Origin of the sequence: Streptomyces sp. NPDC057743 (genome assembly GCF_042798755.1) — a bacterium.
Taxonomy (GTDB): Bacteria; Actinomycetota; Actinomycetes; order Streptomycetales; family Streptomycetaceae; genus Streptomyces.
The window spans coordinates 53706-156070 of sequence record NZ_JBHVJX010000022.1 but is presented as its reverse complement, the minus strand read 5'-3'; the positions used below and the strand labels follow the sequence as shown (position 1 = coordinate 156070).

Below are 102365 nucleotides of genomic sequence, written 5' to 3'. Positions count from 1 at the left end.
AGGTGTTCGGACGTAAAGCGAAGCAGTCCGAACACCCACCCCGGAGGCCCCGCACCCGGCACCCACCACCAACGAGCGGCCCCACCCCACACACCACCCCCTACCGCGGCGTCACCCGCCGCAGACCGGCGCGCCGAACCACCCCCGGCCCCACCTCGGCCACCCGCGCGACCAGCGCCTCCGCATCCCAGGAGGGCGGCCAGCCCTCCCACAGCCGGAGCCGGCCGGCCACCACCACGGCGCGGATCTGGTCCCGGTTGGCGAGCCGGACGAGTTCCCAGCGCAGGTCGTAGGAGGGCGTGAGTTCGGGGACGGCGAGGTCCACCAGGAGGTAGTCGGCGGCCTTGCCGACGGCTATCTGGCCGGTGACGCGGCCCAGGCCGAGGGCGTCGGCGCCGCCCTCGGTGGCGTGCGTCAGCCACAGGTGCCCGGCGCCGCACACCGAGTCGCCCGCGGCCAGCCCGTAGGCCAGCCGCTGGGCCGTCTCCGCGGCGTCCACCAGCCGGAAGCCGTCGCCGCGGGTGCCGTCCGTGCCGGTGCCGAAGCGGACGCCGAGCGCGGCCAGCATGGTGGCGTGCGCGACCGCGTTGCCCTTCCAGGCGCTGGCCACCGGGTTGTAGCTGATCGCCGCGCCGGTGTCGGCCAGTTGCCGCATCTCGGTGGGGGTCAGGAGGGTGGCGTGCGCGCCCAGGGTGTGCGGGCCGAGGGCGCCGAGGTGGTGCAGGTAGTCCACCGGGCGGCGCCCGACGCTCTTCAACGAGCGCTCCACGGAGGCCAGATGCTCGTTGACGTGGATCTGGAAGACCGCCCCGGCCTCGGCGCAGAGCTCCGCGGTCCGCTTCAGGACCGGGCCGGTGGCGTCCTCGGGGACGGCGATGGCCAGGGAGGGGTGGACCAGCGGGTGGCCGCCCCAGCGCCCCAAGTGGGCCGGCCCGCCCGTCCCGTTGGAGACGATCTTGCCCAGGACGCAGCGGATGCCGGCCTCCTCGGTGCCCTTGGCCACCGCCGCGACGTCGACCGGCGCCCGGGTGCCGGCGTCGGCGACGGTGGTGAAGCCGCCGCGCAGCGCCTCCAGGGCGGCCAACTTCGCGGACAGATAGGCGCTTTCGTCGTCCAGCGCGTGCTCCAGCGGCTCCCAGATCGTCTTGAAGATCTCCGACGGCTGCCCGAACGACTGGGCCTTGCCGAAGCTCTGGGTGAGGTGGTGGTGCGCGTCGACGAAGCCCGGCATCAGCAACTGGCCGTCGAGCCGGACCGGCGCCGGTCCTTCGCGGTGCGCGGCGAGCAGGCGGGCGGCCGGGCCGACCGCGCGGAAGGTGCCGCCCTCGACGAGGACGGCGTGGTCGCGCACCGGTCCGTCCGGCAGCAGCACCACCTCCGGGACGAGGAGCTGACGGTCCCCGGCGAACTGGTCGGGGCGGGGCGCCCGTTGGCCCCCGGGGTGCGCGCGCCCGGCGGGCTCCTGGGCCTGCGCGGTGCCGGCGCCCGCCCCGCCGAGCAGCCCGCCCGCGCCGGTCAGGCCGGCGACCCCGGCGAGGAAGCCGCGCCGCCCGAAGCCGGCGCGCGGCCCACCCTCCTCCCGCTCCGACTCCTGCGCCGCTCCCTGGTCCCACTGCTCGTTCGCCAACCCGCTCGCCTGCCTCCGCCGTCGCATACGTGGGCGCGACCGGGCCCGGGAACCGGGTCGGCCGCGCCGGGTGGCCCGACCCTAGGACCCGCCGCAAAGCGGAACAAGACTTTCGACATACGGGATAGAGGGGGGTTGGGGGGTGGGTGGCGGAACTCCGTGGGGCTCGTCCGGCGCCCCAGTTCAGGGCCGTTCCCGAGGGGGTGCGCGGTGGCGTAACCCCGCCGAAACGCGGTGTCCGGGACGGTCGTTGGGTCGGGGTGACCGCGCCCCGCGGCCCGCCGAAACGGCTCCACATATCTCACGAGCTCTGCACATCACAGGCCCTCCCCGGTAACTCAACCCGAAAGAGTGTGAGTTCGGCGCGAGTCTGACCGGATGCGCCTACGGAGCCGCCCCCCTGGGTAGGGCAGCCGCCGACAGAGGGCGTGCCGCGGCACGCCCTCCTTCCGTACATGTCGTCCGTACGGAGGGAGATCGGATCGGGAGAGGCCACCAACGGTGACGCAGTCACAGCCCACGTCGCAGCCCTTCGCCTTGCCGCACTTCTACATGCCGCATCCGGCCCGGCTCAACCCGCACCTGGAGGCCGCGCGGGCGCACTCCAAGGCGTGGGCGCGGGAGATGAACATGCTGGAAGGTTCCGGCATTTGGGACGAGCGCGACCTCGATTCCCACGACTACGCGCTGCTGTGTGCCTACACCCACCCGGAGTGCTCGGAGGAGGCGCTCAACCTCGTCACCGACTGGTACGTCTGGGTCTTCTTCTTCGACGACCACTTCCTGGAGACGTTCAAGCGCACCCTGGACCGGGAGGGCGGGAAGGCGTACCTGGACCGGCTGCCGGCGTTCATGCCGATGGGCCTCGACGCGCCGACGGCTCCGGCCGCGTCCATGCCGGAGCCGACCAACCCGGTCGAGGCGGGGCTGGCGGACCTGTGGCGGCGCACCGTGCCGTCGATGTCGCCGGCGTGGCGCCGCCGGTTCGCCGAGAGCACCGAGAACCTGCTCAACGAGTCTCTCTGGGAACTCTCCAACATCAACATCAACCGGATCGCCAACCCCGTCGAGTACATCGAGATGCGCCGGAAGGTGGGCGGCGCCCCCTGGTCGGCGGGGCTGGTGGAGTACGCGACCGGCGCCGAGATCCCGGCCGCGGTCGCCGACACCCGCCCGCTGAGGGTCCTGAAGGACACCTTCTCCGACGCCGTCCACCTGCGCAACGACCTCTTCTCGTACCAGCGCGAGATCGAGGACGAGGGCGAACTCAGCAACGGCGTCCTGGTGTTGGAGACCTTCCTGGACTGCACCACCCAGGAGGCCGCGGACGCGGTCAACGAGCTGATCACCTCCCGCCTCCAGCAGTTCGAGGACACCGTCCTCACCGAGCTGCCGCCGCTCTTCGTCGACCGCGGCCTGACCCCGGCCGACGCCGCCGCCGTGCTCGCGTACGCCAAGGGCCTCCAGGACTGGCAATCGGGCGGCCACGAATGGCACATGCGCTCCAGCCGCTATATGAACGGCGGTGGCGCGGGCGCCCCCGGCAGCGCCGCGGCCCCCTGGTCGCCGCTGGTCTTCGGCGGCCTGGGCACCGAGGGGCTCGGCGCGCTCGCCGCCGGCGCCCTGGGCCCGGGCGCCTCCGGCGCCGATCTGCGCACCGCCCTGGCCGCGGCCGGCACCCAGCGGCTGCGCCGGCGCACCCACGCCCCCCACCAGAAGGTCGGCCCCTCCCAACTCCCCGACTTCGTCATGCCGTTCACCACCACCCTCAGCCCCCACCTGGGCGCCGCCCGGCGCAACGTCGTCACCTGGGCGCACGCGAGGGGGATGCTCCGACCGCAGCCGGGCGTGCCGCTCTCCGACATCTGGGACGAGGACGCGCTGGTCCGCTTCGACTTCGCGCTGTGCGCCGCCGGCCTGCACCCCGACGCCACCCTGGACCAACTCGACCTCGGCACCCAGTGGTTGACCTGGGGCACCTACGCGGACGACTACTACCCCGCGGTCTTCGGCCGCCCCCGCGACGTCGCCGGCGCGCACGCCGCCACCAAGCGCCTCTCCGCCCTGATGCCCGTCGACGCGTCCGAACGGGCCCCCGAGCCGGCCAACGCCCTCGAACGCGCCCTGGCCGACCTGTGGTTGCGCACCGCCGCCCCGCTGGCCCCGGACGCCCGCCGCACCTTCAAGGAAACCGTCGACACGATGACCGCGAGCTGGCTCTGGGAGCTGGACAACCAGGTCCAGCACCGCATCCCGGACCCGGTCGACTACATCGAGATGCGCCGCGCGACCTTCGGCTCCGACCTCACCATGAGCCTGAGCCGCCTCGGCCACGGCCGCCAGGTCCCGCCGGAGGTCTACCGCAGCGGCCCGATGCGCTCCCTGGAGAACGCCGCCGCCGACTACGCCTGCCTGCTCAACGACGTCTTCTCGTACCAGAAGGAGATCGAGTACGAGGGCGAGGTGCACAACGGCGTCCTGGTCGTGCAGAACTTCTTCGACTGCGACTACCCGACCGCGCTGGCCATCGTCCACGACCTGATGACCTCCCGCATGCGCGAGTTCCAACACGTCGCCGCCCGCCAACTCCCGATCCTCTACGACGACTTCAAGCTCTCCGCCGAGGCCCGCGCCACCCTCGACGGCTACGTCCGCGAACTGGAGAACTGGCTCGCCGGCATCCTCACCTGGCACCGGGAGTGCCGCCGCTACCGCTCCGAGTACCTCCGCCACCGGCCCGGCGCCCCCGGCTGGCTCCCGGGCCCGACGGGGCTGGGGACGTCGGGGGCGCGGGTGGCGTCGGGGGTGCTCGGGTAGCGGCCGAACGCCCCTCGCCGGGGGCTGCCGGCAACCCTCGGCAGCCCCCCGCCCACCCACGGTGACCTGCCCGTTTTGCCTGAATTTTCACATATACCCCTTGTTGGGGTCGGGGGGTCGTCGTAATCTCGGCAGTGTCGCGGCCTAAGCGTTCCGCCGGACGAAGCCCCCAGGGAACGCCTCGACGGGCGCGCCGAATCGCCACCAGAGCACGGTCCGGGCAAGCCGCGGCGACGTTCGATCACTGGAGGAGAAGATGACCTTCAAGGCATTCTTCCCCCGCAGCCGCAGGAACGACCGGGGCCGCCACGGTGGCGGTGACTGGGACGACGACTACGGTCGCGGCGGAGACGGAGACGGCGGGTACGGCGGCGGCTACGGCGGCCGTGGTGGCCGAGGCGGATTCTTCGTCATCGTCAGGCTCTGATCTGAATCGTCAGTCCGAGCCGAAACCCTTGTTACGTGTTTTGGGAAAAACCGCTGACCATTGTCACCAGTGAGATGTGATTCGGGCCAACGGGTCTGAGACACACCCCGAGGCGGGCCCGCGCACCCCGCGCGAGCCGGCCTCGTGGGCTGCCGTCAACGGCCCCCGGCGGCTCACCACGTAAGCACCATGCACCTGCGCAGCGCCCGCAGCACCCGCCGCGGCCGCCGGACGAGAACGCCCGACGGCCGGGAGGGAACGACGCTCCCAACGACGCGGCCGGCCACGGCGGTTGGGGCGAAGCCGAAGCAGCCAGAGGCGTCGGAGAAGGCGCAGCAGGTACGGAAGGTCAACGGCCAAGAGCGCACAGCGGCGACCGAGCGCCCCACGCCGGCGGTACCCGCCCAACTCCCCACCGACACCCCCATCCTGACCCGGCACGTCGGCCCCGTGGAGGCGTTCCGCCGCTTCTGGCCGCTGACCCGGGGGGACCGCCGCTGGATGCTGCTCGTCGGCGGGTGCGCCGTCATCGCGGCCCTCGCCGAGACCGTCACCATCCTGCTCTTCGCCCAACTCACCGACACCGCCCTCAAGGAGGGCTCGGTCAGCGCCTTCTGGACCCCCGCCGGCACCTGGCTCACGGTCGCGGTCATCGGCGCGATCGTCGGCTACCTGGGCAACTCCCTGGCCGCCTGGACCGCGGAACGCTTCCTGCTGCGCCTGCGCGCCCGCGTCTTCACCCACCTCCAGACGCTGCCCCCGCACTTCTTCCAACGCAACCGCCGCGGCGACCTGGTGGAGCGGCTCACCGGCGACGTCGACGCCATCGAACGGCTCGTGGTCAGCGGCCTGGTGGGCGCCTGCGCGGCCCTCTTCTCCACCCTCTTCTACGGCGCCGCCGCCCTCCTGCTGCGCTGGGAGCTGGCCCTGGCCACCTTCGTCGCCGCCCCCCTCTTCTACTTCGCCACCCGCCGCTTCACCGGCCGGCTGCGCGAGGTCTCCCGCCGCCAGCGGGCGGCCGACGGCGCCCTCACCTCCGTCGTCGAGGAAACCCTGGTCAACGTCGTCCTCACGCAGGCGTACAACCGGCAGCACGACGAGGAGGAGCGGCTGGGTCGGGAGGCCCGCCGCTGGCTGCGGGCCTCGGTCGCCAGCGCCCGCCTCAACGCCCTCTACGACCAGCTCATCGAGATCCTGGAGACCCTCTGCGTGCTGGCCATCATCGGCCTGGGCGCCTGGGAGATCTCCCAGCGCCGGATGACGCTCGGCCAACTCCTCGCCTTCGCCGCCTTCATCGGCTACCTCTACCCGCCCATCCGCTCCCTGGGCCGGCTCGGCCTGACCGCCACCGCCGCCACCGCCGCCGCCGACCGGCTGCTGGAGATCCTCGACGCCCACCCCGCCGTCACCGACCCGCCCCCGTCCCGCGCCCTTCCCCTCCCCCATCGCGCCCGGGGCGAACTACGCGTCGAGGACGTCACCTTCCGCTACCCCAACTCCCCGCACCACAACGCCCTCAGCTCCCTCACCTTCACCGCACACCCCGGCGCGTTCCTGGTCGTCACCGGCCCCAGCGGCGCCGGCAAGTCCACCCTCGCCGCCCTCCTGCTGCGCTTCTACGACCCGGACGCCGGCACCGTCCGCCTCGACGGCATCCCCCTCGACCGCCTCCCCCTGGCCGACCTCCGCCGCAACATCACCCTGCTCCCGCAGGAGACCCTGGTCCTGCACGACACCATCGAGCACAACATCGCCTCCGGCCGCGAGGCCCCCGCCCCGACCCACGAGGAGGTCGTCCGGGCCGCCCGAGCCGCCGACGCCCACGCCTTCATCACCGCCCTCCCGGACGGCTACGACACGGTCATCGCCCCCGCCACCGCCGCCCTCTCCGGCGGCCAGCTCCAACGCGTCGCCATCGCCCGCGCGATGCTCCGCGACGCCCCCGTCCTCATCCTCGACGAGCCCACCACCGGCCTCGACGCCCTCGCCGCCCAACGCATCCTCGCCCCCCTCCACCGCCTCGCCGCCGGCCGCACCACCCTCGTCATCACCCACGACCTCGACCTGGCCACCACCGCCGACCACATCCTCGTCCTCGACGACGGCCACCTCACCGAGTCCGGCACCCACCCCCAACTCCTCACCCACGCCGGCCTGTACGCAGAACTCTTCGAGGGCCGGGCGTAGCGCGAAGTGACGAGCACCACACCGGCAACGTGCCGAGAAAACGCCGAAGGGCCCCACCGCGAACGGTGGGGCCCTTCGACAACGTGCCCGGTGAAGGCACTGGCGGAGGATACGAGATTCGAACTCGTGAGGGGTTGCCCCCAACACGCTTTCCAAGCGTGCGCCCTAGGCCTCTAGGCGAATCCTCCGCCGCAAACAATACAAGACGTTGGGGAGTGCTCGCGAACATGATCCGGGGGAGGGGGTTCGGGGAGGGGGTCCGGTGCGGGGTGGGTCGTTTGTTGGGTGGGGGATCCGCTAATGTGGGGCGCAGCCCCTCACGTGGCGCTATCTGACTGAACTCCCCCAGGGCCGGAAGGCAGCAAGGGTAGGTCGGCTCTGGCGGGTGCGTGAGGGGCGCTTGCGTTTGCTCAAGGCGTCCGCTTCCTGCTCGTGTGCGGGCGGGGGCTTGGGGAAGCCCGGTTGTCAGTGCGGCCCGATATCGTCGTAAGCGTGTCGTCCCTTGCGCTGTACCGCCGCTATCGCCCCGAGACCTTCGCCGAGGTCATCGGGCAAGAGCACGTGACCGACCCGCTGCAGCAGGCGTTGCGGAACAACCGGGTCAACCATGCGTATCTGTTCAGTGGGCCACGCGGCTGCGGCAAGACGACGAGCGCGCGGATCCTGGCGCGCTGTTTGAACTGTGAGGAAGGTCCCACTCCGACGCCCTGCGGGAGCTGCCGGTCGTGCGAGGACCTGGCGCGCAACGGGCGCGGCTCGATCGATGTGATCGAGATCGACGCCGCCTCGCACGGTGGCGTGGACGACGCCCGCGAGCTGCGGGAGAAGGCGTTCTTCGGCCCGGCCAGCAGCCGCTACAAGATCTACATCATCGACGAGGCGCACATGGTGACCTCGGCGGGCTTCAACGCCCTGCTGAAGGTCGTCGAGGAGCCGCCGGAGCACCTGAAGTTCATCTTCGCGACCACGGAGCCCGAGAAGGTCATCGGGACGATCCGGTCGCGGACCCACCACTATCCGTTCCGGCTGGTGCCGCCGGGCACGCTGCGGGATTACCTCGCCGAGGTGTGCGGGCGGGAGGAGATCCCGGTCGAGGACGGGGTGTTGCCGCTGGTGGTGCGGGCCGGCGCGGGCTCGGTGCGGGACTCGATGTCGGTGATGGACCAGCTGCTGGCCGGGGCCGGCGCGGACGGTGTGACGTATGCCATGGCGACGTCGCTGCTGGGGTACACCGACGGGTCGTTGCTGGATTCCGTCGTGGAGGCGTTCGCTGCTGGGGACGGGGCGGCGGCCTTCGAGGTCGTCGACCGCGTCATCGAGGGCGGGAACGACCCCCGTCGGTTCGTCTCCGACCTGCTGGAGCGGCTGCGGGACCTGGTGATCTTGGCGGCGGTGCCGGACGCGGCGGAGAAGGGGCTGATCGACGCCCCGGCCGATGTGGTGGAGCGGATGGCGGCGCAGGCGTCGGTGTTCGGGGCGGCGGAGCTGAGCCGGGCCGCGGACCTGGTCAACGCCGGTCTGACGGAGATGCGCGGGGCGACCTCCCCGCGGCTCCAACTGGAGCTGATCTGCGCCCGGGTGCTGCTGCCGGCGGCGTACGACGACGAGCGGTCGGTGCAGGCGCGGCTGGACCGCCTGGAGCGCGGTGTGGGCGCCGGGGCGGTGGCGCTGGGCGGCGGGCTGCCCGCGGGTGGCGGCGGTCCCGGTGGGGCCGTGCTGGAGTCCGGCGGGCCCGCGGTCGGGTACGCGCCGGGGCCCCAGGCGCATCCGCCGATGCCGGCCGGGCCGTCCGGACCTGCGGCGGCGCGCGCCGCGGTGCGAGGGGCGACGGGCGGCCAGGGCGCGGACGCGGGGGCCGGTGCTCCGGCCGCGGCGGGTGCGCCTGCTGGCCCCATGGGGCCCGGGAGTCCGGCCGGTTCGGCGAGTCCCGCGAGTGCGGGGAGTCCCGCCGCCTCCGGTGCGGCGCCAGTCGATCAGTCGGCCGGTCAGCCGGTCGGGCAGGGCGAGGGCGGTCCGCAAGCGGCGGCGCCGGCCGCTCCCCAGGGTGGCGCGGCGCGGCCCGGGGCCTGGCCCAGTGGCACCCGGGGCGCGACGGGCGCGGGGCAGGCGACCGGTGCGCGGCAGCCCGGGAGTTGGCCGTCGGCCGCGGCGCCGGGGCAGGGCGGGCAGCCCGCCGCCGGTGCCTCCGCGGCGCCCAGCGCGCCCGCTGCGCCCACGCCGCCTCCCGCGCCCGCGGCGCCCGCGCCCGGTCCCGCCGGCGGAGCTCCCGCGGGGGCGCCGTCCGCCGCGGCGGCGCAGGGGGCCGCGCAGGCGCGGCAGCTCTGGCCGCAGATCCTGGAGGCGGTCAAGGGCCGCCGCCGCTTCACCTGGATCCTGCTGAGCCAGAACGCCCAGGTCTCCGGCTTCGACGGCACGACGTTGCAGGTCGGCTTCCCCAACGCCGGCGCCCGGGACAGCTTCGCCAACGGCGGCAGCGAGGACGTCCTCAAGGAGGTGCTCGCCGACACCTTCCAGCTGCGGTGGCGGGTCGAGGCGATCGTCGACCCCTCCGGCGGGGCCAACCCGCCGTCCGGCGGCGCCCGCGGCGGCGGTGGCGGCTTCGGCGGCGGGGCGTCCGGCGGCTACGGCGGTGCGCCCCAGCAGCCGGCGCCGGCCCCGGCCCGGCCGAGCGCCCCGCCGGCCCCCGAGCAGGGGCCCGGTGGCGGCGGCAGCCAGGGCGCCCGGATGGCGCGCGAGGCGGTGGCCCCGTCGCCGTCCACGGGCGGTGGCCAGGGCAGCCCCGCGCCACAGCCCTCGTACACCCCGCCGGAGCCCCCGGCGTCGATCGAGTACGACATGCCGGCGGAGGACGACGCGGATCTCGTCGACTCGGCGCTCAGCGGCCATGAGTTGATCGTGCGGGAGCTCGGGGCGACGGTCCTGGAGGAGTTCGACAACGAGTGATCCGCGGGCGACGGTGAGCGACGTCGAGCGGTGTTCGGCGGCGCCGGGTGCGTGGCTGCGGCCCGGCGATCGCACCGCCGTCGCCGCCGTCCCGGGGGCGTACGGGGCACATCAGTGCTCCTCCCTGCGGCGTAGGGCGCCGGGCGCGCGGAACACGTAGGCTCGGGCTACCGCACAATCGTTGTCGTACGGCAGGAGTCATGTCGTGATCCCCGGTGGTCAGCCCAATATGCAGCAGCTGCTCCAGCAGGCCCAGAAGATGCAAGAGGATCTCGCGGCCGCCCAGCAGGAGCTGGCGGAGACGCCCGTGGAGGGTTCCGCGGGGGGTGGCCTGGTCAAGGCGACGGTGACCGGCTCCGGTGAGCTCAAGGGGCTGGTGATCGACCCCAAGGCGGTCGACACCGACTCCGCGGAGGACACCGCCGAGACCCTCGCCGACCTCGTGCTCGCCGCGGTCCGCGACGCCAACGCCACCGCGCAGAAGATCCAGCAGCAGAAGCTGGGCCCGCTCGCCCAGGCGCTGGGCGGCGGCGGTGGCATCCCCGGTCTCCCGTTCTGAGGGACCCGAGGGGCCTCCCCTTCTGGGGAGTAGCCAACTAGCGTACGCAGCACGGCAGAAGAGAGAGAAGGCGTTCCGTGTATGAGGGCGTGGTCCAGGACCTGATCGACGAGTTGGGCAGGCTGCCCGGCGTCGGTCCCAAGAGCGCGCAGCGGATCGCCTTTCACATCCTTCAGGCCGAGCCGACCGATGTCCGCCGGCTCGCCAACGCGCTGATGGAGGTCAAGGCCAAGGTCCGGTTCTGCACCGTGTGCGGCAATGTCGCGCAGGAGGAGCAGTGCCGGGTCTGCCTGGACCCGCGGCGCGATCCGGCGGTCATCTGCGTCGTGGAGGAGCCCAAGGACGTCGTGGCGATCGAGCGGACGAGGGAGTTCCGCGGCCGCTACCACGTCCTCGGTGGGGCGATCAGTCCGATCGAGGGCGTCGGCCCCGACGACCTGCGGATACGGGAACTCCTGGCCCGGCTCGCGGACGGCACCGTCACCGAGCTGATCCTGGCCACCGACCCGAATCTGGAGGGCGAGGCCACGGCCACGTATCTGGCCCGCATGGTCAAGCCGATGGGCCTCAAGGTGACGCGACTGGCCAGTGGGCTGCCGGTCGGAGGCGATCTGGAGTATGCCGACGAGGTCACGCTCGGGCGGGCCTTCGAAGGGAGGAGACTTCTCGATGTCTGACGCCACGCTGCACAACACGACACAGAACCCGGACGACTTCGCCGTTTCGATCTCCGACTCGATCGAGAGCTTCATCGTCGCGGTGACCGAGGTCGCCAAGGGCGACGAGCCGGACAGCGCGGTGCCCTTCCTGCTGCTGGAGGTCTCCCAACTGCTGCTCGCGGGCGGCCGGCTCGGCGCCCACGAGGACATCGTTCCCGACGAGCGTTACGAGCCGGACACCGGCCCGGAGGCGGACGTGGACGAGCTGCGCGAGCGGTTCGCGCAGCTGCTCGACCCGGTGGACGTCTACTCCGAGGTCTTCGACCCGTACGTGCCGCGCAGCGAGCCGGTGGCCTGCCGGATCTCCGACGACCTCGCCGACATCATCACCGACCTGCGGCACGGGCTGGCGCACTACCGGGCGGGCCGGGTCTCCGAGGCCCTGTGGTGGTGGCAGTTCTCCTACCTCTCCAACTGGGGGCCGACCGCCTCCGCCGCCCTCCGTGCGCTGCAGTCGCTGGTCGCCCACGTCCGCCTCGACCAGCCGCTGGACGCGCTGGACGGCCTGGACACCGACACCGGCGCCGCCGGCGACGAGGAGCGGCTGGCCGAGGAGGCCGGCAAGGTCATGGCCGCGGAGATCGCCGGTCCGCTGGGGCTGCGGAGGGCGTGACCCCCGGCCGGGGGCCGTCCGGGATGTGAACTGGGTTACGTTTCCGTGTGCCGGTGGGCGGAACGGGAAGGTGCTCGCCGAGCCGGTGCGATGGAGCACCGCGCTGGACCGGAGAGGGACACGGTGTTCACGGACCGCGTTCGGCGCGCTCATCGGCCGTCGCCACGGCGTCGGCGCGAGGGGCGAGTTGATCACCACGCGGGTTTGGTGTCTCACGATGCGGTAGTAGCGGGGCGGTTTCCGCCCGCTCGTTAGACTGAGCCGACCGCAGTACCCCCATATCAGGGGGTCCGGGAGGGTTCCCCTCCCGCTCAAGACAGTTGCGAGGAGCGCACGTGGGCCTTGTCGTGCAGAAGTACGGCGGCTCATCCGTTGCGGATGCCGAGGGCATCAAGCGCGTTGCCAAGCGAATCGTTGAGGCCAAGAAGAACGGCAACCAGGTTGTCGTGGTGGTCTCGGCGATGGGCGACACGACGGACGAGCTGATCGATCTCGCTCAGGAAGTGTCCCCGATCCCGTCGGGGCGCGAGTTCGACATGCTGCTGACCGCCGGAGAGCGGATCTCCATGGCCCTGCTGGCGATGGCGATCAAAAACCTCGGCCACGAGGCGCAGTCCTTCACCGGCAGCCAGGCCGGCGTGATCACCGACTCCGTGCACAACAAGGCACGGATCATCGACGTCACGCCGGGCCGCATCCAGGCGTCCATCGACGAGGGCAACATCGCCATCGTCGCCGGCTTCCAGGGCGTGTCCCAGGACAAGAAGGACATCACGACGCTGGGACGCGGCGGTTCGGACACCACCGCGGTGGCGCTGGCCGCCGCGCTGAACGCCGACGTCTGCGAGATCTACACCGACGTCGACGGCGTCTTCACCGCCGACCCCCGGGTCGTGAAGAAGGCCCGGAAGATCGACTGGATCTCCTTCGAGGACATGCTGGAGCTGGCCAGCTCCGGCTCCAAGGTGCTGCTGCACCGCTGCGTCGAGTACGCACGCCGTTACAACATCCCGATCCACGTCCGCTCGTCCTTCTCGGGGCTGCAGGGCACGTGGGTCAGCAACGAACCGCAAGGGGACCAGCCGATGGAGCAGGCAATCATCTCGGGCGTCGCGCATGACACCTCCGAGGCGAAGGTCACGGTCGTCGGGGTTCCGGACAAGCCGGGCGAGGCCGCGCGGATCTTCCGTGCCATCGCCGACTCCGAGGTCAACATCGACATGGTTGTCCAGAACGTGTCGGCGGCCTCCACCGGCCTGACGGACATCTCCTTCACGCTGCCGAAGGCCGAGGGCCGCAAGGCCGTCGCGGCGCTGGAGAAGACCCGCGCCGCGGTCGGCTTCGACTCGCTCCGCTACGACGACCAGATCGCCAAGATCTCGCTGGTCGGCGCGGGCATGAAGACCAACCCCGGCGTCACCGCCGCGTTCTTCGAGGCGCTGTCCAACGCGGGCGTCAACATCGAGCTCATCTCGACCTCCGAGATCCGCATCTCGGTCGTCACCCGGGCCGATGACGTCAACGAGGCCGTCCAGGCCGTGCACAGCGCCTTCGGGCTCGACAGCGAGAGCGACGAGGCGATCGTCTACGGCGGCTCCGGGCGATGATTCCGGCCGAGGCGGGCCGTCCGTCCCTCGCCGACACGGCGGGGACGGGGGCCCGCCCGGCCGCCAAGCCGCATCTCGCGATCGTCGGCGCCACCGGTGCCGTCGGCCGGGTCCTGCTCGGGATCCTCTCCGAACGGGCCGACATCTGGGGCGAGATCCGGCTGGTCGACTCCTCCCGTTCGGTCGGTCACGGGCTGACCGTGCGGGGCGAGGAGACCGCGGTCGTCGCGTTGAGCGAGGCCGCCTTCGACGGCATCGACGTCGCGATGTTCGACGTGCCGGACGAGATCGCCGCGCAGTGGGCGCCGGTCGCGGTGTCCAAGGGCGCGGTGGTGGTGGACAATTCGGGCGCGTTCCGGGGGGATCCGGACGTGCCTCTGGTGGTGCCCGAGGTCAACGGGTGCGCGGCGCGGATCCGGCCGCGCGGGATCATCGCCAATCCGCACTGCACCACGCTGTCGATGATCGTCGCGCTCGGTGCGCTGCACGCCGAGTACGGGCTGAGCGAGCTGGTCGTCTCCTCGTACCAGGCGGCGTCCAGCGCCGGGCGGGCCGGTACCGAGACGCTGCGGGCGCAGCTCGCGATGGTGTCCGGCGAGGAACTGGGCGCCGCGCCGGGCGATGTGCGGCGCGCGGTCGGTGACGCCCTCGGGCCGTTCCCGGCGCCGCTCGCCCTCAACGTCGTGCCGTGGGCCGGCTTTTTGCAGGAGGACGGCTGGTCCTCCGAGGAGCTGACGATCCGCGAGGAGTCCCGGAAGGTGCTCGGGCTGCCGGAGTTGCCGGTCACCGCGACCTGCGTGCGCGTCCCGGTGGTCACCGGGCACTCGATGGCGGTGCACGCACGCTTCGAGAAGGAGGTCACGGTCGCCGGGGCGCACGAGATCCTGGCGGTCGCCCCCGGGGTCGTGCTCTGCGACGACCCGGCCGAGGGTGAGTACCCGACCCCGTCGGACGTGGCGGGGACGGACCCCACCTGGGTGGGGCGGGTGCGGCGGTCGCTGGACGATCCGCGGGCGCTGGAGCTGTTCGTGTGCGGGGACAACCTGCGCAAGGGGGCGGCGCTGAACGCGGCGCAGATCGGGGAGTTGGTAGTGGGGGATACCGGGGCTTAAGGGGCGTAGGGGGCGCCGGGTGGGGGTGGCGTTGGTCACGGTGGGTGCTTCGTGGGCGCCGAAGTGCGGGCCGCGGTCGGCGATTTGCTGTTTGCGTTTTGCGATGCGTGGACCGTGATGGGTGGTTTGCGCGTGCGGTTTGAGGTTTGTGGGCTTTGTTGCGGAAGTCGGGGTTTGGGTGGCAGCGATAAGGGGCGTATGGGGGCGGCGCGGGCCAGTTTCCGTTGCGGGGGCGGCAGTTGGTGGGAGTGGCTGCGGCGGGGTGGGGGCCTGCGACATAATTTGTGGGTCGTGTGAAGATTTGGTGTATGGAGTGCTGATGCGGACCGCTTGATCTGGGCTGATGTTCTGTTCGATCATTCGCATCCCGTGACGCTGCAACCGGTGACCCGGTGGGTGGCGTCTCTCCGGATCGCCCCCTTGGGTGGCCCGTGGTGTGCGCGGGCCGCTTCCGGGGCCCTGGGGTGGCGGGACGACCGCGACAGGGCGGTCGTATCAGGGCAATTGGGGCGTTTGGGAAGAGTTGGTGCGCATGAGGGCATTTGACGCGTCGCCACAAGCGGGGCCTTGCGCGTACAACCCTTTTGGGGGGAAGCGTGTCCAACAAGCGTGGCAGAGGTACTCGGATTCACCATCGCCCCGGTGGCAGGGGCAGGCGCGGCAGTGCGCCCCCAGCGCCCGCGGGTGCCCGGGGGTATGCCGGTGATCGCCCCCTGGTCCGCCGCGCGCCCCGCGCAGCTGTCGACACAGCGTGGGGACACTGACGACGCGATGGCAGCCGGCACCACAGTCGACCACCTCACCGAGACCTACCGCGCGCACTACCGCTCCCTTCTCGGCCTGGCCGCCCTGCTGCTCGACGACACCGCCTCCTGCGAGGACGTCGTGCAGGAGGCGTTCATCCGCGTGCACTCCGCCCGCAACCGGGTGCGCGACCCCGAGAAGACGCTGGCGTACCTGCGACAGACGGTCGTCAACCTCTCGCGCTCCGCGCTGCGCCGCCGGATCCTCGGGCTGAAGCTGCTCTCCAAGCCGATGCCCGACATGGCGAGCGCCGAGGAGGGCGCGTACGACCTGCTGGAGCGGGACCAATTGATCAAGGCGATGCGCGGCCTGCAGCGCCGCCAGCGCGAGGTGCTGGTGCTCCGCTACTTCGCGGACATGACGGAGGCCCAGGTCGCCGAGACGCTCGGGATATCGCTCGGCTCGGTGAAGGCGTACGGCTCGCGGGGTATCGCGGCGCTCCGCGTCGCCATGGAGGCTCCGGCGTGAGTGCGGCAGGTCCCAACAGCGGGAACGGCAGGCGTGACTGGGGGGACGAGACCGGTCGGGGGGCCGGTGGCACGGCGTGCGACGGTGGCCGGGGCGCGGGTGGCCGTAGTGGCGTGAGCGACTGCGGTGACGCGGGTGATCACGGTGACGTCGGCGAGCGCGAGGCGAGCGGCCGGGGCGCGGACGAGCGGGACGCGTCCGGGGATGCCGGCTTCGGCGGCGAGGACGAGCTGAGGCGGCTGCTGCGGTCCAGCGTCGCCGACCTGGAGCCCACGCCGGACGCGTTGGACCAGCTGCGGCGGGCGGTGCCGGCCCGGCGCCAGCGACGGCGGCACGCCGTGGTCGGCGCGGCCGCGGCGCTGCTGCTCGGCGGCACGGCGGTGCCGGCGATGGTGCACGTCGCCAGCTTCAGCGACGACCCCGGCGACCGCCCGGCCAACGCCGCCAGCAGCCGGGACGTCACCCACGACACCAGCGGCGCGCGCGGCGACGGCCCCGCACGGACCAGCACCCGGCCGATCGGCGGGAACGACGCGACGCCGGGCCCGGAACGACCATCCGGCAAGGCGGACAAGGGCGCCGAGAAGCCCGGCACGGGCCCCGGCGCCGGCGACGCCACGCCCTCGCCCGACGCGACCATGGACGTCACCTCGCCGGTCTGCGGGCGCGAACAGCTCGGCAAGGGGACCGGGACGGTCGGCGCTGCCGACTCGGCGGGCCGGGTCTACGGCGCGTTCCGGCTGGTGAACACCTCCGACGCCGCCTGCACCGTGCAGGGCGGCGGGACCGTGGACCTCACCCCGCAGGGCTCCACCAAGCCGGACAAGGTCCATGTCGTCGACCACACGTCGGGCGACGAGGCCACCGGCCTGCCGGACCCGGCGACCACCCCCGACCAACTGGTGCTCAAGCCGGGGCAGGCGTACGAGGTCAAGTTCGCCTGGATCCCGGCGGCTGGCGGCGGCAAGACCGGGTGCACCAGCCCGGGCCCGTCGCCGTCCCCCGATCCGTCCAAGGCACCGGGGGCCTCGCCGGCCGCCGTGGCGACGGCGGGCGACGGTGGCACCGAGGGCCAGGCCGGCGGCGGCGAGGGGACCCCGAACGGCGGGGCGGCGGCCTCCGGGGTGCTCCTCACCCACACCCCGGAGGCGGGCGAACCCGTGGCGGCCGACGCCAAGATCGCGGATGCGTGCGCCGGCACGGTGTACCGGACGGCACCGCTGGCGGCGCCGTAGCCGTAGGGGCTGCGGTGACGCCCTAGGCACGGTGCTGGCACGGCCGGTTGTGGCTGCTGTGTCTGTTGCCGCCGGGGTGGCCGCGGGTGGTGTGGCCGGAGTGCGTACCGCTCGCCGTCCGGACCGCCGCTGCCGGTACCCGTCGTCGTGGCGAGCGGCCAGGTCCCGGGGGCCGAGCGGCGGCGGGGAGGGGGCGGTGCGGCCGTGCCGGGCGGGCCCCGTACCGTTGATGGGGTGTACCGGTTCCTGCTGACCCCGCGGTGGTGGGGAATCAACGTCTTCGCCGTACTGGCGATCCCCTTCTGCATCTTCATGGGCAGCTGGCAGCTGAGCCGCTTCGACGACCGGGTCGCCTCGCACCAGCAGCAGGAGAACCGGTCCGCCGACGCCAAGGCCGCGGCGCCCCGCCCCCTACAGAGCCTGCTGCCGGTCGACCAGGTCACCTCCGGCCGCCAGGCGAGCGCCCGCGGTCGCTACGACGCCGAGCACCAACTCCTCGTGCCGGACCGCACCTTGCAGGGCAACCACGGCGACCAGCAGGGCTTCTACGTCCTGACCCTGCTGCGTACGGACGGCGGCAAGGCGCTGCCGGTCGTGCGCGGCTGGCTCCCCGGCGACGCCAACTCCACGGCCGATACGGCGAAGGTGCCCGCGCCGCCCAAGGGCGAGGTCACCGTGGTCGGCGCGCTCCAGGCGTCCGAGAACCAGGGCACCGCCGGCGTCCAGTCGGGCGGGGGCCTGCCGAAGGGGCAGCTCGGCATGATCAGCGCGGCGTCGCTGGTCAACATCGTGCCGTACGGCGTCTACGACGCCTGGATCACGCTCACCGATCCGCCCGCCCCGCTGCGCTCCGTCCCGCCGGCCGCGGCGGAGGGCAGCGGCCTGGACATGAAGGCGTTCCAGAACCTCGGCTACACCGGCGAGTGGTTCGTCTTCGCGGGCTTCGTGCTCTTCATGTGGTTCCGCCTGGTCCGCCGCGAGGCCGAGGCCGCCCGGGACGCGGCACTGGGCATCGCCCCGGAGGAGCCGAGCGGCCCGGATGGCCAGCGTGGCCCGCGCGGCGGGGAGCCGGCCGAGGGGGCGGAGAGCCCCGAGGAGACGCGGGAGCCTCAAGGGGCTTAGCGGGCGGGGCGTGGGGTGTGGGGGTGGGGGCGGAGCGGCCGCCGCTCTGGGGGCTTCCCCCTCCCCCCGTCCCACCCACCCCCCACCCCCACCCCGCAACGCCGTCAGTCGGCCCGTTCCCCCGTCTTCAGGTAGCGGCGGGCGAAGTCCAGTTCCAGGCTGACCTGCTTGATGCGCTCCTCCACCACCAGGGAGCCGTGGCCGGCGTCGTAGCGGTAGACCTCGTGCGGGTGGCCGCGCTCCTCCAGGCGCTGGACGTAGTTCTCCACCTGCCGGATCGGGCAGCGGGGGTCGTTGACGCCGGCGGAGATGTAGACGGGGGCGCGCACCGCGTCGACGTACGTCAGCGGGGAGGACGCCTCGAAGCGCTCGGGGACCTCCTCCGGGGTCCCGCCCAGGAGGGTGCGGTCCATGGCCTTGAGGGCTTCCATCTCGTCGTGGTACGCGGTGACGTAGTCGGCCACCGGGACGGCGGCCAGCCCCAGCGCCCAGGCGTCCGGCTGGGTCCCGATGCCCAGCAGCGTCAGATAGCCGCCCCAGGAGCCGCCGGCGAGCACCAGCCGCTCGGGGTCCGCGAGGCCGGAGGAGACCGCCCACTCGCGCACCGCGGCGATGTCCTCCAACTCGATCAGCCCGACGCGGTGCTTGAGCGCGTCGGTCCAGGCCCGGCCGTAGCCGGTCGAGCCGCGGTAGTTGACGCGGACGACCGCGAAGCCGTGGTCCACCCAGGCCGCCGGGGACGACGCGAAGGCGTCACTGTCGTGCCAGGTCGGTCCGCCGTGGATGTCGAAGACGGTGGGGAACGGGCCCGCGCCGGGCGGCTGTTGGACCAGGGCGTGGATGCGGCCGCCGGGGCCGTCCACCCAGGCGTCGGTCACGGGGACCGAGCCGGGGGCCTTCATGCCGGGCGGGTCCAGGACCACCGTGCCGTTCGTCGACCGCACCTCCGGGGGCTGGGCCGCGGACGACCACAGGAACTCCACCGTCCCGTCGGGGCGGGCGGTGGCGCCGGAGACCGTGCCGGCGGGGGTGTCGACGCGGCTCAGGGGAGTGCCCGGGGCGGCGGCCAGGGCGTAGCGCCACAGTTCGCTGCGGGCCTGGTACTCGTGCTCCACCAGGAGGGCCGAGCCGTCCGGGTACCAGTCCGCTCCCACGTCGCCGGGCAGGTCGATCTCCAGCGGGGTCTCCACGCCTGTCAGCGGATCCCAGAGCATCGGCTCCCAGCGGCCCCGCCGCTGGTGCCCCACCAGCAGTCGGCTGTCGCCGTCCACGGGGGCGAACCCCATGACCGACAGGCCCAGTTCCTCGGTGCCGCCGTGGGTGTCGTCGAGCTCGGCGACCGTCGAGCCGTCCGGCCGGACGACGCGGATGGCGGAGTGCATCGCGTCGCCGTGCTCGGTGTGCTCGATGGCGATCAGCGAGCCGTCGTGGGAGAGGTCCCCGACGCCCGCCGACTCGCGGTGGCGGTAGATCTCCACGGGCTGCTCCCCGGGCCGCACGACGTGGATCGTCGAGCCGTCCTCGTCCGTGGAGCGGCCGATGACCGCGGTGCCGTCGCGGTGCAGCGCCAGGCCGCCCGGGTAGGAGGCGGCGAGCCCGGGGGCGGCGGGCTCGTCCGGGCCGCCGGTGAAGGGCTGCCGCATCCAGACGCCGAACTCGTCGCCGTCGGTGTCGGAGAACCACCAGATCCAGGCGCCGTCCGGCGAGAGGGTGCCGTCCGTCGTGCCGTGCGGGCGGTCGGTGGCCTGCCGCTGGGTGCCGGTGGCGCGGTCCCAGGCGTAGAGCTCGAAGGTGCCGGTGGCGTTCGAGACGAACAGGGAGCGGTCCGGGGCGTACTCCGCCCACTCGGGCAGCCCGATCCGCGGGGCGCGGAAGCGCTTCTCCCAGTCCGGCATGCCGGACTTCTCCTCACCCGTGCCCGCGCGCGGGCCGGCGGCCGTCGTCGCGTCGGTGGATTCCTGGTTTCCCTTTGTGTCGGCGGAAGAGGAAGCGGAAGGGGTGGGGGCGGGGGGCGGATCGGCGGGGGTGTGGCCCGGGCCTGTGGTCTCGTCAGTCATGGGGCCATTCTGCGCCCGGCCGCGGAAATCTCGTTGGCGAGGCCGGCGGCCTGTGGATAACTTCGGCCCATGGCAGATCAGATGGGGCCCGAAGGCTGGCGCGAGGCGAATCGCGCGCGGTGGGACGAGCGCGTTCCGCTCCACACCGCCAGCGCTTACTACGACCAGGACGCATTCCGGCGGACCCGGGACGTGATCCGGGACTTCGAGACCGAGGAGGTCGGGGATGTCACGGGCCGCAGCCTGCTCCACCTCCAATGCCACTTCGGCCAGGACACCCTGTCGTGGGCGCACCGCGGCGCGGCCCGCGTCGTCGGCCTGGACTTCTCCGAGCCGGCCGTCGAGGCGGCCCGCGAGCTGGCCGTCGAACTCGGCTACGGTCCGGACCGGGCGGCGTTCGTCACCGCCGACGTCTACGACGCCGCCGAGGCGGTGCCGGACCCCGCCTACGACATCGTCTACACCGGAATAGGGGCGGTGAACTGGCTGCCGGATCTGGTCGGTTGGGCCGAGACCGCCGCGTCCCTCGTCGCCCCCGGCGGTTTCCTCTATCTCGCCGAATTCCATCCGCTGGGCGACGTGTTGGACGAGGAGACCGGCTCGCGGGTGGCGCACGACTATTTCCGCCGCGAGGCGTGGGACGAGGAAACCCCCGGCAGTTACACGGATTTCGGGGCGCAGACGGTCCATAACAGGGGCGTCGAATGGCAGCACTCCCTGGGGGACGTCGTCAGCGCGGTGGCCAGGGCCGGGCTGCGCCTCGATTTCCTGCACGAGCACGACATGACGCTGTTCCCGCGTTTCGGGGTGCTGCGGCGGGGCGAGGACGGCTACTACCGCTTTCCGCAGGACCGGCCCCGTATTCCGCTGATGTATTCGCTGAGGGCGACCAAACCGGCCTGAGGGACGGGGTGATGGGCCGGTCCGCCAGGGCTGGCGGAATCGTTGCGCTCCGGCCCGGCTAGTGTGGCGGACGACCGGTCGGTTTCGGCCAGCGGTGCCTCGCCGCGCCAGCCGTGCCGGCCGCGCCCGTCGTGCCGACGAGGCCGACTGAGCCGGCCCCGGCAGGCCACGTCGACCGCGGCACGCGTCCCAACGGGCCGGTCGCGATGGCCGGGTTCGGCCGCCCCGGCTCGGGGTGGGCCTCGGGAGGGCGGCGGGTGCCGCTTGGGATGGAGCGACAGTGCAACGGGGGATGACCGTGCAACGACGCAGGCGGACGGCTGGTGCCGTGGGCGCGGGCGTGTTGATGCTGCTGGCCGTGGGGTGCGGCGGGCCGTCCAAAGACACGGCGAAGCCGGGGGCGTCGCCCGCGGCGGTGCCCGCCAAGCCGCTGCCGATGGAGTCCGCGACCCGCGCCGCCACCTGGACCGGCAGCGACCACAAGGCGCACCCGCTGAAGCTGAAGCCCACCCGCCTGGCCCTCGGCCACCCACCGGACTTCGCGCACATCCGGCTCGACGACAACCTCCGGGGGACCGTCCCGTACTACCTGACCGTCTCGTACACCAACACCGGCAAGGACACGGTGAGCGGGCTGGACCCGGAGCGGAACTTCTCCCTCAACGGGGTGGACGGGCAGGCCGGTCAGCAGCTCTCGCTGTTCCGCAGCAACCCGTTGGCCACCGACAACGGGCTGCCGCCGGAGTGCCGGGAGGCCGGCAAGACCGAGTTGGCGGCCGGTGAGACCTCGGTGTTCTGCCAGATCTTCATGCTCCCCGAGGGACAGAAGCCGGGGAACGTCTCCTACAAGGACGACGGCGGCGACACCCTGCTGTGGCAGATCGGCGGCGCCCAGAAGGGCGCGACCGGCGTGCTGCCGGCTCATCAGCCCGCCGACGCGGTCACCACGGACAGCGAGCGCCGCACGGCGACGGTGCTGGCCACCCCGAAGAGCGTCCGCGCCGGCTCGCTCGTCGATCTGAGCCGCTTCGACCTGAGCGCGGACCAGAAGAAGCAGGTCCCGTATTACGTGACGGTCACCTACCGGAACACCGGGAAGTTCGACCTGCTGCCGAACCTGAACGACAGCCTGCTGCTGAAGGGCGTCAGCGGTACGCAGGCGCGGAAGATGCTGCTGTTGGACATCGGCGGCCCCGGGGTGGCGCAGTGCCCCGAGGCGGTGCCGCACAAGATGGTCAAGCCGGGCGCCACGGTGACCGAGTGCACCATCCACATGCTGCCCAAGGGGGACCCGCCGGCCTCGCTGACGTTCCTGGGGAGCGGGGACGGCGCGCCGTCGGTGACCTGGCGGGCGCCGGCCGACGACGGGAAGTAGGGGCGACGACCGGAGGCACGGGGGCGGGCCTCCGGCGACCGGCGGCTACGGGGCGGCCGTGGCGCCGCGCCGTTCCAGCAGCGGCGCGAAGTCCGGATCGCGGCCGACCACCGCACGGAACGCCGCCATCGGGTCGACGCTGTTGCCCCGGCTGAGCAGTTCCCGGCGGAAGACCTCGCCGCTCTCGCGGATCGTTTGGCCGTTCTCGCGGAACCAGCGCACGGTGTCCGCGTCCAGCACTTCCGCCCAGCGGTAGCCGTAGTAGCCGGCCGCGTAGCCGCCGCCGAAGACATGGGCGAAGTAGCCGGTCCGGTAGCGCGGGGGGATCGCCGGGTGCGCCAGGCCGTACCGCTCCAGCGCGGCCGCCTCGAACGCCTCCGCGCCGTCCGCGCCGGGCAGTTGGTCGGCGGGCACGGTGTGCCAGGCCCAGTCCAGGACGGCGGCAGCCAGGTGCTCGACGCTGTCGAAGCCCTCGCCGAATCGTTCCGCCTCGCGGAGCCTGGCCGGCAGTTCGGGCGGCATCGGCTCCCCGGTGCGATGGTGCCGGGCATAACGGGCCAGCACCTCCGGCCACTCTGCCCACATCTCGTTCACCTGTGAGGGGAACTCGACGAAGTCGCGCGGTACTTCGGTGCCGGCGAGCAGCGGATAGCGGACGTCGGAGAAGAGGCCGTGCAGCGCGTGCCCGAACTCGTGGAAGAGCGTGGTGACCTCGCTCCAGTTCAGGAGCACCGGCTCGCCCGGCGCCGGTTTGGCGATGTTCAGGTTGTTGACCACCACGGGACGCTGCCCCAACAGGTGGGACTGGAGGACCAGTTCGTTCATCCAGGCGCCGCCACGCTTGGACTCCCGGGCGTGGAAGTCGCCGATGTAGAGGCCGAGGGGGCCGCCGTCGGCGTCGTGCACCTCGAAGACCCGGGCGTCCGGGTGGTAGGCGGTCAGATCGGGGCGCTCGGTGAAGGTGATCCCGTACACCAGGGTGGCGGCGTGGAAGACGCCGTCCCTCAGGACGGCCTCCAGCTCCAAATAGGGGCGCAGGGCCGCCGCGTCGAGGTCGTAGCGCTGCCGGCGGACCCGCTCGGCGTAGAACGGCCAGTCGGCGGGCCGGACTTCGCCGCCGGCGGCCTCGGCCAGGGCCGCGGCCTCCCGCTCGGCGTTGGCCAGCGCGGGCCCGATCAGCCGGTCGAACATCTCCTCCACCGCGTCGGTCGTCCCGGCGGTCTGGTCGGCGACCTGCCAGGACGCGTGGGTGGGGTGGCCGAGCAGTGCCGCCCGCTCGGCCCGCAGCCGGGCCACGGTGACCGCGACGGCCCCGTTGGCGCCGCGGCCCCGCCCCGTGGACGCGGCCAACAGGCGCTCCCGCAAGGCGGGGTCCTCCAGGGCGGCGAGCTGCGGCTGACTGGTGAAGTTCAACAGGCTGAGCACATAGCCGCCGTCGCGGCCCAGGGCCCGGGCGTTCTCGGCGGCGGCGGCGATCTCGTCGTCGGGCAGCCCGGCCAACTCCTCGGCGCGGTCCACCACCAGGGCCGCGGCCGCGGTGTCGGCCCGCAGGTTCTGTCGGAACTCGGTGCACCGGCGGGCGAGCTCCGCGTTCAGCTCCCGCAGCCGCCGCCGCTGCGCGGGGCCGAGCCGCGCCCCGGCCCGCACCCGCGCGGCGTACAGGCGCTCCAGCAGCCGCAGTTGCTCCCCGTCCAGCCCGAGAGTGGCCCGCGCCTCGTGGAGGGCCTCCAGGCGGGCGAAGAGGGCCGGATCGAGCAGCAGGGCGTCCTCGTGGGCCGCCAGCCGCGGCACGATCTCGGCCTCCAACTCCTGGGTGGCCGCGTCGGTATCGGCGTTCGCCTTGTTGAAGAACACCGCGGACACCCGGCGCAGCACCGCACCGCTGCGCTCCAGCGCCTCCACGGTGTTCTCGAACGTTGGCGGCCCGGGAGCGGCCCCGATGGCGGCCACCTCGGCCAACTGCTCGGCGATGCCCCGCTCGAAGGCGGGCCGGAAGTGCTCGTGGTGGATACGGGCGAAGGGCGGTAGCCCGTAGGGAAGTTCACTCGTGGAGAAGAAGGGATTCGGGGGCGCGGGGTCCGGGTGCCGCCCCGCCGCGTCCGAAGCCGTCGCGGACCCCGCATCCGCCCCCGGCTCCGGAGCCGTCGCTGCACTCGGACTCGTCTCGGAACTCTTCGCAGAAGTCACGGATACCGACCCTACGCGCGAACGCCGCCGGCGGTCCGGCGCTTGCCCGGGCCGCCCGCCCCTGGGGCGCGGGCACCCGCGCAGCAGCAACAGTGCACGAAAAGACCCGATCGCTGGCGACGGGGGATGCACCAGCGATCGGGCTGTGATCAAGCGTAGCAAGGCTGTCGGCCCAAGGGGAGTCAACTGGCCGATTGCACGGCAGAGTTGTGACCGGCGTCACGTGCTGCGGCCGACGGGCGACGGTCGGCCGCCCGGAGGCCGGCCCCTCACGTGCCGCACGGCGGGTCGTAGGCGAGCTGTGGCAGGTACTCCTTCCAGTTCGCCGGCGTTAGCACGCCCCGGGTGGTGGCACAGATGCGGCGGATCGCCCCCTCGGTGTCCAGGTCCCACAGCCGGACCGTCCCGGCGCCGCTGGACACCCCCAGCAGATGGCTGGCCGGGCTGAACGACAGGAAGTTGCCCGTCTTGGCGTTGGGGCTCGTCGACTGCCCGATCGGCTTCGCGGCCGACGGCAGCGCGACGTTCCAGAACCGCACGGTGTTGTCGTTGCCGCCGCTCGCCAGGGTGTGGCCGTCCCTGCTGAAGGTCAACGACACCACCGCCTCGGTGTGGCCCGTCAGGGGAGCGCCCAACCGGCGTGCCTTACCGGGATCGGTGGTGTTCCACAGCCTGACGGTCTCGTCGTCGCTGCCGCTGGCCAGGGTGTGGCCGTCGGGGCTGAACGCGAGCGCGTTGACCGGCCCCAGGTGCCCCGTCAGGGGCCGGCCGAGCCGGGTGGCGTGCCGCGGGTCGGCGGTGTCCCACAGCCGGATGGTGGCGTCCGCGCTGCCGGTGGCCAGCGTGTGGCCGTCGGGGCTGAACGCGAGCGCGTTGACATAGCCCTTGTGGCCGGTGAGGAGCGGGCCGAGGGGGCGGATGTGGGACGGCGAACTGACGTCCCACAACTGGACGGTGTAGTCGTCGTAGGCGGTCGCCAGGGTCCGGCCGTCCGGGCTGTAGGCGAGCGCCGCGGGGCCGGAGAACCGGATCCGCAGCGGCAGCGCCGGCCCGTAGGGGGCCGGGTGCGCCGGGTCGGTGACGTTCCACAACTGCACCGCGGGAGAGGGGGTGCCGGTCCGCACCGCGAGGGTGCGGCCGTCGGGGGAGTAGGCCAGCGCGTGCACCATGCCGTTGCCGGGTTGGAACGGCTCGCCCACCGGGACGGGCCGGTTGGGCGTCGTCACGTCCCACAGCCGCACCTTCTTGTCCTTGGCGGCGGTGGCCAGCACCCGCCCGTCCGGACGGAACGCGCCGGCCTGGCCGACCATGTTGGACCTCGGGATCGACCACAGGCGCACCTTGCTGTCGCCGCTCCCGGTGGCGAGGGTGTGCCCGTCGGGGCTGAAGCCCACGGCGTACATCTCGCCGCTGCTGCCCGCCAGGCGCTCGCCGACCTGCGACGGGTACGCCGGATCGCTGACGTTCCACAGGCTCGCGGTGCTGTCCGCGCTGCCGGCGGCGAGCATGTTCCCGTCCGGGCTGAAGGCCACCGACCACAGCGGGCCGGTGTGGCCGGTGAGCGGCGGGCCCAGGGGCGCCGGATGGTCCGGATCGGCCGTGTTCCAGAGCCGGATGGTGTTGTCCGCGCTGCCGCTGGCGAGGGTGTGGCCGTCGGGGCTGAAGGCCACCGAGTGCACGGTCGCGGTGTGGCCGGTCAACACCGGACCGACCCGTTCCGGCGCCCGTGGGTCGGTCATGTCCCACAGCCTGATCGTGGCGTCGTCGGCGCCGACCGCCAGCGTGTGGCCGTCGGGACTGAACGCCACCGACCGCACGGCCGCGGAGGGGCCGGTCAGGGTGCGGTACGAGGTCGGCCGGCGCAGGTCGGACACGTCCCACAGCCGGACCGTGTGGTCCTCGTCGGCGGCGGCCAGGGTGTGGCCGTCCGGGCTGAAGGCGAGCAGGTAGACCGTGCCGTCGTGGCCGGTCACCGGCGGCCCGATCGGCCGCGGGTGACCGGGGTCGCGGACGTCCCACAGGCGGATCGTGCCGTCGTCCGACGCGCTGGCCAGGGTGCGCCCGTCGGGGCTGAAGACGGCGGTACTCACCCAACTGGTGTGGCCGGTCAGCGGCTTGCCCAGGGGGCGGGGGCGGGCCGGGTCCAAGACGTCCCAGAGCCGGACCGTCCGGTCGTAGCTGGCGGTGGCCAGCACCCGCCCGTTCGGGCTGAACGAGGTCAGGTAGACGGCGCCGGTGTGGCCCAGCAGGGGCGTGGCCAGCGGCGCGTTGACGATCGAGGCCAGTCGGTTGTTGGTGCCCTCATCCTGGGGTCGCAAATGGTGCGCTACCAGATCGAGTTGGGCGGAAAGGGACGGGTCGGTGTACTGGGCGCGGTCGGCCTCGGCGAGCACCTGTTGGAAGACGGTGTCGTCCCGTTGTTGCCAGGCGACCACCGCCGAGCCGACGGCCAGCAGCGCCATGACGACCAGGGCGGCCACCGCGCCGCGGCGCAGCCGGACGGTGCGCTTGCGCAGCCGCACCGAGGCGGCCAGGAACTCCACCGCGCTCCGGGTCAGGAAGGTGTCCCCGGCCGACTGCGCCCAGGCGCGGGCCTGTTCCAACCGGGAGCCCCGGTACAGCAGCGACGGATCGCGGTGCGAGCCCTCCCAGGCCCGGCCGTCCTCCTCCAGCCGCTGGCGCAGCAGATTGCCGTTGCGGTCCTCGTCGATCCAGTCCCGCAGCCGCGGCCAGGCGTGCAGCAGCGCCTCGTGGGTGATCTCCACGGCCTCCGCGTCGAGCGTCACCAAACGGGCGTGGACGAGCGCTTCGAGCGACTCCTCCGTCTTGCTGGGGTCCGTCGACTCCTGTGCCAGTTGGCGCCTGGTCCCCCGCCTACGGGTGGCTTGGGTGTCCTCGCCGAGCCGGACCAGCCGGAGCAGCAGCAGCCGGGCGGCGGTGCGCGCCGTCGGGTCGAGGCCGGTCCAGGCCCGCTCGGCGGTCGCCGCCACCGCGCCCTGGATGCCGCCCGCCGCGCGGTAGCCGGCCAGCGTCAACCGGCCCGCCTTCCGCCGCTGCCAGGTGGCGAGCAGGGCGTGTGAGAGCAGCGGCAGCACGCCCGCGTCGTGCGCCCCACCAGGACCGTCGGCGCTCACCTCCCGGACGATCAACTCCGCCAGCCCCGGCTCCAACTCCAGCCCCACCGCCTTCGCCGGCCCGGTCACCGCCTCGCGCAGCTCCGCGGTCGACAGCGGGCCGAGCACCATGTGCCGGTGCTGGAGCGCATCGGCCAGTTCTGGATGGCCCAGGCACTGCTCGTAGAAGTCGGCGCGTATCCCCACGACGACGAGGACGGGGGCGGGGTCGGCCGGATCGGCGGGGGTGCACGCGGCGTTGAGGAGCTGGATGAAGGCGCGCCGGTCCGCCTCGTCGGCGCAGAGCGTGAACGCCTCCTCGAACTGGTCCACGATCAGCACCGGCCGGCCGGCCGCGGAGGCCCGCGGCTTCGCCCACGCCGCGACGGCCGCCCGCACCGCCTCCGGATCGGGCCCCGCGCCGGGCTGCCCCGCCGCCGCCTCCCGGGCGGCCGCGACGACGGGCGCGAGCTCGGGTATCCGGCCGGTCAGCTCCCCGAGCGGATCGCCGCCCGGCACCAGTTGGACCACCTCCCGCTCCGGTCCGTCACCCGCGCCCGGGTCGCCGTTTCGCAGCGCCGGCACCAACCCCGCGTTCAGCAGCGAGGACTTCCCCGCCCCCGAGGCGCCCACCAGCATCACCACGCCACCGGTCCCCTCCGCCGCGCTCAACTGCGCGACGAGGGCCTCGGCGCTGCGCTCGCGGCCGAAGAACCACCGGGCGTCCTGCCGCCGGTACGGAGCCAACCCCCGGTAGGGGCAGACGCCGGCGACGGCCGGCGGCTCGGCCGGGGCGCGCTCCTCCGGGGGCGCGGCGGCCGCGGCACGCTCGGCGACCGGGTCGGCAACCGCGCGCTCCCACAACCGCTGCCACTGGGCCAGGTCGTACAGGCCGGGGGACACCGGCGCCGGCCGCAGCCGCCGCGCCTGCGGGATCAACACCTGGAGCACCGCCGCCAACGCGGCGAACTGGGCCGGCACGTTCTTCGCCCGCCGCCAGTCGCTGATCCGCTGCACCGACACCCGCACGGGCCGCCCTCGTTCGTCGACCCGCTGGAGTCGGACGACCGCCTCCGCCACCTTCTTCAGGGGAGGGTTGCCGGCCTCCCTGTAGAGCAGCGCGAGGCGTTCCGCGAAGGTCGTGCGTGCCCCTGAGTCGGAACTCAAGGTCTCCACCCCTTACTTCCCCCGCTTAGGACATCCGGACCGGAAAACTCACCTTAGCCGCCTGACCTGCGAGGAAGACCCCCGCCCAGCTCCGGAACCTCCTCCTCCGGAGCCGTAGCTGGCAGGATCACCACCCAGCGGCACAGCAACCGGGTCCTACCCGGACAAGCCGCCGGCACAGCGCTCGGAGACACCTCTCTTGACGCCCGTCGACCGCAGGCCCCGCCCTGCGATCCGCCGCCACGGCGCGGATCGACGCCCGAGTGCCGTTCGGGACCGGTCCCCACGAGGGGAGGGACCGGCCCCGAACGGCCCGGGCCGCGCCCACCTCGCGGAAAATCTCCGGCTCCCGCGCCCTCTCGCCATCCTCGGCACCTTCTGCATCCTCCGCGCCGACGAACGCCCCTGAGGGCTCGTCAACGCCCGCGCCCCAGCGAAGCCCGGCACCAGACGCCCCGCATCAGGACGCACATCAGCCACCGCGCACCAGGCGCCGCGCACTAAAAAATGCATCAGACCCGGTTTCCGTTTCCGAAAACCGGGCCTGACTTGCTACTTCTCAGTCGGGGTGGCGGGATTTGAACCCACGACCTCTTCGTCCCGAAGCAATTCGAACGGGCTTTGGGACCTGAGCCGGCGGTTCAGCGACGTGCGGGCATAGGCCCTGGGAGTCCGCGATCGTTCGGGATGGTCCGCTGCGGTTGTCACTCAGTTAGTCACGCAGTGGACGGTGTGGTGCTGAGACTGCGCGGTCCTATGCGGTACCGCCGGGGCGGCGGAGGCCGGATGGAAGGATCCGCTCCGCGACGGCCTCGCCGATCGCATGCTTCACTTCCTCGGAGTGTGATCGCAACCACTCGGAGAAGGCTTCACTGATGCCGGCCCTGAGCGTGTCCGGCACGCTTGCGCCGTCGAGCCAATCAGCGAGTGTCAGCTTGGTGTGGGCCGCCGGCGACGAACCGTCTTCCCCTGCTCGCTGGCGACTCGGGTTAGCCGGTTCGGGACTGTTGTTCCGCCCGACTGCTCCGATGGCCCACGGCTTGTCGCCGACCGTGTGCTGAGAGGGAAGCGGGGCTCCCCAGGCGCGGCTGGTCTGCTCTCCCCAGACCCCTGGCTTCACGGTTCGAGGGTCGACGCCTTCGGAAGGGGTCCCGGTCTTGTAGGGACCTTTGCCCTGGGCGTATTCGGACCGGTCGTACTCTTTGACCCAGAAGATGCGCCGAGTGAACATCCCTGGTCCGTCGCCGCTTCGTGCGTCGGCCTTGAGCACTGAGTACCCGACGCGTCGGCCGGGCCCCCGCCATGGGATCGGACGGCGCCGAGTGGCAGCATCGGTCACTAAGGTCTCTCGGACGTAGTCGAAGCCTTCTACCTCCTCCGTCCAGACAATGCCGTCCTCCTGCTTGAGGACATCTGGGTCGTTGAGCATGTGTGGCACCTCTCGGAAGGCGGTTGTCGGACGTAGCTTCCCGTCGCGTCACTCGGTCATTCGCCGATGCTGACGGTCGTTGGGAAGTCCCGGAGTGGGGCGGTAAGGGCGATAAGGGCGATAAGTCACCTGACATGCGCTTTTGTAGGGGCGGTAAGGGGGGCGGTAAGAGGGGCGATAAGTCGGGCCGCCAACAGAGAGCTTGTGAGCGGCCCATCGCCAGCATCGCCTTCCCCTCACCATGGCCAGAGCGGCAGGAAGCCAACGACTCGCGACTCCCTGTGCGAGCTGCCGTGGGAAGCTGGAGCAGCGAGCATCAGATGAGGGAGACCGTGAAAGGGAGGGCGTGTGCCGCAGGCAAGTCCGCGAGACACGTATCTGGAGGTCTCGGGTTCTCTGCGTCAGAAGATCGAGAAGGGGAAGATCGCCGAAAAGCTGCCGTCGCAGGCAAAGCTGATGGAGATCTACGACGTGAGCCGCAGCACCATCGAGCGAGCTTTGGGAGACCTGAAGAGCAAGGGTGTGATCGAGTCCGTACAGGGGGCTGGCTGGTACGTGGCCGGTACCGGCGACCGCCGTCCGCTCGTCGAAAAGATGACCGACCTCCTACGGACCGACGGGGTCAAGGTCGGGGATCGCTTCCCCACCGAGAAGGAGCTGTGCGACCAGTTCAAGGTTTCGCGGACGGCAGTCCGCTCCGCCATCGCGCAGATGGAAGGGCAAGGGCTCATCGGCAGGGGGGCGACGCGTGGGCGAGAAGTCTGCGCTCTCCCCGTTGGGCAGGGGGACCAAGGGAAATGACCACGCGAGAGCACACTGAGTTCGACGCCGCGGCGGCAGAGGACATCTTGCGTAAGGCGTGCGGCGTCGTCCACGTAGACCCAGACGGCATAGAGATGCTGCGGTTCGGCGACCATGCCGTGTTCCGCATCGACGGCGGCAGGATCGTCTCACGCGTCGGCCGCAGCCCCGATCGGCTGCCCTCTGTCCGTCGTGAGGTAGCTGTAGCAAGGTGGCTCGCAGCGGAGGGATATCCCGCTGCCCGGCTCGCCACACAGGCCGAGCAGCCCGTTGCTGTCGACGGCCATCCTGTGACCTTTTGGGAGGGGTTGGCCGACGGCGACACGTACGCGAGTACGCGAGAGATGGGCGAACTATTGCGGCAGCTACACGAGTTGGATCCGCCGACCTTTCCGCTTCCTGAACTCCGGCCCTTCGACAAGGTGGAGCAGCGCTTGCAGCGCGCCGTGATCCCAGAGGGCATTCGTACCTACCTCATCTCTCTGGCCAATGAGTTGGCGGCCGAGTACGACCATCTTCAGTTCGCCCTGCCGACCGGTCCCCTGCACGGCGACTTCAACATTGGCAACGTTCTGCGCAACGATGCGGGGGCCCCGAAGGTCATCGACTTGGACGGCTTCGTGAACGGGCCGCGCGAGTGGGACCTCATGCAGACGGCCATGTACTACGACAGCTTCGGATGGCACACAGAGGCCGAATACGCCAACTTCGTGGAGGGCTACGGCTTCGACGTTCGGGAGTGGTCTGGGTACACCGTCGTTCGCAGCGTGCGCGAACTGCTGATGGTCGCCTGGCTTTCCCAGAATGCCGGCACAAATCCTCGCGCTGCCGAGGAGCTTGCGAAACGCGTTGAATCGCTGCGTTCAGGCAGCTCGCGCCGCGACTGGGCACCGTTCTAGGTACCGCCCCTTCGGGTCGGTCCCCCGTCGTTTCGGTCGCGAGCAGTCAAAGTGGGTCAACCCTGAACAACTCCCTGCAAACCACGTTCATTTGCCCCTACCGTGATCCCATTGCGCCCGCCGGCGCGACGTGATGGAGCGACAGATGAGAGGCAGCGGGCATGAAGCCACGGTTCAGCATTCTGGTGACAATCTGCGTCCTAGCAGCAGGGACGGTGGGTACGGGCACTGCCCAGGCAACTCCCATCCCCTCCCACGCCACTGCCCAGGCGGAGATCTTCGCCACCAGCAACAGGGCCCTCATTACCGATCCGGCCGATCCGCGACTCAAGACACGATTGCTCCGGTTCGACCGGGAGGTTCGAGACGTCATCCGCGCCAACGGCGGCCGAACCAGCACGTCCCGGCTGCTGGAGGGCGTCTACTGGTCATCGGAACAGAAGAACACGACGTACGAGCCGTCGCGCGAGTTCGACGTAAACCGCGTCTCCGCCTCGGGGCTGCACCACATCGCCGGAGTCCTGGCTAAGCAGTACCACCAGGAGTCGGTATTGACCTTCCGGTATCTGCCACGGACAGCACCGGACGCTAAGGCGATCGAGATCGAGGCGCCGGGTATCGATGCCCGGCGCCTCCACGATGCGCTGGTGGCCGACTCGGCCGCCCGCGACAGGCTGGGCGGCGGCTCCGTTGCCACTGGCGGGCGATTGATCCTGGTCACGCCGCGTGCCGATCTCGCCCTGGCACGGAAGTTTGTCACCGGGCTTGGTGTCGACTGGAGCGCGGCGCAGGTGCGTTATGGGGCGGAAGAACTCGTCGGCTAGGGCTGTCTGTCGACCTGCTGCCAGAGGCGGAAGCCGCGGGCCTGCTCCGCGAATTCGCGGAACTCCGCGGCCCGTTTCATGCCGTCCGTGATGCGGTCCTGAAACTCTCGCACGTACTGCACGCAGCGCGCGGACTTCAGGCCCTCGCCGAGCCGCAGCGCATCCAACGCAATGTCGAAGCCGCGGCCAGCATCTCCCTGACCGAGGTACGCCTCTGCTTGCACCATGGTGGCGAAGAAATCGCTCCTGTTGTTCAGGCCGTCTCCGAAGACGGAGCCTGCACCCCGTTCCGTTGCCTGCACGGAGCGCCCCAAGTCTCGGAAGCAGTGTCCGAACTCGGCTGCCAATTCCACCTCGTCGAAGTACGTGATGTACGCCGGATCGCTGTCCGCCGTGCGTCGGCTGAGCTGGCGTTCTGCCTCGGACAGCGCTAGGTCACACCCGCGTTCGTCTCCCAGGCGCGCCAGCGCCCGCCCTTCCATCGCGTGGAACTGCGCGGCCATCGTCGGCGTAAGGCTGCCAGCCGGCCCAGTTAGTGCGGCACGGGCAAGAGTTGCGGCTTCGCGGTACCGGCCGATGAACGTGGCTTGGTGGCTCATCGCAGAAAGGATGCTGCCGCCGAGTAGTCGGTCACCAGCCGCCTGCGCCATTCGCAGAGCTTGAATGAAGTACCGCTGTGCGATGCCGTGAACACCGCTGTCGTACGACATCCACCCGGCGAGCAAGAGCGCTTCGGCCACAGCCGAGTGCAGTTCCTTCCCAATGGTGTCGGCGTATTTGCCGTCGAGCATGGGGCGGACGTCGGTGTGCAGGTACTGAATCAGCGCCCGTCGGGCATGGCCACCACCGAATTTGCCGTCAAGCATGCTGAATGCATCGGCAGTTGAGCGAATCATCTCGACATCTACGGCGCCGACGGACCGGTTTCCGGATCGTGTTAGTTCGCCGTCGGGTGGAGAGACGAGCCACCTCACGGATGCCTCGTTCCAGGCAGCGGAGTCCGGCAGCGCACGAATCAGTGAGCCGGCTTCGGCAAGGTCCGCGCGCCAGAGGTCAGCCACGGTGGCAGTCGCTGCCTCGGGGCGGTCCGCGAAGCTGAGACCGAGATCAGGTTGTACGGCTGAGACGGCCGCGTCGCCCATCCCGATGTCGTCAATCGTGAGTTGGCGTCCCAGCTTGCGCCCTAGGGCATCTGCGATGAAGCGCGGCATGTCGCCACGTGGGATGGATCCCTTGAGCCATCGACTGACGTAGGTGTGGTCACACGTGATGTCCTGCGCCGAGCGCGTGGCGGCGACCACCACCGCGCGGGCCAGGGACTTGTGAGAGAAGTCGCCTTCGTCCATGAGTGCGGCCAGCTTGGTGTTCCGGTCTGCCATCGAACCCCCATGAGCGGCAGAGAAGTCCCAGCTTGACTTGGCGTCACTCTACGCAGGCCAGCTCGGGGGTGCAGGGGGTTTGCCCAGCGGAGTGCACGAGTGCACCCCCAAGTGCACGCTCCCGAAGTTCCCTTCGCTTGGAGAGAGTTGGGACATCGCCGCAAGGCAGGAAGTTCCGAGATCAAAAAGCCAGAGCGCTTGACGGTCCCGGATCGGTCTGCCAACGTGAGTGGTAGGTAATACACACCACGCCAAGTGGGCGAGTGTGCAGCACCGATGTGCGTCCGGCGGGTCCTGTGGCTTCGCGGTCACGGGAGCCCCTTCAGGGGTTACCGCGCTCGTCGGAACGTTTGGTCCTTGAGAACTCCACAGTGTGCCGTCCCAGCCACCTGCACACGGGTGGTCGATGGGGCCGCCTCCAGCCCTCGCAAGGCTCGGGAGGTAGCTCGGAGCGATCCGGGCAACAGGACGCCGTCCCCTGCCATGGACGGCCCGGGGCCACTCACCTCCCCGGGGCGAAAAAGGAGCGTCGCCCACTGACCTTCGGGAGTAGGCGACGGGTCGCCGCTACCCCGGCCTTCCGGCCGGCGGTGTCCGGCGGCTACGGACCACCCGAGTCCGAACTTCCGGAAGGAGACCCAGACATGGGTCGCCGAAGTACCTAGGGCGCTGCCGGTGCTGGACCGGCATGGCAGCGTCCATGCCCACTGCGTCCCCGCCGTCGGCGGTCCTGGATACGTCCGGGGATCGCCGGGGGCGGTTGATTCGGAGCCGGCTGCGGCGATGTCGCGGCCGGCTTCCCTCATGCCTGTCCGTCCGACTTCCCGTCGTACGGACAGGGTTGAGGGGAGCTGTTGCTCCTCCGCCCGGGGTTGTCTCTCACCAAGGACCGCGACCCCGGGTCCCCTTCGCCACCTCAACCGCTCATGAGGAGACCTCTATGTGGTCCAGCATCATCGCCGTGGCCGGCACGTTATTGGGTTCGGTCACCGCCTACGCCCTCCAGCAGCGCGCCGCCCGCACCGAGCGGGCCGAAGCCCGTGCGGAGTCCAGTCGCCGCGACCGGCTCGCTGCCGTGACCGCCTTGGTGTCCGCGCTCGCCGACCACCGTCGTGCCATGTGGGTCCGCGAGGACCTGCGGTTGTCCGGCGCGGAGCAGGACGCCTACACCGCCGCTCGCGCCGAATCTCACGCCACGCGTTCCGCCGTCACCGCGCCGCTGACCGAGGTGACCATCCTCGCCCCGGACCTGGCCCGCACGGCACATGCCGCAGCCCGCGCCACCTACGCCCTGCGCGGCGCCGAGGATGCCGACACCCTCGCCGCGCTGCGGGAAGCCGCCATCACTGCCGCCGACCAGCTCGTCGCAGCGGCGGCCAACGAGCTGTAGCTGCTGGTGGGTTGCCTCCCCCGTCCGTCCGGCCCGCGGCCGTACGGACGGGGTTGCAGGGAGCCGCACCACTGGACTCCACAGCCATGACACGAAGTAGGGCACGCCCCCCGCCTGGCAGCTAGCGGGCGTGCCCTTGGATCCCGAAAGGATCGAAGGTGAGCATATTGCGCTCCCGCGGCGATGCCCAGAGCGATGAGGTCAAGGACCTTCACGCCGAGGCCCGCGAGGACTACCGCACTCACAACAGCCCGGAGACCCGGGCGGCGGCCCGTGAGCAGTCCGGGCACGCCCGCACGCACGGCAACGCCGCCGGCGGGGCCTGGCGCGGCAGCAAGTAGCCCACCCCGCTCCTGTCCCTCGCCGGGGCCGCCTCTCACCACCATCCAGACCGCGGCCCCGGCCTCTTCCTGCACCTCACCGCCTGCTCGCCTCAACCTTTCAGGAGAAAATGACCATGACTGAGCGTTTCTTCTTCTCGACCACCGCCGGCCCGGTCGTCCTTGGTGTGGACCTGCCGATGGGCAGCGTCCAGGTCCAGGTCGATGCCACCGCCAAGTGCGCAAGCGTGATGCTGCGGACGGACGACACGACCGGCAAGGCCGTCGACGCCATCAACCGGGCCCACCTGGGGCAGGTCGGGCAGGCCATCACCGTCCAGGTCCCGGAGTTGCCCGGCAACGTGATGACGCAGACCATCCGCGGCAACCAGATCATCCAGACCGCCGGCACCGTCTACGGCTCCATGACCGGCGTGACCATCGTCAACGGCCAGATCATCACCGGCGGCAACAGCACGATGGAGACGGTCAGCCCGATCGAGGCTGTGGTCACGCTGCCGCCCGGATCGTCCCTCGCGGTGGTCTCCACCTCCGCCGGCGCCTTCATCTCCGGCCCCATCGAGGAGTTGGAGTTCCGCTCCGTCTCCGGCGCCTTGGACGCCGACCGCGTCCGCCGCCTGACGGCGAAGACCACCTCCGGCGCCATCCTCGCGGACCGCGTCACCGAGCGGGTCAACGCCCGCTCCGTCTCCGGCCGCATCGACATCGACATGTACTACGGCCACGACGCCCAACTGAACGCCACCTCCGGCGCCGTGACCTTGCACGCCACCGAGGACGCCACCGGGACCGTCAGCGCCCGCAGCGTCTCCGGCTCCGTCCGCATCACCGGCGGCCCCCACGTCCGCAAGGACGCCCACAGCGTCAGCGGACGCGTCCTCACCCGCTGACCCGCACACACGCCACGTACGTGCCCGGGGCGGTCGCCTCTCACCACAAGACCGCGACCGCCCCGGGCCCTGTCCCTTCGACACAGGAGAAGCCCTCCATGCGCTCCTACATCGACCACCACGAAGTCCTGAACCAGGCCGAGTTCGAGGAACTGGCCTTCGGCTTCACCGAGCAACCACTCGGCATCGACCGCGACCTGTTCCGCGGCCCGCTGGAGTTCGAGGCACCCGACGAGTACCGGGCCCGCCTGGACGCGGCCCGCGACGTGCTGGCGGACCTGCGGGAGCAGGCCGAGGCTGGCGACGAGATCGCCGCTTGGGACGCCCTCTACGCCGACGCCCTGACCTCCGTCGCCCCGCTCCGCCGCCTCCGCCGCGGTCGTCGTGCCGCCGATGCGGAGGTGGCAGCGTGAGCACCACGTTCGCGGCCCTGTCCGCCGCCCCCGTCGCCATCGGTTGGGCTGTCCACACTCTCGTGTGGCGTCGCCGGATCGAGGCGGCCCGCCGAGACCCGTTAACCGGTCTGCCGACCCGTGCCGTGTTCGAGGCTCAGGCGCCGCGGCTGCTGGGGCCGGGCACGGCGGTGCTGGTCATCGACCTGGACGGCTTCAAGGCACTCAACGACCGCCACGGCCACGCGGCCGGCGACGCGGCCCTAACCGCAGTTGCCCGCTCGCTGGCCATCACCGCAACCGTCCTGGACGGTTGTGTGGCCCGTCTGGGTGGGGACGAGTTCGCGCTCGCTCTGCCGATGCAGCACCCCGCGGACCTGCCCTTCGAACTGGCGGGCCTGCACCAGGCGTTGTGCGAACCGTTCGACTTCAACGGACAACCAGTGTCGGTCGGGGCGTCCATTGGCGCCATCATGGTCGAGACTGGGCCCGCGCTGCCGCTGGAGCGGCTGATGCGCCGTGCTGATGAGGCCATGTACGCGGCCAAGCAGACCGGCGCCGGCTGGTTCATCGCCACCCACGCCGACCCCGCCCTCCCCACCACCAACGGCCGCCGCGCCGGCCGCCGAGGCACATCGGGGGAGGCGGCCGGGTAATGCGCGTCGCATCCATGAGCCCGGGGCAGATCCGGGCGGCCGAACGGACCTTGTCCATCGGCACGTGGGCGATCACCTTCGGCGCGGTGGTCTTCTCTGTCCTGACCGTCACCCCGCTCGTTCAACGGGTCACCCCCGATGGGTGGCAGTGGACGGCCCCGATCTTGCCGGTCGTGGTGGACGCGGCCGTGGTGATCGTCGTCCGACTCGACTCCACCGTGGCCCGCCTCGGCGGGGACAGCGGCCGGTGGCCGGCGGTACTGCGCTGGATGACGGGGTTGATGACCGTCGGCCTCAACATCGGCGACTCCGCCCTTGGCGGTGATCTGGTCGGGGTGGCTGTTCACTGCGTCGCCCCGCTCCTGCTGATCGTCACCGCCGAGGCCGGTCTCTCCTACCGCCGCGCCATCGCCGCAGCGCTGGCCCGCATCGACCGTGAACAGCAGGAGCAGGCCGAGCGTGAACGCCTCGACTCTGAGGCTCGTGAACGGCGGGTGCGGGAGGAGCGTGAACAGGAGCGCGCCGCCCGTGAACGCTCCGAACGCGAAGCCCGTGAACACGCCGAGCGGATGGAGCGCGAACGCCTCGATAGGGAAGCGCAAGAACGCCGCGAAGCCCGTGAGCACACCGAACGCATCGAGCGCGAACGCCTGGACCGCGAGGACCAGCACCGGCGCGAGGAGCGTGAGGAACGTGAGCGCTTGCGCCGGGAAGAGCAGGAGCGGGCCGACCGCGAACGCCAGCGCAAGGAAGCCCAAGAGGCCGCCGAGCGTGCGGATCGCCAAGCCCGTGAACGGCAGGCCCAGGCCGCTCGTGAACAGCGGGAGCGGCAGGCCCGTGAACGCCCACAGCAGTCGCGGCGCATGCGTCGTGAACAGCCCGCTGCGCGACCGGTGAACACCGAAGCCGCGGCGGAGAAGGTTCCCGAACAGGCTGCGCTGGAAGCCGTACGACTCGGTCTGGCCACTGGCCGATCGATCCGTCAGACCGCCGAGTTGACCGGCTGGTCCCTGGGCTGGGTGCAAGCCCGATATCAGGAACTCAAGACCGCCGAACAGGCCGCTACTGAGACGGAAGAGGTGGCGGCATGACGTCGCGCAACAAGCACCGCCAGTCGCCCGGAGAGATGTTCCCCGGGATGCCCGACCGGGTCGAAGGCCGGCCACCGAAGGCCGACGAGGACCTGGAGGCTCTCACACTGGATGAGGCCATGGCTCGCTCCCACGCCATCGTGGACCGGGTCCTGGCAGAACACCCCGTAGTCGCCACCATCGGGTTGTTCTCCGGGGGCAACGACTCCGTGATCGCCAACCACCTCATGCGGCACCGAGTGGATGCGATCGCGCACGTCAACACCGGCACCGGCATCCCCGCCACCACCCAGCACGTGCGGGACGTCGTCGCCGCATGGAACCTGCCACTGCACGAGCTGCACCCCAAGGACTCCTACGAAGACCTGGTCCTGGGGCGCATCCTCGCCACACGAGGACCAAACACAGGTGTGCGGCAGGTCTGGAAGGGCTTCCCCGGCCCGGCCGGGCACGGCGTGATGTACCGGCGGCTGAAGGACGAGCCATTGCAGCGGTTGCGGGCGAGCATCATCGGCCGCAACGGCCGCACCCAACGCCTGGTCTACCTCGGCGGGATGCGCTGGGCCGAGACCGACCGCCGCTTCCGCAACGCCGAAGAAGTCGACCGGGAAGGCTCGCTGATCTGGGTCTCCCCGCTCGTGCACTGGACTGATGCCCACATGCGCGAATACCGGGCTCGGTACCGCTGCGACCAGAACCACGAGCACACCCCCCACCGCCTGTGCACCCCGGATGCTCTGCCGCTGAACGAGGTCACCGAGCATCTGCACATGTCGGGCGAGTGCCTGTGCGGAGCGTTCGCCAAGCCCGGCGAATTGGACGAGATCGAGTTCTTCTACCCGGAGGCCGCGGCCAGGCTCCGGGCGCTGGAGACCCAGGCCGAAGCCGCTGGCTTGCTGGCCTGCAAGTGGGGTCAACGCCCGCCCGGCGAACGGACCTCGAAGCGCCCGGCCGGGCGGCTGTGTTCCTCGTGCACTGCCCCCGAGGGACAATCCGATCTCCTTGCCGAATGGCGGGAGTCGGGCCTGATCACCGACGACCGATACGCCACCTTCACTCGCCAAGACGCCGCCTGAGAAGGAGGCATCGGTGAGCGAACCGATCGTCTACGCCGACCAGTGGCGGCACGTAATGAAGGCGGCGGGGTGGCGGTGCCAGTGCACCGGCCAGTGCGGCATCCCGCACATCAAGGGCGAAGGCCGGTGCGTGCGGGAGCACGACCGGCACGCCAGCAAGCACCGCAGCCCGATCCACCTCATCGCCGCCCCCGCCGAACCCACCACCCCGCCGCTCGCGGCGGCCCGGCTCGGGGCTCGGGACCTGCGGGCGTGGTGCCCGGACTGCCACACCGCCGCCAGCCGCGCTGCCCGCAAGACCCGCGCCAGCGAACCGGCCCAGGACACCGGCCTGTTCGACCTCTAGCCACACCCGCCCGGGGCGCCGCGCCCCGGGCCCGACAAGCCGCAGGAGCGCCTGTGAAGCGCACTGACGCCATCCGCATGCACAACGAGGAAGCCGCCGCGCTGAGTTGGGCCGCGGAGACCGCCATCGAGCCGACCCGCGGCTGGCTGCTGGACGCGGCCAACACCCACCAGGCCATGGCCGATGCCGCCCGCCTCGGCGACTACTACTTCGACGAGTTGGAGGACTGACCGTGCCGCGCACCAAGACCTCGACTAGGAAGCACACCGCACGGCGCCAGGCCAAGTACCGGGCCGACGCCCGTATGCGCATGGCCGCCCACGCCGCCAGCCAGATCCTCAACTTCGAGTGGGACGGCAGGAGGCCGGTTAAGCCCGGCCAGGTCATTGCCAAAACCAGCGCCATGTACGGCAACTGCCACGAGGTCCGGGACCAGGCGATCACCCCCGCCGAGGCCCGCGCAGCCCTGGACCACGTCCTGAGCCGCTGACCAACCCACCGCCACACGCCGCCGGCCAGCCGGCCGGCGGAGAGGAGAGTCACCGATGTTCCACGCAGGCGACGAAGTGCAGATCCTGACCTGTGCCGACGACCCCCGGGCCGCGGGCCGCGTGGGCCGGATCGTGGACGAGGTCCCGCCCGGCCCGCTCACCGAAGGGCGGTGGACCGTCCACGGCGCCGGGTTCCTGATCGGCTCCGTCCTGTGCCACGCCCACGAGCTGCGCGCCACCGGCCGCCGCTGACCAGCACTGCCCTTGTATAGCCGGGGCCCGGACGTCTGCCGGCCAAAGCGCCGTCCGGGCCCCTTCCACCTCCCGCATTCGGAAGGAACCAGCAGTGAATCACGACGACGAGAAGGACCTGTTCAACCGGCTGGAAGCCGACATGGCCGCCGACTCCACCCACCAAGAGGGTGCCGAGGTGGTGGACCTGAACAAGGCCCGCACCGCCCGCGAGACGGCCACCGACGCACCCGCCCCAGAGCCGACCGAAACCGCGCCCCGCGAGCCGGGCGCCCCGGATCCGGTGGTGTTGGTGGATGGTCCGGCGCCGGCCGGGCCCGGCTACTTCGACCGCCTGCGGGCCGCCAAGCGGCGCCCCGTGCTCCCGGCCTGGCTGTGCTCGCTGGACGAGCTGAAGGCCGCTGCCGCGTGGGTAGCTGGCCACTACGGTCACACCTGCGCCTACCACGGCCTGCGTGCCCCGGCCTACGCCGGGCGCCTGGTGCTTCAGTCCCCGCGTGGCACGGCCCGCTTCCTGGGCGAGACGATGCGGTGGGTGGCCGACAAGGAAGGTGAGCCGGTCCGGCTGGCGGCGGTCCGCCGGGAGGACACAGCCGACTACCTCAAGCTCTCCCGGCAGCGGGATGGCCGCGTGCGACTGCGCACCCTGGTCGCCGTGTTGGCCTCGCTGATCGGGCTGGGCGGCGCCCTGGCGCTGTACGTGCTGGCGCCGGGCTGGCTCCAAGCCGTCTCGGTCGGCGCACTGCTGATGGCGCTGGGCTTCGCCGGCCAGGAAGCCGACGCCCCGGTCATTACCCGGGCGGTGGACCTTCCGGGAGTGGAGCGGCTGACCAGCGACATCGTGGTGCGCGCCTTCACCGCGCTGGGGATCGCGGAGATCAACAAGCAGGCGGCCAAGGGCAAGGCGCTGGAGTTCAAGGCCCCGATCCAGCGCGACGGCAAAGGCTGGCGTGCCGATGTGGACCTGCCCTACGGCGTCACGGTCTCCGACATCCTCGACCGCCGCGAGCGCCTGGCATCGGGCCTGCGTAAGCCACTGGGCTGCGTCTGGCCCGAGCCGGTACCCGGCGAGCACACCGGGCGCCTGATGCTGTGGGTGGGCGACCAGGACATGGCCAAGGCCCCGCAACCGTCCTGGCCGTTGCTGAAGTCCGGCACCGCCTCACTGTTCAAGCCCGTGCCGTACGGCACCGACCCGCGCGGCCGGGCCGTCGACTTCGAGTTGATGTACGCCAACTTCCTGGTCGGCGCGATGCCCGGCCGCGGCAAGACCTTCGCACTGCGCATCCTGCTGCTGGCCGCCGCCATGGACCCCACCGCCGAACTGCACACCTGGGAGTTCAAGGGCACCGGCGACTTCTCCTCCTTCCAGCCGATCTCCCACACCTACGGCTCCGGCCCCGGCGACGACGCCACGGTCGAAGGTTGCGTGGACGCGCTGGAGTACGTCTACGGCGAGTTGGACCGCCGGGCCCGCGTCATCAACGGCCTGCCCAAGGACATCTGCCCGGAGAACAAGGTCACCCCGGCCCTGGCCGCCAAGAAGTCGCTCGGCCTGCACCCGCTGGTGATGACCATCGACGAATGCCAGGAAGTCTTCACCCACGAACGACTCGGCAAGAAGGCCGCCGAGTTGGCCACCGCCATCATCAAGCGCGGCCGGGCCCTGGGCGTGATCCTGCTGCTGGGCACCCAGCGCCCGGACGCCGACTCCCTGCCCAAGGCCATCAGCGCCAACGTCGGCATCCGGTTCTGCCTTCAGGTCATGGGCCAGCCGGAGAACGACATGGTGCTGGGCACCTCGATGTACAAAAACGGCATCCGCGCCACCTCGTTCACCTCCACCGACCTGGGCATCGGCTACCTGGTCGGCGCCGGACCCAACCCGCAGATCGTGCGGTCGTACTACATCGACAACGCCGCCGCGGAGAAGCTGTGCGAGCGCGCCCACGCCGCCCGCGCAGCAGCAGGCACCCTGCCCGACCCCACCACCGCCAAGACGGAGAAGACGACCGACACGCTGCTGACCGACGTGCTCGCCGTCATCCCCGCCGACGAGTCGAAGGTGTGGAACGAGACGGTCATCGACCGCCTGGCCGAACTCCGCCCCGAACGCTACGGCGAGTGGGGGCAGATGGACCGCGAGGAGAAGACCGCCCACCTGACCGCGGTGCTCAAGCCGTACGGGATCAAGGCCGGGCAGGTCGGCCGCCGCATCGACGGCAAGTTCGTCAACCAACGCGGCATCGAGCGCCAGACCATCGCCGACGCGATCGCGGAGCGTAACCGAAAGCGGGACGCGAGCTAGCCCGCCGGGGCCGCTATCGATAGCGCCACAGCCTGCTATCGATAGCGGCCCCGATAAGCCCCCGCACCTCACTTGATCAGGGCGCTAGCGCATAGCGGCCCACCTGCGGAAACCCTCGAAAATCACCCGAGAGGCGCCCTCATGACCCTTCCTTCCCTCGCTATCGCCTGCCTGATAGTCGTCACGTTCAGTTACGCAGCTCTGTGCGCGGCCAGCCCGTTCGGCAACTGCCGCAAGTGCCGCGGCTTCGGCTACCAGCTCAAGAAAGACCGCCGCGGCCGGCTCCGCCCGGGCAAGACCTGCCGCCGCTGCCACGGCGACCGCAAGCGCATCCGCATCGGCCGCCACCTGTTCAACGTCGCCGCTCGCCTCCACCGCGACGGCACCCGCTAACCACCACACCCCACAGCTCACTCAAGGAGGCCCGTCGTGGCCATCACCGTCTCCCTGGTCGCCCTGTTCGGCCTGGTCCTGTTCTTCCTGCTGCGCTCCAAGACCCTCGGCTGGGGCTCGGCCTTCATCGCCATCATGTTCGGCTTCTTCCTCGCCTCCACCGGCGCGTCGGGCCCCATCAACCAGCTCACCCACGCCGTCGTCGACGCCATCCGCCACGTCTAGGAGACGCTCGTGAACCCACCCACACCATCCCGCGACCCAACCACCCGCCAGCCGGCGGCCGTTGAGGTCCGCCACCCCACCCCGCTCGCCCCCGCGCCGCTGGTGCCCGTCCAGCCGGACAACGTCCCGGCGGTCGCCACCGTGGTCCTGCCGGACGGGCGGGTCGTGACCGGCGTCGCCGTCGCCTCCGCCCAGCCCGAACCGGTCGCGCCCAAGCCGGCCGTGTCCCGGACGGCCGTGAACATCGCGCTCGGGGGCATCGACTTCGGCGCGGTGTGCGGCGGGCTTTTCCTGCTGACCACGTTCCTCGCCGCGCTGGCCGCGCTCATCCACCAGCTCATCGTCCTGGCCGCCGTCATCTTCGGCGGCTGGATCGCCGTGCAGGTCTTCAGCACGACCGGACACCGCGGCGGCAGGACCACGGTCCACATCCGCAAAGCCGTCATCAAGCGCAACCACTTCCACCACTGACAGGAGACTCCTCCGTGACCACCGCCACGAAGCTCGCCGCAACGCTGTACACCCGGGCCGACGGCCGCACCTACCGGCCGGAATACCTCAACGCGGACACCGTCCGCCGGCTCATCCGCCGGGCCCGCACCAACCGGACCGGCGTGGAAGCGGTGCACGTCTATGAGTGCGCCGACCGCGACGGCACCCCGCTGCACATCGCCTACGTCCGCTACGCCCTGGACCACTGGTCCAACGTCACCGGCGTCATCGACGTCTACGAGATCCCCACCGCCGCCCTCACCAACCTGTAACCCCACCTGACCGGAGGAACCCATGGAAGCCGAGACCTACTGCGACGAGTGCGCCGACTACGGATGCCCCGGCCACGAACTGTGTGACGAGTGCGACGGCGACATCTGCAACGAGTGCAACGGCTGCGACTGCCCCGAGAACGTCTGCCCTGGCTACATCGCCCACTACACCGGACAGGACGACTGACATGGCCGCCGCCCGCCGGCCGGAAGGCAACGCGAACACCGCCGCCGAAGCGGTCCGCAAGTACAACCACGCCACCCTGCCCACGCCGCGCTCCCGCACCGGCGTTCTCCACTACCCCGGGCAGGCGTACTCCAGCATCGCCGCCTTCAAGCAGATGGCGCAGATGCTGCCGCAAGCCTTCGGCCAGACCAGCGCAGCCCTCACCCGCCTCCACCACGACGGCCACCTCACCGCCGACCACGGCACCGTCGAAGACCACGTCTTCGACGCCCGCCAGGCACTGACCGAAGCCGCGCACTGCGCGGACATGCTCGCCGACGCCCTCAACCGCGCCCACAGCGCGGTAGCCCCCCTCGGCTACAGCGGCCCGATCGACGAGTAAATACGCCCGAGGCGGTCGCCTCTCACCACAAGACCGCGACCGCCCCGGCCGGTGCCCGCCCTAGGGCCAGGCACCGGACCTGTCCCTTCGACAGAACAGGAGACACCAGCATGACAGCTCCCCACGCGTACGAACAGCACGCCACCGTGCTGCCGATGCGTGACCACGCCGGTGACGACTTCAGCCGCACCCCGCCGCACGACCTCGGTGCCGAACAGGCCGTAGTCGGCGCCATGATGCTCTCCACCGACGCCATCGCCGACGTGTCCGAGGCCATGGACCCGGGCGACCACTACCGGCTCGCGCACGAGACGATCCACCGTGCCATCCTCGACCTGCACGACGCCGGCCAGCCGGCCGACCCCATCACCCTCGCCCATCACCTCGGCCAGCGCGGGGAGTTGCAGCGCATCGGCGGTGCCAGCTACCTCCACAGCCTTGTCCAAGCTGTGCCGACGGTGGCCAACGCCGAGTACTACGCCGAGATCGTGCACGAGACGGCAGACCGGCGGCGCCTCATCGAAGCCGGCACCCGGCTCGTGCAAGCGGCCTCCACGCGAGACACCGACACCGCGACGCTGCGGACCGCTGTTCTTGAGCAGATCACCCAACTCGTTGCCGCCCCCACCGAAACCGAGACGGACACTGCGCCGACCGGCCCGCCCAACCCCCTGTACGACCCGCACCCCGGACTCGTCCGCCCTCGGCGCCCCGGCCCCACCCCGCACCCCGACGTGTTCTGTGGATGGGTCGGTGAGACCGTCCGAGAGCTGGACCCCACCACCGAGGCGGACCCCGTCGCCGTGCTGGTCAACCTGCTCTCCGCGGCCGGCTCGGTCATCGGCCGCCGCCCCCACCTGATGGTGGGCAACGACCGCCACCCCTGCTTGATCTGGGCCTTGACCATCGGTCCCACCGCCTCAGGCCGCAAAGGTTCGGCGACCTCCACCGCCCGCCGCGTCCTCGCCGAGGCTGTACCCGACTTCTTCGGCCCCGAGCACACCCCCCGCGGGTTGAACTCAGGCGAAGGGCTCATTGAGTACGTCAAAGACGACGACAGTGACGCCCCTGCTCCCGCCAGCCTGGATAAGCGGCTGTGGGTCCTGGAATCGGAGTACGCGGTCACCATGAGCCGTGGCCGGCGTGAGGGCTCCAGCCTTCCCGGCGTCCTACGGCAAGCCTGGGACGGTGATTCGCTCGGCTCGATGGTCCGCGACTCCCTCAAGGCCACCGACCCGCACATCGCGATTCTGGGCCACATCACTCCCGAAGAGTTCTGCGCCAAGATGCAGGACTCCGAGATGGCCGGCGGCACCTACAACCGCTTCCTGCCGATCTTCTGCCACCGCAACCTCATCCTTCCCGGCTCCCGCGGCGCCAGCGCGGAACTGGTGGCCAACCTCGCCGCCGGCTGGCGCACCGTCCTCACCGACGCCGCCCGCGTCGAGACGGTCAAGTTCAGCAAGGGCGCATGGGACTTGTACTGCCAACAGGTCTACCCGGCCCTGAGTGACGACTCGGCCGGCGGCGTCGTCGCGCAGTTCACTGCACGCGCCGCCCCCTACGTCCAGCGCGTCGCCATGGTCTACGCCCTGTGCGACCACACGGACACCATCGCCGAACAGCACATGCGCGCTGCTTGGCACCTGCTCAACTACTCCCGCGCCTCCGCAGTCCACCTGCTCGGCAACATCAGCGGCGACCCCAAGGTGAACAAACTCGCCGACGCCGTCCGCGCCGCCGGCCCCGACGGACTCGCCGCCGACCAGATTCGCCGGCTCTTCAAGAACACCACGCGCCCCGAACGCGACCGGCTCACCGCCGAATTGCTCGATCAGCCCGGCTACGTCCGCACCCAGCGCCCCGGCAAGGGCCGACCGGCAACGGTCATCACCTACGCAGGCTGATCCACGGGGCGGTAGGCCGCTGTCGCCGCTCGCCGACTTATCGCCCCATTTACCGCCCCCCTTATCGCACTGGGAAACCCGCTGGTCAGATGGCTTATCACCCTTACCGCCCTTATCGCCCCGCCCGCGCGCAGACAACGTCTGCACTCTGCCCGAGGAGGACCCCGTGACGGTCGCCATACCCGAACGGAACGGAACCGCTGAACCTGTGCTGTACCGCGTGAAGGACGCCATGAGAGTCCTGCGCATGAGCAAGACCACGATCTACGACCTGATCCGAATCAGGCGCCTGCGCACGGTCAAGGAGGGGCGGACCCGGTACGTTCCGGCGTCCGCCATCGCCGAGTACGTCGCGTTGCTGGAACGCGAAGCCGAGGGGGAGCAGTGACCAAACGACGGAGCAGGGGAGACGGCGGACTCCACTGGGACGAGAAGCGACAGCGCTGGATCGCCACCGCCAGCCTCGGCTACGACCCCAGCGGCAAACGCATCGTCAAACGCGGTAGCGGCAAGACCAAGACCGAAGCCAAGAACAAGCTGAAGGAAGTCCTTCGGGACCACGAGGACGGGCTCGCGATCGCGCCCACCGGCTACACCGTGGAAAACGCGGTGAACGACTGGCTGATGTACGGGCTGGTCGACCGGGACAAGGGCACCCTCGACAACTGCACGAACCTCAGCCGGACCCACGTGATCCCTTCGCTCGGCGCTCGGAAGCTCCGGGACCTGAGTGCCGAGGACGTGGACAAGTGGCTTGCGGAGAAGGCGAAGACGCTCAGCACGCGGACCCTTCAGAGCATCCGCTCTTGCCTGAACCGCTCCGTGAAACGGGCGATGGCCCGGGACAAGGTGAAGCGCAACGTGGTGGAGCTGTGTTCCGTCCCCACGGGCCAGCCGGGCCGCCCGTCCAAGGCGTTGACGCTCGCGCAGGCCGAGGCAGTTCTGAGGGCTGCTGAACGCACCTCCATGCACGCCTACATCGTGCTGGCGTTGCTCACCGGAGCGCGTACCGAAGAGCTGCGGGCGCTCACGTGGGATCACGTCTTCCTCAAGGGCGATCCGGCCGCGAGTCCACCCGTGCCGCCGTACATCGCGGTATGGCGGTCGGTGCGCACGGGCGGCGACACCAAGACCCGGAAGTCCCGACGGACCCTTGCCCTCCCGGCCCGCTGCATCGACGTGCTTTGGCGCCACTGGGAGGACGAGGGCTGGGACCGGCTCGCCGCCGGCGACGAGTGGGAGGAGAACGGGCTCGTGTTCTCCTCGGTCGTCGGAAAGGAACTCGATTCGACCAACGTGCGCAGGGCCTTCCGCCAAGCGATCAACAAGGCGGAGGGGGTGAACGCCGCGGAGTGGACGCCACGGGAGCTGCGCCACAGCTTCGTCTCGTTGCTCTCGGACAGCGGTGTCTCGCTCGAAGAGATCTCGCGCCTGGTCGGGCACTCCGGGACGGCGGTTACCGAGGAGGTCTACCGGAAGCAGATCCGGCCCGTGATCCAGACGGGAGCGGTCGCCATGGACGGCATCTTCGGAGCGAACCCGGAGCGCTAGTCACGCAGTTAGTCACGCACAAAGCAGGAGAGGCACCTACGGAGATCCGTAGGTGCCTCTGACCTGTGTTTCTTCAGTCGGGGTGGCGGGATTTGAACCCACGACCTCTTCGTCCCGAACGAAGCGCGCTGCCAAGCTGCGCTACACCCCGAAGCAACGAGCTCTACTTTAGCGGACTGATCCCCGTAGGTGAAATCCGGTTTCGTTCGGTGGTGGAAACCGCTCTGACCTGGGGTTTTGTGGGGCTGGTGCGGAGGGTGTGAGGGGCGGGGAAGTGGCGGCGGGGGAGGTCGGAGGGGGCAAAGTGACCGAGGTCACCGCGGATGTCGCCGCGGATTCGGGGTGTTTGGGGGGTTCGGGGTGAGACGGGCGGTCCGTGGCGCTCCCGCGAACGGTTCGGCGCCCGGCCCCTGAGGTGAGGGGGCGGGCGCCGAGGAAAACGGGAGCGGGGGTCAGTCCCGAGCGGTCAGGGTCAGCAGGGTGGCCTCCGGGGGGCAGGCGAAGCGGACCGGGGTGTAGCGGTTGGTGCCGCAGCCGGCGGAGACGTGCAGGTAGGAGGTGTGGCCGGCGGCGGTGTGGGCGGAGAGGCCCTTGGCGCGCTGGGTGTCGATGTCGCAGTTGGTGACCAGGGCGCCGTAGAAGGGGATGCAGAGCTGGCCGCCGTGGGTGTGGCCGGCGAGGATCAGCGGATAGCCGTCGGCGGTGAAGGCGTCCAGGGAGCGCAGGTATGGGGCGTGGACGACGGCCAGCGAGAGGTCGGCTCCGGTCTCCGGGCCGCCGGCGACCTCGGCGTAGCGGTCGCGCTTGATGTGCGGGTCGTCCAGGCCGGTCAGCGCGATCTCGGCGCCGTCCAGCTTGAGGTGGCCGCGGGCGTTGGAGAGGTTGACCCAGCCGGCCTGGTCGAAGGCGTCGCGGAGGTCCTCCCACGGGTTGTGGACGGCGCCGACGACCGGGGCGTTGCCGTTGAGGCCGTGCCGGCCCTGGGCCTTTTCGAGGAGGTAGCGGGCGGGGTTCCGCAGCCGGGGGCCGTAGTAGTCGTTGGAGCCGAAGACGTAGGCGCCGGGGAACTCCATCAGGGGGCCGAGCGCGTCCAGGGCCTCCGGGACGCCGTCGGGGTCGGAGAGGTTGTCGCCGGTGTTGACGACGAAGTCGGGGCGGAGCCCGGCGAGCGACTGGAGCCAGCGCTGTTTCTTGCGCTGCCCGCTGACCATGTGGATGTCGGAGACCTGGAGGACGCGCAACGGCCGCATGCCGCGGGGCAGTACGGGCACGGTGACGCGTCGCAGGCGGAAGGAGCGGACTTCGAAGCCGGCGGCGTAGGCCACACCGGCCGCGCCGACCGCGGCAATGGACAGGGGGACTCCGTATCGCGCGCGCATGGGTCCATGGTTGCAGAGTGGGGGCGGCCCGGGGGAGGGGTGATCTTGGTGGGCCGCGTGCTCCGGTGGGGCGCGGGCGGGAAATGGCGCGGCGGTTGTCGGTGGGTGGGGGCATACTCGACGGCATGACCACGCTCAAGGCCAAGCTCAAGGACGACCTCACCACCGCGATCAAGGCGCGTGACGAGCTGCGTTCCTCCACCCTCCGTCTGACGCTGACCGCGATCAACAAGGAGGAGGTGGCGGGCAAGGAGGCGCGCGAACTGTCCGACGGCGAGGTCGAGAAGATCATCGCGCGGGAGGCGAAGAAGCGCCGCGAGGCCGCCGAGGCGTTCGACAAGGGCGGCCGCGCCGAGCAGGCCGAGCGGGAGCGGGCCGAGGGCGAGCTGCTCGCTGCCTATCTGCCCAAGCCGCTGACCGACGGCGAGTTGGAGGAGCTGGTCGCCGAGGCGGTCGCGGAGGCCACCGGCGCCGGCGCCGAGGGCCCGAAGGCGATGGGCGCCGTGATGAAGATCGTCAACCCGAAGGTGGCCGGCCGGGCCGACGGCAGCCGGGTCGCCGCGATGGTGAAGAAGCTGCTCGCCGGCTGACGCGAGGCGGTGGGCGGGCGGCGCGGCCCGTCCGCCCACCGGCCGGCGCGGACACCGGCGAACGCGGAAGGGGCATCCTCAACAGGAGGGTGCCCCTTCTTCTCGTTGTCTTCTCGTTCCGGGCCGGGGGCCGGACGGCCGGCTCAGCCGGTCACCAACCGCCGTCCCCGCCGCCCAAGATGTCCGGGAAACCGGGGATGTGCCAACCGCCGCCCGGCTTATCGCCGTTGCCGGGCTTGGGCGGCTTCGGGGCGTGCGGCTTGCCCTTGTTGGCGTCGTCGCCCTTGCCCTTCGAATCGTCGATCGGGACCGTCGGCAGGGCCGGGGACGGGCGGCCGGCCAGCGCGCCGGACATCATGTCGCGCCAGATGGGGCCCGGGGTGTCGGCGCCGTAGACCTTGTCGTGGGAGACGCCGCCGATGGTGATGTTGTACATCTGGCGCTGGTGGCGGGGGTCGCCGACCCAGACGGCGCCGGCCGCGTTCGGGGTGTAGCCGACGAACCAGGCGGCGTAGCGGCTGTCCGTGGTGCCCGTCTTGCCGGCGCTGTCGCGGCCCTTGAGGCCGGCCTGCTTGCCGGTGCCGTCCTCGACGACGCCCTTGAGGAGGGTGTTGACGGTGTCCGCGGTCTTCTTCGACATCGCGTTGTGGCAGCGGGACTTGGGGACGTTCAGCGCCTTGCCCTGCGCGTCGGTGATCGACTCGATGGCGACGGGCGAGCAGTAGGTGCCCTCGTCGGCGAAGGTGGCGTACGCCGCCGCCATGTTCAGCGGGGACATCTCCTGGCCGCCCAGCGCCATCGAGGGAACCTGCTTCAGCGGCTTGCCGTCGGCCCGTTGGAGCCCCATCTTCTGGGCCATCGTGACCGCGGGGCAGATGCCCATGTCGCTGATCAGCTGCACGTAGTAGGTGTTGACCGACTTCGCGGTCGCCTCCTTCATGTCGTACGGGCCGACTTCCTTGGGGTCCTCGTTGTTGACGGTGTCGTTGCCGTCCCAGGTGCCGGTGCAGGTCTGGACCGGCTTCGGATACGCCATCTTGAACGGCGAGGAGTACTGCTGGTCCGGGCCGATGCCCTGCTCCAGGGCGGCCGCCGCGATGATCGGCTTGAAGGTCGAGCCGGGTTGGTAGCCGGCGCCACCGCCCATCTTGCGGTTGACCGAGAGGTTGATCTGGGTCTGGTTGGTGCCGAAGCCGTAGGGGCGGGACTGGCCCATGCCGAGGATCTTGCCGGTGCCCGGCTGGACGACCGCGCCGGCGCCGGCGACCGGGTCGTCCGCGTAGACGTGCCGGCTCAGCGAAGCCTGGATCGACTTCTGGGTCTGCCGGTCCAAGGTGGTGCGGATGGTCAGGCCGCCCTGCATCCAGCGCTGCGAGCGGACCTCCCGGGTCGCGCCGAACGCCTTGTCGTTGAGCAGGACTTCGCGCACGTAGTCACAGAAGAAGCCGGCGCCGTCGGTGGCGGTGATGCAGCCGTTCTGCGGGCGGCTGATCTTCAGCTTGATCGGCCGGGCGGCCGCGGCGTTGGCCTCGGACCGGCTGATCGCCTTGAGGTCGGCCATCCGCTTCAGGACGGTGTTGCGCCGATCGGTCGCCGCCTGCGGGTGGTTGACCGGGTCGTAGCGCGTGGGCGACTGGACGATGCCGGCGAGCAGCGCCGCCTCCTCCACGCTCAAGTCCTTGGCGTGCTTGCTGAAGTAGCGCTGGGCGGCGGCCTCGACGCCGTACGCCTGCTCGCCGAAGAAGGTGATGTTGAGGTAGTTCTGGAGGATCTTGCGCTTGCCGAGCTTCTCCTCCAACTTGATCGCGTACTTCAGCTCCTTGACCTTGCGGCCGAGGGTCTGCTGGGTGGCCTGGGCGACCTTGTCCGGGTCGTCGCCGGCCTCCTCGATGAAGACGTTCTTCACGTACTGCTGGGTCAGCGTGGACGCGCCCTGGGAAACGCCGCCGGACTGCGCGTTCTTGTTGACCGCGCGCGCGATGCCCTTCAGGTCGATGGCGCCGTGTTGGTAGAAGCGGGCGTCCTCGATGGCCACGATCGCCTTCTGGATGTACGGCGACATGTCCTTGAGGTCGACGACGGTGCGGTCGCGGGAGTAGACCGACGCGATCTCGCCGCCGTCGGAGTCGAGGATGGTGGTGCGCTGACTGAGCGGCGGGGTCTTGAGGTTGGCCGGAATGTCGTCGAAGCCCTCGACGGACGTCTTGGCCACGAGGCCGAGCGCCCCGGCGGCCGGGAGCGCGATCCCGGCGAGTACGGCTCCGGCAAGGACGCTGACACCCAGGAACTTGGCGGCCTGCTGGGTCCTTGACCGACCCCCGCCCTCGCGCTTCTTAGCCATGAGGGAAGCCTACGTTCTCATTCGCCGGACAGGGGCGCACCTGTTCGTTTAGCCTGTTCCCATCTGCCGCAGCGAACGGTTACACCTCGGTTCGTCAACCCTCACTCCCGACACGGGCACTGTCCCAGATGCCCGTTGTGCGCCAGAAATCCCTTGCCATCACAGCGAAGTGTCCCGCTTGGGAGGGAAGCGACGTATGTCGCACGGTCACTCCGTTGGGTGATCTGCCGCGTACGCATAGTCCGTTCGGGCCATTCAAGATTGGGCCCGAAGGGGGTGTTGCGCCCTGCCTGCCTTCCGTAACGTCCTCAACTGGCAACGGTGAATATGCCGTTAGCCGCCGTGGGGGAGCCTCGATTCGGGAGAGGACGGCGCCAGCATGGGCTGGGTAACCGACTGGAGTGCACAGGCAGCCTGCCGCACTACCGATCCGGATGAACTGTTCGTGCAAGGGGCGGCGCAGAACCGCGCCAAGGCGGTGTGTACCGGGTGTCCGGTGCGCACGGAGTGCCTGGCCGACGCCCTGGACAACCGGGTGGAGTTCGGAGTGTGGGGCGGGATGACGGAACGCGAGCGGAGGGCGCTGCTGCGCCGCCGCCCGACGGTGACGTCCTGGCGCCGGCTGTTGGAGACGGCGCGGACGGAATACGAGCGCAGCACGGGCCTGTTGCCCGTGGAGTGCTCGGACGAAGCCTTCGACGACGCGTACGCGGCGGTCGGGTAGCGCCCGACGTCCGGCCGGCGACGGGCCCAACGGGGGCCGCTCGTCGGTCAGTCGACGCTCTCGCCCGGCCGCAGCGCCAGACGGTCGCCGATCGCGCGCAGGCCCGCGAGGTCGTGGACGTCGCCGGGCAACGCGGCGACCTCCGCCACCGGCACCTCGGGGTGCAGTGCGGTGAAGCGGTCGCGGGTGCGTCGTTCGCGGGCCAGGACCTGCATGCGTTCGGCGTGCAGGCGTAGTAGACCGGCGGCGAGCCCGGCCGCCGATGCCGGAGGGGATGCCAGGTGCTCCGCGGCGGCGGGGGAGGGACCGCCGGGCGTACCTGCTCCAGTCTTCCCGCCGGTGAGATCCACAATGCCGTCCGCGGAAAGATTTTCCGCTGCCGCTGAAGTGGCGTGGTGGGGGCGGGTGTTGGCGACCTCCTCCGGGAGCTCCGGGGTCGCGGAATCCGCCAAGTCCTCGGCGTCCGCCGGGTCGTTGGGGTCCGTCGGCCCGTCGGCGTCCTCCGGCGCGGGGTCGGCGAAGTCCTCCGTGTCCTCCGTCAGTGCCTCCGCGGCGGCCAGTGCGCGCTCGGCGCTGAGTTGGGCCGCGCCGCTGCCGTGGACGCGGTTGAGCACCAGCCCGGCCAGCGGCATCTGCTCGGCCGCCAGCCGTTCGACGAAGTACGCCGCCTCGCGCAGCGCGTCCCGCTCCGGCGCGGCGACCACCAGGAACGCGGTGCCGGGTGCCTGGAGCAGACGGTAGGTGGCGTCCGCGCGGGTCCGGAAACCGCCGAACATGGTGTCCATCGCGGCCACGAACGTCTGGACGTCGCGCAGGAGTTGGCCGCCCATCAGCTTGCTGAGGGTGCCCGTCATCATCGACATGCCGACGTTGAGGAACTTCATGCCGGCCCGCCCGCCGACCTTCGCCGGCGCCATCAGGACCCGGATGAACTTGCCGTCCAGGAAGGACCCCAGCCGCTTGGGCGCGTCCAGGAAGTCCAGCGCGGAGCGGCTCGGCGGGGTGTCCACGACGATCAGGTCCCACTCGTCGCCGGCGCGGAGCTGACCGAGCTTCTCCATCGCCATGTACTCCTGCGTACCGGCGAAACCGGCCGACAGGGACTGGTAGAAGGGGTTCTCCAGGATGGCGCGGGCCCGCTCGGCGTCCGCATGGCCCTCGACGATCTCGTCGAAGGTGCGCTTCATGTCCAGCATCATCGCGTGGAGTTCGCCGCCGGCGGCCTCGTCGACGCCCTTGACCTGGCGGGGGACGTTGTCGAGCTCGGAGATGCCCATCGACTGCGCCAGGCGGCGGGCCGGGTCGATGGTCAGCACCACGACCTTGCGGCCGCGCTCGGCGGCGCGCACGCCCAGCGCCGCGGCGGTGGTGGTCTTGCCGACGCCGCCGGAGCCGCAGCACACCACGATGCGAGTGCCCGGGTCGTCGATCAGGGCGTCGACCTCCAGCCGGGGGGCCGAGGCGTCCAACGTCGTTCCGTCCGAGGTCATATGGGCCCCTGTTTCCGCAGGTCTCTGGCCAGGCCGTAGAGCCCGGCGAGGTCCACTCCCTCGGGGAGCAGCCCCAACTCGTAGGTGGGCAGGCCGAGATCGGTCAGCGCGGCGTGCTGGGCGCGCTCCAGCTCGACCCGCTCGGCGTGCTCGCGCGCCTGCTCCAGCAGGGGGTCGATCAGGCGCTCGGCCAGGCCCCCGCGGCGGGCGCCGCCCAGGCCGGCCTGGGAGAGCGCCTTGGCGATGCCGGCCCGGGCGCCGCGGGCGGCGACCTCCAGATCGCCGTTGTCCAACAGGGCGGGGCGGGTCATGTTGATCACCACACCGCCGACCGGGATGCCGGCCTCGCGCAGCTCGGCGATGCCGTCGGCGGTCTCCTGGACGGGCATCTCCTCCAGGAGCGTCACCAGGTGCACCGCCGTCTCGGGGGACTTCAGGACCCGCATCACGGCCTGCGCCTGGTTGTGGATCGGGCCGATCTTGGCCAGGCCCGCGACCTCGTCGTTGACGTTCAGGAAGCGGGTGACGCGGCCGGTGGGCGGGGCGTCCATCACGACCGCGTCATAGACGAACGCGCCGCTCTTGTCCTTGCGGCGGACGGCCTCGCACGCCTTGCCGGTCAGCAGGACGTCCCGCAGGCCGGGGGCGATGGTGGTGGCGAAGTCGATCGCGCCCAGCTTCTTCAGCGCCCGGCCGGCGCTGCCGAGCTTGTAGAACATCTGGAGGTAGTCCAGCAGGGCGCGCTCGGCGTCGATGGCCAGGGCGTGCACCTCACCGCCACCGGGGGCCACCGCGATCTTGCGCTCCTCGTAGGGAAGCGCTTCGGTCTCGAACAGCTGGGCAATGCCCTGCCGGCCCTCGACCTCGACCAGGAGGGTGCGACGCCCCTCGGTGGCCAGGGCGAGGGCAAGTGCAGCGGCGACCGTGGTCTTGCCGGTGCCGCCCTTGCCGCTGACGACATGGAGCCTGCTCACGGCTAGGAGCCTAACCAGTCCTCGTCCGGCTCACGCACGGGATACGCCTGGGAACACCCGGAGATCCGCTCGCGGGCGGTCGGGGACGGGGTCCGGGATGCCCCCTAGGGGTCGCGGGCCCAGGGCGCCCGGCACAGGCATTACGCTCGGCCCATGACCAAGTGGGAATACGCGACCGTGCCGCTGCTCGTGCACGCGACGAAGCAGATTCTGGACACCTGGGGCGAGGACGGCTGGGAGCTGGTCCAGGTCGTGCCGGGCCCGAACAACCCCGAGCAGTTGGTGGCCTACCTGAAGCGGGAGAAGCCGTGAGCGTCGTTGAGGACAGGATCGCGTCGCTCGGCCTGAAGCTGCCGGAGGTCGTGCCGCCGCTGGCCACCTACCAGCCCGCGGTGCGCTCCGGCTCGTACGTCTTCACCTCCGGCCAGCTGCCCATGGTGGACGGCGCGCTGCCGGCCACCGGCAAGGTCGGCGCCGAGGTCGCCCCCGAGCAGGCCAAGGAGCTCGCCGCGACCTGCGCGCTGAACGCGCTGGCCGCCGTGAAGTCCGTCGTCGGCGACCTCGACAAGATCGTCCGGGTCGTGAAGGTCGTCGGATTCGTCGCCTCCGCGCCGGAGTTCACCGGCCAGCCGGGCGTCGTCAACGGCGCCAGCGAGCTGCTCGGCGAGATCCTCGGCGAGAAGGGCGTGCACGCCCGCTCCGCGGTCGGCGTGGCGGTGCTGCCGATCGACGCGCCCGTCGAGGTCGAGATCCAGGTCGAGATCGCCGACTGACCTCGCGCACGCGGTGCGCTCGCGCCCGGGGCGGGCCCGCTGTCCGCAGAGGGCCCCTCGAACATCCGCGCGCGAGCGCATAGCATCCGGCCATGGCGTCGACGACCAATGGCCAGTGGTACCCGCCGGAATGGCCGGCCCGCATCCGGGCCCTGACGAACGGCGAACTGACGCCGCCCGCGCCCCGCAGGGCCGCGACGGTCCTGCTGCTGCGGGACACCGACCGCGACGGCCCCGCCGTCCACATGCTGCGCAGACGCGCCTCCATGGCCTTCGCCGGAGGCGCGTACGCCTATCCGGGCGGGTCCGTCGACCCGCGTGACGAACGGCCCGTGGGGTGGGCGGGCCCCTCGCGCACCGCATGGGCGGTGCGGCTGGGCGTCGACCCGTCCACCGCGCAGGCCATCATCTGCGCAGCGGTGCGCGAGACCTTCGAGGAGTCCGGGGTGCTGCTCGCCGGCGACTCGGCCCACACGGTCGTCGCGGACGCCACCGGCGCGGACTGGGAGGCGGACCGGGCGGCGCTGGTCGCCCACGAGCTGTCCTTCGCCGACCTGTTGGCCCGCCGCGGCCTGGTGCTGCGCTCCGATCTGCTGGCCGCCTGGGCGCGGTGGATCACCCCGGAGTTCGAACCGCGCCGCTACGACACGTTCTTCTTCGTCGCCGCGCTCCCGGAGGGCCAGCGCGCCCTCGACGTCTCCACGGAGGCCGACCACACGGTGTGGCTCCGCCCCGGGGAGGCCGCGGCCGGCTACGACCGCGGCGAGCTGCTGATGATGCCGCCGACCATCTCCACCCTGCGGTCCCTTACGCCCTACGGGAGCGTCGCCGACGCGCTGGCCGCGGCCGGTGCGCAGGACCTGACGCCGGTGCTGGCCCGCGCCCGCCTCGTGGGCGACGAGATCGTGCTGAGCTGGCCCGGCCACGACGAGTTCACCAAGCACATCGCGACGACGGACGACGCCTCCGGAGGTACCCCCGCATGACCGAAGCCGCGGCCCTGCCGGGCCAGCCCCGTGGCGGAGTCCTCTCCGGGCCGGCCACGCCGCGCGCCCACTGCGTCCTGGCCCCCAACCCGTCCGCGATGACGCTGGACGGCACCAACACCTGGATCGTCGCCGAGCCGGGCTCCCAACTGGCCGTCGTCATCGACCCCGGACCGCTCGACGAGGGTCACCTCCGGGCCGTCATCGACACCGCGGAGCGGGCCGGGCAGCGGGTCGCGCTGACCCTGCTCACCCACGGGCACCCCGACCACGCCGAAGGGGCGGCCCGCTTCGCCGAGTTGACCGGCAGCCCCGTACGGGCACTGGACCCGGGGCTGCGCCTGGGGGACGAGGGGCTCGGCGCGGGTGACGTGATCACCACCGGGGGCCTGGAACTGCGGGTGGTGCCCACCCCGGGGCACACCGCGGACTCGCTCTCCTTCCATCTGCCCGCCGACCGGGCCGTCCTGACGGGGGACACGATCCTGGGGCGCGGCACCACCGTGGTCGCGCACCCCGACGGCCGGCTGGGCGACTACCTGGACTCGCTGCGCCGGCTGCGCTCCCTCACCGTGGACGACGGGGTCTCGACGGTCCTACCGGGCCACGGGCCGGTGTTGAACGACGCACAGGGGGCGGTGGAGTTCTACCTGGCGCACCGGGCCCACCGGCTCGCCCAGGTGGAGACGGCGGTGGAGGCCGGCCACCGGACCCCCGCCGAGGTCGTGGCGAGCGTCTACGTGGACGTCGACCGCTCCCTGTGGCCGGCCGCCGAACTGTCGGTGCGGGCGCAGCTGGACTACCTGGGCGAACACGGGCTGATCTAGGGCCCGTACGCGCCGCCCTCGGCCCCTACGGGACGGGCACGGCGTCAGGGCCCCTCCGGGCGGGGGGCCTTGGCCCCGTGGACGGCGAGGTACTCGTCGGCCAGCCAGGGGGCGAGGTCGGTCAGCAGCTCGTCGAGGAGCCCGGGGTGCCCGGCCGGGTTCCGGGCGGCGCGGGCCGCGGCGCGCATCTGCTCGGCATGCGCCGGGTAATAGCGCCCGAACACCTCGGCGGATTCGGCGAGATCGCTGGTCCAGCCGCCCCAGCGCGGCATGACCAGGGTGAATCCGGTGCGGACGAGGTTCCTGGCGACCGCCCGGGTCAGCCGGGTGCGCTCCGCTGGGCCGGTGGCCGCGGTGGCCCGCCGACGGAGACCGGGCAGCCGCCGGAAGAGGTCGCCGTTGGTCTCCCGGGCCAGGAGCGAGGTCGGGCGGTAACGGGGCAGCGCCGCGGCCAGATCGGGCCCGTTCAGCGGCGTGCACAGACAGGCCACGAACCACCCCAGGTCGTACCGTTCCAGCTCGCTCAGCAACTGGTCCGCGGTGACCAACAGCAGGCCGGCACCGTCGATCTGCGGGAAGGCGGCGTCCAACTCCGCCTCGACGGCCCGGGCGGCCGCCCGATCGGCGTCGGTGGGCCCCGGCCGCCCCGCCCGCAGGACGAGCAGCGCATCGAGGTCGGACACCCCGGGGACGGCGGTGCCGCGCGGGATGCTCCCGTACAGGTAGCTGCTGACGACCCGTTCGGGAGGGAAGTGGGCGGCGAGCCGGTCGGCCAGCGCCGCCACGACGGGCGCGAACGGCGCGGGCACCTTCTCCAGCGCCCCTTCCCGTACGAAGCAGCCGTCCTGGTCGAGGCCCTTGCCTCCGGATTCCCCACCGGTCGTCATGGCGCCAACTATGGGGCGGCGGAACGGCGGGCCGCGAGCCAATTACCCGGCGGCCGCCGGGGGTTCTCGCACACGCACCGAGGGCCCCGCCGCAGCGGGGCCCTCAAAACGGTCGTGGTGCGCGCGGCGTCAGCGCGAGCGCTTGGCCAGCCGCTCGACGTCCAACAGGATCACGGCGCGCGCCTCCAGGCGCAGCCAGCCGCGGCCCGCGAAGTCCGCGAGCGCCTTGTTGACGGTCTCCCGGGAGGCGCCGACCAACTGGGCCAGCTCCTCCTGCGTGAGGTCGTGCACGACGTGGATGCCCTCCTCGGACTGCACGCCGAAGCGGCGCGACAGGTCCAGCAGCGCGCGCGCCACACGGCCCGGCACGTCCGAGAAGACCAGGTCGGACATCTGGTCGTTGGTCTTGCGCAGCCGGCGGGCGACCGCGCGCAGCAGGGCGGTGGCCACCTCCGGGCGGGCGTTCAGCCAGGGCTGAAGGTCACCGTGGCCCAGTCCCAGCAGCTTGACCTCGGTGAGCGCGGTGGCGGTGGCCGTGCGCGGTCCCGGGTCGAAGAGGGACAGTTCGCCGATGAGCTCGCCGGGTCCGAGGACGGCCAGCATGTTCTCGCGGCCGTCGGGTGAGGTGCGGTGGAGCTTCACTTTGCCCTCGGTGACCACGTACAGGCGGTCGCCTGGGTCCCCTTCGTGGAACAGGGCGTCGCCGCGTGCGAGCGTGACCTCTCCCATCGAGGCGCGAAGCTCGGCCGCCTGCTCGTCGTCGAGCGCCGCGAAGAGCGGGGCGCGCCGCAGAACGTCGTCCACGAGTTCTCTCCTTGTCGACATGCTCCGGGGGACTGTGGTCCCCATCATGCCGGAATGCAAAACAGTGCGATCAATCACAAGTTTGCCGGACCCGTGGCCCAAGCCATACGGCAGGGGGCCGATTGGGGTCACGAATCCCGGTGATCGGGTCGGATGTCAGTGGGTGGCCTTAGTCTGGCCGAGTGTCCAATACGCCGGTGAGAGCAGAGGACTGGGGGCTGACAGAGTGAGCGCCGGGCGCGATTCCGCTGTGGGCGAACAGCCACTCACGGGCGCCTCGAATACCGACAAAAGTAACAAATCGCTCTTCGGGGCGGTGAGCGGGCGGAATGCGGCGGATGGGGCCGGCGCGTCGCCCACCGAGGCGAAGGAGGCGGCTGTGCCCGAGACCCCCGCGAAGCCGGCGGCGAAGAAGACCGCGACCAGCAAGGCCCCGGCGAGGAAGACCGCCGCCAAGAAGGCCCCGGCCGCGAAGACCACCGCCGCGAAGACCACCGCGGCGAAGAAGACGACCGCCGCGAAGAAGACCACCACGGCCAAGAAGACGACGGCCAAGAAGACGGCGCCCGCCAAGAAGGCCGCCCCCGCGCGCAAGCGCGAGTCCCGGGCCGCCATGGTGCGCCGGGCCCACGAGATCAACCGCGAGCTGGGCGAGCTCTACCCCTACGCCCACCCGGAGTTGGACTTCACCAACCCCTTCGAGCTGCTGGTCGCCACGGTCCTGTCCGCCCAGACCACCGACCTCCGGGTCAACCAGACCACCCCCCGGCTCTTCGCCGCCTGCCCCACGCCCGAGGACATGGCCGCGATCCCCCCGGAGCAGTTGGAGGAGCTGATCCGCCCCACCGGCTTCTTCCGCGCCAAGGCGAGATCCCTGATCGGTCTGTCCACCGCGCTGCGTGACCGCTTCGACGGCGAGGTGCCCGGCCGCCTGGAGGACCTCGTCACGCTCCCCGGCGTCGGGCGCAAGACCGCCAATGTCGTGCTTGGCAACGCCTTCGGCGTCCCCGGCATCACCGTCGACACCCACTTCGGCCGGCTGGCGCGCCGCTTCGGGTGGACGAGCGCGCAGGACGCCGAGAAGGTCGAGGCCGACGTCGCCGCGATCTTCCCCGAGAGCGAGTGGACGATGCTCTCGCACCGCGTGGTCTTCCACGGCCGGCGCGTCTGCCACTCCCGCAAACCGGCCTGCGGGGCCTGCCCGATTGCCGCGCTGTGCCCGTCGTACGGCGAGGGCGAGACCGACCCGGAGAAGGCGAAGAAGCTGCTCAAGTACGAGCTCGGCGGCCAGCCCGGGCAGCGGCTGAAGCCGCCGGCCGACTATCCGGGGCGGCCCGCGCCCCCGTTGGCCGCCTCGTAGGGCGAGGAACCACGACTCCACCGGGGGGACCGATCAGCCACGTATGCCTGAGGGGGCGCGGATGACGAGTGCACGGGAGCAGTACGGCGAGACGAGGGGCCCAGGCCCGGCGGCGGCCGGGCCGGAGGTGACGGTGACGACCGAGGACTTGCCCGAGTGGCTGGCTCCGGTGGCCCGCGCGGCCGCCAGCGTGGAGCCGCGGCAGCTCAGTCGCTTCCTGCCGCCGGAGCGCGGCGGGCGGCAGTCGGCCGTGCTGATCCTCTTCGGGCACGGTGCCCGAGGGCCCGAGCTGCTCCTGATGGAGCGCGCCGGCACCCTGCGCTCGCACGCCGGCCAGCCCTCCTTCCCCGGGGGCTCGCTCGACCCGGAGGACGGCGATCCGGAGGGCGTCGGTCCGATCCGCGCGGCGCTGCGCGAGGCCCAGGAGGAGACCGGGCTCGACCCGTCGGGGGTCCAGGTCTTCGGCGTGCTGCCGCGGCTCTACATCCCCGTCAGCGGCTTCGTGGTGACGCCCGTGCTGGGCTGGTGGCGGGTGCCGAGCCCGGTGGCCGCGGTGGATCGCGCGGAGACCGCTCGGGTCTTCACGGTTCCCGTGGCGGATCTCACGGACCCCGCACATCGCGTTACCTCCCGTCACCCCAGCGGCCACATCGGCCCCGCCTTCCTCGTCGAGTCCGCCCTGGTCTGGGGTTTTACCGCCGGGGTGATCGACCGGATCTTGCACTACGCGGGTTGGGAGATCCCATGGGACCGCGACAAGCAGGTCCCGCTCGACTGGCGCTCGTGAGACGGTGTCCGGCGTGAACGTCCTGGACATCCTGCTGCTGGTCGCGGCCGTATGGTTCGCGATCGTCGGTTACCGGCAAGGCTTCCTCGTCGGCATCCTGTCCGTGATCGGCTTCCTCGGAGGAGGTCTGATCGCGGTCTATGTGCTGCCGATGATCTGGAACGAGGTCACCGACGACGCCAAACCGGGCACCTTCGCGGTCATCGCGGCGGTCGCCATCGTGATCGTCTGTGCCTCGGTGGGCCAGGCGCTCACCACCCACCTCGGCAACAAGCTCCGCCGGCACATCACTTGGACACCCGCGCGGGCGCTGGACGCCACCGGCGGCGCGCTGGTCAACGTCCTGGCGATGCTGCTGGTCGCCTGGCTGATCGGCTCTGCGCTCGCCGGCACGTCCCTGCCGACGCTCAGCAAGGAGGTCCGCAACTCCAAGGTGCTGCTCGGGGTTTCGCAGGTCATGCCACCGCAGGCCAGCACCTGGTTCGCCGACTTCTCCTCGGCGCTGGCGCAGAACGGCTTCCCGCAGGTCTTCACGCCATTCGCCAACGAGCCGATCCGGCCGGTCCGGCCGCCGGACCCGGCGCTGGCCAACGGCCCCGTGGCGGCGGACGCCCGGCGCAGCATCGTCAAGATCGTCGGTCGGGCGCCCGGCTGCGGCAAGATCCTGGAGGGCACCGGCTTCGTCTTCGCCCCGCACCGGGTGATGACCAACGCGCACGTCGTCGGCGGCGTCGACGACCCGACGGTCCAGGTGGGCGGCGAGGGACTCCCGGTCAACGCCAAGGTGGTGCTCTACGACTGGGAGCGCGACATCGCGGTGCTGGACGTCCCGCAACTGCGCGCCCCGGAACTGAAGTTCGCCGACAAGGACGCGGGCAGCGGCAAGAGCGCCATCGTCGCCGGCTTCCCCGAGAACGGCGGATACGACGTCCGCCCGGCCCGCATCCGCGGCCGCATCCAGGCCAACGGCGCGGACATCTACCACCGGGGCACCGTCGGCCGGGACGTCTACTCGCTCTACGCGACGGTCCGGGAGGGCAACTCCGGCGGCCCGCTGCTCACCCCCCGAGGCGAGGTCTACGGCGTGGTCTTCGCCAAGTCGCGGGACGACGCGCACACCGGCTACGCGCTGACGGCCGACGAGGTCCGGCAGGACGCCGTCCGCGGACGGGTCGCGTCCCAGCGGGTCGACACCCAGGGGTGCGCGATCTGAAGGCGGGTGGGGCCGCGTACCGATCCTGCGGGACGGGGCGCGGCTCGAAGGCCGTCGGGGGAGTGCGCCGGGGTCAGCTGCGGGGATGGCGTAGGCGCGCGCTCATCCAGCGCGCTCTGCGGCGCAGGATGCGGGGGATGCCCATCGGGTGCGCCGCATCCGGGGACCTGGAGGATCCGAGATCCGGGGTGCCCCTGTCCTGTGTGCCCACCGCGGCGGCGCTGCTGCGGCGGTTGCGTGCCACGTCACGGTAGTCGTGCGTCCAGCCCATACCCTCGACTCTGCCCGTGGCCCAAGGTCCGTAACCGCCTCGGAGAGGGCCAATTGGCCTATGCGGGAGGCAATTGGCTGTTCGTCAGACGAGCGTTCGTGCGAACGCGGTGGAGCGGGCCGGACGCCGCTGGGGAGGCGGCGGGCGACGGGTGGTGCGCGGGGCCGCGGACCGTCAGCGGTCCGGTTCCGGGTCCTTGAGCCAGTTGATCAGCTCGGTGGAGAAGGCTGCGGGGTCCTCTTCGTGCGGCCAGTGCCCCAGGCCGTCGAAGAGCCGCCAGCGGTAGGGGGCCTCGACGTACTCGCCGGAGCCGGCGGCGCTGCGGGTGCGCATGACCGGGTCCAGGGAGCCGTGCAGATGCAGGGTCGGGACCCGCACCGGCAGCTTCATCCGGCGGTTGAACTGGAGGCCGTCGGGGCGCGCCATCGAGCGCACCATCCAGCGGTAGGGCTCGATCGAGCAGTGCGCCGTCGACGGGATGGCCATGGCCCGTTGGTAGACCTCGATGGTCTCGTCGTCCGGGAGCCGGGGGCCGGACCAGTCGCGGATCATCCGGCCCACCAGTGCCGCGTCGTCCGCGGTCAGCCGGCGCTCCGGCAGCCAGGGCCGCTGGAAGCTCCAGATGTGCGAGCTGCGTCGGACGTCGGCGAGCATCGCGGCCCGCCAGCGCCGCGGGTGCGGCATCGACGACACCACGAGCCGGCGGACCAGCTTGGGCCGCATCACCGCCGCCGTCCACGCGAGGTAGCCGCCCAGGTCGTGCCCGACCAGCGCGGCGTCCGGCTCGCCCAGGGAGCGGATGACGCCCGTGATGTCGAGGGCGAGATTGGCCGGGTCGTAGCCGCGCGGGGTGCGGTCGCTGCCGCCGACGCCGCGCAGGTCCATGGCGACCGCGCGGAAGCCCGCGTCGGCCAGCGCCGGAAGCTGGTACCGCCAGGTCCACCAGAACTGCGGGAAGCCGTGCAGCAGCAGCACGAGGGGCCCGTCGCCCATCTCGGCGGTGTGGAAGCGCGCGCCGTTGGCCGCGACGTCCCGGTGCGTCACCTCGTGACCACCGGGGGCGTCGAGCCGCACGACGGCGGCGGTGCTGTCGGGGGCCGTCATACCGAGGAGCGGGGCACAGAGGCGAGGACCGGGTGCTCCTCCTCCGCCCGCGGGTGCGGCTTGGCCTTCTGCAGCACGGCCGCGGTCTCCTTGGCGGAGGCGATCGACTTCTCCGGCTTCTTGATCTTCTTGATCTTGGCCATCGCGATCAGGATCAGCAGCGCGGCGATGATCAGGAAGGCGCCGCCCACGATGAGGAAGGACCAGGCGAGGCCGAGGCCGAGGTTGTGGATGCCGTAGGCCGCCGCGAAACTCAGCACCGGCAGCGCGAACAGCGCCAGCACCCCCGCCACGACGAACGCGGCGCTGCCGATGCCCGCCCGCTTGGCGTCCTGCCGCAGTTCCGCCTTGGCCAGCGCGATCTCGTCGTGCACCAACGCGGACATTTCGGCGGTCGCCGTGGCCACCAGTTGCCCGAGGCTGCGGTCCGCACCGTCGTCGGCTGCGCTCATCGCCGTCTCCCTCTTCTCTTCGCCTGGATGCAAAGCCTCTCAGATCATGCCGGACCATCGTCCCCGGACGGGGCGCCGGCGGCCATTTCGGCAAGCCGGCGATGCTCGGCGGCCTTCGCTTCGTGGATCGCGGCCATCCGTAGGTGGTACGCGGGCTGGCCCTTCTCGTAGACGTCCGGGATGCCGTCCTGGTCCTCGTCCCGTTCCTCCTCGTCGCACAGCTGCCGGTACTTGTTGTTGCGGATCTTGAGGAGGATGCCCGCGAAGACGGCCGCGAGCAGCGAGCCGATCAGCACCGCGGCCTTGATCTCGTCGGTCAGGACCGGGTCGCCGGCGAAGGCGAGCTCGCCGATGAGCAGGGAGACGGTGAAGCCGATGCCGGCCAGGGCGGCGACGCCGAAGACGTCCGGCCACTTCAGGTCGGGGTTGAGCTCGGCTCTGGTGAAGCGGGCGGTGCACCAGGTGCCGCCGAATATCCCCAGCGCCTTGCCCACTATCAGGCCGAGGACCACGCCGAGCGTCTCGGGCCGGGTGAAGACGTCGTGGACGGCGCCGCCGGAGATCGACACCCCCGCGGAGAACAGCGCGAACAGCGGCACCGCCAGCCCCGCCGACAGCGGGCGGACCAGGTGCTCGATGTGCTCGCCGGGGGACTGCCGCTCGCCCTCATGGCGGTGGCAGCGCAGCATCAGGCCCATGGCGACGCCGGCGATGGTGGCGTGCACGCCGCTGTTCTCCATCAGCGCCCAGATCACCACGGCGAGCGGGACGTAGACGTACCAGCCGCGGACGCCCTTGCGCAGCAGGACGTAGAAGAGCACCAGGCCGGCGACGGACAGGCCGAGGGCGACGAAGTTCAGTTTCGAGGTGAAGAAGATCGCGATGATCAGGATCGCGAAGAGGTCGTCGACGACGGCGAGGGTGAGCAGGAAGGCGCGCAGCGCGGACGGCAGGGAGGTGCCGATCACCGCGAGGACGGCGAGCGCGAAGGCGATGTCGGTGGCGGTGGGGACCGCCCAGCCCTGGAAGGAACCGCCGCCGGCGGCGTTGACCAGGAAGTAGACCAGGGCGGGGGTCGCCATGCCGCAGATCGCGGCGATCACCGGGAGGGCGGCGGCCTTGGGGTCGCGCAGTTCGCCGGCGACCAGTTCGCGCTTGAGCTCGATGCCGGCGACGAAGAAGAAGACCGCGAGCAGGCCGTTGGCGGCCCAGTGCTGGAGCGAGAGGTCCAGGCCCAGTGACGCCGGGCCGAGGTGCAGCCCGCGGAGCGCCTCGTAGCTGCCGCCGAAGGTGTTGGCCCAGATCAGTGCGGCGATGGCGGCGACGAGGAGGAGAACGCCGCCGACGGTCTCGGTACGCAGTGCGTCGGCGATGAAGTTCCGCTCGGGCAACGGCATCCGGCCGAGGAATATGGAGCGGCGGTTGCTGGATGCAGTCACGCGTTGACCTCCGGCAGCTGAGAACGGCTGTAGCAGTTGCCGACCAGACTTCCCGGCGCACCCTGAGTTTCTTAGCGTCCCGTTGACGCCTCCCTAACCCTAACGGGTGGGTGCAAGGGGTTAATGCGTGGGCTTAACTTTACGGGCATTTCGGGCTTCGGGCCGCCGGGCGCGGAGCCGGGCCGGCCCGGCAGCGGCGCAGGGACCTCGGTGCCCCGGGAACGCCGGAGGGGGCACCGGGCCACATGGTCCGGTGCCCCCTTGGGGAGCGCGTCGGCGCGGTGCGCCGCGAGCGTGGCGTCAGCCTTCGCCCGGCGCTAGTCCTCGCCCGGCGGCGTCAGTCCTCGCTCGGTGCGCTCGGCAGCTTCGACTGGATCAGCTCCATGACGGAGGAGTCGGTGAGCGTGGTCACGTCGCCCAGGGCGCGGTTCTCGGCGACGTCGCGCAGCAGGCGGCGCATGATCTTGCCCGAGCGGGTCTTCGGCAGCTCCGCGACCGGCAGGATCCGCTTGGGCTTGGCGATCGGGCCGAGCTGCTGGGCCACGTGGGCGCGCAGCTCGTCGACCAGTCCCTCGTCCTCGGCGGTGGCGCCGCCGCGCAGGATCACGAAGGCGCAGATGGCCTGGGTGGTCTGCGGGTCGGTGGCGCCGACCACCGCGGCCTCGGCCACCTTCGGGTGCGAGACCAGCGCGGACTCCACCTCGGTGGTGGCGATGTTGTGCCCGGAGACCAGCATCACGTCGTCGACCCGGCCGAGCAGCCAGATGTCGCCGTCCTCGTCCTTCTTGGCGCCGTCGCCGGCGAAGTACTTGCCCGCGAAGCGGGACCAGTAGGTGTCGAGGTAGCGCTGGTCGTCGCCCCAGATGGTGCGCAGCATCGCCGGCCAGGGCTCGGTCAGCACCAGATAGCCGCCGGCGCCGTCGGGCACCTCGTGGCCGTCGTCGTCGACCACCGTGGCGGCGATGCCGGGCAGCGGCACCTGCGCCGAGCCGGGCTTGGTCTCCGTCACGCCCGGCAGCGGGCTGAGCATCATCGCGCCGGTCTCGGTCTGCCACCAGGTGTCGACGATCGGCGCCCGGTCGGCCCCGATGTGCTTCCGGTACCAGATCCACGCCTCGGGGTTGATCGGCTCGCCCACCGAGCCCAGCACCCGCAGCGACGACAGGTCGAACTTCGCCGGGATGTCGTCGCCCCACTTCATGCAGGCGCGGATCGCGGTCGGCGCGGTGTAGAGGATCGTCACGCCGTACTTCTGGACGATCTCCCACCAGCGGCCCTGGTGCGGGGTGTCCGGGGTGCCCTCATAGAGCACCTGGGTCGCGCCGTTGGAGAGCGGGCCGTAGGTGATGTACGAGTGGCCCGTCACCCAGCCGACGTCGGCGGTGCACCAGTAGACGTCGGTCTCGGGCTTGAGGTCGAAGACCGCGTGGTGGGTGTACGAGACCTGGGTGAGGTAGCCGCCGGTGGTGTGCAGGATGCCCTTGGGCTTACCCGTCGTCCCGGAGGTGTAGAGGATGAACAGCGGGTGCTCGGCGTCGAACGCCTCGGGGGTGTGCTCCGGGCTCTGCCGCTCGACGACGTCGTGCCACCAGACGTCGCGGCCCTCGGTCCAACCGACCTCCTGGTCGGTGCGGCGGACGACCAGCACGTTGCGGACGTGCTCGGTGCCGGGCTTGGCCAGGGCCTCGTCCACGGCGGGCTTGAGGGCGGACGGCTTGCCGCGGCGGTAGCCGCCGTCGGCGGTGATCACCAGGCGGGCGTCGGCGTCGTTGATCCGCGTCGCCAGGGCGTCCGCGGAGAAGCCGCCGAAGACCAGGGAGTGCGGGGCGCCCAGCCGGGCGCAGGCCAGCATGGCGATGACCGCTTCCGGGATCATCGGCAGGTAGATGGCCACCCGGTCACCGGTGCCAACTCCCAGCTCGGTCAGGGCGTTGGCCGCCTTGGCGACCTCGCGCTGGAGCTCGGCGTAGGTGAGGGCCCGGCTGTCGCCCGGCTCGCCCTCGAAGTGGATCGCGACCCGGTCGCCGAGGCCGTTCTCCACGTGGCGGTCCACGCAGTTGTAGGCGACGTTGAGCTTGCCGTCGGCGAACCACTTGGCGAACGGCGGGTTGGACCAGTCGAGGACCTCGGTGGGCTCGGTCTCCCACGACAGGCGTTTGGCCTGCTCGGCCCAGAAGCCCAGCCGGTCCGCCGCGGCCTCTTCGTACGCGGTGGCCGTCACGTTGGCGTTCGCGGCCAGCTCGGCGGGCGGTGCGAACCGCCGCTCCTCCTTCAGGAGGTTGGCCAGGCTTTCGTTGCTCACGACATCTCCCATTTCCCGGGGCGTGCGATGTGTCCCAGGCCATAGCTCATCAGCCCGCGGCCGACCCTGACAAGGGCTGTGGACAACTAATGGTGTAGACCTGTCGCAATTCCTTCCCCTGCACCGCCGTTCGAGGGTCGCCGCGCAGGTCAGGCCCCCACCGCCGGGGCGTCGGCGCGCACCGCACGGAACCGCCCGGTGGCCTCGTCCAGCAGGTACGCCTGGGCCTCGGCGACGTGGAAGTACATACCGTGGAGGGAGAGGGTGCCCTCGGCCATCCGACGGGCCACGCAGGGGTGCGCCCGCAGGTGGTCGAGCTGCTGCCGGACGTTGACCAGCGCCAGCCGCTCGTGGTCATCGGCCACCGGCCGTTCGGCGAAGGCGACTTCACCCCGGCCCAGCCGCCCGATGCGCGCCATACGGGCCAGGCTCGGGCGGCCGTGCCGCAGCCAACGGGCGAGCGGGGTGGCCTCGTTGGCCGGCGGCGGGGCGGTGGCCGAACCGAGCAGCGCCGCCATGGCCCCGCAGCCGGAGTGCCCGCACACGGTGATCGACTCCACCCGCAGCACCTCGACCGCGTACTCGACCGCGGCGCTCACCGAATCGCAGGAGGCGTCGGAGCCGGGTGGCGGCATCAGATTGCCGACATTGCGCACGGTGAACAGGTCACCCGGCCCGCTCGACGTGATCATGCTCGTCACCAGCCGGGAATCGGCGCAGGTCAGGAAGAGCTGAGTCGGGCGCTGGCCCTCCCGCGCCAGCCGGGCCAGCTCCTCGCGCACCAGTGGTGCGGTGTGCCGCTGGAACGCGCTGACGCCGCCCAGGAGTTGGCCGGCGCCCTCTTGGGCCGCGGTGTGGTCCGGTGCCGGGCGGGTGCAGTGGTGGTTGCGCCAGGGCGTCCACGGCAGGCAGGAGTGGGCGTCGGTCGGCTCGGCGATCGGACGGCCCGAGCGGCCCACGAGGGTCACCCGGCCACCGTCCGCCCGGTGGGTGGCCGTCCAGGACTGCAACGCCTCGTAGGCGGCGTGGTCCATGAACGACCCGCACAGCTCTACGACGGCGTCGGCGCCCGGCGGCACCTGCGCAAGCGCCCAGGTCAGCCGCGGCACCGCCAGGAACGTCAACTGGCCGCTGACGCACACCCGGTGGCGGCCGGACTCCTCCGTCACCTGGACGCGGGTGTGGGTCAGTCGCCGCAGCGCCAGGAAGACCCCGACCGCGATGCCGGCCAGGATGCCCGGCAGTACGCCGAAGAGCACCACCGCGCCCAATGTGGCCGCATACACCGGGAATTCGCGGTGCCGCTGCACGTGCCGGAGGTGCGCGAAGCTCACCATCCGCACGCCGACGACCAGTACCAGGGCGGCCAGCGCGGCCAACGGGATCAGCTCCAGCACACCGGCCAACAGGCCCGCGCAGAGCAGCACCCAGACGCCGTGCAGCACGGTGGCGCGCCGGCTGGTCGCACCGGCCCGCACATTGGCCGAACCGCGGATCGCGCCGCCGGAGACCGGCAGGCCGCCCAGCAGGCCGGAGACGACGTTGGCCAGGCCCTGGCCGGCCAATTCGCGGTTCAGCCGCGGCCGTTGCGGCGAAGTCCCCGGGCGCTCGGCGGCCAGCCGATCCACCGCCACCGCGGACAGCAGCGACTCCATACTGGCCACGAGGGTGACCGTCAGCACCGCAGTGACGAGGGCGGCGAGCGAACCGCCGGGCAACACGGGCGACTCGGGCGGCCGCCAGGACGGCAGCGTGACCCGCGGGACGCTCGCGCCCGCGCTGACCGCCGTGGCGGCGAGCACCGCGACCAGCGGCGCCGGCAGCAGCCGGGCCCGGCGCCCGGCGCGGCCCGGCAGCCGCGGCCAGCCGACCAGCACGGCGACCGCGACGGCTCCGATGAGCAGCGCGGTGGTGTGCGGCTGCGCCAACTGGCCCGGCAGCGCCGCCATGTTGTCGACGGCCGAGCCGTCGGGGCTGCCGCCGAGCACCACGTGGAGCTGTCCGACGGCGATGGTGACGCCGATGCCGGCGAGCATGCCGTGCACGATCGCCGGGCTGACGGCCAGCGCGGCACGGGCCACCCGCAGCGCCCCGAGGGCGAGCTGGGCCAGCCCGGCCAGGACCGTGATCGCGCACGTGGCGCGCCAGCCGTAGCGTTGGACGAGGTCGGCGGTGACCACCAGGAGGCCGGTGGCGGCGCCGGTCACCTGGAGCGGCGCGCCGCCCAGCAGCCCGGCGACGATCCCACCGACGGCCGCGGCGACCAGCCCGGCCTGGAGCGGGGCGCCGGTGGCCAGGGCGACGCCCAGCGACAGCGGGACGGCGAGCAGGAAGACCACGACCGAGGCGGAGAGGTCTCCCCGCCAACCCGGGCCCACCCTCTTTCCCGGGTGCGTGGCCCCAGGGGGCGTACTGGGCTCGGGCAAGAGCTCGGCCGGCGACTGCGGCGACTTCTGGAGCTGCGTCATTCCCGTCTCCTCCGGGGCGGCGCGGTCGGCCTTCGGGCGCGAGCGCGGGGCGGCGGTGTGCTGCGGCGGGAGCGGATCAGGCCGGCGGGCGTCGCGGTGGGTGACGGTCCGGTGACCCTCAAGCATCGGTAAATGAATCGTAATGACGCGTAAAGACCCTGAGAAGGCTTTCCGGGCGTATGGCGCAGTCATTCCGTCTATCGAGTGAATAAAACGACTTTTGCTCGGGCTCTTTTCGTCATCTGTCAATGGATATGTGCGTTTCTTCAGGCTCGTCCTGATTAATCCGCGTGGTGCCTCGCGCACCAGGAATGAGGTGGCTGATGGCGGTCATATCGAAGGCGACGGTGCGCATCGCGGCAGCGGTGGCGCTGGCGGCGATAGCCGGCTGCTCCGCGGCGACCCAGGGCGGACCGCCGCAGAGCACGAGCAAGGGGCGCGTGGCACCCGCCAAGGTTCCGGCCACCCGCCCGGTCCGCCTGATAGGCGACGGCTCCACCGCGTACACCGGGGCACAGCCCCACCAACCCAGGCCCGCCCGCCTCAAACCGGGCCGGAAACCACCCCAGTTCGTGGTGTTCTCCTGGGACGGAGCCGGCGAGGACGGCCAGAAGTTGTTCTCCCACTTCCGCGCCGTCGGCAAGAAGTACCACGCGACGATGACGTACTTCCTCAGCGGCGTCTACATGCTCCCCACCGACAAGGCGGAGCTCTACGAACCTCCCGGCCATGAGCCCGGCGCCTCGGCTATCGGCTTCAACGACGTCCGCGGGATCAAGGACACCGTGGCCCAGATGCGCGGCGCCTGGGAGGACGGCAACGAGATAGGCACCCACTTCAACGGCCACTTCTGCGGCCGTAACGGGGTGGGCAGTTGGACGCCGGAGGAGTGGCGCAGCGAGATCGAGCAGGCCGTCTCCTTCGTGCGGAACTGGAAGACCAACTCCGGCCTCAAGGGCGAGCCGCCGCTCCCGTTCGACTACGCCAAGGAGTTGGTCGGCGGCCGCGCGCCCTGTCTGGAGGGGCAGCGCAACCTGATACCCGCGGCCAAGGAGATGGGCTTCCGCTACGACGCCAGCTCATCGGGCGGTCTGCAGACCTGGCCGCGGAAGATCGACGGCATCTGGGACTTCCCGCTCCAGGAAATACCGTTCCCCGGCCGGGACTTCGAGACCCTCTCGATGGACTACAACTTCCTGGCCAACCAGTCCGGTTCCACCCATGGCGACCGCGCGATGCACACCGCCTGGGGCCAGCAGATGCGCGACGGCATCCTGGATGCCTTCGACCGCGCCTACCAGGGCAACCGCGCGCCCCTGTTCGTCGGCGACCACTTTGAGTCCTGGAACGGCGGCACGTACATGAAGGCCGTCGAGGAGGCGATCAAGGAGATCTGCCCCCGTAAGGGCGTGCGCTGCGTCAGCTTCAAGCAGTTGAGCGACTGGCTGGACGCGCAGGACCCGGAGACGCTGGCCAGGCTCCAGGACCTGCCGGTGGGCCGGGCGCCGGAGGACGGCTGGTCGGCGTACCTCTCGGATACCCCGGAAGTCGCCGCCGGCCCGGCGCCGGCGGCCCGGATCATGCCGGTTGCGGGGTAGCCGTCCCTTCGAGGAGCACGAAGGCGGGGTCGACCTGGGCAGCCAGGTCGGCCCCCGTCTTCGCGTTGCCCCAACTCTCCGCGTTCTTCAGGTGGAAGTGCACCATCTGGCGCGTGTAGCGCTCCCAGTCGCGGTCCTCGTAGGAGGCGTCGGCGGTGTCGTGCAACACCTCCAGGGCGCGGCGGTTGGTCTCCTCCAGGAGGGCGAAGGGGGCCGGGCGGCCCTTCTCCACGGTCCGCACCCAGTCGGAGTGGCCCACACACACCAGGAGGTCCGTGCCGACCTCGGAGCGGAGGAACGCCAGATCGTCGGCCCCCTGGACCTTGTTGCCGACGACCTTCAACGGGACGCCGAAGTCCTGCGCGTACTCCTTGTACTGGCGGTAGACCGCCACCCCCTTACGGGTCGGCTCGGCGACCAGGAAGGTCATGTCGAAGCGGGTGAACATCCCGGAGGCGAAGGAGTCCGACCCCGCGGTCATGTCGACGACGACGTACTCCCCGCGGCCGTCGACGAGGTGGTTCAGGCACAACTCGACCGCCCCGACCTTGGAGTGGTAACAGGCCACGCCCAAGTCGGCCTCGGTGAACGGGCCGGTGGCCATCAACCGCACCGTCCCGTCGTCGAGCGGCACCGTCCGGGCGCAGGCGTCGTAGATCGGGTTGCCCTCGCCGATGCGCAGCAACCGGGAGCCCTCGCCGGGCGGGGTCGTCTTGATCATCGTCTCGGTGGACGGGATGCGGGGGTTGCTGCCGCGCAAGTAGTCCTTGATCAAGGGGAGATGGGCACCCATCGCGGGCAGCGCGGCGGCCTGAGCCTCGGTCATGCCGAGCGCGACGCCCAGGTGCTGATTGATGTCGGCGTCCACCGCGACGACGGGGACCTGGGCCGCGGCGAGGTGCCGGATGAACAAGGAGGACAGCGTGGTCTTGCCGCTGCCGCCCTTGCCTACGAAAGCGATCTTCATGTTCGGGGAGCGTAGGTGTGGTCAACCTCTCGACGGGTGGTTTACGTGAAGAAGACCACTCCTTCGAGGGGTTCGGGCTGGCGGTGCGTAGGGTCGTTCCCATGGCTGGAATCTCCCGGGGGACGCCCCCCGAACCACCCCAGGCGAGCACCGACCCGCTCGCGGCCCTGGCGTCGCTCCCGGGGGTCGCCGACTCCGTGGACTCCGTCCGCAAGGCCGTCGACCGGGTCTACGGGCACCGGATCATGCGGCGCCGCAGCACCGAGATCACCGCGGAGGCGGCGCTGCGCGGCGCACGGGCCTCCGCGGCGCTGTCCGGGGCCGATTGGGCGCTCGAAGAGGTCCGCCGGCGCACCGACTTCGGCACCGGCGACGAGCCGCGCACGGTCGGCGCCGCGCTGCGGCTGACCGCCGAGGCGGGCCAACTGCTCAGTGTCTGGCGGCAGTCGCCGCTGCGGGTGCTGGCCCGGCTGCATCTCGTTGCGGCCGGCGGCGGGGTGGCCGACGACACCGTGGGCCGGCCCCGGCGGGACGGTGAGCCGGTGGACGAGCCGTCGATCGAACTGCCGCTGCCGGACGCCGAGGAGGTCGCCGGCCGGCTGGACGGGCTCTCGCGGCTTCTCCTGGCGGGCACCCAGGCACCGGCCCTGGTGACGGCCGCCGTGGTGCACGGGGAACTCCTGGCGCTGCGGCCCTTTGGCACGTACAACGGGTTGGTCGCGCGGGCCGCGGAGCGGATCGTGCTGGTCGGCAGCGGGCTGGACCCGAAGTCCATTTGCCCGGCCGAGGTGGGGCACGCGGAACTGGGGAGCGCGGACTACGCGGGGGCCCTACAGGGCTACGTCTCGGGCACACCGGACGGCATGGCGGGGTGGATTGCCCACTGCGGACGCGCGGTCGAATTGGGCGTACGGGAGAGCACGGCGGTCTGCGAGGCTTTGCAGCGCGGAGCGGCGTAACGGCCCGTTGCCCGGACCCTGACACGGGTTGCGGCGGTACCAACCCTTCGGTACCGCCGCTGGCACGTCCGCCGAGTTACCAGGCGTGCTCGGTATTTGCCCATCAGGTCGGATTCCTTGTCCGCTTACCTGGTGCGGCTGGCCCGTAATCGACGGGTCGGCGTCGCGTGGGTGCTCGGCATTCATGCGTCGGTCCGTGGGCCTTGATGCGGTTAAAGGCGTTCCTCTCGGATGTCCTTGGTCTCGCGGGCCGTTACGTCCTTTGTACTACTCATATGGGGTGAACGGAACCCCAGCCCGCAGATCTTTACGTTTGCGAGCAAATGCGGGCATTACGGCGAGTCGATTCTTTCCGGTATTGCGACGGGTGGCGTACCAGACCAGCGTCGCGGTGGCGGCGGCCGCGCCGATCGCGGCGACGGCGGTGAGCACCGGGCGGGAGGGCAGAGTCAGCGTCGGCAGCCGCTTCTTGAGCGGGACCGGCCGATTGAAGGTGACCACCGGCCAGCCCCGGGCGACTGCCTCGCGGCGCAGCGCCCGGTCCGGATTGACCGCGCAGGGGTTGCCGACCGTCTCCAACATGGGCACGTCGGTGATCGAGTCGCTGTACGCGTAGCAGCGTTGGAGGTCGTACCCCTCGGACGCGGCCAGTTCCCGGACGGCCTCCGCCTTCGTCGGGCCGTAGGCGTAGTACTCCACCTCTCCGGTGAAGCGGCCGTCGTCGCCGACCACCATTCTGGTGGCCACCACCCGGTCCGCGCCCAGGAGTTCGCCGATCGGCTCGACGACCTCGGCACCGGAGGTGGAGACGATCACCACGTCCCGACCGGCCGCATGGTGTTCCTCGATGAGCGAGGCCGCCTCGTCGTAAATGATCGGGTCGATGAGATCGTGCAGTGTTTCGGCGACGATCTCGCGGACCTGGGCCACGTCCCAGCCGCGGCAGAGCGACGAGAGATATTCGCGCATCCGCTCCATCTGGTCGTGATCGGCGCCGCCCGCGAGGAACACGAACTGGGCGTACGCGGTGCGCAGTACGGCCCGCCGATTGATCAGGCCGCCTTGGTAGAAGGACTTGCTGAAGGTCAGCGTGCTCGACTTTGCAATGACGGTCTTGTCCAAGTCGAAGAACGCGGCAGTACGGGGAGTCGAGTGAGGCACGGAGTGGTTTTCCACGGGGGCGAGCATAGGCGCCCACCATTCGGCGTAAGGTGTGGCGCGTGGGTTTGCCTGAGAAGGCTCTCGGGTACACCATGGAAGTCACGGATCGTTCGCGACCGTGCTAACCCGGTCCGGCTCCTCCCCCCCCGAGTCGGCCGTGGGGACGACCCCCGCTCTCCCCCCCGGCGGGGGTCGTCGCATGTCCGGGCGCATTTTCCGCCGTGAACCCTTGATTCACCTGTTTTCCGCGCGTTGTTGGCGCCCGCTTCTGACATGCATATGCCATCACTCAGGGTAGTTGTCGCACTGCTCTGCGGAGGCTTCACGGGCGCCTCAGAAGCCTTCCTGCGTCGCTGGAATAGGTGACGGGGATATTCACAACCGCCGAGTTGTCCACAGTTTTGGGTCAAGATCCACACGGATTTCCCGATCGCTGCACCGTAAAAGTCCGCGAAGTTCGCGGAAGCGCGAGTTGCGTAGCGATAGGGGGACAGAACGTGTCCGGATCATCTACTTCCGACCAGCCGGTGCGAAGCGGTGAAGAGCGGGACGGGCCGCTGCTGATCACCGAGGACGAAGAGCTCCTCGATGACCTTCTGCGGCTCTGCGCGGCGGCCGGTGCGCTGCCCGAAGTGGCACACCGTCCCCCTCTTTGCACAACGGAGTGGGAATCGGCGCCGTTGGTGATCGTCGGCGCGGATTGTGCCGCCCGGCTGTCCGGCACCGGGCGGCGGGCTGGTGTCGTTATCGCCGGGCGGGACGCGGACGACGTCGCGGTGTTGCGGCAGGCGGTGGCGATCGGTGCGGAGCGGGTGTTGGCCCTTCCTGAGGGCGAGCGCTGGCTGGTGGATCGGATCGCCGATGCGGTCGAGGGGGCGGGTGCGCCGGCCCTGACGGTCGGGGTCGTCGGCGGTCGGGGCGGTGCCGGGGCGAGCACCCTCGCGGCGGCGCTGGCCGTCACCGCCGCCCGCGCGGGGGAGCGGACCCTGCTGGTGGACGGCGATCCCTTGGGCGGCGGTCTCGATGTCCTGCTCGGCGGTGAGCAGGAGAAAGGGCTGCGGTGGCCGGCGTTCGCCGAGTCGCGTGGCCGGGTGGCGGGCGGTGCGCTCGCCGAGTCGCTGCCGCGACTGCACTCCTTACGGGTTCTGAGCTGGGACCGGGGCGCGGAGGTGGCCATTGGGCCGCCGGCGATGCGGGCGGTCCTGGCCGCGGCGCGGCGGCGCGGCGGTGTGGTGGTGGTCGATCTGCCGCGTCGGGTGGATGAGACCGCCGCCGAAGCGCTGGCGCAGGTGGACATGGGGCTGCTGCTCGTGCCGGCGGAGCTGCGGGCGGTGGCGGCGGCGCGGCGGGTGGCGGATGCGGTGCGGGCGGTGCTGCGTGACGTGCGGGTGGTGGCCTGCGGGAACCCCGGGGCGGGGCATGGCGGCGGGCCGGGTGCGGAGGAGATCGCGCGCCTGGTGGGGCTGCCGCTGGCCGGCGAGTTGCCGTGGGACGCGGGGCTGCCGGAGGACCTCGCGCGGGGGACGGTGCCCGGAGCGCGAGCGCGGGGGCCGTTGGCGCGGTTCTGTGCGGGCTTCTGGGAGCGGGCGCGGGGCGGGGGTGCGGCGCCTGTTGGGGGCGTTGAGCGTGCAGGGGAGCGGGAGTTGGGGGGTGCGTCGGAATGAGGCGGCGGATCGTGAGGGCGTTGTGGTGCCGGGGTCGAGTGGCCGCGGGGCGGTGCGGTCCTCGGGTCGGGGACTCGTGGCGGGACGGGCTGCGGTGCGGGGCCGGGTGGTGGTCCCGGGGGAGCCGGTGTGCCGTCGGCCCCTTCGGGGGCGCGTGGGTCAAAGCGGCCGTTCTTGGGGGTGGTGCGGGATGAGTCGGGAGCTGTTGGACGGGGTGCGGCGGCGGCTCGCCGAGGCCGGGGCGGAGCCGACGCCGGCCCGGGTGGCGGTGGCGCTGCGCGCGGAGGGGCGGCTTCTCGGGGATGCCGAAGTGCTGGGCGTGGTGGGGGCGTTGCGCTCGGAGATGGTGGGCAGCGGGCCGTTGGAGCCGCTGCTCGCCGCGCCCGATGTGACGGACGTCCTGGTGACCGCGCCGGATGCGGTGTGGGTGGACCGGGGCGGTGGGCTGGAGCGCACCGACGTCCGGTTTCGGGACGCGGCCGAGGTGCGCAGACTGGCGCAGCGGCTGGCGGCGGTCGCCGGACGGCGGCTGGACGACGCCCGACCGTGGGTGGACGCCCGGCTCCCCGACGGCACCCGGCTGCACGCCGTGCTGCCCCCGGTGGCGGTCGCCGGGACGTGCCTGTCCCTGCGGGTGCTGCGGCCCCGGGCCTTCGCGCTCGCGGAGCTGGTGGCGGCGGGGACGGTGCCGCCGGGCGGCGACCAGCTGCTTCGGGCGTTGCTGGCGGCCAGGCTGTCGTTCCTGGTCAGTGGCGGTACGGGGTCCGGCAAGACGACGTTGCTCAGCACGTTGCTCGGCCTGGTCGGTCCGGCCGAACGGATCGTGCTCGCCGAGGATTCCGCGGAGCTGCGGCCGGATCACCCCCATGTGGTGCGGCTGGAGGCCCGGCCCGCCAATCAGGAGGGCGCCGGCCGGGTGACCCTTCGGGACCTCGTGCGGCAGGCGCTGCGGATGCGGCCGGACCGGTTGGTGGTCGGGGAGGTCCGTGGAGCCGAGGTCACCGACCTGTTGGCGGCGCTCAATACGGGCCATGAGGGCGGTTCGGGGACCGTTCATGCCAACGCCGCGTGCGACGTGCCGGCCCGGTTGGAGGCGCTCGGCTGCACCGCCGGACTGGATCGGGCGGCCCTGCACAGCCAGTTGGCGGCCGCGCTGTCCGTCGTGCTGCACCTGGTCCGCGACCGGGCGGGACGGCGGCGCGTCGCCGAGATCCACGTCCTGGAACGGGACCGGGACGGCTTTGTGGTGACGGTGCCGGCCGCGGTGTGGAGCCCGGAGGGGTTCCGGGAGGCGCGCGGCTGGGGGCGGTTGGCCCGGCTGTGCGAGAGGGGTGGGGAGGCGTGCTGAGCGAGGGGGCGGGGGCGTGGGTGGTGCCGGCCGTGGTGGTGGGGTGCGTGGCGCTGCTGGTGTGGCGGCTGCGGCGCGATCGGGCCCTGCGGCGGCGGGCGGTGGCGGTCCTGGGGGACGTCGGGGCGGTGCACGCCATGGTCGGCTGGCCCGGCCCGAGGTGCGCCGCGGCGCTGCGGGAGTGGGGCGCCGGGCGGGCGGCCGGCGGCGCGGGGGCGCGGCGGTGGCGGCTCGGGGGCCGGGTCGAGGTCGGCGCGGAGGTCTGGTGCCTGCCGGCCGGGATCGCGCTGGCGGTGCTGGGGCGGTCGGTGCTGCCCGTCGTGGGCGCGGTGGTGGCCCTGGTTGCCGTACGACGGTGGCTGGACGGGCGGGCGCGGCGGCGGGCGGCGGACCGGCGGGCGGCGGCGGTGATCCGGTTCTGCGGGGCGGTGGCGGGGGAGCTGCGGGCCGGCCGGCAGCCGGACCGGGCCCTGGTCGCGGCCGGGGTGGCGGGGCTGGGGGAGGCCGGGCCCGCGGTGCTGGCGGCCGCGCGGTACGGCGGGGACGTCCCCGGGGCGCTGCGGGCGGCGGCGCGGCTGCCCGGCGCCGAGGGGTTGATCGGGGCGGCGGCGTGCTGGCGGGTGGCGGTGGAGGGCGGTGCGGGGCTGGCCCGCGGGCTGGAACGGATCGCGGCCGGCCTGGCCGCGCAGCGGGACCAACGAGAGGAGCTCCAGGCCCAGTTGGCCGGGCCGCGGGCCACCGCGCTGATGCTCGCGCTACTCCCGGTGGGTGGGCTGCTGATGGGCGGTGCGCTCGGCGCCGACCCCCTGGGGGTGCTGCTGCACACCCCGGCCGGGTGGGGCTGTCTGCTCGTCGGCGGGTTCCTGGAGTGGGGCGGAGTGGCCTGGACGGGCCGGATCGTCGCCGATGCGTCGGCGGTACGGAAGTGAAGGGGGTGGGTGTGGTGAGTCCGGAAGTTGTCCACAGGGTGGGGATGGTGGCGTTGGGTGCCGCGGTCCTGCTGTGGGCGGGGGTGCTGGTGCGGGCGGTGCGCGTGGAACGTGCCGTGCGGCGCCGGGTGCCGAGGGTGCTGGAGGGGGCGGTAGGCGGCCTGGACGGCGACGAGAGGGGCCTGGGTGAACGGGTGCGGTGGGTCGTCCGGGGTCGGTGGCGAAGGAGTGCAGCGGCCCGGGAGGGCGATCCGCCCAAGGGGTGGCTGCGGGAGTGGGGCGGGCCCCTGGGGGCGGGCGGCGGCGCGGCCGTCCTCCTGGGCGGTGTGACCGGTGCCCTGGTGGGGATCGGCGTCGGCTGGGGCGCTCATTACTGGCTGCGGTGGCAGCGGGGCGCGGCTGCCGGTCGGGCCGCAAAAGCGCGGGTGGCCGCCGAACTCGCTCCGGCCGGTGAGCTGTTGGCGGCCTGTCTGGCGGCCGGCGCAGGCCCCCGGGAGGCGGTCGAGGCGGTGGGGCGGTCGCTGGACGGCACGGTCGCCGAGCGCCTGCGGCACATCGCGGCGGAACTGCGCCTGGGCGGCGAACCAGCCGCCGTATGGGCGCGGTTGGCGGAGCTCCCGGGAGCCGAGGCGCTGGCGCGCTGCATGGAGCGCGCGGGGATATCGGGGGCCCCGGCCGTGGAGCCGGCCCTACGGGTCGCGGCCGAACTGCGCGCCGAGTGGGGCCGGGCCGCGGCCGCGCGGGCCCGACGGGCAGGGGTGTTGGTCACCCTCCCGTTGTCGGGGTGCTTCCTGCCGGCCTTCCTCGTCCTCGGGGTGGCACCGGTGCTGATCGGGCTGGCCGGTGGGTTGTTGGGGGGTGACGGCATGAGGTGAGGCGGCGGTGCGCGGCCCGGTGGCAGGGGGCACGCGCGAGGCCGGCCCCGGCCGTGCGCCGAGCTCCCGGGCCTCACAAGTGCACGGATGCATAAGCAGATTCAGGCAGGTTCAGGCGGATTCAGGAGATTTCCAGGAGGCAGGACATGTTCCGTCGATGGTGGTCACGGGTGCGCGCGGCAGGCGCGGACCGCGGGATGAGCACCGCGGAGTACGCGGTGGGGACGCTCGCGGCGTGTGCGTTCGCGGCGGTGCTCTACAAGCTGGTGACGAGCGGGCCGGTGGTCGCGGCCCTGCGGTCGGTGCTCCAGAGGGCGCTCGATGTGCCGTTCTGAGGGCCGCGGGTGGGTCCGTGCCGCGCGTGCCGGTGCGGGCCCGCCCGGCGGGCCGGGAGCGCGGGACGCCGGGTTCGTGACGGCGGAGGCGGCGGTGGTGCTGCCGGTGCTGGTGGTCGTCGCGGTGGCGCTGATCTGGGGGTTGCTGGCCGCGTGCGCCCGGATCGCCTGTGTGGACGCCGCGCGGGCCGGAGCGCGCGCGGCGGCGCGGCAGGAGCCCTCGGCCCAGGTGCTCGCCGCGGCCAAGGCGGCGGCTCCCCGGGGCGCGCGGATCGCGGTGGCCCGGGAGGGCGACCTGGTGCGCGTACGGGTCGAGGCCGGGCTCCCGGGAGTGGGCCGGCTACCGGTGCGGGTCGGCGGAGAGGCGGTGGCCCTTGCGGAGGAAACGGTGCGGTGACGAGGGTTCCGCCACGGTGTGGACGGTCTGCACGGCGGCGGCGCTGTGCGCGGTCTTCGCCGCGTTGATGGCCGTCGGCCAGGCGGTCACCGCCCGGCACCGGGCGGGCGGTGCGGCCGACTTGGCGGCGCTGGCGGCCGCCGATCAGGCGCTCCGGGGCCCGGCGGCGGCCTGCGCGACGGCGCGCCGGGTGGCCGGCGGTCAGCACGCCCGGCTGGTGCGGTGCGCGCTGGTCGGGCCGATCGCCGATGTCACGGCGGAGGCGGGCGGAGGCCCGTTCACCGCGCGGGTGCGAGCCCGCGCGGGCCCGACGACGGGCTCGCCGGCCCCGGGGACGGAGGGGGCGGTGGCGGCCACGGGGCCCGCGCCGGTGGGCCGGAGCTGGCCGTTGCCGCCGGCACGGGGGGCGCTCGGAGGGCCCGCCCGCGTGCCGGCGCGGGGCCGCTCGGTCGCCGCGCGGCTGTGGGCGCCGTCGGCAGGTCCTGAGCGCGGGGGAGTGCGGGGGCGCCTGGGCACGGGGGCCGTTCTGCGACGCGGTACGTCGCTTCGGTGCGGCACCGGCCACCGGCCCGGCCTACGGCAGTTGGGAGGCGCACTGTGCCCTACGGGGCGACGGTCCGTCCTCCGGGCAACGCCTCAGTGGTGCGGGCCGGGAGCGAGGCGCGACCGTGAAGTCCCGCTCGCCGCTTGGCCCTCGGCGTGCACCCTCGCCGTACGACGCGATGGCGCCTGCCTGCCCCACGCAGGGGCAGGGCCACAGTTATGGCCTGTCCGATGGGCCATGGCCGGGGCCGGGGCCACCGGACAGACCCTAGTGCCACGGCCAGCGTCACCATCCGGCGCGCCCAGGGCAGTTGAGCCGCTGTGCGGGCCGCGAGCGTCAGTCGGGCGGGTCGCCGGGGGCACCGCGGAGGAGCTCGGTCAGGAGGCGGAGGGCGCCGCGTTTGTGGAGGGGGTCGTTGCCGTTGCCGCACTTGGGGGACTGGATGCAGGACGGGCAGCCGGCATCGCACTCGCAGGCGGCGATGGCGCTGCGGGTGGCGGCGAGCCAGTCGGCGGCCGTGTGGAAGGCGCGCTCGGCGAAGCCCGCGCCGCCGGGGTGGCCGTCGTAGACGAAGACCGTCGGCAGCAGGGTGTCCGGGTGCAGGGGGACGGAGACGCCGCCGATGTCCCAGCGGTCGCAGGTGGCGAAGAGCGGCAGCATCCCGATGGAGGCGTGCTCGGCGGCGTGCAGCGCGCCGCCCAGCTGCTGGGGATTGACCCGGGCCGCGTCGAGCTGGTCCTCGGTGACCGTCCACCACACCGCGCGGGTGCGCAGCGTACGGGGCGGCAGGTCCAGCTTGGTCTCGCCCAGGACCTCCCCGGTGATCAGTTTGCGGCGCAGGAAGGAGACGACCTGGTTGGTGACCTCCACGGAGCCGAAGCACAGTCGGGCATCGCCCCAGGGGACCTCGGTGTCGGTCTCCAGGACGGAGATCGCGGTGGTGTCGCGGGCGGTCGTGGAGTACGGCGGGTTGGCCTCCTCCACGAGGGCGACGTCGTCTGCCAGGTCCAGGTGGCGGACGAGATAGCTGCGGCCCTGGTGAAGGTGGACCGCCCCCTCGTGGACGGTGGTGTGCGCCGCCGCGGCGTCGACGGTGCCCAACAGCCGCCCGGTGCCGGCCTCCACGACCTGGACGGGGGAGCCGCCCTGGCCGCGGATGTCGGTGAGGTCGGCGGCCCGCTCGCGGCGCGTCCAGTACCAGGCGGCGGTGCGCCGCCGCAGCAGGTTGGCCGCCTCCAACTGGGGCAGCAGTCCGGCGGCCTCCGGGCCGAAGAGCGGGAAGTCGGCCTCGGTGAGCGGCAGTTCGGCGGCGGCCGCGCAGAGGTGCGGGGCGAGGACGTAGGGGTTATCCGGGTCGAGCACGGTCGACTCGACGGGCCGGTCGAAGAGCGCCTCGGGGTGGTGGACGAGATAGGTGTCCAACGGGTCGTCGCGGGCCACCAGGACGGCCAGCGCCCCCTGTCCGGCGCGCCCGGCCCGGCCGGCCTGTTGCCACAGCGAGGCCCGGGTGCCGGGGTAGCCCGCGATGATCACGGCGTCCAGGCCGGAGACGTCCACGCCCAGTTCCAGCGCGGTGGTCGCGGCCAGACCGAGGAGATCCCCGCTGTGCAGGGCGCGTTCGAGGGCCCGGCGCTCCTCGGGCAGATAGCCGCCCCGGTACGCGGCGACCCGCGCCGGCAGCGAGCGGTCGACGTCGGCGAGCCGTTCCTGGGCGATCAGGGCGATGAGTTCGGCGCCGCGCCGCGAGCGGACGAAGGCGACCGTGCGGACCCCTTGGACGGCGAGGTCAGTGAGCAGGTCGGCGGTCTCGGCGGTCGCGGTGCGGCGGACCGGGGCGCCCTGCTCGCCGTGGAGTTCGGTCAGCGGCGGTTCCCACAGGGCGAACACCAACTCGCCGCGGGGCGAGGTGTCCTGCGTGATCTCCGCCACGGGCAGGCCGGTCAGCCGGGACGCCGCCTGCGCCGGCTCCGCGGCGGTGGCGGACGCGAGCAGGAAGACCGGTTCGGAGCCGTAGCGGGCGCACACCCGGCGCAGCCGGCGGATGACCTGGGCGACGTGGGAGCCGAAGACGCCGCGGTAGGTGTGGCACTCGTCGATGACGACGTAGCGCAGCGCGCGCAGGAACGAGGACCACCGGGAGTGGGCCGGGAGGATGCCGCGGTGCAGCATGTCCGGGTTGGTCAGGACGTAGTTGGCGTACTGGCGGACCCACTCGCGCTCCTCGACCGGGGTGTCGCCGTCGTAGACGGCGGGCCGGACCGCGGTGCCGAGCGGGGCGGCCAGTTCGCGCACCGCCCGCCGCTGGTCGGCCGCCAGGGCCTTGGTGGGCGCCAGGTACAGGGCCGTGGCCCCCCGCCCGTTGGGTGCCTCCGAGCCGTCCAGCAGCGTGGAGAGGACCGGTGCCAGGTACGCCAGGGACTTGCCCGAGGCGGTGCCGGTGGCGACCACGACGGATTCGCCGCGCAGCGCGTGTTCGGACGTCCGTGCCTGGTGGGCCCAGGGGCGATCGATTCCGGCCGAACGGATGGCGTCGATCACTTCCGGCCGGATCTGTGCCGGCCAGTCGGCATGGGTGCCGATGCGCGGGGGCAAGTGCTCCGTATGAGTGATGCGCGCAGCACGGGTCGCGCCCCGGGCGAGACCGTCGAGAATCATGCCTGGGGACGTGCGCGCGTCATGCTCCGGCGGACGTGGATTGGAGGCCATCGGCACCGAGTGTGTCACCGGTGTGACGGACAATGCTCACAAGGCGTCGTGCACGCCTGCTGGTAAGTGATTGAATGCCATGGCGGCTGCCGATCCGCCCCTACCTCGGTGGGGAGGCCCCAGGGGGGCGACCGCTCGATAGCAAGGTGCTGGAGGATCCGTGGACCTGTCCCTGTCGACCCGGACCGTTGGCGACCGTACGGTCGTCGAGGTCGGTGGCGAGATTGATGTATACACCGCGCCCAAGCTGCGCGAGCAGCTGGTCGAGCTTGTGAACGACGGAAGCTACCACCTCGTGGTGGACATGGAACGTGTCGACTTCCTGGACTCCACAGGGCTCGGCGTCCTGGTCGGCGGGCTCAAGCGGGTGCGCGCCCATGAGGGCTCGCTGCGCCTGGTCTGCAACCAGGAGCGCATTCTCAAGATCTTCCGAATCACCGGTCTGACCAAGGTGTTCCCGATCCACACCTCGGTCGACGAAGCCGTCTCAGCCACTGACTGACGGTTCACCGGTCCCCCGCGCCCAGGGTGCGGGGGTGGAAGGAGTGGGGGGTACCGGGCGCGCTCGTCCGGCCCCCCGCGTTGCACGTCCGCATCATGAGGGGGATGGCATGGCCACCGTCGAACTTCGCTTCAGCGCCCTTCCCGAGCACGTCCGGACCGCGCGTCTGGTCGCGGCTGCCGTGGCGCGGCGTGCGGGGGTGGACGAGGCCGTGCTGGACGAGGTGCGGCTCGCCGTCGGTGAGGCGTGCAGCCGCGCCGTGGGGATGCACGAGAGCCATGGCATCTCGGCGCCGGTGCGGGTGGTGCTGGTCGAGGACGAGACCGAGAAGAAGTTCTCGATCGAGGTGGGCGACGAGGTCCCCGGCTCCGGTGGGACCGCCGCGGGCGGCGTGCCGGCCGAGGGCGGCGGGGAGAGCGACGCCGAGGGCGAGGACGAGATGGGCCTCGCGGTGATCAGCGGGCTGGTCGACGACGTCGAGGTGACCGCCGGCGAGAACGGCGGGTCGATCCGGATGAGTTGGCCCGCGCATCCGACGCCGGTGCTGCCGTAGCGAGCGCGGCCGTCGGGCGCGGGGCGGTTGGCGCTTCGTCGCGCGGGTGGATGCGTTCGGTGGGCGGGCGTCGGTGTGGGCGTCACCGCTCCGGGGTTGTTTGAGTTGGGCGTCGCCGGGCCGTAGGGCTCGGCGTTTTCGCGTGGGTGTTTCCGTGCGGTTTGTTTCCGGTCGACCGTCAGTGTTGTTGGGTCTCTTGGCTGTTGCCGCCGCTTGCCACCTTCTGGTGCCCGGTGTCGCCCGTTTCTGTCTGTGCTGGCGCGGGTTGGGGCGGTGAAACCTGCCCCTCCTAGGCGGAGTTGGAGGCGGTGCCGCGTGGGATGTGACGCGGCCGGCCGCCCTTGGGGCTGGACCTGCCGCGGCCCGGCCGTCCGTTCAGCCCCCTACCCCGACGCGTTCCGTTGTAGCCCCGGCCCTTCACTGTGGCCGGTGTGGTCCGTTGTGGGCGATGCGATCCGGACGTGATCTGACGAGGCGTCATCGTGTGGTGCGGGGTCGCTGGATGGGGTGGGTGAGGGGTTCGGAGGGGCGTTGGGCGACTCAATTCCCTCCCGTTTCACGGCGGTCACAGGGGGATCGGGGTGCGGTGAAAGGTCTTTGAGCAGCGGGGATCGTGGGAAATGCTGATCGTCGGGCAGGGGTCAGCAAATTCATCGGTTTACTTCGTCCGGGCGAATTCGGCGAACCCTCGGCCTTTTGATCTTCGCTGAGAACAGGCGAATTCCCTTTGAGGCGCCCTGTTTTGATCAACCGCGGCTCCCTACAATCCGTCCACATCTTGCTCAGGACGCCTGAGCGTGCTTCCGCGCGCCCATGTGCCATAACGTCAAGGAGGACGAATGGCGGGGCCTTTCACCCCTCAGTTGATGGACACCCCCACCGTGCTGGCCGGACCGTCACTCACCGCGGGCAACCGCGGGATCGTGCTGGTGATCGCCGCCGTCGCGCTGGCCGCCCTGGCGGTCGCGGCGGTGCTGGTCCGCCAAGTGCTCGCCGCCGGTGAGGGTACCGACAGTATGAAGAAGATCGCGGCGGCGGTGCAGGAGGGCGCAAATGCCTACCTGGCACGGCAGTTGCGGACCCTCGGCGTATTCGCCGTGGTCGTGTTCTTCCTGCTCATGTTGCTGCCCGCGGACAATTGGTCGCAGCGTGCCGGGCGCAGCGCCTTCTTCTTGATCGGCGCGGCTTTCTCGGCGGCCACCGGCTATATCGGCATGTGGCTTGCAGTGCGTAGCAATGTGCGTGTGGCGGCAGCGGCCCGTGAGGCGACTCCGGGAGATGACGCGGCGCAGCAAACGGATCTTACGGCGGTCGCGCACAAGGCGATGAAGATCGCTTTCCGTACCGGTGGCGTGGTCGGCATGTTCACCGTGGGACTCGGCCTGCTCGGCGCGTCCTGCGTGGTGCTGGTGTACGCGGTGGACGCGCCCAAGGTGCTGGAGGGCTTCGGCCTCGGTGCCGCGCTGATCGCGATGTTCATGCGGGTCGGCGGCGGCATCTTCACCAAGGCCGCGGACGTCGGCGCCGACCTCGTCGGCAAGGTCGAGCAGGGCATCCCGGAGGACGACCCGCGCAACGCCGCGACCATCGCGGACAACGTCGGCGACAACGTGGGCGACTGCGCCGGTATGGCGGCCGACCTCTTCGAGTCGTACGCGGTGACGCTGGTTGCCGCGCTCATCCTGGGCACCGCGGCCTTCGGCGACGCCGGGCTGGCCTTCCCGCTGCTGGTGCCCGCGATCGGCGTGCTCACCGCGATGGTCGGCATCTTCGTCGTGGCGCCCCGGCGCCGGGACCGCAGCGGGATGACCGCGATCAACCGCGGCTTCTTCATCTCCGCTGCCATCTCGGTGGTGTTGGTGGCCGTCGCGGTCTTCACCTACCTGCCGTCGCGCTACCAGGACCTCAGCGGCGTCAACGACCCGGAGATCCTGGGCCGTAGCGGCGACCCGCGGATGCTGGCGCTGGTCGCGGTGGCCATCGGCATCGTGTTGGCCGGACTGATCCAGCAGTTGACCGGCTACTTCACCGAGACCAACCGGCGGCCCGTACGGGACATCGGCAAGACCTCGCTGACCGGGCCGGCCACCGTCGTGCTCTCCGGCATCTCGATCGGCCTCGAATCGGCGGTCTACTCCGCGGTGTTGATCGGGCTGGCGGTCTACGGGGCGTTCCTGTTGGGCGGCGCCTCGATCACGCTGGCGCTGTTCGCGGTGGCGCTGGCCGGCACCGGCCTGCTGACCACCGTCGGGGTCATCGTCGCGATGGACACCTTCGGCCCGGTCTCCGACAACGCGCAGGGCATCGCCGAGATGTCCGGCGACGTGACCGGGGACGGCGCGCAGGTGCTGACCGACCTGGACGCGGTGGGCAACACCACCAAGGCCATCACCAAGGGCATCGCGATCGCCACCGCGGTGCTCGCGGCCTCCGCGCTGTTCGGCTCGTACCGGGACGCGATCGCCAACGCCGTACGGGAGATCGGCCAGGCGGCCGGCGGGATGAGCCTGAGCCTGGACATCTCGCAGCCCAACAACCTGGTGGGGCTGATCCTGGGCGCGTCGGTGGTCTTCCTGTTCTCCGGGCTGGCGATCAACGCGGTGTCGCGGTCGGCCGGGGCGGTGGTCTTCGAGGTGCGCCGGCAGTTCCGGGAGAAGCCCGGGATCATGGACTACACCGAGAAGCCCGAGTACGGGCGGGTGGTCGACATCTGCACCAAGGACGCGCTGCGCGAACTGGCCACGCCAGGGCTGCTGGCGGTGCTCACGCCCATCGTGGTGGGCTTCGCGCTCGGCGTCGGTGCGCTCGGCTCGTTCCTGGCCGGGGCGATCGGCTCCGGCACGCTGATGGCGGTCTTCCTCGCCAACTCCGGTGGCGCGTGGGACAACGCCAAGAAGCTGGTCGAGGACGGCCATCACGGCGGCAAGGGCAGCGAGGCGCACGCCGCGACGGTCATCGGCGACACCGTCGGCGACCCGTTCAAGGACACCGCGGGCCCGGCGATCAACCCGCTGCTGAAGGTGATGAACCTGGTCGCGCTGCTGATCGCGCCGGCCGTGGTGAAGTTCTCGTACGGCCACGACAAGAGCCTCGGCATCCGGGTCGCGGCCGCCGGGTTGGCGCTCGTGGTCATCGTCGGCGCGGTGTACCTCTCCAAGCGGCGCGGGATCGCCGTGGGTGATGAAGGCAACACCGCGGAGGACTCCGAGAACGTCGCCAAGTCGGCCGAGACCGCCGTGGCTTCCTGAAGGCCAGGGCCGCGGGTGCGGCCCGCCGACCGCTCAACGGGCGGGTGTACGGCGCTTTTTGTGCGCGCCGGACACCCGCCCGCGGCGTGTCCGGAACCGCCCGTGGTCCTTGGTGCAAATGGCTGCAATGCGGCCCGGGCCCGAAGCCCGACCAGGGAACGAGGCCGGTCGGACGTGTATGTTCCGGGGCCGAGAGCCATGGAAGGGACCAATCCGGTGAACAAGAAGCTCGTGGCTGCCCTGTCCGGCGGTGCCGCACTCCTGCTCGCGCTGACCGGTTGCAGCAGCGACAACTCGAAGAAGCTCGACGACTGGGCGAAGACGTTCTGCGACCCCGCGCAGGCTCCGTTCAAGCAGATCCAGGACGCCAACGCGGCCATGCAGACGGCCGACAGCGGCAACACGGACTCCAAGAAGGTCCAGCAGACCGACTCGGCGGCCTTCCAGAAGATCTCGGCGGCCTACGCCCAACTGGCCAAGTCCCTGGACAAGGCGGGGGCGCCGCCGAGCGAGGGCGGCGCGGACGCGCAGAAGAACGCAGTCAAGGAGCTCAACTCGCTGTCCGCGGGCTACGCCGACCTCAAGAAGCAGGTGGACGGCCTGGACACCGGCGACAAGCTGAAGTTCGCCGACGGGCTGCGCAACCTCTCCAACGGGATCAACAAGCTCAACGCCAAGAGCGAACAGGCCTTCAAGAAGCTGGAGGCCGGCGACGTGGGCAAGGCGATGGCGCGGCAGAAGGGCTGCCAGAACCAGGGCGCCTCCGGCGGGCCGTCGGCGGCACCCTCCAAGAGCGCCTAGCGGGACGGTCCGTGGGGTTGCTGCGGACCGGTCGGAACAGCCCGCGGCGACGGCCCGGCGACGCGCCCGAGAGGGGCGGGGCGCCGGGCCGTCGCCGATTGTCAGTGGCAGGGCCGACAATGGTGGGGTGACGATGCACCTCCCCACCGCAGATGCCCAGGACCCCGAGAGCAGCGCGCGGACCAGCCGGCTGCGCGAGGCGCTGTTGGCCGCCGCCTTCACCGCCGACGGCCTGCTGGAGCTGTTGGGCGCGCCCGCGTATGCGGCGCTGGCCCGCAGCGAGACCGTGCCCGCGCTGCGCGCGACCCGGGGCGAGGGCCCCCTGGAGACGCTGGTGCGGCTGTTCCTGTTGCAGCGTCCGGTGGGGCAGGCGCGGGCGGCCGCGGTGCTGCCGCTGGCGGACTGCCTGGCCGACGGCTGGCTGGTGCGGGACGGCGACGAGGTGCGCGCCACGGTGGACGTGCGGCCGTACGGCGGCCCCGACGGACAGGACTGGTGGATCGTCTCCGACCTCGGGTGTGCGGTCGGCGGCGCGGGCGGCATCCGGGGCGGGGCGGACCGCTCCGGGCTGGTGCTCGGCGTCGGCGGGGCGTCCACGACCCTCGCCGGGATCACCGCGCGCCGCCCGGTCGCCAAGGCGCTCGACCTCGGCACGGGCTCCGGCATCCAGGCGCTGCACGCCGCCCAGCACGCCACCCGCGTCACCGCCACCGACCTCAACCCCCGCGCGCTGCGGATCGCGGCGCTGACGCTGGCGCTCTCCGGGGCCGGTCCGGCGGACCTGCGCGAGGGCTCGCTCTTCGAGCCGGTGGGCGAGGAGCGCTACGACCTGATCGTCTCCAACCCACCGTTCGTGATCTCGCCCGGCGCGCGCCTCACCTACCGGGACGGCGGGATGGGCGGCGACGACCTGTGCCGCACCCTCGTCCAGCAGGCCGCCGCGCACCTCAACGACGGCGGGTACTGCCAACTCCTCGCCAACTGGCAGCACGTGGCGGGCGAGGAGTGGCAGGACCGGCTGCGCTCCTGGGTGCCGCGCGGCTGCGACGCCTGGATCGTGCAGCGCGAGGTGCAGGACGTCACCCAGTACGCCGAGCTGTGGCTGCGCGACGCCGGGGACCACCACGCCGGCGCCAAGGAGTACGCGGCGCGCTACGACGCCTGGTTGGACGAGTTCGAGGCGCGCAAGACCAAGGCCGTCGGCTTCGGTTGGATCACGCTGCGCAAGTCCGGCGCCGAGGACCCGTCCGTCACCGTCGAGGAATGGCCGCACCCGGTTGAACAGCCCCTGGGGGACGCGGTGTTGCGCCACTTCGACCGGCAGGACTACCTGCGGGCCACCGACGACGCGGCGCTGCTGGCCGGGCACTTCCGGCTGGTCGACGAGGTGGTGCAGGAACAGGTCGGCCTGCCCGGCGCGGAGGACCCGGAGCATGTGGTGCTCCGTCAGAACCGCGGCATGCGGCGGGCCACGAAGGTGGACACCGTCGGCGCCGGCTTCGCGGGCGTCTGCGACGGCTCGCTGCCCGCCGGCCGGATCCTGGACGCCATCGCCCAGCTCGTCGGCGAGGACCCGGTGTTGCTCCGGGACCGCACGCCGGCCTCGATCCGGATGCTGGTCGAGCAGGGCTTCCTGGAGCCGGTCGAGTAACGCCAAGGCGGCGGGGCGGGGCGTGCGTTCACACGGCGTTCGTCCCGTCGCCGTACGGGCCTGCCAGGCTGGGGGCATGGACAGTGGACCGGCAGGCTTCGCGGGCGCGGCGTTCGCGCTGTTCGGGGGCGGATTGCTGCTGTGGGCGGGCGTCTGTGCCCGGACCGGGCAGCCGGTGGCGGTGGGGTACGGCCGGGTGGCCGGGGCGGTGACGGCGGTGCTGGCCGGGGCGGGATTCCTGGCCCTGGGGTGCCTGCTGTTGGGCGCGTTCTGAGGGGACAACTGCCGGCCTGGGGGCGGGCGTTCAGTTCCGGCCAGTTTTGGGGAATTCGGCGGATCTGGGGCGGAGGGGGAACCTCCGATGGCCGAGGCCCGTATTCCTGAGCGAAGGTCACCAACCAGCTCATTGGCCCATCAGTGAGGAATCCGACATGAACCGTGCACTTCGTTATGCCGCCGTCGGGATGGCCGCCGTCGCCCTGCTCGCCGGGGGTACGGCCGCCGCGGTCGCCGCGCCGACGCACGTCCACACGCCCGCCCGGGTCGTGGCCACCGCGCCCGCGAAGGCGACGCTGACCGCCAAGGCCAGCGAGACCTCGGTCAAGGCCTGGCAGGAGTTCCGGATCACCGGCGTCGCCAAGGGCATCAAGGCGGGCAGCAAGGTGACGGTCCAGCAGAAGCAGGCCGCGAAGTGGGTGTCGCTGCCGGCCCAGGCGCCGGTCAACCACGACGGCAGCTACGCGATACGCGTCAAGCTGGGCATCAAGGGCGTCAACCAGCTCCGGATCGCCTCCGGCAGCACCCTCTCGCCGGTGGTGAAGGTCACCGTCCGCTGACGCCGGGACGGTCGCCCGTCAGCCGGTGAGGTTGCGGGCGACCAGCCACGCCGCGGCGATGCCGAGGAGCACGGCATTGCCGCGGGGCGTCGGCTTCATCGGGCGGCGCCGCCCGCGCAGCCCGTCGGCCAACCAGCGCGTCAGGGCGTAGCCGAGCGCGGGGACGCCGAGGACGAGCAGCACGGCGTTGTCGTGGAAGGCGCTCACCACGTCGCCGTGCATCAGGTCGTAGGCCAGCCGCGTCCCGCCGCAGAACGGGCAGAGCAGCCCGGTCAGCAGGCGGAAGGGGCAGGGGAGCAGGAACTGTCCCGGTTGGTGCGGGTTGGTGTGCCAGAGGTAGCCGGCGGCCAGCGCGCCGGTGCCGAGCGCCACGGCGGTGGTGCGCAGGGTGCGCCGGCGGACGGCCGCGGCGTCGGGGCCGTCGGTACCGCCCGTCGGGGCCCCGGGGCCGGTGCGGTCGGTGGGCCCGTGCGGGGTCACACGCTCAGCGACCTGGCGTAGTTGACCTGGTTCAGCACGAACATGACCTGCTCGGGAGAGTGCACCGGGATCATCGTGGCGTGGTGCCGCCCGCCGCTGTTCACCGTGACCTGGACGAAGCCGGTCGTCACGCGCTCCTTCATCAGCAGGAAGAGCAGCCCGAGGAAGCAGAGAACGAAGAAGACGACGGCGAGGACGATGGCGTGCGTGGGCATCTTCTCCTCCGTGCGCGACATGTCGGTGGCCGTCCAGACCGCGCCCCTGAGGGGCATCGGGCCGACCGGCGTCATGATCGTGTCGCCGCTGACGGCGATGTCGCCCAGCGCGAGCACCGTGGGGCCGGGCTGCGGCGGCTGGCCGGGGAAGCCGCCGGGCGGCGGCGGGGTGCCGAAGCCGGGGGCGGGCGGCGGGGCGGCCTGCGGGTAGCCGTAGCCGGGCTCTCCGGGGCGGCCGCCCTGCGGATAGCCGTAGCCGCCCTCTGGGGCGTAAGGGCTCTGACCGGGCTGGCCGGGCTGGCCGGGCGGCTGTTCCGGGGGCGGGCCGGGGTACTGGTTCGCCATAGTGGGTTCCCCCCGAGAGTGCGTGACGACGACGGCTGACGGGCTCACGCGGTGAGCCGTGCCGCGTCCATCCTGCCAGCCCGGTCACCTGCCGTATCAGGGTGATGACGGCAACGGCGCCGCCTTGTGACCGTTTCCGTACCCGGGGTGTGACCGGGAAGGCGACGGGTCCGAGAGCGGACGGTCACGCTGTGAGAGCGGCGGCGGGCCGGGGAGGCGGTCGGCGGGGGCCGGCGCGGGGCCGTCGGAGAGCGGCCGGAGCGGTCGGGGCGGCACGAAGGCATGTAGTCGGGTTACCGTTCGAGTGGCGTTGCGGGGTTTTTCCGTTTGACACGGGGGCGGGAGGTACCGTCACACTCCGCAGCGTCAAGCGTCACCGCAGTGATCTCGGGCGTCCGGCCCGGGAGCATTCCCAGCGTCGACCGGAGAGAAGAGCCAAAGTTGTCCCCGACCAGCGAGACCGCAGACGGCGGCGGCCGTCGACTCGTCATCGTCGAGTCGCCTGCCAAGGCGAAGACGATCAAGGGCTACCTCGGCCCCGGCTACGTGGTCGAGGCCAGCGTCGGGCACATCCGCGACCTCCCCAACGGCGCGGCCGAGGTCCCGGCGAAGTACAAGGGCGAGTCCTGGGCCCGCCTGGGCGTGAACGTCGACGCCGACTTCCAGCCCATCTACGTCGTCAACAGCGACAAGAAGGACCAGGTCAAGAAGCTCAAGTCGCTGCTGGCCGAGTCCGACGAACTCTTCCTCGCCACCGATGAGGACCGCGAGGGCGAGGCCATCGCGTGGCACCTCCAGGAGATCCTCAAGCCGAAGGTCCCGGTCCACCGGATGGTCTTCCACGAGATCACCAAGGACGCCATCCGCGAGGCCGTCGCCAACCCCCGCGACCTCAACAAGAAGCTGGTCGACGCGCAGGAGACCCGCCGGATCCTCGACCGCCTCTACGGCTACGAGGTCTCCCCGGTGCTGTGGAAGAAGGTCATGCCCCGGCTGTCCGCGGGCCGCGTGCAGTCGGTGGCGACCCGGCTCGTGGTCGAGCGGGAGCGCGAGCGCATCGCCTTCCGCTCCGCCGAGTACTGGGACCTGACCGGCACCTTCGCCACCGGGCGGGCCGGTGACACCAGCGACCCGTCGACGCTGACCGCGCGGCTGAACACCGTCGACGGCCGCCGCGTCGCGCAGGGCCGCGACTTCGGCCCCAACGGGCAGCTCAAGAACAACGACGTGCTGCACCTGGACGAGACCAACGCCCGGGCGCTGGCCGCGGCCCTGGCGGACACCGAGTTCTCGGTGCGGTCGGTCGAGTCCAAGCCGTACCGCCGCTCGCCGTACGCGCCGTTCCGGACGACCACGCTCCAGCAGGAGGCCAGCCGGAAGCTGGGCTTCGGTGCCAAGTCGACGATGCAGATCGCGCAGAAGCTGTACGAGAACGGCTTCATCACCTACATGCGTACGGACTCCACCACGCTCTCGGACACCGCGGTCGCCGCGGCCCGGGCGCAGGTGACGCAGCTCTACGGCGCCGGGTACCTGCCCGACAAGCCGCGCACGTACGCCGGCAAGGTCAAGAACGCGCAGGAGGCGCACGAGGCGATCCGGCCCTCCGGCGACCGCTTCCGCACGCCGGCGGAGACCGGGCTGACCGGCGACCAGTTCCGGCTCTACGAGCTGATCTGGAAGCGGACCGTCGCCTCCCAGATGAAGGACGCGACCGGCAACTCCGTCACCGTCAAGATCGGCGGCCGGGCCGCGGACGGGCGGGACGCCGAGTTCAACGCGTCCGGCAAGACCATCACCTTCCACGGCTTCCTCAAGGCGTACGTGGAGGGGGCCGACGACCCCAACGCCGAGCTGGACGACCGCGAGCGGCGGCTGCCGCAGGTGGCCGAGGGTGACGCGCTGGCCGCGCAGGAGATCACCGCCGACGGCCACGCCACCAAGCCGCCCGCCCGCTACACCGAGGCCACGCTGGTCAAGGAGCTGGAGGAGCGGGAGATCGGCCGTCCGTCGACGTACGCGTCGATCATCGGCACGATCCTGGACCGCGGCTACGTCTTCAAGAAGGGCACCGCGCTCGTCCCGTCGTTCCTCTCCTTCGCGGTGGTCAACCTCCTGGAGAAGCACTTCGGCCGGCTCGTCGACTACGACTTCACCGCCAAGATGGAGGACGACCTCGACCGCATCGCCCGCGGCGAGGCACAGGCCGTGCCGTGGCTGCGGCGCTTCTACTTCGGCGAGGGCGCAGGCTCCGGCGAGGCCGGTGCGGCGGACGCCGGCAACGGCGACGGCGACCACCTCGGCGGCCTGAAGGAGCTGGTCACGGACCTGGGCGCGATCGACGCCCGGGAGATCTCGTCGTTCCCGGTGGGCAACGGCATCAAGCTCCGGGTCGGCCGCTACGGCCCGTACGTCGAGCGCGGTGAGAAGGACGAGGAGGGCCACCAGCGGGCCGACGTCCCCGACGACCTGGCGCCCGACGAGCTGACGGTGGAGTACGCCGAGGAGCTGCTGGCCAAGCCGAGCGGCGACTACGAGCTGGGCATGGACCCGGTCTCCGGCCACCAGATCGTGGCGAAGGACGGCCGCTACGGCCCGTACGTCACCGAGGTGCTGCCCGAGGGCACGCCGAAGACCGGCAAGAACGCGGTCAAGCCGCGCACCGCCTCGCTGTTCAAGTCGATGTCCCTGGACACCGTGACGCTGGCGGACGCGCTCAAGCTGATGTCGCTGCCGCGGGTCGTCGGCGCCGACGCCGAGGGCGTGGAGATCACCGCGCAGAACGGCCGCTACGGGCCGTACCTCAAGAAGGGCACCGACTCGCGTTCCCTGGAGCGCGAGGAGCAGCTCTTCACGATCACGCTCGACGAGGCGCTGGCGATCTACGCGCAGCCCAAGCAGCGCGGCCGGGCCGCGGCCAAGCCGCCGCTGAAGGAGCTGGGCACCGACCCGGTCAGCGGCAAGCCGGTGGTGGTCAAGGACGGCCGGTTCGGCGCGTACGTCACCGACGGCGAGACCAATGCGACGCTGCGGCGGGACGACGACGTCGAGACGATCACCGCCGAGCGCGGCTACGAGCTGCTGGCGGAGAAGCGCGCCAAGGGGCCGGCGAAGAAGAAGACCGCCAAGAAGGCGCCGGCGAAGAAGACGGCGGCCAAGAAGACGACGGCGAAGAAGACCGCCGCCAAGAAGACCGCGACGAAGAAGACGGCGGCCAAGAAGACCACCGCCAAGAAGACCGCGGCCAAGACGGCGGCGAAGAAGACGGCCGCGTCGGCCGAGGACTGAGCAAGCGGCACCGGCCGGCGCGATCCGGCGCGGGCCAGGGGCGGGCCGGCGGACATCCTCCGCCGGCCCGCCTTCGCACGCCCCGGCGCATCCGTCCGTTTGTTCGGGCGGGCGCCCGGGGGAGTGCCGCATCCCGATAGGCTGGCGAGATGACGCGTGCCGAGCAGCCAACGGTCGTGACCCCCACTTCAGACGCCCTCGCAGCCGACTCCCGCGAGCGCGCGGTACGAGCCCTGCTCCGCTTCCCCCCACTGAAGCGGTTGTGGAGCGCCCAGCTCGTCGGGGGTATCGGCGATGCCCTGTCCTTGCTTGTCCTGGTACTCCTCGCCCTCCAGGCGGCGCTCTACGTGCCGTCGGGCGGTCAGGCCGTGTTCGGCGGCGGCTATCGCGGCGCCGCCTTCGCGGTCACCGCCGTCTTCGGCGTGCGGATGCTGGCGACGCTGCTCTTCGGAGCCGTCCTCCTGGGGCCGCTGTCCGCGCTCACCGCACCGGACGGGCCGCTGGATCGCCGCTGGACGATGATGGCCGTGGACGGGCTGCGGATCGCGCTGCTGGTCATCGCCCCCCTGTGGATCGACTGGACGCCCACCAGCGCGCTGGCCTGGCTGCTGGTGACGGTCTTCGTCACCGGCGTCGCCGAGCGCTTCTGGACCGTCGCCCGGGAGAGCGCCGCGCCCGCCCTGTTGCCCGCGCCGCCCCCGGAGGGCGCCGCGATCCGGCCGCTGCCGGACAACATGGACGCGCTGCGCCGGCTGTCGCTGCGCACCGCCTTCGTCGCCGTGCCGCTCGCGGCCGCCGCGCTGCTGGTCTGCGCGCTGATCGGGAGGCTGCTGGGGACCGGCGTCGCGTGGTTCGACGTCCACCAGGCGGCGCTCGGTTCGTACCTCGCGGCCGGGTTGTTCGCCGCCTCCGTCTCGATCCTCTACTTCATCGAGCTGCCCGGTGGGCAGACGCCGCGGCCGCGCTCTCCCCTGGAGGGCCTGCGCCGCCCGAAGACCACCTCGGCCACGGCCAAGGCGGGCAGCGCCCCCGACAGGGGCCGCACCGGCGCCCTTCCGCTGCTGGTGCTGGCCTGTGCCGCGGTGGCCGCCGCGATCGCCGCGGCCGCCTCGCTCGCCGTTTTGCACGCCGTCGACCTGGGCGGCGGGCCGGCCAGTTACGCGCTGCTGGTGGTCGCGCTGACCGGCGGCACGGCCCTGGGCATCCGCGGCGCCCGCAGGGTGCTGCCCGGCTTCTCCCGGCGCCGGCTGCTCGCCCTGGCGGTCGCCGTCACCGGGCTGCTCCTCCTGGCCATGGGGCTGGTCCCGGACACCACGACGGTGCTGCTGCTCGCCCTGTTGGCCGGGCTCAGCGCCGGCGTCGCCGCCAATACGGGCCACGCCCTGCTGGACCAGGAGACCGAGGCGTCCCGCACCGCCCGGACCACCGAGCACCTCCAGGCCGTCGTCCGGCTCGCGATAGCGCTGGCCGCGATCGTCGCGCCGCTGCTGGCCGCCGTGATCGGCCCGCACCACCTCGGTAGCGGCGCCTTCGTCCTCGCGCACGGCGGCGCCGCGTACACCCTGATGCTGGTCGGCGCGCTGCTGCTGCCGGTCGCCGCCTGGGTGCTGGGTAAGACCGACGACCGGCAGGGCGTCCCGTTCCGGCACGACCTGACGGAGGCGGTGCGCGGCGGCGACCCGGCGCAGACCACCGCGGCCACCGGGTTCTTCATCGCCCTGGAGGGCGGCGACGGGGCCGGGAAGTCCACCCAGGTCGAGGCGCTGGCGGAGTGGATCCGCGGCAAGGGCCACGAGGTCGTGGTGACCCGGGAGCCGGGCGCCACCGCGATCGGCAAGCGGCTGCGCTCGATCATCCTGGACGTGTCCACGTCCGGGCTGTCCGACCGTGCCGAGGCGCTGATGTTCGCCGCCGACCGCGCCGAGCACATCGACAGCGTCGTCCGTCCCGCGCTGGAGCGCGGCGCGGTGGTGATCACCGATCGCTACATCGACTCCTCCGTGGCCTACCAGGGCGCGGGCCGCAACCTCGCGCCCACGGAGATCGCCCGGATCAACCGCTGGGCGACGGGCGGGCTGGTCCCGCACCTGACCGTGCTGCTGGACATCGCCCCGGAGGCCGCGCGCGAGCGGTTCACCGAGGCGCCGGACCGCATGGAGTCCGAGCCCGCCGAGTTCCACCAGCGGGTCCGGGCCGGCTTCCTGACCCTGGCCGCCGCCGACCCCGCGCGCTATCTGGTCGTCGACGCGGGCCAGGAGCCGGAGGCCATCACCACCGCCGTCCGACACCGGCTGGACCAGGTGCTCCCCCTGTCCGAGGCCGAGATCAAGGCCCGCGACGAGGCCCGTAAGGCGGCCGAGGAGGAGGCCCGCCGCAAGGCCGAGGAAGAGGCCGCGCGCAAGGCCGAGGAGGAGCGCCGGGAGCGCGAGCGCCAGGAGCAGCTCGCCAAGCTGCGCGCCGAGGAAGAGGAGCGCAAGCGCCGGGAGGCGGAGGAGGCCAAGGCCCGGGAGGCCGCCCGGCAGGCCGAGGAGGCCCGCAAGCGCGCCGAGGAGGCCCGTCGGGCCGCGGAGGAGGAGCGCAAGCGGCGGGAGGCCGAGGAGCAGGCCCGCAAGGCGGAGCAGGAGCGGCTCCGCAAGCAGCACGAGGAGCAGGCGCGGCTGCGCCAGGAGGCCGAGGAGCGGCGCCTGGAGAAGCAGCGCAAGGCCGAGGAGGCGCTGCTCCGCGCCGAGCAGGCCCGGATCGCGGCGGCCCAGGAGGCGGCCGCGGCCGAGGCGAAGGCGCGGGCGGAGGCGGCCGCATCGGCCGAGGCGCCGACCGCGGAGACGGACGTGACGCAGCTCAGGAAGCGGATGGCGACGGAGTCCGGTCCCGGCAAGGGGACCAACTCCGGTTCCGGTGGCGCGAGTTCGGGCTCGGGCTCGGGCGACGGTACGCGTTCCGGTGGCGCCGCCGGTTCCGCCGGCGACTCCGACGGCGAGCGGACGGCGGCGCTGCCGCAGCCCGAGCCGCAGGAGGGGCACGGCCCGGCGGACGAGACCGCGGTCCTGCCGCCCGTACGGGACGATGCCGCCCGCGGCGGCCACCAGGGAGGCGGCGCGGACTCCGAGGAGACCGCGGTGCTGCCGCCGGTCCGTGAGGGCGACCCGGCGGATCGGGTGCCGCCGTGGATGTTCGCCCAGGAGAACGGCGCGGGCCAGGACGCCGGTGCGGCCGAGCGCGGCGCCGAGCGGACCCGGGAGCTGCCGCAGCTCGACCCGGAGACCGGCCGCCCGGCGGAGCCCCCGCGGCCCGGCCGGCCGCGCCCGGAGTGGGCGGAGGAGACCCCGCTGGACGACCTGCCGACGCTCGCCGACGAGCTCCTCGGCCCGCGCGCGGACGAGGACACCGACCAGGGCACGGGCGGGAACGGCCGCCGCCGGGGCCGGCGCGGCTGACCGGCCGGCCCCCGACCCGGCACGAACGGCCGTGGCCGCAGCGCGCGCACGCTGCCGCCACGGCCGTTCGCCGTTGCGGGAGCCGGGAGCCGGGAGCCGGGAGCCGGGAGCCGGGAGCCGGGAGCCGGGAGCCGGGTGGGTGGTGCGGCCGGCGGCGTCGGTTGTCAGTGGGGTGCACCACAATGGGTGGGGCGCGGGTCAGGAGGGCCGGGTCGGGAGGCCGGACCGCCGCCGCACGGCCCGCCGGGGCTCGCGCGACGGGCCCGGGCAGCACATGCGGGGCGCGCCCCAGGGCGCCCACCCCGCACCACACGAGGAACGGACAGGACGGCAGCAGCGATGGCGGTATGGGACGACGTGGTCGGCCAGGAGCGGGTGACGGAGCAGCTCGCCGCGGCCGCGCGCGATGCGGACGCCATCGTGGCCGCCGAGGCCGCCGGGAAGGAACCGGCGGTCGACGCGTCGGGGGCGGCGGAGCGCAGCGGCGCCTCCCAGATGACCCACGCCTGGCTGTTCACCGGTCCGCCCGGGTCCGGCCGGGCCACCGCCGCCCGCGCGTTCGCCGCCGCGTTGCAGTGCGTGAGTCCGGACCGCGGGCTCGGCGGCGCCCCCGGCTGCGGCTTCTGCGACGGCTGCCACACCACCCTGATCGGCACCCACGCCGACGTCGAGATCGTCCGCACCGACCTGCTCTCGATCGGCGTGAAGGAGACGCGTGATCTCGTCCGCCGGGCCTCGCTCTCCCCGGCCGGCGGCCGCTGGCAGGTGATCGTCCTGGAGGACGCCGACCGCCTCACCGAGGGCGCGGGCAACGTCCTGCTCAAGGCCGTCGAGGAGCCCGCGCCCCGTACGGTCTGGCTGCTGTGCGCCCCCTCTATCGAGGACGTCCTGCCCACCATCCGCTCCCGCTGCCGCCACCTGTCGCTGCGCACGCCCCCGGTCAGCGCGGTCGCCGACGTCCTCGTCCGGCGCGACGGCATCGACCCGCAGGCCGCCGACCTCGCCGCCCGCGCCACCCAGGGACACATCGACCGGGCCCGCCGGCTCGCCACCGACGAGCGGGCCCGGGCCCGCCGCGCGGCCGTCCTGAAGCTGCCCCTGCGCGTCGACGACATCGGCGGCTGCCTCAAGGCCGCCCAGGAGCTGATCGACGCCGCCGGCGAGGACGCCAAGCAGGTCGCCGAGGAGGTCGACGCCAAGGAGACCGAGGAGCTGCGGGCCGCCCTCGGCGCCGCGGCCGGCACCGGCGGCCGGCTGCCCCGCGGCACCGCGGGCGCCATGAAGGAGCTCCAGGACAAGCAGAAGCGCCGCGCCACCCGCACCCAGCGCGACAGCCTCGACC

The 102365-nt window shown here is 71.9% G+C and carries 87 protein-coding genes, 2 tRNA genes, 1 other RNA gene and 1 pseudogene (1 of these 91 only partly in view); 67 read left to right on the top strand and 24 right to left on the bottom strand.

All coding sequences use genetic code 11. The features are described from left to right. Nucleotides 1–100: 100 nt before the first annotated feature. Complete coding sequence (locus ACFVFQ_RS25160) at nt 101–1375, bottom strand: amidohydrolase family protein (RefSeq protein WP_383419840.1); 1275 nt, start codon at nt 1373–1375, stop codon at nt 101–103. 804 nt (nt 1376–2179) lie between these two features. Between ACFVFQ_RS25160 and ACFVFQ_RS25155 the strand changes: the two genes are divergently transcribed. The 3 genes from ACFVFQ_RS25155 (at nt 2180) to ACFVFQ_RS25145 (ending at nt 7058) form a co-directional block, all read left to right on the top strand. Next, nucleotides 2180–4444 (top strand): germacradienol/geosmin synthase, encoded by a 2265-nt coding sequence (locus tag ACFVFQ_RS25155; protein ID WP_383419837.1) that lies wholly within the window; start codon nt 2180–2182, stop codon nt 4442–4444. Nucleotides 4445–4700: 256 nt separating this feature from the next. Next, on the top strand, nt 4701–4871 hold the full coding sequence (locus tag ACFVFQ_RS25150; protein WP_383419825.1) for a hypothetical protein: 171 nt from the start codon (nt 4701–4703) through the stop codon (nt 4869–4871). Between the two features lie 501 nt (nt 4872–5372). Continuing rightward, complete coding sequence (locus ACFVFQ_RS25145) at nt 5373–7058, top strand: ABC transporter ATP-binding protein (protein WP_383419835.1); 1686 nt, start codon at nt 5373–5375, stop codon at nt 7056–7058. A gap of 100 nt (nt 7059–7158) precedes the next feature. On the opposite strand, the gene ACFVFQ_RS25140 is transcribed toward ACFVFQ_RS25145, so the two are convergent. Beyond that, nucleotides 7159–7246, bottom strand: a tRNA-Ser gene (locus ACFVFQ_RS25140). A 120-nt stretch (nt 7247–7366) separates the two neighbouring features. Between ACFVFQ_RS25140 and ffs the strand changes: the two genes are divergently transcribed. From ffs to ACFVFQ_RS25090, 10 genes are all read left to right on the top strand, one after another. Next, nucleotides 7367–7465: signal recognition particle sRNA small type (gene ffs, locus ACFVFQ_RS25135), an RNA gene on the top strand. A gap of 85 nt (nt 7466–7550) precedes the next feature. Then, a complete protein-coding gene (locus tag ACFVFQ_RS25130; RefSeq protein ID WP_383419823.1) occupies nt 7551–10001 on the top strand; it encodes a DNA polymerase III subunit gamma and tau in 2451 nt (816 codons plus the stop codon). Nucleotides 10002–10206: 205 nt separating this feature from the next. Beyond that, nucleotides 10207–10560, top strand: coding sequence for a YbaB/EbfC family nucleoid-associated protein (locus ACFVFQ_RS25125; protein WP_383419821.1), 354 nt, complete (start codon nt 10207–10209; stop codon nt 10558–10560). Between the two features lie 77 nt (nt 10561–10637). Beyond that, nucleotides 10638–11237, top strand: coding sequence for a recombination mediator RecR (gene recR, locus ACFVFQ_RS25120; RefSeq protein WP_274914398.1), 600 nt, complete (start codon nt 10638–10640; stop codon nt 11235–11237). Then, entirely contained in the window at nt 11230–11892 is a 663-nt protein-coding gene (locus ACFVFQ_RS25115) for a DUF5063 domain-containing protein (RefSeq protein WP_383419818.1), read from the top strand. Before recR ends, ACFVFQ_RS25115 begins: the two co-directional genes overlap by 8 nt. A gap of 335 nt (nt 11893–12227) precedes the next feature. Then, entirely contained in the window at nt 12228–13499 is a 1272-nt protein-coding gene (locus ACFVFQ_RS25110; protein ID WP_383419816.1) for an aspartate kinase, read from the top strand. Continuing rightward, the gene (locus tag ACFVFQ_RS25105) at nt 13496–14611 is read left to right on the top strand and encodes an aspartate-semialdehyde dehydrogenase (RefSeq protein WP_383419811.1); all 1116 of its coding nucleotides are present in this window, start codon (nt 13496–13498) and stop codon (nt 14609–14611) included. The genes ACFVFQ_RS25110 and ACFVFQ_RS25105 overlap by 4 nt, the downstream gene beginning before the upstream one ends. Before the next feature lie 696 nt (nt 14612–15307). Beyond that, nucleotides 15308–15883, top strand: coding sequence for a SigE family RNA polymerase sigma factor (locus ACFVFQ_RS25100; RefSeq protein WP_274914394.1), 576 nt, complete (start codon nt 15308–15310; stop codon nt 15881–15883). A gap of 113 nt (nt 15884–15996) precedes the next feature. After that, a complete protein-coding gene (locus ACFVFQ_RS25095; protein WP_383419808.1) occupies nt 15997–17118 on the top strand; it encodes a hypothetical protein in 1122 nt (373 codons plus the stop codon). Nucleotides 17119–17352: 234 nt separating this feature from the next. Continuing rightward, nucleotides 17353–18240: an SURF1 family protein gene (locus ACFVFQ_RS25090; protein ID WP_383419806.1), complete on the top strand. Its 888-nt coding sequence runs from the start codon at nt 17353–17355 to the stop codon at nt 18238–18240. A 104-nt stretch (nt 18241–18344) separates the two neighbouring features. Here the strand turns inward: ACFVFQ_RS25090 and ACFVFQ_RS25085 are convergent, their stop codons facing one another. Next, the gene (locus ACFVFQ_RS25085) at nt 18345–20297 is read right to left on the bottom strand and encodes a S9 family peptidase (RefSeq protein ID WP_383419804.1); all 1953 of its coding nucleotides are present in this window, start codon (nt 20295–20297) and stop codon (nt 18345–18347) included. A gap of 69 nt (nt 20298–20366) precedes the next feature. Between ACFVFQ_RS25085 and ACFVFQ_RS25080 the strand changes: the two genes are divergently transcribed. Continuing rightward, the gene (locus ACFVFQ_RS25080; protein WP_383419800.1) at nt 20367–21200 is read left to right on the top strand and encodes a class I SAM-dependent methyltransferase; all 834 of its coding nucleotides are present in this window, start codon (nt 20367–20369) and stop codon (nt 21198–21200) included. A 292-nt stretch (nt 21201–21492) separates the two neighbouring features. Beyond that, complete coding sequence (locus ACFVFQ_RS25075) at nt 21493–22575, top strand: hypothetical protein (protein ID WP_383419798.1); 1083 nt, start codon at nt 21493–21495, stop codon at nt 22573–22575. A gap of 45 nt (nt 22576–22620) precedes the next feature. Here the strand turns inward: ACFVFQ_RS25075 and ACFVFQ_RS25070 are convergent, their stop codons facing one another. From ACFVFQ_RS25070 to ACFVFQ_RS25060, 3 genes are all read right to left on the bottom strand, one after another. Next, nucleotides 22621–24762 (bottom strand): M3 family metallopeptidase, encoded by a 2142-nt coding sequence (locus ACFVFQ_RS25070; protein WP_383419796.1) that lies wholly within the window; start codon nt 24760–24762, stop codon nt 22621–22623. 269 nt (nt 24763–25031) lie between these two features. Continuing rightward, nucleotides 25032–29051: an AAA family ATPase gene (locus ACFVFQ_RS25065; protein ID WP_383419794.1), complete on the bottom strand. Its 4020-nt coding sequence runs from the start codon at nt 29049–29051 to the stop codon at nt 25032–25034. 745 nt (nt 29052–29796) lie between these two features. Further along, on the bottom strand, nt 29797–30471 hold the full coding sequence (locus ACFVFQ_RS25060) for a DUF6009 family protein (RefSeq protein ID WP_383419792.1): 675 nt from the start codon (nt 30469–30471) through the stop codon (nt 29797–29799). Between the two features lie 348 nt (nt 30472–30819). Here ACFVFQ_RS25060 and ACFVFQ_RS25055 point away from each other — a divergent pair, with 348 nt between their 5' ends. The 3 genes from ACFVFQ_RS25055 (at nt 30820) to ACFVFQ_RS25045 (ending at nt 32995) form a co-directional block, all read left to right on the top strand. After that, nucleotides 30820–31272, top strand: a complete 453-nt coding sequence (locus ACFVFQ_RS25055) for a GntR family transcriptional regulator (RefSeq protein WP_383419790.1) — start codon at nt 30820–30822, stop codon at nt 31270–31272. After that, complete coding sequence (locus ACFVFQ_RS25050; protein WP_383419788.1) at nt 31269–32171, top strand: phosphotransferase enzyme family protein; 903 nt, start codon at nt 31269–31271, stop codon at nt 32169–32171. The genes ACFVFQ_RS25055 and ACFVFQ_RS25050 overlap by 4 nt, the downstream gene beginning before the upstream one ends. A gap of 161 nt (nt 32172–32332) precedes the next feature. Next, nucleotides 32333–32995 carry a hypothetical protein gene (locus tag ACFVFQ_RS25045; RefSeq protein ID WP_383419786.1) on the top strand — a complete coding sequence of 221 codons (663 nt, stop codon included), beginning with the start codon at nt 32333–32335 and terminating at the stop codon, nt 32993–32995. Here the strand turns inward: ACFVFQ_RS25045 and ACFVFQ_RS25040 are convergent. After that, complete coding sequence (locus ACFVFQ_RS25040; RefSeq protein WP_383419784.1) at nt 32992–34374, bottom strand: hypothetical protein; 1383 nt, start codon at nt 34372–34374, stop codon at nt 32992–32994. The genes ACFVFQ_RS25045 and ACFVFQ_RS25040 overlap by 4 nt on opposite strands. Nucleotides 34375–35314: 940 nt before the next feature. Here ACFVFQ_RS25040 and ACFVFQ_RS25035 point away from each other — a divergent pair. From ACFVFQ_RS25035 to xerC, 21 genes are all read left to right on the top strand, one after another. Beyond that, nucleotides 35315–35764: a protein kilB gene (locus ACFVFQ_RS25035; RefSeq protein WP_383419782.1), complete on the top strand. Its 450-nt coding sequence runs from the start codon at nt 35315–35317 to the stop codon at nt 35762–35764. 158 nt (nt 35765–35922) lie between these two features. Then, nucleotides 35923–36105 (top strand): hypothetical protein, encoded by a 183-nt coding sequence (locus ACFVFQ_RS25030; RefSeq protein WP_383419780.1) that lies wholly within the window; start codon nt 35923–35925, stop codon nt 36103–36105. A 116-nt stretch (nt 36106–36221) separates the two neighbouring features. Continuing rightward, nucleotides 36222–36995 carry a DUF4097 family beta strand repeat-containing protein gene (locus tag ACFVFQ_RS25025; RefSeq protein ID WP_383419778.1) on the top strand — a complete coding sequence of 258 codons (774 nt, stop codon included), beginning with the start codon at nt 36222–36224 and terminating at the stop codon, nt 36993–36995. A gap of 98 nt (nt 36996–37093) precedes the next feature. Beyond that, the gene (locus ACFVFQ_RS25020) at nt 37094–37408 is read left to right on the top strand and encodes a hypothetical protein (RefSeq protein ID WP_383419776.1); all 315 of its coding nucleotides are present in this window, start codon (nt 37094–37096) and stop codon (nt 37406–37408) included. After that, complete coding sequence (locus ACFVFQ_RS25015) at nt 37405–38043, top strand: GGDEF domain-containing protein (RefSeq protein WP_383419774.1); 639 nt, start codon at nt 37405–37407, stop codon at nt 38041–38043. Before ACFVFQ_RS25020 ends, ACFVFQ_RS25015 begins: the two co-directional genes overlap by 4 nt. After that, nucleotides 38043–39134: a DUF2637 domain-containing protein gene (locus ACFVFQ_RS25010; RefSeq protein WP_383419772.1), complete on the top strand. Its 1092-nt coding sequence runs from the start codon at nt 38043–38045 to the stop codon at nt 39132–39134. The genes ACFVFQ_RS25015 and ACFVFQ_RS25010 overlap by 1 nt, the downstream gene beginning before the upstream one ends. Then, complete coding sequence (locus tag ACFVFQ_RS25005; RefSeq protein WP_383419770.1) at nt 39131–40210, top strand: hypothetical protein; 1080 nt, start codon at nt 39131–39133, stop codon at nt 40208–40210. Before ACFVFQ_RS25010 ends, ACFVFQ_RS25005 begins: the two co-directional genes overlap by 4 nt. Nucleotides 40211–40223: 13 nt before the next feature. Then, nucleotides 40224–40556, top strand: coding sequence for a hypothetical protein (locus ACFVFQ_RS25000; RefSeq protein WP_383419768.1), 333 nt, complete (start codon nt 40224–40226; stop codon nt 40554–40556). 53 nt (nt 40557–40609) lie between these two features. Continuing rightward, nucleotides 40610–40786, top strand: coding sequence for a hypothetical protein (locus ACFVFQ_RS24995; RefSeq protein WP_383419767.1), 177 nt, complete (start codon nt 40610–40612; stop codon nt 40784–40786). A gap of 2 nt (nt 40787–40788) precedes the next feature. After that, a complete protein-coding gene (locus tag ACFVFQ_RS24990; RefSeq protein ID WP_383419765.1) occupies nt 40789–41046 on the top strand; it encodes a hypothetical protein in 258 nt (85 codons plus the stop codon). Nucleotides 41047–41101: 55 nt separating this feature from the next. After that, the gene (locus tag ACFVFQ_RS24985; protein ID WP_383419763.1) at nt 41102–41299 is read left to right on the top strand and encodes a hypothetical protein; all 198 of its coding nucleotides are present in this window, start codon (nt 41102–41104) and stop codon (nt 41297–41299) included. A gap of 94 nt (nt 41300–41393) precedes the next feature. Further along, nucleotides 41394–43607 carry a cell division protein FtsK gene (locus tag ACFVFQ_RS24980; RefSeq protein ID WP_383419761.1) on the top strand — a complete coding sequence of 738 codons (2214 nt, stop codon included), beginning with the start codon at nt 41394–41396 and terminating at the stop codon, nt 43605–43607. A gap of 141 nt (nt 43608–43748) precedes the next feature. Continuing rightward, a complete protein-coding gene (locus ACFVFQ_RS24975; protein ID WP_383419759.1) occupies nt 43749–44000 on the top strand; it encodes a hypothetical protein in 252 nt (83 codons plus the stop codon). Between the two features lie 36 nt (nt 44001–44036). Continuing rightward, entirely contained in the window at nt 44037–44225 is a 189-nt protein-coding gene (locus tag ACFVFQ_RS24970; protein WP_383419757.1) for a hypothetical protein, read from the top strand. Between the two features lie 9 nt (nt 44226–44234). Continuing rightward, nucleotides 44235–44696: a hypothetical protein gene (locus tag ACFVFQ_RS24965; RefSeq protein WP_383419755.1), complete on the top strand. Its 462-nt coding sequence runs from the start codon at nt 44235–44237 to the stop codon at nt 44694–44696. 14 nt (nt 44697–44710) lie between these two features. After that, nucleotides 44711–44989 (top strand): hypothetical protein, encoded by a 279-nt coding sequence (locus tag ACFVFQ_RS24960; protein ID WP_383419754.1) that lies wholly within the window; start codon nt 44711–44713, stop codon nt 44987–44989. Between the two features lie 22 nt (nt 44990–45011). Beyond that, nucleotides 45012–45176 (top strand): hypothetical protein, encoded by a 165-nt coding sequence (locus ACFVFQ_RS24955; protein WP_383419753.1) that lies wholly within the window; start codon nt 45012–45014, stop codon nt 45174–45176. A 1-nt stretch (nt 45177) separates the two neighbouring features. Beyond that, nucleotides 45178–45558: a hypothetical protein gene (locus tag ACFVFQ_RS24950; RefSeq protein ID WP_383419751.1), complete on the top strand. Its 381-nt coding sequence runs from the start codon at nt 45178–45180 to the stop codon at nt 45556–45558. A gap of 110 nt (nt 45559–45668) precedes the next feature. Next, nucleotides 45669–47465 carry a DnaB-like helicase N-terminal domain-containing protein gene (locus tag ACFVFQ_RS24945; RefSeq protein ID WP_383419749.1) on the top strand — a complete coding sequence of 599 codons (1797 nt, stop codon included), beginning with the start codon at nt 45669–45671 and terminating at the stop codon, nt 47463–47465. A gap of 166 nt (nt 47466–47631) precedes the next feature. Continuing rightward, a complete protein-coding gene (locus ACFVFQ_RS24940) occupies nt 47632–47853 on the top strand; it encodes a helix-turn-helix domain-containing protein (protein ID WP_383419747.1) in 222 nt (73 codons plus the stop codon). Next, nucleotides 47850–49016, top strand: a complete 1167-nt coding sequence (xerC, locus tag ACFVFQ_RS24935) for a tyrosine recombinase XerC (RefSeq protein ID WP_383419745.1) — start codon at nt 47850–47852, stop codon at nt 49014–49016. Before ACFVFQ_RS24940 ends, xerC begins: the two co-directional genes overlap by 4 nt. A 77-nt stretch (nt 49017–49093) precedes the next feature. Here the strand turns inward: xerC and ACFVFQ_RS24930 are convergent. Continuing rightward, a tRNA-Pro gene (locus tag ACFVFQ_RS24930) sits at nt 49094–49167 on the bottom strand. A 301-nt stretch (nt 49168–49468) separates the two neighbouring features. Continuing rightward, nucleotides 49469–50395: a metallophosphoesterase gene (locus ACFVFQ_RS24925; RefSeq protein WP_383419743.1), complete on the bottom strand. Its 927-nt coding sequence runs from the start codon at nt 50393–50395 to the stop codon at nt 49469–49471. Nucleotides 50396–50520: 125 nt separating this feature from the next. Here ACFVFQ_RS24925 and ACFVFQ_RS24920 point away from each other — a divergent pair, with 125 nt between their 5' ends. Beyond that, nucleotides 50521–50985 (top strand): GatB/YqeY domain-containing protein, encoded by a 465-nt coding sequence (locus tag ACFVFQ_RS24920; RefSeq protein ID WP_383419741.1) that lies wholly within the window; start codon nt 50521–50523, stop codon nt 50983–50985. Between the two features lie 151 nt (nt 50986–51136). Here the strand turns inward: ACFVFQ_RS24920 and ACFVFQ_RS24915 are convergent, their stop codons facing one another. Then, nucleotides 51137–53326, bottom strand: coding sequence for a transglycosylase domain-containing protein (locus ACFVFQ_RS24915; RefSeq protein ID WP_383419739.1), 2190 nt, complete (start codon nt 53324–53326; stop codon nt 51137–51139). 379 nt (nt 53327–53705) lie between these two features. On the opposite strand from ACFVFQ_RS24915, the gene ACFVFQ_RS24910 reads away from it, so the two are divergent. Beyond that, entirely contained in the window at nt 53706–54050 is a 345-nt protein-coding gene (locus ACFVFQ_RS24910; RefSeq protein WP_383419737.1) for a WhiB family transcriptional regulator, read from the top strand. A gap of 47 nt (nt 54051–54097) precedes the next feature. On the opposite strand, the gene ACFVFQ_RS24905 is transcribed toward ACFVFQ_RS24910, so the two are convergent. Together ACFVFQ_RS24905 and ACFVFQ_RS24900 are read right to left on the bottom strand one after the other, a co-directional pair. Next, nucleotides 54098–55540 (bottom strand): ArsA family ATPase, encoded by a 1443-nt coding sequence (locus tag ACFVFQ_RS24905; RefSeq protein ID WP_383419735.1) that lies wholly within the window; start codon nt 55538–55540, stop codon nt 54098–54100. Next, a complete protein-coding gene (locus tag ACFVFQ_RS24900; protein WP_274914382.1) occupies nt 55537–56514 on the bottom strand; it encodes an ArsA-related P-loop ATPase in 978 nt (325 codons plus the stop codon). The genes ACFVFQ_RS24905 and ACFVFQ_RS24900 overlap by 4 nt, the downstream gene beginning before the upstream one ends. A gap of 153 nt (nt 56515–56667) precedes the next feature. On the opposite strand from ACFVFQ_RS24900, the gene ACFVFQ_RS24895 reads away from it, so the two are divergent. The 4 genes from ACFVFQ_RS24895 (at nt 56668) to ACFVFQ_RS24880 (ending at nt 59100) form a co-directional block, all read left to right on the top strand. Beyond that, entirely contained in the window at nt 56668–56826 is a 159-nt protein-coding gene (locus tag ACFVFQ_RS24895) for a DUF4177 domain-containing protein (RefSeq protein WP_019992579.1), read from the top strand. Beyond that, complete coding sequence (locus tag ACFVFQ_RS24890) at nt 56823–57287, top strand: RidA family protein (protein ID WP_383419732.1); 465 nt, start codon at nt 56823–56825, stop codon at nt 57285–57287. Before ACFVFQ_RS24895 ends, ACFVFQ_RS24890 begins: the two co-directional genes overlap by 4 nt. A 92-nt stretch (nt 57288–57379) precedes the next feature. Next, the gene (locus ACFVFQ_RS24885; RefSeq protein WP_383419730.1) at nt 57380–58273 is read left to right on the top strand and encodes an NUDIX hydrolase; all 894 of its coding nucleotides are present in this window, start codon (nt 57380–57382) and stop codon (nt 58271–58273) included. Next, a complete protein-coding gene (locus ACFVFQ_RS24880; RefSeq protein ID WP_383419728.1) occupies nt 58270–59100 on the top strand; it encodes an MBL fold metallo-hydrolase in 831 nt (276 codons plus the stop codon). The genes ACFVFQ_RS24885 and ACFVFQ_RS24880 overlap by 4 nt, the downstream gene beginning before the upstream one ends. Before the next feature lie 44 nt (nt 59101–59144). Here the strand turns inward: ACFVFQ_RS24880 and ACFVFQ_RS24875 are convergent, their stop codons facing one another. Then, nucleotides 59145–59987, bottom strand: coding sequence for a nucleotidyltransferase domain-containing protein (locus ACFVFQ_RS24875; protein WP_383419726.1), 843 nt, complete (start codon nt 59985–59987; stop codon nt 59145–59147). A 129-nt stretch (nt 59988–60116) separates the two neighbouring features. Beyond that, entirely contained in the window at nt 60117–60791 is a 675-nt protein-coding gene (locus tag ACFVFQ_RS24870) for a Crp/Fnr family transcriptional regulator (protein ID WP_003981529.1), read from the bottom strand. 379 nt (nt 60792–61170) lie between these two features. On the opposite strand from ACFVFQ_RS24870, the gene nth reads away from it, so the two are divergent. The 3 genes from nth (at nt 61171) to ACFVFQ_RS24855 (ending at nt 64151) form a co-directional block, all read left to right on the top strand. Next, complete coding sequence (gene nth / locus ACFVFQ_RS24865; RefSeq protein ID WP_383419724.1) at nt 61171–62151, top strand: endonuclease III; 981 nt, start codon at nt 61171–61173, stop codon at nt 62149–62151. 61 nt (nt 62152–62212) lie between these two features. After that, on the top strand, nt 62213–62938 hold the full coding sequence (locus ACFVFQ_RS24860) for an NUDIX hydrolase (RefSeq protein WP_383419722.1): 726 nt from the start codon (nt 62213–62215) through the stop codon (nt 62936–62938). Nucleotides 62939–62951: 13 nt separating this feature from the next. Then, complete coding sequence (locus ACFVFQ_RS24855; RefSeq protein WP_383419720.1) at nt 62952–64151, top strand: MarP family serine protease; 1200 nt, start codon at nt 62952–62954, stop codon at nt 64149–64151. Between the two features lie 445 nt (nt 64152–64596). On the opposite strand, the gene ACFVFQ_RS24850 is transcribed toward ACFVFQ_RS24855, so the two are convergent. The 5 genes from ACFVFQ_RS24850 to ACFVFQ_RS24830 form a co-directional block, all read right to left on the bottom strand. After that, nucleotides 64597–65526 carry an alpha/beta fold hydrolase gene (locus ACFVFQ_RS24850; RefSeq protein ID WP_383419718.1) on the bottom strand — a complete coding sequence of 310 codons (930 nt, stop codon included), beginning with the start codon at nt 65524–65526 and terminating at the stop codon, nt 64597–64599. Further along, entirely contained in the window at nt 65523–65978 is a 456-nt protein-coding gene (locus ACFVFQ_RS24845; RefSeq protein WP_383419715.1) for a phage holin family protein, read from the bottom strand. The genes ACFVFQ_RS24850 and ACFVFQ_RS24845 overlap by 4 nt, the downstream gene beginning before the upstream one ends. Before the next feature lie 44 nt (nt 65979–66022). Further along, nucleotides 66023–67375 carry a Na+/H+ antiporter NhaA gene (gene nhaA / locus ACFVFQ_RS24840; RefSeq protein WP_383419833.1) on the bottom strand — a complete coding sequence of 451 codons (1353 nt, stop codon included), beginning with the start codon at nt 67373–67375 and terminating at the stop codon, nt 66023–66025. Between the two features lie 379 nt (nt 67376–67754). Then, nucleotides 67755–69719 (bottom strand): acetate--CoA ligase, encoded by a 1965-nt coding sequence (gene acs / locus ACFVFQ_RS24835; protein WP_383419711.1) that lies wholly within the window; start codon nt 69717–69719, stop codon nt 67755–67757. A gap of 149 nt (nt 69720–69868) precedes the next feature. Further along, entirely contained in the window at nt 69869–72187 is a 2319-nt protein-coding gene (locus ACFVFQ_RS24830; protein WP_383419831.1) for a SulP family inorganic anion transporter, read from the bottom strand. Nucleotides 72188–72510: 323 nt separating this feature from the next. Here ACFVFQ_RS24830 and ACFVFQ_RS24825 point away from each other — a divergent pair, with 323 nt between their 5' ends. Further along, the gene (locus tag ACFVFQ_RS24825; RefSeq protein WP_383419709.1) at nt 72511–73785 is read left to right on the top strand and encodes a hypothetical protein; all 1275 of its coding nucleotides are present in this window, start codon (nt 72511–72513) and stop codon (nt 73783–73785) included. On the opposite strand, the gene ACFVFQ_RS24820 is transcribed toward ACFVFQ_RS24825, so the two are convergent. After that, nucleotides 73766–74752 (bottom strand): ATP-binding protein, encoded by a 987-nt coding sequence (locus tag ACFVFQ_RS24820; protein ID WP_383419707.1) that lies wholly within the window; start codon nt 74750–74752, stop codon nt 73766–73768. The two genes, ACFVFQ_RS24825 and ACFVFQ_RS24820, sit on opposite strands and share 20 nt — an antisense overlap. Before the next feature lie 101 nt (nt 74753–74853). On the opposite strand from ACFVFQ_RS24820, the gene ACFVFQ_RS24815 reads away from it, so the two are divergent. After that, the gene (locus ACFVFQ_RS24815; RefSeq protein ID WP_383419705.1) at nt 74854–75711 is read left to right on the top strand and encodes an oxidoreductase; all 858 of its coding nucleotides are present in this window, start codon (nt 74854–74856) and stop codon (nt 75709–75711) included. Between the two features lie 267 nt (nt 75712–75978). Here ACFVFQ_RS24815 and ACFVFQ_RS24810 read toward each other — a convergent pair whose 3' ends face one another. Then, nucleotides 75979–76899: an HAD family hydrolase gene (locus tag ACFVFQ_RS24810; protein ID WP_383419703.1), complete on the bottom strand. Its 921-nt coding sequence runs from the start codon at nt 76897–76899 to the stop codon at nt 75979–75981. Between the two features lie 470 nt (nt 76900–77369). On the opposite strand from ACFVFQ_RS24810, the gene ssd reads away from it, so the two are divergent. From ssd to ACFVFQ_RS24775, 7 genes and pseudogenes are all read left to right on the top strand, one after another. Then, nucleotides 77370–78536, top strand: a complete 1167-nt coding sequence (ssd, locus tag ACFVFQ_RS24805; RefSeq protein WP_383419701.1) for a septum site-determining protein Ssd — start codon at nt 77370–77372, stop codon at nt 78534–78536. A 190-nt stretch (nt 78537–78726) separates the two neighbouring features. Beyond that, nucleotides 78727–79884, top strand: coding sequence for a TadA family conjugal transfer-associated ATPase (locus tag ACFVFQ_RS24800; RefSeq protein ID WP_383419699.1), 1158 nt, complete (start codon nt 78727–78729; stop codon nt 79882–79884). After that, nucleotides 79878–80813: a type II secretion system F family protein gene (locus ACFVFQ_RS24795; RefSeq protein WP_383419697.1), complete on the top strand. Its 936-nt coding sequence runs from the start codon at nt 79878–79880 to the stop codon at nt 80811–80813. Before ACFVFQ_RS24800 ends, ACFVFQ_RS24795 begins: the two co-directional genes overlap by 7 nt. A 14-nt stretch (nt 80814–80827) precedes the next feature. Then, nucleotides 80828–81688: a type II secretion system F family protein gene (locus ACFVFQ_RS24790; RefSeq protein ID WP_383419695.1), complete on the top strand. Its 861-nt coding sequence runs from the start codon at nt 80828–80830 to the stop codon at nt 81686–81688. A 197-nt stretch (nt 81689–81885) separates the two neighbouring features. Continuing rightward, nucleotides 81886–82023: a DUF4244 domain-containing protein gene (locus tag ACFVFQ_RS24785; protein ID WP_383419693.1), complete on the top strand. Its 138-nt coding sequence runs from the start codon at nt 81886–81888 to the stop codon at nt 82021–82023. After that, entirely contained in the window at nt 82010–82420 is a 411-nt protein-coding gene (locus ACFVFQ_RS24780) for a TadE family type IV pilus minor pilin (RefSeq protein WP_383419691.1), read from the top strand. The genes ACFVFQ_RS24785 and ACFVFQ_RS24780 overlap by 14 nt, the downstream gene beginning before the upstream one ends. Before the next feature lie 16 nt (nt 82421–82436). Further along, nucleotides 82437–82670, top strand: a pseudogene (locus ACFVFQ_RS24775) (Rv3654c family TadE-like protein); the annotation flags it as partial. Between the two features lie 630 nt (nt 82671–83300). Here ACFVFQ_RS24775 and ACFVFQ_RS24770 read toward each other — a convergent pair. Next, nucleotides 83301–85670, bottom strand: a complete 2370-nt coding sequence (locus ACFVFQ_RS24770) for a DEAD/DEAH box helicase (RefSeq protein ID WP_383419689.1) — start codon at nt 85668–85670, stop codon at nt 83301–83303. 160 nt (nt 85671–85830) lie between these two features. Between ACFVFQ_RS24770 and bldG the strand changes: the two genes are divergently transcribed. The 7 genes from bldG (at nt 85831) to ACFVFQ_RS24735 (ending at nt 93261) form a co-directional block, all read left to right on the top strand. Continuing rightward, the gene (bldG, locus tag ACFVFQ_RS24765) at nt 85831–86172 is read left to right on the top strand and encodes an anti-sigma factor antagonist BldG (RefSeq protein ID WP_046926810.1); all 342 of its coding nucleotides are present in this window, start codon (nt 85831–85833) and stop codon (nt 86170–86172) included. 109 nt (nt 86173–86281) lie between these two features. Next, on the top strand, nt 86282–86725 hold the full coding sequence (locus ACFVFQ_RS24760; RefSeq protein WP_383419687.1) for an ATP-binding protein: 444 nt from the start codon (nt 86282–86284) through the stop codon (nt 86723–86725). Nucleotides 86726–87564: 839 nt separating this feature from the next. Further along, a complete protein-coding gene (locus ACFVFQ_RS24755; RefSeq protein WP_383419685.1) occupies nt 87565–89973 on the top strand; it encodes a sodium-translocating pyrophosphatase in 2409 nt (802 codons plus the stop codon). Between the two features lie 216 nt (nt 89974–90189). Continuing rightward, entirely contained in the window at nt 90190–90774 is a 585-nt protein-coding gene (locus ACFVFQ_RS24750) for a small secreted protein (protein ID WP_383419683.1), read from the top strand. Between the two features lie 127 nt (nt 90775–90901). Then, nucleotides 90902–92425: a methyltransferase gene (locus ACFVFQ_RS24745; protein ID WP_383419681.1), complete on the top strand. Its 1524-nt coding sequence runs from the start codon at nt 90902–90904 to the stop codon at nt 92423–92425. Nucleotides 92426–92501: 76 nt separating this feature from the next. After that, nucleotides 92502–92699, top strand: coding sequence for a hypothetical protein (locus ACFVFQ_RS24740; RefSeq protein WP_383419679.1), 198 nt, complete (start codon nt 92502–92504; stop codon nt 92697–92699). A gap of 157 nt (nt 92700–92856) precedes the next feature. After that, on the top strand, nt 92857–93261 hold the full coding sequence (locus ACFVFQ_RS24735; protein ID WP_383419677.1) for a hypothetical protein: 405 nt from the start codon (nt 92857–92859) through the stop codon (nt 93259–93261). Between the two features lie 18 nt (nt 93262–93279). On the opposite strand, the gene ACFVFQ_RS24730 is transcribed toward ACFVFQ_RS24735, so the two are convergent. Next, a complete protein-coding gene (locus ACFVFQ_RS24730) occupies nt 93280–93741 on the bottom strand; it encodes a DUF2752 domain-containing protein (protein WP_383419675.1) in 462 nt (153 codons plus the stop codon). After that, a complete protein-coding gene (locus tag ACFVFQ_RS24725; protein WP_383419673.1) occupies nt 93738–94301 on the bottom strand; it encodes a hypothetical protein in 564 nt (187 codons plus the stop codon). The genes ACFVFQ_RS24730 and ACFVFQ_RS24725 overlap by 4 nt, the downstream gene beginning before the upstream one ends. 441 nt (nt 94302–94742) lie before the next feature. Here ACFVFQ_RS24725 and topA point away from each other — a divergent pair, with 441 nt between their 5' ends. The 3 genes from topA to ACFVFQ_RS24710 all read left to right on the top strand — a co-directional run. Next, nucleotides 94743–97589 (top strand): type I DNA topoisomerase, encoded by a 2847-nt coding sequence (topA, locus tag ACFVFQ_RS24720; protein WP_383419671.1) that lies wholly within the window; start codon nt 94743–94745, stop codon nt 97587–97589. A gap of 149 nt (nt 97590–97738) precedes the next feature. Then, the gene (gene tmk / locus ACFVFQ_RS24715) at nt 97739–101023 is read left to right on the top strand and encodes a dTMP kinase (RefSeq protein WP_383419669.1); all 3285 of its coding nucleotides are present in this window, start codon (nt 97739–97741) and stop codon (nt 101021–101023) included. A gap of 339 nt (nt 101024–101362) precedes the next feature. Further along, on the top strand, nt 101363–102365 hold the 5' portion of the coding sequence (locus tag ACFVFQ_RS24710; protein WP_383419667.1) for a DNA polymerase III subunit delta'. Its footprint extends 239 nt past the window's final position; the window shows 1003 of its 1242 coding nt (coding positions 1–1003); its start codon is at nt 101363–101365; the stop codon falls past the right edge of the window.

What these genes read in the sequence shown, in the direction of transcription:
- ACFVFQ_RS24780 (WP_383419691.1), top strand. Translation starts at nt 82,010, where the DNA reads ATGTGCCGTTCTGAGGGCCGCGGGTGGGTCCGTGCCGCGCGTGCCGGT.
- ACFVFQ_RS25085 (WP_383419804.1), bottom strand. Translation starts at nt 20,297, where the DNA reads ATGACTGACGAGACCACAGGCCCGGGCCACACCCCCGCCGATCCGCCC.
- ACFVFQ_RS24830 (WP_383419831.1), bottom strand. Translation starts at nt 72,187, where the DNA reads ATGACGCAGCTCCAGAAGTCGCCGCAGTCGCCGGCCGAGCTCTTGCCC.
- ACFVFQ_RS24885 (WP_383419730.1), top strand. Translation starts at nt 57,380, where the DNA reads ATGGCGTCGACGACCAATGGCCAGTGGTACCCGCCGGAATGGCCGGCC.
- ACFVFQ_RS24760 (WP_383419687.1), top strand. Translation starts at nt 86,282, where the DNA reads ATGGCCACCGTCGAACTTCGCTTCAGCGCCCTTCCCGAGCACGTCCGG.
- ACFVFQ_RS25050 (WP_383419788.1), top strand. Translation starts at nt 31,269, where the DNA reads ATGACCACGCGAGAGCACACTGAGTTCGACGCCGCGGCGGCAGAGGAC.
- ACFVFQ_RS24735 (WP_383419677.1), top strand. Translation starts at nt 92,857, where the DNA reads ATGAACCGTGCACTTCGTTATGCCGCCGTCGGGATGGCCGCCGTCGCC.
- ACFVFQ_RS25105 (WP_383419811.1), top strand. Translation starts at nt 13,496, where the DNA reads ATGATTCCGGCCGAGGCGGGCCGTCCGTCCCTCGCCGACACGGCGGGG.
- nhaA (WP_383419833.1), bottom strand. Translation starts at nt 67,375, where the DNA reads ATGCCGTTGCCCGAGCGGAACTTCATCGCCGACGCACTGCGTACCGAG.
- ACFVFQ_RS25045 (WP_383419786.1), top strand. Translation starts at nt 32,333, where the DNA reads ATGAAGCCACGGTTCAGCATTCTGGTGACAATCTGCGTCCTAGCAGCA.
- ACFVFQ_RS25075 (WP_383419798.1), top strand. Translation starts at nt 21,493, where the DNA reads ATGACCGTGCAACGACGCAGGCGGACGGCTGGTGCCGTGGGCGCGGGC.
- ACFVFQ_RS24975 (WP_383419759.1), top strand. Translation starts at nt 43,749, where the DNA reads ATGACCCTTCCTTCCCTCGCTATCGCCTGCCTGATAGTCGTCACGTTC.
- ACFVFQ_RS24820 (WP_383419707.1), bottom strand. Translation starts at nt 74,752, where the DNA reads ATGAAGATCGCTTTCGTAGGCAAGGGCGGCAGCGGCAAGACCACGCTG.
- ACFVFQ_RS24860 (WP_383419722.1), top strand. Translation starts at nt 62,213, where the DNA reads ATGACGAGTGCACGGGAGCAGTACGGCGAGACGAGGGGCCCAGGCCCG.
- ACFVFQ_RS24910 (WP_383419737.1), top strand. Translation starts at nt 53,706, where the DNA reads ATGGGCTGGGTAACCGACTGGAGTGCACAGGCAGCCTGCCGCACTACC.
- ACFVFQ_RS24955 (WP_383419753.1), top strand. Translation starts at nt 45,012, where the DNA reads ATGGAAGCCGAGACCTACTGCGACGAGTGCGCCGACTACGGATGCCCC.
- ACFVFQ_RS24755 (WP_383419685.1), top strand. Translation starts at nt 87,565, where the DNA reads ATGGCGGGGCCTTTCACCCCTCAGTTGATGGACACCCCCACCGTGCTG.
- ACFVFQ_RS24725 (WP_383419673.1), bottom strand. Translation starts at nt 94,301, where the DNA reads ATGGCGAACCAGTACCCCGGCCCGCCCCCGGAACAGCCGCCCGGCCAG.
- ACFVFQ_RS24845 (WP_383419715.1), bottom strand. Translation starts at nt 65,978, where the DNA reads ATGAGCGCAGCCGACGACGGTGCGGACCGCAGCCTCGGGCAACTGGTG.
- ACFVFQ_RS25020 (WP_383419776.1), top strand. Translation starts at nt 37,094, where the DNA reads ATGCGCTCCTACATCGACCACCACGAAGTCCTGAACCAGGCCGAGTTC.
- ACFVFQ_RS24895 (WP_019992579.1), top strand. Translation starts at nt 56,668, where the DNA reads ATGACCAAGTGGGAATACGCGACCGTGCCGCTGCTCGTGCACGCGACG.
- ACFVFQ_RS24785 (WP_383419693.1), top strand. Translation starts at nt 81,886, where the DNA reads ATGAGCACCGCGGAGTACGCGGTGGGGACGCTCGCGGCGTGTGCGTTC.
- ACFVFQ_RS24850 (WP_383419718.1), bottom strand. Translation starts at nt 65,526, where the DNA reads ATGACGGCCCCCGACAGCACCGCCGCCGTCGTGCGGCTCGACGCCCCC.
- ACFVFQ_RS24985 (WP_383419763.1), top strand. Translation starts at nt 41,102, where the DNA reads ATGTTCCACGCAGGCGACGAAGTGCAGATCCTGACCTGTGCCGACGAC.
- ACFVFQ_RS24815 (WP_383419705.1), top strand. Translation starts at nt 74,854, where the DNA reads ATGGCTGGAATCTCCCGGGGGACGCCCCCCGAACCACCCCAGGCGAGC.
- ACFVFQ_RS25040 (WP_383419784.1), bottom strand. Translation starts at nt 34,374, where the DNA reads ATGGCAGACCGGAACACCAAGCTGGCCGCACTCATGGACGAAGGCGAC.
- ACFVFQ_RS25035 (WP_383419782.1), top strand. Translation starts at nt 35,315, where the DNA reads ATGTGGTCCAGCATCATCGCCGTGGCCGGCACGTTATTGGGTTCGGTC.
- ACFVFQ_RS24810 (WP_383419703.1), bottom strand. Translation starts at nt 76,899, where the DNA reads ATGCTCGCCCCCGTGGAAAACCACTCCGTGCCTCACTCGACTCCCCGT.
- ACFVFQ_RS25155 (WP_383419837.1), top strand. Translation starts at nt 2,180, where the DNA reads ATGCCGCATCCGGCCCGGCTCAACCCGCACCTGGAGGCCGCGCGGGCG.
- ACFVFQ_RS24905 (WP_383419735.1), bottom strand. Translation starts at nt 55,540, where the DNA reads ATGACCTCGGACGGAACGACGTTGGACGCCTCGGCCCCCCGGCTGGAG.
- ACFVFQ_RS25100 (WP_274914394.1), top strand. Translation starts at nt 15,308, where the DNA reads ATGCCGGTGATCGCCCCCTGGTCCGCCGCGCGCCCCGCGCAGCTGTCG.
- ACFVFQ_RS24875 (WP_383419726.1), bottom strand. Translation starts at nt 59,987, where the DNA reads ATGACGACCGGTGGGGAATCCGGAGGCAAGGGCCTCGACCAGGACGGC.
- ACFVFQ_RS24915 (WP_383419739.1), bottom strand. Translation starts at nt 53,326, where the DNA reads ATGGCTAAGAAGCGCGAGGGCGGGGGTCGGTCAAGGACCCAGCAGGCC.
- ACFVFQ_RS25080 (WP_383419800.1), top strand. Translation starts at nt 20,367, where the DNA reads ATGGCAGATCAGATGGGGCCCGAAGGCTGGCGCGAGGCGAATCGCGCG.
- ACFVFQ_RS24920 (WP_383419741.1), top strand. Translation starts at nt 50,521, where the DNA reads ATGACCACGCTCAAGGCCAAGCTCAAGGACGACCTCACCACCGCGATC.
- ACFVFQ_RS25145 (WP_383419835.1), top strand. Translation starts at nt 5,373, where the DNA reads ATGCTGCTCGTCGGCGGGTGCGCCGTCATCGCGGCCCTCGCCGAGACC.
- ACFVFQ_RS25025 (WP_383419778.1), top strand. Translation starts at nt 36,222, where the DNA reads ATGACTGAGCGTTTCTTCTTCTCGACCACCGCCGGCCCGGTCGTCCTT.
- ACFVFQ_RS24825 (WP_383419709.1), top strand. Translation starts at nt 72,511, where the DNA reads ATGGCGGTCATATCGAAGGCGACGGTGCGCATCGCGGCAGCGGTGGCG.
- ACFVFQ_RS24880 (WP_383419728.1), top strand. Translation starts at nt 58,270, where the DNA reads ATGACCGAAGCCGCGGCCCTGCCGGGCCAGCCCCGTGGCGGAGTCCTC.
- ACFVFQ_RS24925 (WP_383419743.1), bottom strand. Translation starts at nt 50,395, where the DNA reads ATGCGCGCGCGATACGGAGTCCCCCTGTCCATTGCCGCGGTCGGCGCG.
- ACFVFQ_RS25060 (WP_383419792.1), bottom strand. Translation starts at nt 30,471, where the DNA reads ATGCTCAACGACCCAGATGTCCTCAAGCAGGAGGACGGCATTGTCTGG.
- ACFVFQ_RS25005 (WP_383419770.1), top strand. Translation starts at nt 39,131, where the DNA reads ATGACGTCGCGCAACAAGCACCGCCAGTCGCCCGGAGAGATGTTCCCC.
- ACFVFQ_RS24945 (WP_383419749.1), top strand. Translation starts at nt 45,669, where the DNA reads ATGACAGCTCCCCACGCGTACGAACAGCACGCCACCGTGCTGCCGATG.
- ACFVFQ_RS25115 (WP_383419818.1), top strand. Translation starts at nt 11,230, where the DNA reads ATGTCTGACGCCACGCTGCACAACACGACACAGAACCCGGACGACTTC.
- ACFVFQ_RS25010 (WP_383419772.1), top strand. Translation starts at nt 38,043, where the DNA reads ATGCGCGTCGCATCCATGAGCCCGGGGCAGATCCGGGCGGCCGAACGG.
- ACFVFQ_RS24950 (WP_383419751.1), top strand. Translation starts at nt 45,178, where the DNA reads ATGGCCGCCGCCCGCCGGCCGGAAGGCAACGCGAACACCGCCGCCGAA.
- ACFVFQ_RS24800 (WP_383419699.1), top strand. Translation starts at nt 78,727, where the DNA reads ATGAGTCGGGAGCTGTTGGACGGGGTGCGGCGGCGGCTCGCCGAGGCC.
- ACFVFQ_RS24740 (WP_383419679.1), top strand. Translation starts at nt 92,502, where the DNA reads ATGGACAGTGGACCGGCAGGCTTCGCGGGCGCGGCGTTCGCGCTGTTC.
- tmk (WP_383419669.1), top strand. Translation starts at nt 97,739, where the DNA reads ATGACGCGTGCCGAGCAGCCAACGGTCGTGACCCCCACTTCAGACGCC.
- ACFVFQ_RS25150 (WP_383419825.1), top strand. Translation starts at nt 4,701, where the DNA reads ATGACCTTCAAGGCATTCTTCCCCCGCAGCCGCAGGAACGACCGGGGC.
- ACFVFQ_RS24770 (WP_383419689.1), bottom strand. Translation starts at nt 85,670, where the DNA reads ATGGCCTCCAATCCACGTCCGCCGGAGCATGACGCGCGCACGTCCCCA.